Source organism: Pantoea sp. EKM21T, from assembly GCF_011800405.1.
GTDB classification, from domain to species: Bacteria; Pseudomonadota; Gammaproteobacteria; order Enterobacterales; family Enterobacteriaceae; genus Pantoea; species Pantoea agglomerans.
The window spans coordinates 400,976-516,318 of the sequence record NZ_JAALFV010000004.1 but is presented as its reverse complement, the minus strand read 5'-3'; the positions used below and the strand labels follow the sequence as shown (position 1 = coordinate 516,318).

99 protein-coding genes, 2 tRNA genes, 2 pseudogenes and 1 other annotated feature (2 of these 104 running past the window's edge) are annotated in these 115,343 nt (G+C 53.8%); of the genes and pseudogenes, 62 read left to right on the top strand and 41 right to left on the bottom strand.

The genetic code is table 11. The features are described 5' to 3' along the window. Both HFD87_RS11335 and HFD87_RS11330 read right to left on the bottom strand, forming a co-directional pair. On the bottom strand, positions 1–747 hold the start of the coding sequence (locus HFD87_RS11335; protein ID WP_167423439.1) for a diguanylate cyclase. 2,589 nt of this gene lie to the left of the window's left edge; only the first 747 of its 3,336 coding nucleotides appear in the window; it begins with the start codon at positions 745–747; its stop codon lies off the left edge, out of view. Positions 748–910: 163 nt separating this feature from the next. Then, on the bottom strand, positions 911–1,525 hold the full coding sequence (locus HFD87_RS11330) for a phosphatase PAP2 family protein (RefSeq protein ID WP_010248160.1): 615 nt from the start codon (positions 1,523–1,525) through the stop codon (positions 911–913). A gap of 283 nt (positions 1,526–1,808) precedes the next feature. On the opposite strand from HFD87_RS11330, the gene udk reads away from it, so the two are divergent. The 3 genes from udk to asmA all read left to right on the top strand — a co-directional run bounded on the left by udk (position 1,809) and on the right by asmA (position 4,949). Then, the gene (gene udk, locus HFD87_RS11325) at positions 1,809–2,450 is read left to right on the top strand and encodes a uridine kinase (RefSeq protein ID WP_010670982.1); all 642 of its coding nucleotides are present in this window, start codon (positions 1,809–1,811) and stop codon (positions 2,448–2,450) included. An 81-nt stretch (positions 2,451–2,531) separates the two neighbouring features. Then, on the top strand, positions 2,532–3,113 hold the full coding sequence (gene dcd, locus HFD87_RS11320; protein WP_004571280.1) for a dCTP deaminase: 582 nt from the start codon (positions 2,532–2,534) through the stop codon (positions 3,111–3,113). A 12-nt stretch (positions 3,114–3,125) separates the two neighbouring features. Beyond that, positions 3,126–4,949, top strand: coding sequence for an outer membrane assembly protein AsmA (gene asmA / locus HFD87_RS11315; protein WP_167423438.1), 1,824 nt, complete (start codon positions 3,126–3,128; stop codon positions 4,947–4,949). A 30-nt stretch (positions 4,950–4,979) separates the two neighbouring features. Here the strand turns inward: asmA and HFD87_RS11310 are convergent, their stop codons facing one another. Next, a complete protein-coding gene (locus tag HFD87_RS11310; protein ID WP_010670979.1) occupies positions 4,980–6,551 on the bottom strand; it encodes a TerC family protein in 1,572 nt (523 codons plus the stop codon). Between the two features lie 795 nt (positions 6,552–7,346). On the opposite strand from HFD87_RS11310, the gene wbaP reads away from it, so the two are divergent. From wbaP to gndA, 22 genes are all read left to right on the top strand, one after another. Then, the gene (wbaP, locus tag HFD87_RS11305) at positions 7,347–8,780 is read left to right on the top strand and encodes an undecaprenyl-phosphate galactose phosphotransferase WbaP (RefSeq protein ID WP_010248148.1); all 1,434 of its coding nucleotides are present in this window, start codon (positions 7,347–7,349) and stop codon (positions 8,778–8,780) included. Positions 8,781–9,067: 287 nt separating this feature from the next. Further along, the gene (locus HFD87_RS11300; RefSeq protein WP_010248145.1) at positions 9,068–10,207 is read left to right on the top strand and encodes a polysaccharide export protein; all 1,140 of its coding nucleotides are present in this window, start codon (positions 9,068–9,070) and stop codon (positions 10,205–10,207) included. A 9-nt stretch (positions 10,208–10,216) separates the two neighbouring features. Next, the gene (locus HFD87_RS11295) at positions 10,217–10,651 is read left to right on the top strand and encodes a protein tyrosine phosphatase (protein WP_167423437.1); all 435 of its coding nucleotides are present in this window, start codon (positions 10,217–10,219) and stop codon (positions 10,649–10,651) included. Positions 10,652–10,663: 12 nt separating this feature from the next. Beyond that, the gene (gene wzc, locus HFD87_RS11290; protein WP_010248139.1) at positions 10,664–12,841 is read left to right on the top strand and encodes a tyrosine-protein kinase Wzc; all 2,178 of its coding nucleotides are present in this window, start codon (positions 10,664–10,666) and stop codon (positions 12,839–12,841) included. 277 nt (positions 12,842–13,118) lie between these two features. Further along, positions 13,119–14,255 (top strand): EpsG family protein, encoded by a 1,137-nt coding sequence (locus HFD87_RS11285; protein WP_010248137.1) that lies wholly within the window; start codon positions 13,119–13,121, stop codon positions 14,253–14,255. 128 nt (positions 14,256–14,383) lie between these two features. Next, positions 14,384–15,301, top strand: coding sequence for a glycosyltransferase family 2 protein (locus HFD87_RS11280; RefSeq protein ID WP_010248134.1), 918 nt, complete (start codon positions 14,384–14,386; stop codon positions 15,299–15,301). A gap of 64 nt (positions 15,302–15,365) precedes the next feature. Further along, positions 15,366–16,118 (top strand): glycosyltransferase family 2 protein, encoded by a 753-nt coding sequence (locus HFD87_RS11275; protein ID WP_010670978.1) that lies wholly within the window; start codon positions 15,366–15,368, stop codon positions 16,116–16,118. Between the two features lie 46 nt (positions 16,119–16,164). Then, positions 16,165–17,199 (top strand): glycosyltransferase, encoded by a 1,035-nt coding sequence (locus HFD87_RS11270; RefSeq protein WP_010670977.1) that lies wholly within the window; start codon positions 16,165–16,167, stop codon positions 17,197–17,199. Positions 17,200–17,281: 82 nt separating this feature from the next. Further along, the gene (locus HFD87_RS11265; protein ID WP_167423436.1) at positions 17,282–19,498 is read left to right on the top strand and encodes a phage tailspike protein; all 2,217 of its coding nucleotides are present in this window, start codon (positions 17,282–17,284) and stop codon (positions 19,496–19,498) included. 159 nt (positions 19,499–19,657) lie between these two features. Beyond that, positions 19,658–20,920: a colanic acid biosynthesis pyruvyl transferase WcaK gene (gene wcaK / locus HFD87_RS11260; RefSeq protein ID WP_010248124.1), complete on the top strand. Its 1,263-nt coding sequence runs from the start codon at positions 19,658–19,660 to the stop codon at positions 20,918–20,920. 4 nt (positions 20,921–20,924) lie between these two features. Beyond that, positions 20,925–22,148, top strand: a complete 1,224-nt coding sequence (locus HFD87_RS11255; RefSeq protein ID WP_010248122.1) for a glycosyltransferase — start codon at positions 20,925–20,927, stop codon at positions 22,146–22,148. After that, entirely contained in the window at positions 22,145–23,485 is a 1,341-nt protein-coding gene (locus HFD87_RS11250) for a lipopolysaccharide biosynthesis protein (protein WP_010248120.1), read from the top strand. Before HFD87_RS11255 ends, HFD87_RS11250 begins: the two co-directional genes overlap by 4 nt. Before the next feature lie 278 nt (positions 23,486–23,763). Next, the gene (gene galF, locus HFD87_RS11245) at positions 23,764–24,666 is read left to right on the top strand and encodes a UTP--glucose-1-phosphate uridylyltransferase GalF (RefSeq protein ID WP_010248118.1); all 903 of its coding nucleotides are present in this window, start codon (positions 23,764–23,766) and stop codon (positions 24,664–24,666) included. A 42-nt stretch (positions 24,667–24,708) separates the two neighbouring features. After that, positions 24,709–25,722, top strand: coding sequence for a UDP-glucose 4-epimerase GalE (galE, locus tag HFD87_RS11240; RefSeq protein WP_010670976.1), 1,014 nt, complete (start codon positions 24,709–24,711; stop codon positions 25,720–25,722). Positions 25,723–26,026: 304 nt separating this feature from the next. Continuing rightward, positions 26,027–26,794, top strand: coding sequence for an ABC transporter permease (locus HFD87_RS11235; RefSeq protein WP_089414004.1), 768 nt, complete (start codon positions 26,027–26,029; stop codon positions 26,792–26,794). Then, positions 26,794–27,531 carry an ABC transporter ATP-binding protein gene (locus HFD87_RS11230; protein WP_089414005.1) on the top strand — a complete coding sequence of 246 codons (738 nt, stop codon included), beginning with the start codon at positions 26,794–26,796 and terminating at the stop codon, positions 27,529–27,531. Before HFD87_RS11235 ends, HFD87_RS11230 begins: the two co-directional genes overlap by 1 nt. Before the next feature lie 11 nt (positions 27,532–27,542). Then, entirely contained in the window at positions 27,543–29,447 is a 1,905-nt protein-coding gene (locus tag HFD87_RS11225; protein ID WP_167423435.1) for a DUF4422 domain-containing protein, read from the top strand. A 3-nt stretch (positions 29,448–29,450) separates the two neighbouring features. Further along, positions 29,451–30,602, top strand: a complete 1,152-nt coding sequence (glf, locus tag HFD87_RS11220) for a UDP-galactopyranose mutase (RefSeq protein WP_089414007.1) — start codon at positions 29,451–29,453, stop codon at positions 30,600–30,602. After that, entirely contained in the window at positions 30,599–31,501 is a 903-nt protein-coding gene (locus tag HFD87_RS11215) for a glycosyltransferase (RefSeq protein WP_167423434.1), read from the top strand. Before glf ends, HFD87_RS11215 begins: the two co-directional genes overlap by 4 nt. Then, on the top strand, positions 31,501–32,625 hold the full coding sequence (locus HFD87_RS11210; RefSeq protein WP_167423433.1) for a glycosyltransferase family 4 protein: 1,125 nt from the start codon (positions 31,501–31,503) through the stop codon (positions 32,623–32,625). The genes HFD87_RS11215 and HFD87_RS11210 overlap by 1 nt, the downstream gene beginning before the upstream one ends. Further along, positions 32,612–33,856 (top strand): hypothetical protein, encoded by a 1,245-nt coding sequence (locus tag HFD87_RS11205; protein WP_089414010.1) that lies wholly within the window; start codon positions 32,612–32,614, stop codon positions 33,854–33,856. Before HFD87_RS11210 ends, HFD87_RS11205 begins: the two co-directional genes overlap by 14 nt. 155 nt (positions 33,857–34,011) lie before the next feature. Continuing rightward, positions 34,012–35,421, top strand: coding sequence for an NADP-dependent phosphogluconate dehydrogenase (gene gndA, locus HFD87_RS11200; protein WP_010248093.1), 1,410 nt, complete (start codon positions 34,012–34,014; stop codon positions 35,419–35,421). Positions 35,422–35,500: 79 nt separating this feature from the next. Here the strand turns inward: gndA and HFD87_RS11195 are convergent, their stop codons facing one another. From HFD87_RS11195 to hisL, 13 genes are all read right to left on the bottom strand, one after another. Continuing rightward, positions 35,501–36,571: an acyltransferase gene (locus HFD87_RS11195; RefSeq protein ID WP_167423432.1), complete on the bottom strand. Its 1,071-nt coding sequence runs from the start codon at positions 36,569–36,571 to the stop codon at positions 35,501–35,503. Between the two features lie 150 nt (positions 36,572–36,721). Then, positions 36,722–38,020, bottom strand: a complete 1,299-nt coding sequence (locus HFD87_RS11190) for a succinylglutamate desuccinylase/aspartoacylase family protein (protein ID WP_167423431.1) — start codon at positions 38,018–38,020, stop codon at positions 36,722–36,724. 106 nt (positions 38,021–38,126) lie between these two features. Continuing rightward, a complete protein-coding gene (locus HFD87_RS11185; protein ID WP_061703778.1) occupies positions 38,127–38,918 on the bottom strand; it encodes an ABC transporter substrate-binding protein in 792 nt (263 codons plus the stop codon). A 66-nt stretch (positions 38,919–38,984) separates the two neighbouring features. After that, positions 38,985–39,461 (bottom strand): YbaK/prolyl-tRNA synthetase associated domain-containing protein, encoded by a 477-nt coding sequence (locus HFD87_RS11180; protein ID WP_167423430.1) that lies wholly within the window; start codon positions 39,459–39,461, stop codon positions 38,985–38,987. Between the two features lie 115 nt (positions 39,462–39,576). Beyond that, positions 39,577–40,188, bottom strand: coding sequence for a bifunctional phosphoribosyl-AMP cyclohydrolase/phosphoribosyl-ATP diphosphatase HisIE (gene hisIE / locus HFD87_RS11175; protein WP_010670963.1), 612 nt, complete (start codon positions 40,186–40,188; stop codon positions 39,577–39,579). Further along, on the bottom strand, positions 40,182–40,958 hold the full coding sequence (gene hisF / locus HFD87_RS11170) for an imidazole glycerol phosphate synthase subunit HisF (RefSeq protein ID WP_010248068.1): 777 nt from the start codon (positions 40,956–40,958) through the stop codon (positions 40,182–40,184). The genes hisIE and hisF overlap by 7 nt, the downstream gene beginning before the upstream one ends. Beyond that, the gene (gene hisA, locus HFD87_RS11165; RefSeq protein WP_031591331.1) at positions 40,940–41,677 is read right to left on the bottom strand and encodes a 1-(5-phosphoribosyl)-5-[(5-phosphoribosylamino)methylideneamino]imidazole-4-carboxamide isomerase; all 738 of its coding nucleotides are present in this window, start codon (positions 41,675–41,677) and stop codon (positions 40,940–40,942) included. The genes hisF and hisA overlap by 19 nt, the downstream gene beginning before the upstream one ends. Next, positions 41,677–42,267, bottom strand: coding sequence for an imidazole glycerol phosphate synthase subunit HisH (gene hisH / locus HFD87_RS11160; protein ID WP_008926061.1), 591 nt, complete (start codon positions 42,265–42,267; stop codon positions 41,677–41,679). The genes hisA and hisH overlap by 1 nt, the downstream gene beginning before the upstream one ends. Continuing rightward, positions 42,267–43,334: a bifunctional histidinol-phosphatase/imidazoleglycerol-phosphate dehydratase HisB gene (gene hisB, locus HFD87_RS11155; protein WP_010670960.1), complete on the bottom strand. Its 1,068-nt coding sequence runs from the start codon at positions 43,332–43,334 to the stop codon at positions 42,267–42,269. Before hisB ends, hisH begins: the two co-directional genes overlap by 1 nt. Then, positions 43,331–44,407 carry a histidinol-phosphate transaminase gene (hisC, locus tag HFD87_RS11150; protein ID WP_111534025.1) on the bottom strand — a complete coding sequence of 359 codons (1,077 nt, stop codon included), beginning with the start codon at positions 44,405–44,407 and terminating at the stop codon, positions 43,331–43,333. The genes hisB and hisC overlap by 4 nt, the downstream gene beginning before the upstream one ends. Continuing rightward, complete coding sequence (hisD, locus tag HFD87_RS11145; RefSeq protein ID WP_167423429.1) at positions 44,404–45,708, bottom strand: histidinol dehydrogenase; 1,305 nt, start codon at positions 45,706–45,708, stop codon at positions 44,404–44,406. The genes hisC and hisD overlap by 4 nt, the downstream gene beginning before the upstream one ends. A 3-nt stretch (positions 45,709–45,711) precedes the next feature. Next, entirely contained in the window at positions 45,712–46,611 is a 900-nt protein-coding gene (hisG, locus tag HFD87_RS11140) for an ATP phosphoribosyltransferase (protein ID WP_004571317.1), read from the bottom strand. Between the two features lie 48 nt (positions 46,612–46,659). Beyond that, positions 46,660–46,780, bottom strand: a sequence feature (His leader region). After that, entirely contained in the window at positions 46,756–46,803 is a 48-nt protein-coding gene (hisL, locus tag HFD87_RS11135) for a his operon leader peptide (protein WP_100396937.1), read from the bottom strand. (Overlaps the previous feature by 25 nt.) 179 nt (positions 46,804–46,982) lie before the next feature. Here hisL and HFD87_RS11130 point away from each other — a divergent pair, with 179 nt between their 5' ends. Then, entirely contained in the window at positions 46,983–47,810 is an 828-nt protein-coding gene (locus HFD87_RS11130; protein ID WP_033778808.1) for an SDR family oxidoreductase, read from the top strand. A 167-nt stretch (positions 47,811–47,977) separates the two neighbouring features. Here HFD87_RS11130 and HFD87_RS11125 read toward each other — a convergent pair whose 3' ends face one another. The 3 genes from HFD87_RS11125 to puuD are packed head-to-tail and all read right to left on the bottom strand — an operon-like array spanning position 47,978 to position 50,591. Next, positions 47,978–49,255 (bottom strand): FAD-binding oxidoreductase, encoded by a 1,278-nt coding sequence (locus tag HFD87_RS11125; RefSeq protein ID WP_010248052.1) that lies wholly within the window; start codon positions 49,253–49,255, stop codon positions 47,978–47,980. A gap of 18 nt (positions 49,256–49,273) precedes the next feature. After that, complete coding sequence (gene puuR, locus HFD87_RS11120) at positions 49,274–49,831, bottom strand: HTH-type transcriptional regulator PuuR (RefSeq protein ID WP_010248049.1); 558 nt, start codon at positions 49,829–49,831, stop codon at positions 49,274–49,276. Continuing rightward, complete coding sequence (gene puuD / locus HFD87_RS11115; protein ID WP_167423428.1) at positions 49,824–50,591, bottom strand: gamma-glutamyl-gamma-aminobutyrate hydrolase; 768 nt, start codon at positions 50,589–50,591, stop codon at positions 49,824–49,826. The genes puuR and puuD overlap by 8 nt, the downstream gene beginning before the upstream one ends. A 201-nt stretch (positions 50,592–50,792) precedes the next feature. Here puuD and HFD87_RS11110 point away from each other — a divergent pair, with 201 nt between their 5' ends. Together HFD87_RS11110 and HFD87_RS11105 are read left to right on the top strand one after the other, a co-directional pair. Continuing rightward, complete coding sequence (locus HFD87_RS11110; protein ID WP_029519623.1) at positions 50,793–52,211, top strand: glutamine synthetase family protein; 1,419 nt, start codon at positions 50,793–50,795, stop codon at positions 52,209–52,211. 404 nt (positions 52,212–52,615) lie between these two features. After that, positions 52,616–53,974: an APC family permease gene (locus HFD87_RS11105; protein WP_010248042.1), complete on the top strand. Its 1,359-nt coding sequence runs from the start codon at positions 52,616–52,618 to the stop codon at positions 53,972–53,974. A gap of 48 nt (positions 53,975–54,022) precedes the next feature. On the opposite strand, the gene ygbI is transcribed toward HFD87_RS11105, so the two are convergent. Then, positions 54,023–54,784 (bottom strand): DNA-binding transcriptional repressor YgbI, encoded by a 762-nt coding sequence (ygbI, locus tag HFD87_RS11100; protein ID WP_167423427.1) that lies wholly within the window; start codon positions 54,782–54,784, stop codon positions 54,023–54,025. A gap of 267 nt (positions 54,785–55,051) precedes the next feature. On the opposite strand from ygbI, the gene ltnD reads away from it, so the two are divergent. From ltnD to HFD87_RS11075, 5 genes are all read left to right on the top strand, one after another. Then, positions 55,052–55,957 (top strand): L-threonate dehydrogenase, encoded by a 906-nt coding sequence (gene ltnD, locus HFD87_RS11095; RefSeq protein WP_061703786.1) that lies wholly within the window; start codon positions 55,052–55,054, stop codon positions 55,955–55,957. Continuing rightward, the gene (gene otnK, locus HFD87_RS11090) at positions 55,957–57,219 is read left to right on the top strand and encodes a 3-oxo-tetronate kinase (protein ID WP_167423426.1); all 1,263 of its coding nucleotides are present in this window, start codon (positions 55,957–55,959) and stop codon (positions 57,217–57,219) included. The genes ltnD and otnK overlap by 1 nt, the downstream gene beginning before the upstream one ends. After that, the gene (locus HFD87_RS11085; RefSeq protein ID WP_167423425.1) at positions 57,212–57,856 is read left to right on the top strand and encodes an aldolase; all 645 of its coding nucleotides are present in this window, start codon (positions 57,212–57,214) and stop codon (positions 57,854–57,856) included. Before otnK ends, HFD87_RS11085 begins: the two co-directional genes overlap by 8 nt. Beyond that, positions 57,856–58,641, top strand: coding sequence for an HPr family phosphocarrier protein (locus HFD87_RS11080; RefSeq protein WP_167423424.1), 786 nt, complete (start codon positions 57,856–57,858; stop codon positions 58,639–58,641). Before HFD87_RS11085 ends, HFD87_RS11080 begins: the two co-directional genes overlap by 1 nt. Before the next feature lie 125 nt (positions 58,642–58,766). Then, a complete protein-coding gene (locus tag HFD87_RS11075; RefSeq protein WP_022624998.1) occupies positions 58,767–60,122 on the top strand; it encodes a GntP family transporter in 1,356 nt (451 codons plus the stop codon). 58 nt (positions 60,123–60,180) lie between these two features. Here the strand turns inward: HFD87_RS11075 and sbcB are convergent, their stop codons facing one another. Both sbcB and HFD87_RS11065 read right to left on the bottom strand, forming a co-directional pair. Then, entirely contained in the window at positions 60,181–61,608 is a 1,428-nt protein-coding gene (gene sbcB, locus HFD87_RS11070) for an exodeoxyribonuclease I (RefSeq protein ID WP_167423423.1), read from the bottom strand. A 260-nt stretch (positions 61,609–61,868) separates the two neighbouring features. Then, positions 61,869–62,078 (bottom strand): annotated as a pseudogene (locus tag HFD87_RS11065) (type VI secretion system tube protein Hcp); the annotation flags it as partial. A gap of 152 nt (positions 62,079–62,230) precedes the next feature. On the opposite strand from HFD87_RS11065, the gene dacD reads away from it, so the two are divergent. The 3 genes from dacD (at position 62,231) to tmaR (ending at position 65,205) form a co-directional block, all read left to right on the top strand. After that, positions 62,231–63,394, top strand: a complete 1,164-nt coding sequence (dacD, locus tag HFD87_RS11060; RefSeq protein ID WP_010670946.1) for a serine-type D-Ala-D-Ala carboxypeptidase DacD — start codon at positions 62,231–62,233, stop codon at positions 63,392–63,394. Between the two features lie 265 nt (positions 63,395–63,659). Next, complete coding sequence (locus HFD87_RS11055) at positions 63,660–64,718, top strand: FUSC family protein (RefSeq protein WP_010670945.1); 1,059 nt, start codon at positions 63,660–63,662, stop codon at positions 64,716–64,718. Positions 64,719–64,878: 160 nt separating this feature from the next. Further along, positions 64,879–65,205 (top strand): PTS system regulator TmaR, encoded by a 327-nt coding sequence (gene tmaR, locus HFD87_RS11050; RefSeq protein WP_004571340.1) that lies wholly within the window; start codon positions 64,879–64,881, stop codon positions 65,203–65,205. A 93-nt stretch (positions 65,206–65,298) separates the two neighbouring features. Here tmaR and HFD87_RS11045 read toward each other — a convergent pair whose 3' ends face one another. From HFD87_RS11045 to HFD87_RS11030, 4 genes are all read right to left on the bottom strand, one after another. After that, positions 65,299–66,360, bottom strand: coding sequence for a LacI family DNA-binding transcriptional regulator (locus HFD87_RS11045; RefSeq protein ID WP_167423422.1), 1,062 nt, complete (start codon positions 66,358–66,360; stop codon positions 65,299–65,301). Between the two features lie 129 nt (positions 66,361–66,489). Further along, positions 66,490–67,404 (bottom strand): ketopantoate reductase family protein, encoded by a 915-nt coding sequence (locus HFD87_RS11040; RefSeq protein WP_167423421.1) that lies wholly within the window; start codon positions 67,402–67,404, stop codon positions 66,490–66,492. A gap of 185 nt (positions 67,405–67,589) precedes the next feature. Next, entirely contained in the window at positions 67,590–68,363 is a 774-nt protein-coding gene (locus HFD87_RS11035) for a phosphate/phosphite/phosphonate ABC transporter substrate-binding protein (protein WP_167423420.1), read from the bottom strand. Further along, positions 68,356–69,318 (bottom strand): fatty acid desaturase, encoded by a 963-nt coding sequence (locus HFD87_RS11030; protein WP_167423419.1) that lies wholly within the window; start codon positions 69,316–69,318, stop codon positions 68,356–68,358. Before HFD87_RS11030 ends, HFD87_RS11035 begins: the two co-directional genes overlap by 8 nt. Positions 69,319–69,526: 208 nt before the next feature. On the opposite strand from HFD87_RS11030, the gene HFD87_RS11025 reads away from it, so the two are divergent. The 4 genes from HFD87_RS11025 (at position 69,527) to katG (ending at position 77,570) form a co-directional block, all read left to right on the top strand. After that, positions 69,527–70,549, top strand: coding sequence for an LLM class flavin-dependent oxidoreductase (locus tag HFD87_RS11025; RefSeq protein ID WP_010247994.1), 1,023 nt, complete (start codon positions 69,527–69,529; stop codon positions 70,547–70,549). Positions 70,550–70,973: 424 nt separating this feature from the next. Beyond that, positions 70,974–72,071, top strand: coding sequence for an efflux RND transporter periplasmic adaptor subunit (locus HFD87_RS11020; protein WP_167423418.1), 1,098 nt, complete (start codon positions 70,974–70,976; stop codon positions 72,069–72,071). Continuing rightward, entirely contained in the window at positions 72,068–75,163 is a 3,096-nt protein-coding gene (locus HFD87_RS11015; protein ID WP_167423417.1) for an efflux RND transporter permease subunit, read from the top strand. Before HFD87_RS11020 ends, HFD87_RS11015 begins: the two co-directional genes overlap by 4 nt. 187 nt (positions 75,164–75,350) lie before the next feature. Beyond that, complete coding sequence (gene katG, locus HFD87_RS11010) at positions 75,351–77,570, top strand: catalase/peroxidase HPI (protein WP_243207477.1); 2,220 nt, start codon at positions 75,351–75,353, stop codon at positions 77,568–77,570. A gap of 125 nt (positions 77,571–77,695) precedes the next feature. On the opposite strand, the gene HFD87_RS11005 is transcribed toward katG, so the two are convergent. From HFD87_RS11005 to HFD87_RS10990, 4 genes are all read right to left on the bottom strand, one after another. Beyond that, positions 77,696–78,718: a type II toxin-antitoxin system HipA family toxin gene (locus tag HFD87_RS11005; RefSeq protein ID WP_167423416.1), complete on the bottom strand. Its 1,023-nt coding sequence runs from the start codon at positions 78,716–78,718 to the stop codon at positions 77,696–77,698. Then, the gene (locus HFD87_RS11000) at positions 78,715–79,026 is read right to left on the bottom strand and encodes a HipA N-terminal domain-containing protein (protein ID WP_010670935.1); all 312 of its coding nucleotides are present in this window, start codon (positions 79,024–79,026) and stop codon (positions 78,715–78,717) included. The genes HFD87_RS11005 and HFD87_RS11000 overlap by 4 nt, the downstream gene beginning before the upstream one ends. Further along, entirely contained in the window at positions 79,011–79,355 is a 345-nt protein-coding gene (locus HFD87_RS10995; protein WP_010247978.1) for a helix-turn-helix transcriptional regulator, read from the bottom strand. Before HFD87_RS10995 ends, HFD87_RS11000 begins: the two co-directional genes overlap by 16 nt. Positions 79,356–79,723: 368 nt before the next feature. Continuing rightward, positions 79,724–79,799, bottom strand: a tRNA-Asn gene (locus tag HFD87_RS10990). A 333-nt stretch (positions 79,800–80,132) separates the two neighbouring features. Between HFD87_RS10990 and HFD87_RS10985 the strand changes: the two genes are divergently transcribed. Continuing rightward, positions 80,133–81,254 (top strand): Gfo/Idh/MocA family protein, encoded by a 1,122-nt coding sequence (locus HFD87_RS10985; RefSeq protein ID WP_010247976.1) that lies wholly within the window; start codon positions 80,133–80,135, stop codon positions 81,252–81,254. Positions 81,255–81,344: 90 nt separating this feature from the next. Here the strand turns inward: HFD87_RS10985 and HFD87_RS10980 are convergent, their stop codons facing one another. The 3 genes from HFD87_RS10980 to HFD87_RS10970 all read right to left on the bottom strand — a co-directional run bounded on the left by HFD87_RS10980 (position 81,345) and on the right by HFD87_RS10970 (position 84,286). After that, positions 81,345–82,175 (bottom strand): glycosyltransferase family 8 protein, encoded by an 831-nt coding sequence (locus tag HFD87_RS10980; protein ID WP_167423415.1) that lies wholly within the window; start codon positions 82,173–82,175, stop codon positions 81,345–81,347. A gap of 12 nt (positions 82,176–82,187) precedes the next feature. After that, on the bottom strand, positions 82,188–83,570 hold the full coding sequence (locus HFD87_RS10975) for a D-arabinono-1,4-lactone oxidase (protein ID WP_167423414.1): 1,383 nt from the start codon (positions 83,568–83,570) through the stop codon (positions 82,188–82,190). 83 nt (positions 83,571–83,653) lie between these two features. Further along, positions 83,654–84,286: a TetR family transcriptional regulator gene (locus HFD87_RS10970; RefSeq protein WP_010247970.1), complete on the bottom strand. Its 633-nt coding sequence runs from the start codon at positions 84,284–84,286 to the stop codon at positions 83,654–83,656. A 151-nt stretch (positions 84,287–84,437) separates the two neighbouring features. Here HFD87_RS10970 and HFD87_RS10965 point away from each other — a divergent pair, with 151 nt between their 5' ends. Further along, a complete protein-coding gene (locus HFD87_RS10965; protein ID WP_010247968.1) occupies positions 84,438–84,977 on the top strand; it encodes a DUF2058 domain-containing protein in 540 nt (179 codons plus the stop codon). Positions 84,978–84,993: 16 nt separating this feature from the next. Here HFD87_RS10965 and HFD87_RS10960 read toward each other — a convergent pair whose 3' ends face one another. Beyond that, positions 84,994–85,692 carry an RluA family pseudouridine synthase gene (locus HFD87_RS10960; protein WP_124890097.1) on the bottom strand — a complete coding sequence of 233 codons (699 nt, stop codon included), beginning with the start codon at positions 85,690–85,692 and terminating at the stop codon, positions 84,994–84,996. 72 nt (positions 85,693–85,764) lie between these two features. Beyond that, on the bottom strand, positions 85,765–85,899 hold the full coding sequence (locus HFD87_RS23075; protein ID WP_022624981.1) for a hypothetical protein: 135 nt from the start codon (positions 85,897–85,899) through the stop codon (positions 85,765–85,767). A 201-nt stretch (positions 85,900–86,100) separates the two neighbouring features. Here HFD87_RS23075 and HFD87_RS10950 point away from each other — a divergent pair, with 201 nt between their 5' ends. Then, positions 86,101–86,361 carry a hypothetical protein gene (locus HFD87_RS10950; RefSeq protein WP_010247965.1) on the top strand — a complete coding sequence of 87 codons (261 nt, stop codon included), beginning with the start codon at positions 86,101–86,103 and terminating at the stop codon, positions 86,359–86,361. 431 nt (positions 86,362–86,792) lie between these two features. Here the strand turns inward: HFD87_RS10950 and HFD87_RS10945 are convergent, their stop codons facing one another. Further along, a complete protein-coding gene (locus HFD87_RS10945) occupies positions 86,793–88,715 on the bottom strand; it encodes a methyl-accepting chemotaxis protein (RefSeq protein WP_167423413.1) in 1,923 nt (640 codons plus the stop codon). A gap of 713 nt (positions 88,716–89,428) precedes the next feature. Here HFD87_RS10945 and HFD87_RS10940 point away from each other — a divergent pair. The 4 genes from HFD87_RS10940 to HFD87_RS10925 are packed head-to-tail and all read left to right on the top strand — an operon-like array spanning position 89,429 to position 94,300. Then, on the top strand, positions 89,429–90,307 hold the full coding sequence (locus HFD87_RS10940) for an ABC transporter substrate-binding protein (protein WP_010247954.1): 879 nt from the start codon (positions 89,429–89,431) through the stop codon (positions 90,305–90,307). After that, entirely contained in the window at positions 90,304–91,227 is a 924-nt protein-coding gene (locus HFD87_RS10935; RefSeq protein ID WP_010247951.1) for an amino acid ABC transporter permease, read from the top strand. Before HFD87_RS10940 ends, HFD87_RS10935 begins: the two co-directional genes overlap by 4 nt. After that, positions 91,220–91,981 (top strand): amino acid ABC transporter ATP-binding protein, encoded by a 762-nt coding sequence (locus tag HFD87_RS10930; protein WP_010670928.1) that lies wholly within the window; start codon positions 91,220–91,222, stop codon positions 91,979–91,981. Before HFD87_RS10935 ends, HFD87_RS10930 begins: the two co-directional genes overlap by 8 nt. A gap of 33 nt (positions 91,982–92,014) precedes the next feature. Then, on the top strand, positions 92,015–94,300 hold the full coding sequence (locus HFD87_RS10925; protein ID WP_050680117.1) for a molybdopterin-dependent oxidoreductase: 2,286 nt from the start codon (positions 92,015–92,017) through the stop codon (positions 94,298–94,300). Positions 94,301–94,305: 5 nt separating this feature from the next. Here HFD87_RS10925 and HFD87_RS10920 read toward each other — a convergent pair whose 3' ends face one another. Both HFD87_RS10920 and HFD87_RS10915 read right to left on the bottom strand, forming a co-directional pair. Further along, complete coding sequence (locus HFD87_RS10920) at positions 94,306–95,616, bottom strand: MmgE/PrpD family protein (RefSeq protein ID WP_033758316.1); 1,311 nt, start codon at positions 95,614–95,616, stop codon at positions 94,306–94,308. 79 nt (positions 95,617–95,695) lie between these two features. Beyond that, positions 95,696–96,241 (bottom strand): N-acetyltransferase, encoded by a 546-nt coding sequence (locus HFD87_RS10915; RefSeq protein ID WP_033758314.1) that lies wholly within the window; start codon positions 96,239–96,241, stop codon positions 95,696–95,698. Between the two features lie 252 nt (positions 96,242–96,493). On the opposite strand from HFD87_RS10915, the gene HFD87_RS10910 reads away from it, so the two are divergent. Continuing rightward, positions 96,494–97,564: an iron-containing alcohol dehydrogenase family protein gene (locus tag HFD87_RS10910; RefSeq protein ID WP_167423412.1), complete on the top strand. Its 1,071-nt coding sequence runs from the start codon at positions 96,494–96,496 to the stop codon at positions 97,562–97,564. Positions 97,565–97,611: 47 nt separating this feature from the next. Beyond that, positions 97,612–98,913 carry an LLM class flavin-dependent oxidoreductase gene (locus tag HFD87_RS10905; protein WP_167423411.1) on the top strand — a complete coding sequence of 434 codons (1,302 nt, stop codon included), beginning with the start codon at positions 97,612–97,614 and terminating at the stop codon, positions 98,911–98,913. 242 nt (positions 98,914–99,155) lie between these two features. Here the strand turns inward: HFD87_RS10905 and fhuE are convergent, their stop codons facing one another. Beyond that, positions 99,156–101,318, bottom strand: coding sequence for a ferric-rhodotorulic acid/ferric-coprogen receptor FhuE (gene fhuE, locus HFD87_RS10900; RefSeq protein ID WP_167423410.1), 2,163 nt, complete (start codon positions 101,316–101,318; stop codon positions 99,156–99,158). Positions 101,319–101,713: 395 nt separating this feature from the next. Between fhuE and HFD87_RS10895 the strand changes: the two genes are divergently transcribed. From HFD87_RS10895 to HFD87_RS10885, 3 genes and pseudogenes are all read left to right on the top strand, one after another. Continuing rightward, positions 101,714–102,802: a YncE family protein gene (locus HFD87_RS10895; RefSeq protein ID WP_029519393.1), complete on the top strand. Its 1,089-nt coding sequence runs from the start codon at positions 101,714–101,716 to the stop codon at positions 102,800–102,802. 298 nt (positions 102,803–103,100) lie between these two features. After that, positions 103,101–103,455 (top strand): annotated as a pseudogene (locus HFD87_RS10890) (type II toxin-antitoxin system RelE/ParE family toxin). 4 nt (positions 103,456–103,459) lie between these two features. Then, positions 103,460–103,762: a helix-turn-helix domain-containing protein gene (locus HFD87_RS10885; RefSeq protein ID WP_010247918.1), complete on the top strand. Its 303-nt coding sequence runs from the start codon at positions 103,460–103,462 to the stop codon at positions 103,760–103,762. 204 nt (positions 103,763–103,966) lie between these two features. On the opposite strand, the gene HFD87_RS10880 is transcribed toward HFD87_RS10885, so the two are convergent. Next, positions 103,967–104,866, bottom strand: a complete 900-nt coding sequence (locus tag HFD87_RS10880; RefSeq protein WP_010247916.1) for a LysR family transcriptional regulator — start codon at positions 104,864–104,866, stop codon at positions 103,967–103,969. Between the two features lie 142 nt (positions 104,867–105,008). Between HFD87_RS10880 and HFD87_RS10875 the strand changes: the two genes are divergently transcribed. Beyond that, on the top strand, positions 105,009–105,875 hold the full coding sequence (locus HFD87_RS10875; protein ID WP_132500088.1) for an SDR family NAD(P)-dependent oxidoreductase: 867 nt from the start codon (positions 105,009–105,011) through the stop codon (positions 105,873–105,875). Next, entirely contained in the window at positions 105,839–106,720 is an 882-nt protein-coding gene (locus HFD87_RS10870) for an SMP-30/gluconolactonase/LRE family protein (RefSeq protein ID WP_243207476.1), read from the top strand. Before HFD87_RS10875 ends, HFD87_RS10870 begins: the two co-directional genes overlap by 37 nt. 126 nt (positions 106,721–106,846) lie before the next feature. On the opposite strand, the gene HFD87_RS10865 is transcribed toward HFD87_RS10870, so the two are convergent. Continuing rightward, positions 106,847–106,922 (bottom strand) — tRNA-Asn (locus HFD87_RS10865). 505 nt (positions 106,923–107,427) lie between these two features. On the opposite strand from HFD87_RS10865, the gene HFD87_RS10860 reads away from it, so the two are divergent. From HFD87_RS10860 to cbl, 8 genes are all read left to right on the top strand, one after another. Continuing rightward, positions 107,428–108,351, top strand: a complete 924-nt coding sequence (locus tag HFD87_RS10860; RefSeq protein ID WP_010247907.1) for a sugar ABC transporter substrate-binding protein — start codon at positions 107,428–107,430, stop codon at positions 108,349–108,351. Positions 108,352–108,383: 32 nt separating this feature from the next. After that, positions 108,384–109,868 carry a sugar ABC transporter ATP-binding protein gene (locus HFD87_RS10855; RefSeq protein ID WP_010247905.1) on the top strand — a complete coding sequence of 495 codons (1,485 nt, stop codon included), beginning with the start codon at positions 108,384–108,386 and terminating at the stop codon, positions 109,866–109,868. Between the two features lie 23 nt (positions 109,869–109,891). Next, positions 109,892–110,917: an ABC transporter permease gene (locus HFD87_RS10850; protein ID WP_170933484.1), complete on the top strand. Its 1,026-nt coding sequence runs from the start codon at positions 109,892–109,894 to the stop codon at positions 110,915–110,917. Positions 110,918–111,371: 454 nt separating this feature from the next. Beyond that, positions 111,372–112,289, top strand: coding sequence for a nitrogen assimilation transcriptional regulator NAC (nac, locus tag HFD87_RS10845; protein WP_010247899.1), 918 nt, complete (start codon positions 111,372–111,374; stop codon positions 112,287–112,289). 810 nt (positions 112,290–113,099) lie between these two features. Then, positions 113,100–113,591, top strand: a complete 492-nt coding sequence (gene tssD / locus HFD87_RS10840) for a type VI secretion system tube protein TssD (RefSeq protein ID WP_010670916.1) — start codon at positions 113,100–113,102, stop codon at positions 113,589–113,591. 12 nt (positions 113,592–113,603) lie between these two features. Beyond that, positions 113,604–113,960, top strand: coding sequence for a tlde1 domain-containing protein (locus tag HFD87_RS10835; RefSeq protein WP_010247892.1), 357 nt, complete (start codon positions 113,604–113,606; stop codon positions 113,958–113,960). Continuing rightward, positions 113,957–114,409, top strand: coding sequence for a hypothetical protein (locus tag HFD87_RS10830; protein WP_167423409.1), 453 nt, complete (start codon positions 113,957–113,959; stop codon positions 114,407–114,409). Before HFD87_RS10835 ends, HFD87_RS10830 begins: the two co-directional genes overlap by 4 nt. 185 nt (positions 114,410–114,594) lie before the next feature. Continuing rightward, a protein-coding gene (gene cbl / locus HFD87_RS10825; protein ID WP_010247887.1) for an HTH-type transcriptional regulator Cbl crosses the window boundary here: on the top strand, positions 114,595–115,343 show its 5' portion. It continues 211 nt past the right edge of the window; 749 of the gene's 960 nt are visible here — the first part of the coding sequence; the start codon lies at positions 114,595–114,597; the stop codon falls past the right edge of the window.

Below are 115,343 nucleotides of genomic sequence, written 5' to 3'. Positions count from 1 at the left end.
CGAGATAAAACTGGCGTTCAGGAAGAACAGCACGAACGCCTGCAGCTTGGGCAGGCGGACCGCGCACCAGAAGAGGATCACCACGATAAAGGTAAAGGGCCACGGCAAAAAGCGCAGCGCCAGATAACTGGCCCCGAGGGTGAGAAGAAGCGTCAGCAGAGCTTCGGCCAGGCGCAGATTGCTGAACCCCGTGCGACGCAGCGGCCACGGCAGAAGTAACAGCATCGGGCCTAACACCAGCATGCCGATGATTTCGGAGATCACCCAGGTATAAAAGAAGGGAAACGAGGCGTGGCCGCTGACCTGTAGCGTCCAGAGTGCCAGCAGGCCGCCGAGCACCGGCGTCACGATGCCCACCGACAGTACCATCCGTGCCCAGTCATGCAGTGAATCCAGCGGCGCGCGCCGATCCAGCAGGGCGCGCAGCAGCATGCCACCCACACCGGCCTGGATAAGATTGAGCAGGGCGAATTTAATGTTCGAGAGGGCAGGCCCGATGATGATGGCGTTAGCCCCGGCGGTGCCAAGCACGCAGGCTGTCAGCAGCAGCGGGAGCTGGCGTGACGGGCAGCGGAAAACCACGACGGTCATTAACGTAGTCGGAAACCAGAGCGGGGAGATTTTGCCGCTGACGACGATCAGTTCCAGACAGAAGAGTGTCAGGACAAACACCACGCAGCCAAGGAGCAGCGCCGAGAGCCAGCGGTTTGGCGTGCTATTTTGCGGGGACAGGATCTCTATCGTCATGCGGACTTCCGGCAGGGTGCAGCGCTCCACAATGGCGTATCAGGCACCAGTCATTCTCTCACTGCATGCTAGCACATCCGGCAAAGAAAAAAGGGGTGAAATCAATATTGCCCGTTATTCGGCGAATTGACGGGCACGCTAAGATTGATTGCCAGCACGTTGATTACTGGCGGAAAAGATCGGCGCGGGTATAGGGTTTCTCCATGCCCGCAAGGCTGGCGGCGAAACGCTCCAGGAACTGCTGCGTGGTGGCGACACGACCGTGACTCATCAATACAAACGGCACTAACAGCGCAGCACCGACCTGCGGCCAGCTGAAGCCTTTGAGCGAGGTGCGACGCTGGGATATCAGAAACGCCGTGCTCAGCGTGAAGCCCAGCAGCAGCCCGGTGACCACCTCACTTTTTGAGTGTGCGTGGATGACCAGGCGGGAGAAACCGACCATCAGGGGAATCAGATAGCCAACCCCAATCGCCGCAATGCGCCACATCGCGGACCAGCGCCCGGAAATCAGCCATAGCATGACCGGCCACAGCGTGGCGGACATGGCGCTGTGGCCGCTGAAACCGGTAAAATTAAAGCGGGCGCTGCCGATGCCAAACCCCAGAAACAGAATTTTAGAGATGCTGACGGTCAGGCCAGCCAGGCCGAATGCCACAATCCAGTAAAAGACCGTATGACGATTATCACTCTTCCACGGCAAAATCAGCGCAATAATCACGGCTGTTGGAATCAACAGCATGCTGTCGCCAAAATAGGTCAAAGTCTTCCAGTGCATACCACTCCTGATGCATCTTCGGTCGTCACGTTAGCGACACGCGTTGTCTGAACAGCGCGCCGCGCAGGCCATTTTTTTTATAGTATGGTGTGCCGTTAGTTTATCGGTGAAATGAGTGGCGTCCAAAGGAGAAAGTCTGAAAAGTCGCCGACGCCATTTCTCTGGCATCAAAAGGCCGAAATCCCTATACTTAGCGCGAACACACCCTCTCCATTTCGGCCCGTCCGCTGCCCGCGTAATGTGTGACCAGTGGCAGGCTCCAGTTATCAGGTCTTAAAAAAGTATGACTGACAAGTCTCATCAGTGCGTGATTGTAGGCATTGCCGGCGCTTCCGCATCCGGTAAAAGTTTAATTGCCAGCACGCTCTATCGTGAAATCCGTGATCAGGTAGGTGGCGAGCACATCGGGGTCATCCCGGAAGATGCTTATTACAAAGATCAAAGTCACCTCACCATGGAAGAGAGGGTTAAAACCAATTATGACCATCCGAGCGCGATGGATCATGATTTGCTGTTGCAGCATCTGCAGGCGGTCAAAGCCGGTCAGGATATTGAGCTGCCGGTCTACAGCTACGTTGAGCACACCCGCACCCAGCAAACGCATCATCTGAGCGCAAAAAAGGTCATCATCCTTGAAGGCATTCTGCTGTTAACCGATGCCCGTCTGCGCCAGGAACTCAACTTCTCTATCTTCGTGGACACGCCGCTCGACATCTGTCTGATGCGTCGTATGAAACGTGACGTCAATGAGCGTGGCCGCTCAATGGATTCGGTAATGAGTCAGTATCAGAAGACCGTGCGTCCGATGTTCCTGCAGTTTATCGAGCCATCAAAACAGTACGCCGATATCATTGTGCCGCGCGGCGGAAAAAACCGTATCGCCATCGATATCCTCAAGGCGAAAATCAACCAGTTTTTTGAATAACGCACGTCCGTCCGGACGTGGTGCAGACCGGCGGCAGGCACGCATGCCGGTTTGCTACACTTATGCCATGGAGTTACCGCAATGAGATTATGCGATCGCGATATTGAAGCCTGGCTGGACAATGGCAAACTGGCCATTGAGCCACGCCCGCCGGTCGAGCGCATTAACGGAGCCACCGTCGATGTGCGTCTGGGTAATCAGTTCCGCACCTTCAGCGGTCATACCGCGGCCTTTATCGATCTGAGCGGCCCGAAACAGGAAGTGAGCGCGGCACTGGATCGGGTCATGAGCGATGAGATCGTATTGCCTGATGGCGAAGCCTTTTTCCTTCATCCGGGAGAGCTGGCGCTGGCGGTGACGCTGGAGTCCGTGACGCTGCCTGACGATCTGGTCGGCTGGCTGGATGGCCGTTCATCGCTGGCGCGACTTGGGTTAATGGTACACGTTACGGCTCACCGCATTGATCCTGGCTGGCAGGGCCGTATCGTGCTGGAGTTCTACAATTCAGGTAAACTGCCGCTGGCTCTGCGTCCCGGCATGTTGATCGGCGCGCTGAGTTTTGAACCGCTTTCAGGCCCGGCTGCGCGTCCCTACAACCGGCGTGAAGATGCGAAATATCGCGGTCAGCAGGGCGCTGATGCCAGCCGTATCGACAAAGACTGATCTGAGGATGTAATGAAAAGAGTGATAACCACGCTGGCCATCCTGTTAGTGGTGGTCGTAACGGGAATGAGCGCGCTGGTGCTGCTGGTCAATCCCAACGACTTTCGTGCCTATATGGTGCAGCAGGTCGAACAACGCAGTGGTTATCGCCTTGAGGTCAGCAGCGATCTGCGCTGGCACGTCTGGCCTCAGCTCAGCATCCTTGCCGGCCGGATGAGCCTTACCGCGCCGGGCGCCAGCCAGCCGATGGTCTCGGCGGAAAACATGCGGCTGGATGTTGATCTCTGGCCACTGTTATCCCATCAGCTCAGCGTCAGCCAGGTGATGCTGAAAAATGCGATAGTGCGGGTGACGCCAGATAGCCGCGCGCAGCGTGCCAGAAATGCGCCCCAGGGTCCGCGTGATGCGGAGCCGGCTTCGCCTTCCAGCGGCTGGTCATTTGATATCGCTAAACTGCGGGTAGCAGACAGTCTGTTGATCTGGCAGCAGCCAGGCGGCGACGAATATAATTTCCGCGACCTCAACATTAATATGGAACAGGACGCGAACAAGCTGGCGACCCTGTCGCTGAGCACTACGCTGATGCGCAACCAGCGCAACGCCACACTGAATCTCAAAGGCCAGCTGGATGCCGCGCAATATCCCCATCGCCTCAGCGGCCAGTTGCAGCAGCTTGATTACACGTTGTCCGGCGCCGATATTCCGGCACAGGGGATCAAAGGCTCGCTGAGCCTGCAGGGCGAGTGGGATGGTGACCGCCAGCAGCTCTCCTTCAGTAATCTGCAGCTCACCGCCAATGACAGCACCCTGACCGGGCAGGGCAGTGGCCATATTGCGCCACCGCAGCAGCTGGCGCTGGATCTGAAAGCCAGCAACCTTAACGTCGATAATTTACTCACCAGTGCGTCCGTCTCTGACGTACCTGGCGTGCAGCACGCCACCGTGGCCCGTTCGCCGGTGATTGCTGCGCCGCGGGAACGCAGCAACGCCGACTCTCCGCTGAATGACCTGGATCTGGCGCTGAAGTTACAGGCTGACAATGCGGTATGGCGCGGACTCTCTCTGACCAGTCTTTCGGTGAACGCCAGCAATCAGCAGGGAGTGATGACGCTGAAGACGCTCAGCGGCAAGCTGGGCAATGGCAGCTTCTCCATTCCCGGCAGTATCGATATCCGTCAGCCAGAGACGCGGGTCAGCCTTAAACCACAACTCCGGTTAATTGCGATTCAGCCGCTGCTTAAAGCGTTTGAACTGCCGGAAAGCGTGCAGGGGAACCTGAGTCTGGATGGCGATTTGTCGGGCGATACGCTGACGGTCGAAGCAGCCAAACGTCGCTGGCAGGGCAGGGCGACCATTAGCGCCAGCAACCTGAAACTGGCACAGCTGAATCTGCAGCAGATGGTGCAGCGTGCCGTGGCGCGAGTCAGCGATAAGGTCAGCAGCGATCAGGCGGTGGATGAGGGGATTGAGTCGATTAGCGCACAGGTGGCGCTGAATAAGGGCGTAATCAGCTTCAGCGATATCAATGGCAACGGCCAGAATCTGGGCTTGCAGGGCGCGGGCAAAGTCGACATGGTGCAGCAACAGCTGGATATGACCCTGGGGCTGAAAATCAGCGGCTGGCGTGGCGATGATGCGCTGGTGAAGGCGCTATCCAGTCAGCCGGTTCCGCTGCGCATGTATGGTCGCTGGGACAGCCTGCAATACTCTCTGCCGGTGGATGACGTTCTGCGTAACCGGCTGCAGAGTGAGGCGAAATCACGGCTGAATCAGTGGATCGATCGCCAGAAAGAGGGCGAGAACAAAGAGAACCTGAAGAAAATCATGCGCCCGTAACGGGCGCATTTCCTTCAGCCAGCTAATTGCTCAGACCTCGTAACTGATATCGGGCTGCAGCAGGATCTCGACTTTCTGCACCCGATGATTTTCGACCTGCAGCGTTCGCAGCAGATAGTCACCCAGTTGCAACACTTCGCCTTCCTGAGGGATGTGTTGCAGCTTATCCATCAGTAATCCCGCCAGCGTATGATAGTCACCCTGCTCATCGAGCGGCAATTTCACATAGAGCGCCAGATCTTCCAGCGGCATATGACCGTTAGCAATCCAGTGACCTTCATCCTGAATCTGAATATCGTAGCGAGCATCGATTTCACCCGCCTCATTCGGCAGATTGCCGGCGATGGTCTCCATTACATCGCTCAGCGTCACCACGCCTTCAACCGAACCAAACTCATCAACCACAAAGGCAAAGTGAGTATGGGCCTGACGAAACTGTTCCAGCGCCTGCAGCACCGTCAGCCGCTCAGGAAAGACCAGCGGCTGTCGAATCAGGGCGCGTAAATCGAGGGAATTGTGGTGCAGTGACTGGTGCAGCAGATCGATAACGTGAACCACGCCCAGCGGTTCGCTGGAGTGATCTGTGATCAGTATTCGCGTGTGCTGATTGCGGTCGAGGCGCGACATAATCTCTGCCGGATCATCACTGAGATCGATATGTTCGACGTCGTGGCGCGAGGTCATGATGCTGTTAATGTGGCGCTGACCCATGCCCAGTACGCGGGCAATCATCACCCGTTCCTGCCGGTTAAACAGCATGCTGTCATCGCTGTCAGCAATCAGTGACGAAGTTTTCGCATCCAGCTCCGCCGGTTCTGCCGCGCCGCGCAGCAGCCGTAACACCGCTTCCGCCGTGCGCTGGCGTAGCGGACGACCGGCCGACAGCACCCGACGACGATTAAAGTGCGCCAGCTGGTTCAGTGCCTCAATGACCACCGAGAAGCCGATTGCCGCATAGAGGTAGCCTTTGGGGATCACAAAGCCAAAGCCTTCCGCCACCAGGCTGAAGCCGATCATCAGCAGAAAGCTTAAGCAGAGGATCACAATCGTTGGATGGTTGTTCACGAAGCGGGTTAACGGCTTGCTGGCGAGCAGCATCAGCAGAATGGCGATGGTGACCGCAATCATCATGACCGGTAAGTCATTAACCATGCCGACGGCAGTAATCACCGCATCCAGCGAGAAGATGGCATCCAGCACCACGATTTGCGCCACCACCGGCCAGAATTTAGCGCCGCCTTTTTGTTGACCGGACGCCTCATCACCCCCTTCAAGACGCTCATTCAACTCTGTGGTGGCTTTAAATAGCAGGAAAATCCCGCCTGTCAGCAGCAGTAAATCGCGCGCACTGAAGGGGTGGCCCATAAGCGTAATCCAGGGTTCTTTCAGCGTAACCAGCCAGGAAAGCGATGCCAGCAGCAATAATCGGCACAATAACGCCAGCAGCAGTCCAATCACGCGCGCGCGGTCGCGAAGCGGTCCTGGAAGCTTCTCAACCAGGATGGCGATGAAGATCAGATTGTCGATGCCTAAAACCAGTTCCAGAACGATTAGCGTTACTAATCCCGCCCATAGCGAGGGATCTGCAATTACCTCCAGCATGCGTTGTTCACCTGAATGTCTTAAATTGAGTTTTCTCTGATGATAGTGGAGTGCGAAGCCACGTACAAATGGCAGGGCAGGGGGCATGTTCTCAGATAACCGCGCTATATCGTGCAAAATATGAACATAATAGTGTGACGCTTTGATTAACTTCACAGGGCGCAGTAGAGATAATTCTTAGTCATTGGCTTACAGGAAAGAGATATTCACCTGTCGGGCTTATGCGATTTATCTCATCGGGAGTATGGCATTAATCCGAATTGTGAAGAAAGGATTGCACTGCCCGTCAGGCCTCAATACTAATTGCTGGTAGTCTTTTTCCTAAAATAGTCCAGGGATGGCGGGACCTGCTTGTAAACAAGCCAGTAATAACTAGTATAGCAACAAGTTAGCAAACTCTGCCCCAGAGTCGTAATCTGCGTACCTATTCGACATTAATCGCAATGTCACGAATGAGTAATTCGCCTGTGAACGTCTGTATGATGCGTTGCGGTAACGCTAACACATTACGGGGAGCATTATGAATGATGACAGCGATATTGGCAGCGACAGCCAAGGGCGGTAGCGTGCCCGAATCGCGTTTTTGTTGATAAAGTGAGCAGCGCTGGCGGTGGTTAAGTCAGAGTAATCTGTTGGTATTCATCACGATATTATTGGTTTCATGGTTAAGATCATTGGCGTAAACGCCGCAGGAGCTCCCCTTAGAAACGGCTCACTCTGGAGAGGTTTCGTCGCTTAATGATTAAACAGGCGATAGCCGTTGCGGGTTTAAGGAAATAAAATAAAGAGTTAAATATGCGCGATACAGAATTTACGTTTAAAAGTCTTATTACCAAATTAATGCTGGCATGTTCAGACTTAATTTGTTTCAACGCAGCGTTCTTTTTGGCGATGATGCTAATTAATTTGCAGTCAGATTCGCCGCTGGCAGATATTTCTGAAAAAGAAATGAATTTAAAAATTGCCACACACATTTGTCTGTCGGTAATTTGTATTGGCTGGTTCTGGGTAAGGCTGCGTCACTACACTTACCGCAAACCTTTCTGGTTCGAATTAAAAGAAGTTTTTCGTACCATTCTTATATTTTCTGTTATCGACCTGTCGATTACCGCCCTGTCGCAGTGGCAGATGTCGCGTTTCGTCTGGTTACTGACCTGGATCCTGGCGCTGATTTTAATTCCGACCTGCCGCGCGCTTTCTAAACGTCTGCTGAATAAAAATGGCTTGTGGAAAAAACAGACCATTATTATCGGCAGCAGCAAAAATGCGCATGAAGCCTGGCAGGCACTGCAAAGCGAAGAGGTCATGGGTTTTGACGTTATCGCCTTCTATGACGTTGATGGAACCTGTCCGCAGGAGATCATGAACGGCGTGCCGGTGCTGCGCGACGAGCAGGAGCTCTGGAGCCTCACCAACAGCGAAACGCAGTTTATCGTTGCGGTTGAGTATGAGCAGAGTCAGTACCGTGATGTCTGGCTTAAATCGCTGGCGATGCACAACTGCCGTTCAGTGTCAGTGATCCCAACCCTGCGTGGTGTACCGCTCTACGGTACCGACATGGCCTATATCTTCAGCCATGAAGTGATGATCCTGCGGGTTCAGAACAACCTGGCTAAACGCACGTCGCGCTTCCTGAAGCGGGCATTCGATATCGTGGGTGCGCTCTCGATTATCCTGATGCTGATGCCAGCGCTGCTGGTACTGGGCTTCCTGGTGGGTCGTGACGGTGGACCACCGATTTATGGTCACGAGCGTGTGGGAATGAATGGCCGTAAATTCAAATGCCTGAAATTCCGCTCGATGGTCATTAATTCAAAAGAAGTGCTGGAAGAGGTGCTGCGCACTGATCCGATTGCCCGTGCGGAATGGGATAAAGATTTCAAACTCAAAAATGATCCACGTATTACTAAAGTGGGCCACTTCATCCGTAAAACAAGCCTCGATGAGCTCCCTCAGCTCTGGAACGTGGTGCGCGGTGATATGAGTCTGGTCGGACCGCGTCCGGTCATTGAAGATGAACTCTGTCGTTATGCCGGTGATGTTGATTATTACCTGATGGCAAAGCCAGGCATGACGGGATTGTGGCAGGTCAGCGGTCGTAATGATGTTGACTATGAAACCCGCGTCTATTTCGACTCGTGGTACGTGAAAAACTGGTCACTGTGGAACGACATCGCGATTCTGTTTAAAACAGTGGGCGTGGTGTTGAAACGCGATGGTGCCTATTAATCGTGAGTCGGAATGAGCGCGTTAATGCGCGCTCAGAGGTGTTTTGCCGTTGTCAGGCGTGTCGTTGATAGTGGCCATCATCAGGGATATCGCTGTGCATCCATAGTCCGCTATGATGCGTGGCGTTCAGGGTACACCCTGGTAGATGGCCGCTACTTATAACAAGTGGAGCAAGGATAATGAACGACAGGTTCAGTGCTTAAGTCAGGTAGGATTTACTTTTTGTTGGACGCTTACACAGCGGCGGTTTCGCCTCTATCAATAAATAACTGATAGCGAAGATCTAAATGATTACAATCAAAATGAAATTGATACCCTTGCTGGTATCCGCCACATTCCTTAGCGGGTGTACGATCGAACCAGGTTCTCACCTTTCTACATCAGGAAAAGATGTTGTTGAACAGCAGGATAGCAACTTTGACATCGATAAATATGTCAACGTCTTCCCGTTAACGCCTTCACTGGTTGAAAGGATGCGTCCGAAGCCACTGGTGGCTCAGACGAATCCTGCCCTGCAGAACGAAATTCAGAACTACGAATACCGTATCGGTGTGGGCGATGTCCTGACCGTAACGGTCTGGGATCACCCGGAACTGACCACCCCAGCGGGTCAGTACCGTAGCGCCAGCGACACCGGTAACTGGGTACATTCTGACGGCACCATTTTCTATCCCTACATCGGTCGTGTGCGTGTAGCGGGCCGTACCGTCGGCGAAGTACGTGACGAAGTGTCACGTCGTCTGGCTCAGTACATTGAAAGCCCACAGGTTGATGTCAGCATCGCCTCGTTCAAATCACAGAAAACCTATGTGACGGGTTCAGTGACCACTTCTGGTCAGCAGCCCATCACCAACGTTCCGTTGACGGTGCTGGATGCGATCAACGCCGCTGGCGGCCTGGCCGCTGATGCTGACTGGCGCAACGTGGTGCTGACGCACAACGGTCGTGAACAGCGTATCTCTCTGCAGGCATTGATGCAGAATGGTGACCTGAGCCAGAACCACCTCCTCTATCCAGGCGATATTCTTTACGTTCCGCGTAACGATGATCTGAAAATCTTCGTGATGGGTGAAGTGAAGCAGCAGACCACCCTGAAAATGGACCGTAGCGGCATGACGCTGGCGGAAGCACTGGGCAATGCGGCCGGGATGGATCAAACCACCTCTGACGCCACCGGTGTATTCGTTATCCGTCCACTGCACGGCACCGATCGCAACAAGATTGCCAACATCTATCAGTTGAACACCAAAGATGCGGCATCCATGGTGATGGGAACCGATTTCCAGCTCCAGCCTTACGACATCGTTTATGTCACCTCTACGCCGCTGACGCGCTGGAACCGTGTGATTGGGCAGTTGATACCGACCATCGCAGGTATCAACGATGCAACACAGGCCGCATCGCGAATCCGTACCTGGGGTAATTAAGGTCCCGTCATGATTAAGTCCGTGTTAGTCGTTTGCGTTGGCAACATCTGCCGCTCTCCTACCGGAGAGCGCCTGTTTAAACATGCGCTGCCTGATTTAGACGTTCGCTCTGCCGGCCTGGGGGCGCTTGTCGGCCACCCGGCCGACAAGACGGCGTCTGAAGTCGCTGCTGCGCAGGGTCTGTCGCTGGAAGGACATGAGGCGCAACAGTTGACGGCAGAGATGTGCCGCAACGTTGACCTGATTCTGGTGATGGAAAAGCGACATATTGAACAGGTGAATCGCATCGACCCGGCCGCGCGTGGCAAAACCATGCTGCTTGGGCACTGGCTCAATCAGAAAGAAATTGCGGATCCGTACAGAAAAAGCCGTGAGGCCTTTGAAGAGATTTACGGATTACTGGAAAACGCTACCCAGAAGTGGGTGAACGTATTAAGCCGATAGTTGGGATTATCCATGAATATAAAAAATAAGGTCAGAACCGCGCCGGGAGAGGATTCGAATGGATGGGATCTGGCGCATCTTGTGGGACAGCTAATTGATCATCGCTGGATCATTGTTGCCGTTACCGCTTTTTTCATGCTGGCGGGAACACTCTACACACTGTTTGCAACACCCATTTATAGCGCAGATGCGTTAGTTCAGGTTGAGCAGAAGAATGCCAGCACCGTTCTGAACGAAATTGATAGCATTCTGCCACCGACACCAGCCTCTGATACGGAAATCGAGATTCTGGAATCCCGTATGGTCATCGGCAAAACCGTTGACGATCTGGGTCTGGATACCGTCGTTGAGCAGAACTATTTCCCGGTTATCGGTAAAGGTCTGTCGCGCCTGATGGGCAACAAACCCGCCAGTATCGCGATTTCGCGCCTGGAAATCCCACGCACTATCGACAAACGTAACGTTGAACTGGAAGTGACCGGTCCGGATAGCTACACCGTCTCAAAAGATGGCGATGAGCTGTTCAAAGGTAAAGTCGGCCAGCTGGAGTCGCACGGCGACATCAGCATGCTGGTCAGCGAGATCCACGCTGATGAAGGCACCAGCTTCACCGTGACCAAGCTGAATAACCTGCAGGCGATCCGTTCAGTGCTCTCTAACCTGACCGTGGCAGACAAAGGTAAAGATACCGGTGTGCTGGGTCTGGAGTATCTGGGTGAAGATCCAGAGCAGATCAGCAAAGTGCTGAACCAGATTGTGAATAACTATCTGTTACAGAACGTTGAGCGCAAGTCAGCGCAGGCAGAGAAAAGCCTGGAGTTCTTACGCACTCAGCTGCCTGCCGTGCGCAGCAAGCTGGATGAAGCGGAAGACAAGCTGAACACCTTCCGTCGTCAGAACGAATCTGTTGACCTGTCACTGGAAGCGAAATCCGCTCTGGACTCCTCTGTCAGCGTGCAGAGTCAGCTGAACGAACTGACCTTCCGTGAAGCCGAAGTCTCTCAGCTGTTTACCAAAGATCACCCGACGTATCGCGCGCTGCTTGAAAAACGCAAAACGCTGGAAGGTGAGCAGGCTCAGCTGAATAAGAAAATTGCTGGCATGCCACAGACTCAGCAGGAAATCCTGCGTCTGACCCGTGACGTTCAGTCTGGTCAGGAGATCTACATGCAGCTGCTGAACCGTCAGCAGGAGCTGGGTATCAGTAAAGCGAGCACCGTGGGTGATGTCCGCATCATCGATGGCGCGCAGACCGCTAACTCGCCTGTTGCACCGAAGAAGCTGCTGATCATCGCCGCGAGCCTGATTTTCGGTCTGTTCGTGTCAGTGGGTCTGGTTCTGCTGAAAGCGCTGCTGCATCACGGCATCGAGAACCCGGATCAGCTGGAAGAGCTGGGCATGAATGTCTATGCCAGCGTTCCACTGTCAGACTGGCAGCGTAAGAAGGATACCGAAGCCCTGGCGCGTCGTGGCAGCAAGGTGAAAACCGATCCGCACGAAACGCTGCTGGCGCTGGGTAACCCGACTGACCTCTCCATTGAAGCGATTCGTAGCCTGCGTACCAGCCTGCACTTCGCGATGATGGAAGCGAAAAACAATATCCTGATGATCACCGGTGCCAGCCCGGGTATTGGTAAAACCTTTATCTGTGCCAACCTGGCGACCCTGGTCGCGAAAGCGGGTCAGCGTGTTCTGTTTATCGATGGCGACATGCGTCGTGGTTATACCCACGAACTGCTGGGCGCAGATAACAAATCAGGTCTGTCCAACGTGCTGTCCGGTAAAACTGAGTTCAGCCCGGCGCTGATTCAGCAGGGCGTGTACGGTTTCGACTTCCTGCCACGTGGTCAGGTTCCGCCGAACCCGTCTGAGCTGCTGATGCATCGTCGCATGGGTGAGCTGCTGGAGTGGGCGAGCAAGAACTACGACCTGGTGTTAATCGATACGCCGCCAATCCTGGCCGTCACCGATGCCTCTATCATCGGTAAGCTGGCCGGCACCTCACTGATGGTGGCGCGTTTCGAAGCCAACACCACCAAAGAAGTGGACGTCAGCTTCAAACGCTTTGCCCAGAACGGTATTGAGATTAAAGGTGTGATCCTCAACGCCGTGGTGCGTAAAGCCGCTAATGCGTATGGCTATGGGTATGACTACTACGCCTATGACTACGGCAAGACGAACAAAAGCTGATCATTGAGCAATAAAACAGGGGGCGGTCTGACCGCCCCTTTTTATCGTCCCTTTGAATGACGACACGCATCAATTTACACAGGTTATTCTGTCCAAACCCACAAAAGCGATACATCTATAAATCGCATGGCGAGCGTCACTCAACAGAATTCATCACCAGCAGGCATCGCCCGCACGCAATTTGTGACCGTGCAATCAGACTCGCTGTAAAGCCAGTCGGTAAGGCGAAGCGTGATTATTGCTGGCATGAGAACTTGTGGAATTAAGGAATCACACCATGGCTCCATATTGGTATGTATCAGGCTTTTTACTGCTGCTTTCGCTGTTTGAAATAGCGCTAAAAAAAGACGAACGCACAAATTATATTCTGACCTGGCTACTCTGTTTTGCCGCCGTGACTTTGATTATTTTCGGGGGAATACGCGGTCTTGGTACCGGCATGGATGACTTTCAGTACCGGAGCTTCTTCGAAGACTTTGTAAGACGTATTGAGATTAATGGCTTCTTTAATACCGTTGCGTTTTTCCGTTACGAACCGCTGATTTTTGCGATGGCCTGGCTCACCAGCCTGTTTTCGCACAATGCCAGCATCTTCCTGTTTGTCTTCTGCGCCATTGCCGTTTCCATCAATACCTGGTTTTTCAGGAAGATGTCTCCGTATCCGGTGCTGGCGCTGGTGCTCTATTCGGCGCACATCTTTATCAACAAAGACATTAACCAGATTCGCTTTGGCCTGAGTTCTGCGCTGTTCCTTGGCGTTCTCTGGTCGATCTATCTCAAGCGCTACTGGTGGGCATTTGCCTTCTTTATTCTGTCGTTCACGAGCCATAACACCGGTGTCATGGTGGTGACGCTTGTGCCGTTCCTGTTTATCCGGGACTGGCGCTGGTGGCCGGTCATTATCATCGTTGCCAGTCTGCCGCTATCGGTTGTGGGTGGCTCGGGCTTTATTGCCCTGATTGCCGGTCATCTGGGATCGCTGGGAGAGAGGGCATCGGGCTATAACAATGACCCCTCCTATGCAATGGGTGGCAGCATCCTGGCCGTATCGAACCTGAAAAACATCATGCTGGTGTTCGTCTTCTTCTATTTCATGCTGACCGATAAGCTGAAGCGCGAGAATTACGCCCAGTATCGCCTTAACTATCTGCTGATTTTAAGTTTTGCCATCGGCGGGGCGATCAGGATCTTCCTGTACAACTTCCCGTCAGGTTCGCGCCTGTCCAACTATCTGCAGCAGGTTGAGCCGATCATCCTGACCTCGCTGATTTATCAGGCAAGGCGATCCTGGAAGCCAGCGCTGTATGCCATGCTGGTGTTCTTCCTGCTCTATTACCTCTACTACAACACCATTTCAACCAAACAGGCCGTTACCGGTTATGAAGTGGCGCGGGAGTTTTGGCTGATCCACTAATCAATCTGACGACCGCCTCTGGGTGACGAGTTTCACCCAGGGGCGGTCGTCGGTCAGAACACAGGTTTTTCATCGACCGTTGTCGAATGAACTGTTTATTTTTGAACTACTTTAATGAGGTGCTGGCAATGAAGGACATTCGTTTCTCCATCGTAATTCCGGCTTATAACGCGTCAGAATCGATTGTCACGACGCTGGATTGCGTTAAAGCACAAACGTATCGCAATTTCGAAGTCATCATCGTTGATGATAAATCTGCGGATGCCGCCGCGCTGGCGGATGTGGTGCGCAGCGAACGCTACCGGGATCTCGATATCAATCTGGTGCTCTCCGAGGTCAAACTCAACGGCGCTGGTGCGCGTAACAAAGGCATTGAGCTGGCGACCGGTGACTACGTCAGCTTCCTTGACGCCGATGATGAGTGGGCCGCGGACAAACTGCAGCAGGTGAGCGAAAAAATTGCTCAGCTGGACGCGCAGGGCAAAAAGAATTTCGTCATTTTCAGCCAGGTGAATATCTATCAGGATGGCACGTTCCTGAAAGTGATGCCGATGCAGCCGCCAGGCAAAAATGAAACGGTCGCGGAGTATCTGTTCGGCTGCTACGGCTTTATCCAGACCAGCACCATTGTGCTGAAGCGGGAAGACGCGGCAAAAATTCAGTTCGATACCCGCTACATCCGTCATCAGGATTATGATTTCTGCATTCGTGCCGACCGCATGGGCTATGACTTTGTGATGATCGCCGCACCGCTGGCGAACTACCATCTGGTCACTAAGTTTGGCTCGAAACACAAAGGCGAATCGGTGAACTACTCGATGTTCTGGCTCGATAGCATGAAGCCGCATCTGACCCCGCGTGACATCCACACCTACAAAGCTTTTAAGCTGCCGCTGCGCTACAAGATGGATGGTAAGTCGCTGATGGCAAGCCTGAGCTTTGCGCGCTACTTCTTCCTCACCAACAAAGACAACCGTGCTTATTTTATGAACCGGGTAAAAGACAAGGTCAAAGCACGTTTCGGCGGTGAGAAAGCGATCTCCTGACGCGCGCCTCGCTCTGCTCCTGATGCCAGGAGCGACTCTTTTTACGATTAATTCAGGGTTGAAGATGAATACTTCTGTTGGAACCGTTGGCATTGTCATGCCTATGTATAATGCACGTCAGACGGTGTTACGCGCGGTGCAATCGGTTATCAATCAGCACTATACCGACTGGCATCTCTATCTGGTCAACGATAAATCGACCGATGACTCGCTGGAATTTGTGCGTGAGCATTGTCAGGATCCGCGCATTACCATTCTGGATAACGCGGTCAACATGGGCGCAGCAGAGACCCGAAACGTCGGGCTGCGCGCGGCCACTGAAGAGATTATCGCCTTTCTCGACAGCGACGATGAGTGGCATGCGGATAAACTGACCCAGCAGGTCGCTGCCATCGCGGCCGGTGATGATTTTGTGATTACCGAATATCACTATAAAACCCGCAAGGCTGAGCACGACATTACCTACGGCAAACCTTATCTGCAGCAGGAAAACTTTGTGAAGAAGCAGTATCGCGTCTGCTTCTCCTCCGTCTGTTTCCGCCGTCCGCCGCAGGGGCTTTTCTTCCAGCGCAAAGGCCACGAAGATTTCCTGTTTTTGTATGAATTATTCACCCGCTATAAGCAGGCGCGCGTAATTCAGACGATTCTGGTCAACTATTACGAATTAGGCGATTCCCTTTCCCGTAATAAGAACAAAGCGGCCCAGTGGCACCTTGAATTATTAAGAATTATCTATAAAAACAATCCTTTAAAAATCTATTACTATTACGCCTGGTATATGGTGAATGGTGTGCTGTTTACCCTTAAGCATCGTTAAGCCTGTCGGCAGGATTGTCTTTAAAATTTGAGGTGGATAGCGTTTCATGAAAAAAATTGTCCTGGTGATCAAAGATGCTTATTCGTATGCGGGCACCGAGAACATCTGTAACTTCATGTCAGAGTGTCTTGGCGAGACCCATGAAGTCACCATCTACTCGCTGGAAGGCAGTGGAAAAACCTTTTACCCGTTTGAGCACGTCAAACAGATCGTCAGCTTTGAAGGGCAGAGCAATCCGATCAAAAGCGCGGTTGCCCGGATTCACGAAGAGGGTTTCGATACCGTCTTCCTGATCAGCATGGGCCGCCTGAGCGTGATGTTCGCTTTCTGGAATCTGCTGGCGATGAAGAAGAAGCGGGGCAAAGCCTACGCCTGCGAACACATCGCCATTAACTCCTTCAGCAAACCGATTAAGTTCCTCAAGTTTCTGCTGCTGCGCTACTACGACCGCGTGATTGTTCTGACCGACAAAGATCATCAGGTGTTCAGCCGCTGGCGCATTCCCAGCAAGCAAATCCCCAACCCGGTGGTTTACAAAGACTATCAGCGCCAGACCCGTCATCGCCAGGCGCTGGCCGTAGGCCGTCTGGATAACCAGAAGGGCTTTGACCTGATGCTGGATATCTGGCGCGACTTCGCCCGCAGCCATCCTGACTGGACGCTGGTGATTGCCGGTGACGGTGAACTGCGTCAGCAACTGCATGACCAGGCGGCGGTGCTGGGCATCACCGACAGCGTGAAGTTTGTCGGTAAGGTCAGCAATATCAACGACTACTATCGCGACAGCGATATGGCGCTGATGACCTCGCGCTATGAAGGATTGCCACTGGTGCTGCTGGAAGCAAAATCCTGGTCACTGCCGGTAGTGGCATATGACTGCCCGACCGGTCCACAGGAGATCATCAATCACGGTGAAGATGGTTTCCTGGTTCCGATGAACGACAAAGCCACGTTTCTGGCCCGAATGGAGCAGCTCGCCAGCGATGACGCGCTGTTCTATGCCATGAGCGAAAAAACGAAACAGACCGCGCTGAAATTCGACGGTAATCAGATTAAGCAAAGCTGGCTGTCATTGGTTTAACCGGAGCTGGAAAAGCTCACTTGCGACGTGCCTCAGGGACACCGCCATGGCCAATGGCCTTATTGACTACGGGAATTGATGCATGAAAAGAAGAGAAGTTTTACAGACCGCCGCCTCCGCTCTGGTGGGGGCTCTCTCCGTGAGCACCTTTTCCAGCTACGCTGCAAAAAGTAACGGTATCGCCCTGAAGCCGGTCGATGCCACTGACGTGCCTAAAGGCGACGTGCCAATTCTGACCCCGGAAAATGTCTACGCCATGCCGCCGCAGTTCTGGCAGGGTTTTGAAGGCAAACTCTGGATTGGTAAAGCAGGTGCAGATGCCAGCAAACCGGGCAATCAGATCCCGGTCTTCCTGCGTGATGCCAGCGGCAAAGTGTCGGAGATTGCTCAGCCTATCGCGCTGAACAAAGGCAACTTTGCCCAGTTTATTCAGGACAATGCTGCGCTGATTGCCAATCCGTCGCATTCGATGGCAGTCGAGGACAGCAGCGGTCAGACGCTGTTCAACATCGCGGATGTCAGCCGTCCGGGCGCTGCAGATTTCAGCCAGCGTCTGGCGCAGCCAGCGGGTTATCAGCTTATTGGTGAGATCCCGTCCGTAGCAGAGTTACGCAAAACCCGTCCGCTGTTTGAAGGGGCCAAGGTTAAGCTGAAAAGCTGGCATGAAGGACGGGAAGTCGGCGGCGGCGAGTTTGTCGGCAGCTTCCAGCCCGCTCAGAATGATGGCGGCGTAAACTTTGCCGGTGAGGGCTTTTCCTGGCGTCGCGTGGTAGACGATTTTAACCGCCTGACCCTGTTTGATTTCGGTGCGATTGCCGATGGCAAAACCGATACGGCACCCGCCATTATGGCGATGTTCCAGTGGTCACAGCAGGCTAACCAGCAGATCTGTGTCCAGTTCCCGGCCGGTACCTTCATGGTCTCAGCCTGTAACCTTGGCGATAAGTATCTCAACTTCTTCCGCATGTCCGGTGCGATGGTAAACTTCGGCTACTTCCCGGCGACCACGATTGTCTCGGATGGTAAGTCAGAGTTCGTCTTTGAGATGAATGCACGTCGGGTTGAGCTTTCCAACCTGAACTTTAACGGCAACAGCGATAAAAGCCCCAACAAGCAGGGCTTTTTCCATAACAACTGCCCTGGCGGACAATATTTCCGTGGTGCCTGCCTGCGCTTTAACGCAGTCGGCGGCACCGCCATCAGCCTGCAGGATACTCTGGATTGTAAAATCGACCAGTGGTACGCCTCACGCTGTAGCGGCGATGTGATCAAATCGGGCTGGTCAGGTCAGAAGCAGGGCAAATGGGACCACAGCACCGCGATTGAGCTGTCGAACTTTAATGCGCAGTACTGTCGTGGTGGCAAAGTCCTCAACCTGCCGCGCTGCGGCCAGTCGATTATCCATAACGGCTGGATTGAGCACTGTGATAACCCGGGTGATCTCTCCAACGGTCAGTGGATTGTCGATGCGCTGAGCCTGGAGGATTGTAAGAATCCGCTGATCGCGCATAACACGCGCCTGAATATGCGCCAGACCAGCCTCCAGTCGGGCAGCTGGATCGACAACTCCATGCAGGGCGACCGTCTGCTCAGCGTCTGGGAGATGGGATCGACCCGCGTGGAGTCCTATGGCGTCGCGCTGGATGGCAGCCTGAAGTACAACTACATCACCTCGCGCTGGCGTTTAGAGAACAACACGAATCAGGAAACCTGGTTTGATCTCGGCAGCCTCTACTCCCCGACCGTGGGTGATTCGTGGGAGATCGAAATTTTTGGTCAGTCGCAGTTCAGCAACGGCAGTGGCGATAAGCCGCTGATGGACCTGATCGGTGACAAGACCACCGGTGGCCGCGCGATGATCCACGTACAGCGCAAAAAAGATCGCTCTGAAGCGAGCTGGTCGGCCGAAGGCAGCAGCCCGATTGTCGATGTGCGCTATGTGGCTGAGCATGACACCGATGTCCGCATCTTCGTCAAACTGGCGGGCTGGACGCCGTCGGTGGCCGTGCTGGTGAAAACCACCGGTAAAGATCGCTTTGTCACCGGTCGCTGTGCGCGCGTTAACGCGAAGATGGAGAAGGGCAATCCTCCGGCGGGCGACGCGACTAAACGCGCGCCGCAGCGCTTCAGCCTGCACAACGGCAAAGCGGGCGTGGGCGCTAATGAGCAGGGCGACCTGCTGATGGCTTCCCGTCCGCTCTCCGCCGATCAGGTCGATACCAGCAAGCCAGAAGGTTTTGTTTCCGTCGTGATCAACGGCAAACAGGTCGCACTGCCTTACTTCGCCATTAAGTCGTAACACCTTGCATCACGGCCGCCACAACGGAGGCGGCCGGTTTTAACAGGAGCACTACCTTTGGGTGCGTTATCCCGTAAAGCATTACTTTAAACAGAGTTCATTTTGCCCATTGCGGATCTGGGCGGCTTACAGAATTAAAAAAATTCATTCGGAGTTGTTATGAAAATTTTATTGGTGGGTAACCATACGTGTGGAAATCGCGGGGATGGCGCGATTCTTCGTGGACTGATTGATTCAATGAAGTCTGCACGCAGTGATTTAGAAATTGATGTTATAAGCCGTTATCCAACCAGCTCCGGTTATCTGCTTCAGCAGGATATTAAGCAGGATGCGCTGTATCTGCACAACAGCAAATCAGGCAAAGGTCTGGTCGGTTCGTTCAAGCGTAAAGTCGCGAACCGCCTGATGCCTGATATCATGATGGCGCATCTGGGCAAGGGCGGGATCTTTAAGTCGTTCGCTGTACCGCCGCACCTGAAGGCGTTTACTGACAGTCTGGCAAAATATGATGCGATTATTCAGGTTGGCGGATCGTTCTTCGTTGACCTCTATGGCGTGACCCAGTTTGACCATGCCCTCTGTGCACTGATGGCGAAAAAGCCGATCTACCTGATCGGTCACTCGGTGGGTCCGTTCCAGAACCCGCGCGTCAATGCGCTGGCAAACTTTGTCTTTGATCGGGTCGACAGCCTGGTGCTGCGTGAATCGGTCAGCCTTGACCTGATGAAACGTGATGGCGTGACCAGCTCTAAAGTCGCGTCTGGCGTTGATACCGCTTTCCTGGTGCGGGCACGCGAAGTCGAAAATCCGAGCCATAACCTGCTCTACTGGCAGGGCATTATCGATGGCCGTAAAACCATCGCGATCACCGTGCGTGAACTGGCACCGTTTGATAAACGTCTGGGTGTGACGCAGAAAGAGTATGAAGCGGCATTTGGCCGGGTGATCAATGCCATGATTGCTGAAGGCTATCAGGTTGTGGCGTTCTCAACCTGTACCGGCATCGACAGCTATGCCAAAGATGACCGCATGGTTGCACTGACCCTGCGTGACCACGTGACGCAGCCTGAACATTACCATGTCATTATGGATGAGTTTAATGACCTGGAACTGGGCATCCTGCTGAATCATTGTCATCTGACCATTGGTACCCGCCTGCACTCGGCGATTATCTCCATGAACTTTGGCACCCCGGCTGTGGCGATCAACTACGAGCACAAGTCGATGGGTGTGATGAACCAGCTTGGTCTGCCGCAGATGGCAACCGATGTGAAAAGCCTGATGGATGGCTCGCTAATCGACAAGGTGAAAACTGTGCTTGCCGATTACGACAACATCAAGCTTAAGGTCGACACGGCCGTTGCGAATGAAAGGGAAATTGGCAACCGGATCACTGAAGAGATTCTCAAAGTATTAGGGTAATGTGATGAAACTGACTTTTTTCACCATGCGTTTCCCGGTTGCCTCTGAGACATTCGTATTAAATCAGGTAACCCACTTTATTGATGCCGGTTACGAGGTGGAGATTATTTCAGTCTTTCCCGGCGATTTAGTGAACCGGCATGCCGCTTTTGATGAGTATGGTCTGGCGGCGAAGACGCATTATCTGCTGCCGGAAGAGAAGATCTCGATTGTCGATAAGCTGAACCAGCGCATCAAGCTGGTGCTGCCAAAAGTGACGAAGCCGTCGCTGCTGCGTTCGCTGAATGTGCGCCGTTATGGCGCACAGTCCAGCAAACTGCTGCTGCCGTCGATTGTGGCGAATGCAAAGCAGACCTTCACCGCAGATGTGTTCCTGGTGCATTTCGGCTATGCCGGTGCGCTGGCGAACAAGCTGCGTGAGCTGGGCGTGCTCAAGGGTAAACAGGCGACCGTGTTTCACGGCGCCGATATTTCCCGTCGTCACATTCTGGAAGAGCACAAACTCGACTATGTGAATCTGTTCCGCCAGAGTGAGCTGATGCTGCCTATCAGCAATCTGTGGAAGAACAAGCTGATTGAGATGGGCTGCCCGCCGGAAAAAATTCACGTTACGCGTATGGGCATTGAGCCGGAGAAGTTTAACTTCCAGCCGCGCCAGGCGTTTCAGACGCCGCTGCGTATCGTTTCGGTGGCTCGTCTGACCGAGAAGAAAGGGCTGGATGTGGCGGTCAAAGCCAGCGCCATCCTGAAGCAACGTGGCGGTCAGTTTCAGTACACCATTATCGGTAACGGCGATCAGGATGAGATGATGCGTGATTTCATCGCCCGCGAGGGGATGGAAGATTGCGTCAGCATGCCGGGCTTTAAACCGCAGGAGGAGATCCGTCGCGCGCTGAGTGAGGCTGACATCTTCCTGCTGCCCTCCAAAACCGCCGCAGATGGCGATATGGAAGGTATTCCGGTTGCACTGATGGAGGCGATGGCGGTCGGCCTGCCGGTGGTCTCAACCTTCCACAGCGGCATTCCGGAGCTGATCGAAAACAACGTATCTGGCTGGCTGGTGGAAGAGGACGATCCTGAGGCGCTGGCGGAGACGCTGCTGAAGCTCTCTCAGGGTGAAGTGGATGTGGCGCCCGTGGTCGCGGCCGCCCGTCACAAAGTTGAGACTGAATTTAATCAGCATATCGCCTACGGCGAACTGGCACAGATTCTGGAGCGACTGGTGTGAGTGGATTTAAGTCACAGGCGATTTGGCTGTTCGGCAGCACCTGCTTCTCGGCAGTGCTGCAGGTTGCACAGCTAAGCTTTCTCGCCCGCAAACTGGAAACCCACGAGCTGGGTCTGTTAGCCATCATCAACGCCATCTTGGCGGTGGCGGGTGTGCTGCAGGATATGGGGATGAGCAGTTATCTGGTGCATCGCCAGAACATTACCCGTCGTGAGCAGAGCACCATCTACTGGGTGAACGTCTCACTCAGCTTGTGTACTGGCCTGATCATGCTGCTGATCGCCTTCCCGGTCTCCTGGTTCTATCATCTGCCGGAGCTGGTGGGTCTGATCATGCTGACCAGCCTGAACTTCCTTGTGCTGGGGCATCTGTCGCAGTATCAGGCGCACTACATCAAAACCAAGCGGATGGTTTCGCTGGCGAAGATTGAGATGGGCACCAAGCTGTTTGCCTTCCTCTGTGTGGTGGCGATGCTGGAGTTCACCTCGCTCACCGTAGCGGCGGCGATTCTCGGTCTGTTCATCAACGCCTTTACCCGCATCCTCTGCATGATTGCGCTGGGTGAGAAGTCGTGGCGTCCGACCTGGGAGTTCGATAAAGCGACTTTTATTGGCGCGATTCGCTACGGCAGTTATCAGCTCGGCTCGCAGACCATTAACCAGCTGCGAACCCAGGCCGATGCGCTGGTGGTCGGTAAAGTGATGGGCGCAGAGATGCTGGGCGTCTACTCGCTGGCGAAAGAGCTGGTGCTGCAACCGCTGAAGCTGGTGACGCCGGTGATTAACCGTCTGGCACTGCCGCGCTTTGCAGAGAAGCAGCACGATGCCGAGCAGCTGAAGAAGCTGTTCCTCAAAGGCACGCTGGGGATTATGCTGTTCAGCAGCGCGATGTACCTGGTGATTGGCATCTTCTCGCCGGTTATCGTTCGTGTGCTCTACGGCGCATCCCACGAGCAGGTCTATCATCTGATTCCGCTGATGCTGCTGTTTGGTATGCTGCGGCCGATGGGCGGACTGACCGGAGCGATTTCCCAGGCCAACGGACGGACCAACGTTGAGTTCTACTGGAACATCGTGGCGAGTATTGTGGTTCTGGCGGTGCTGGCAACCACCTTTATCTGGCCGAACGTGCTCTATGTGGCGCTGACGCTTTCCATCTCGCAGATTCTGATCTCGGCACTGGCTCATCCGTTCTTTATTAAGCCGGTGATTGGCATTCGGTTTATCCCTTATGCCCGGCAATGGGTGGCGGTGTCGGTGGTATTTGTCGGCATAATGCTGCTGGTCAATCACTTTAATCTGTTTGTGATGCCAGAGTGGTTTGAAGGCTGGTTGTAATCACAATTGCGTTATATCAACGGGCGGCCTCAGGGTCGCCCGTTTTCATTTATGGCTGGTCTCAGCCGCGCGGCGACCCGGGGTGGGAATAACAGAGGCGATATTCGATTACTGATTGTCTTTATTCAGTTTATGCCGTTGCTGGCAATGGGCAAAATGCCGAATTTCCAAGTTATGACAGAGAGTTACTGTCCGATTTTCAGATAAAGATTATACTTGCTCTTCCGGCCGATCCTGCATAATCGACCCACATCTTCATTTTATTAAACGGAATAAATATGACCAAGCTTAAAGCAGTAATCCCGGTTGCGGGCCTCGGTATGCATATGCTCCCTGCGACTAAAGCCATTCCGAAAGAGATGCTGCCTGTCGTCGACAAACCGATGATCCAGTACATCATTGACGAGTGTGTTGCCGCGGGTATTAAAGAGATTGTGCTGGTCACGCATGCATCGAAAAATGCCGTAGAAAACCACTTTGACACTACCTATGAGCTCGAAGCGCTGCTTGAAGCGCGCGTGAAGCGTCAACTGCTGAGCGAAGTGCAGTCTATCTGCCCGCCAGGCGTAACCATCATGAACGTGCGCCAGGCGCAGCCGCTGGGTCTGGGCCACTCGATTCTCTGTGCCCGTCCGATGATCGGTGATAATCCGTTTGTGGTCGTGCTGCCAGACGTCCTGCTGGATGACTCCACCGCTGACCACATGCGTTACAATCTCGCAGCAATGGTTGCCCGTTTTGAAGAGACCGGCCACAGCCAGGTCCTGGCACAGCATATGCCCGCGTCCAATCTCACTGAGTACTCGGTAATCACCACTGCAGAGCCGATTGATCACCCTGGCGACATCAGCACCATTACCGATTTCGTTGAGAAGCCTGAAGATACCGCCGGACTGAACTCTGACCTGGCTGCGGTAGGCCGCTATGTCCTCTCTGCTGATATCTGGGCCGAACTGGAGCGCACTGAGCCAGGCGCGTGGGGCCGTATCCAGCTGACCGATGCCATCGCCAGCCTGAGCAAACATAAAACCGTTGATGTTTCGCTGCTGACCGGTCACAGTTTTGACTGCGGTCGTAAGCTCGGTTACATGCAGGCGTTTGTCTCTTACGGCCTGCGCAGCAACGCGCAGGGTCGCGATTTCCGCGAAGCTATCCAGACCATCCTCGCAAAACAACAGTAATTTATTTGTCGCGCCCTGCGCGGCAGATTGAAAGGAGCTCACATGGCAATTTTAGTCACGGGCGGAGCAGGATATATCGGCTCCCATACGGTACTGGCGCTGTTGCAGCGCGGTGATGATGTTGTGGTTCTGGATAACCTCTGCAATGCCTCACGCGAAGCGATTAACCGCGTTGAGAAACTGGCAGGCAAAAAAGCGACCTTCGTTGAAGGCGATATCCGTGATCGCGCCTGTCTGCGTGACCTGTTTGCATCCAACAGCATTTCAGCCGTAATCCACTTCGCTGCGCTTAAAGCAGTCGGTGAATCTACGCGTATGCCGCTGGAGTACTACGAGAACAACGTCGCGGGCACCGTGGTGCTGCTGGAAGAGATGCGTGATGCCGGCGTCTGGAACTTCATCTTCAGTTCATCAGCAACCGTTTATGGCGCAGATGCCCCGGTTCCTTACGTTGAGACCACGCCGATTGGCGGCACCACCAGTCCATACGGCACCTCTAAGCTGATGACCGAATTCGTGATGCGCGACTTCGCCAAAGCGGAGCCGAAGTTCAAGGCGATTGCGCTGCGTTACTTCAATCCGGTTGGCGCGCATGAGTCAGGCGAAATCGGTGAAGATCCGGCGGGCATCCCAAACAACCTGCTGCCGTACATTGCACAGGTCGCGATTGGCCGTCTGGAGAAGCTGGGCGTGTTTGGCGGTGATTACGATACGCCAGACGGTACCTGTCTGCGTGACTACATCCATGTCGTTGACCTGGCGGAAGGGCATCTGAAAGCACTGGATTATCTGAGCAAAGTTGAGGGCTACACCGCCTTTAACCTGGGCGGCGGCAAAGGCTTCTCGGTGCTGGAGATGATCAAAGCGTTTGAGAAGGCGTCCGGCAAGGCGATCCCGTTTGAGATCAAGCCACGTCGCGATGGCGACCTGCCTGCGTTCTGGGCCGATGCGTCACTGGCAAACACCACGCTCGACTGGCGCGTGACGCGCGGCATCGATGAGATGATGCGCGATACGTGGAACTGGCAGAGCAAGAACCCGGATGGGTTCAGGTAGTTGAAAAAATAGTTAAAAAAGCCTGTCTCTGGACAGGCTTTTTTGCGTTATGAATCAAAGAAATCTACAGACTTTGAACTACACCAGGATAATGATAATATCGCAGGTTTAATATCCTTAATTGTCTACTAAAGAGGATGATTGTCTGTAAGTAATCAGCACCTCTGCAATGTAACGACAGAATTCTAAAATTTGGCTTGGTATGTAGTCTTGTGGTAGCTGTTAAGCCAGGGGCGGTAGCGTGGTTTATGCACCTGTCGAACATAAATTAATCATTTTAAAAGTTGAAAACAGAGCGTAATTTATGAAGTATAGTCTAGGTTATCTCATTGATTTGGTGACAGTTATCACTGAGAAAGAGCTTAAGGTTAGATATAAAAGTAGTTTTTTAGGTTATTTATGGTCCATAGCAAACCCCCTTCTTTTTGCGATGATTTACTACTTTATCTTCAAACTGATCATGCGGGTTCAAATTCCCAATTACACAATTTTCATCATTACCGGATTATTCCCATGGCAATGGTTCGCAAGCACAACATCGAATTCTCTTTTTTCATTTATTGCTAATGCACAGATAATAAAAAAGACGGTGTTTCCCAGATCGGTTATTCCGTTCAGTAATGTCATGATGGAGTGTTTACACTTTTTGTGTACTATTCCAGTAATTATAGTTTTCTTATATATTTATGACATGACGCCGCATTGGAACTGGATATATGGAATACCATTGATTGGTATAGGTCAGTTGTTATTTTCATATGGAATAGCACTTTTCCTCTCAACGCTTAACCTGTTTTTCAGAGATTTAGAAAGGTTTGTTACATTAGGGATCATGTTGCTTTTCTACTGTACTCCAATACTGTACGCAGGAGACATGATACCAGCGAATTACCAGTGGTTAGTTGAATATAATCCTTTGGCGGATATGGTATTGAGCTGGCGGGAATTGTTTATGAACGGTAATGTTGATTATGAAAAAATCCTTTCTCTGTATGGGATGGGAATAATCACTGTTATTGTTGGTTCCTGGGTATTTAATAAATTAAAATTTCGGTTTGCAGAGATCTTATAATGGAAGTTGCAATAGAGTTCACATCCGTTACAAAGCGTTATCCTTTATATCATCACATTGGCTCCGGAATAAAAGAGCTGATTTTCAATCCCAGGCGCGCGTTGACACTACTCTCTGGCAGAAGTTATCTGGCAATTGAAGATATCTCCTTTACTGTCAAGAAAGGCGAGTCTGTAGCACTGATTGGTCGGAATGGTGCGGGAAAGAGTACTTCGCTTGGACTGGTTGCTGGAGTCATTAAACCTACTACAGGCACAGTTAAGACCAATGGCAGAGTTGCCTCTATGCTGGAATTAGGAGGGGGGTTTCATCCGGAACTTACTGGCCGGGAAAATATTCGCCTGAACGCCACTCTCCTGGGATTGCGACGTAAACAACTCAATGAGCGAATAGATAAAATAATAGAGTTTTCCGAATTAGGTGAATTTATTGATGAACCTATTCGTGTTTATTCAAGTGGAATGCTGGCCAAGTTAGGTTTTTCGGTCATCACGCAGGTAGACCCTGATATTCTCATTATTGATGAGGTTTTAGCAGTTGGGGACTATGCATTTCAAAAGAAATGTATCGAAACCATAAATAAATTTAAAGATAAAGGCGTCACGATTTTATTTGTCAGCCATAATCTTGGCGACATCGAGAAAATTTGTGACCGCGTCATCTGGATTGAAAACCACCGATTAAAAGCGAGTGGTAGTGCCGAAAATATATTACAACAATATCGTTCTTCAATGTAAGGAAACATCGAATGATTACTCATCAAGATAAAGTTAAACTCTATACAAGTCATCATAAACCGAGCGCTTTCCTCTCGTCACCGGTTATTAAACCTATCCATGTTGGCAAAGCCAATAACTATAATGATATTTGTTGTGAAGGTGATGATTCCGGTTACAACATTTCAATCAAAAATCCATTTTATTGTGAGCTGACTGCACAATATTGGGTATGGAAGAATGATGTTTCTTCTGAATATATAGGATTTATGCATTACAGGCGTCATCTTAATTTTTCAGAAAAACAAGATTATCCAGAAGATGTCTGGGGCGTAGTGAATGATGAAATTATCTCTGAAGAGTACGAAGAAAAATTTGGCTTGAATGAAGAGTCAATTATCCGGGCGATTGCTGATAATGATATTTTATTACCTAAAAAATGGAGTGTCAGGCAGGCAGGCAGTAAAAATAACTATGAGCATTACAAGATTTCACCACACCTGCATATTGAGGACTATCAATCAGCCATAGATAGTCTGTTATATCTCTATCCAGAATATGCAGCGGCAGTAAAAGCGTTTAATAGTGCGCATGACGGTTATTATACTAATATGTTTGTCATGAAGTCCGGGCTTTTTAAAGAATATTCAGAATGGTTATTTAGCATATTCGATGATCTTGAAGTTAATTTTTCAATGAAAAATTATAACGCGCAAGAGAAGCGAGTGATCGGGCACATTTCAGAGCGCCTTTTCAATATATTTCTAATCCATAAAGAGAAAGTTTCCGGGCTAACGAAAAAGGAATTGCAAAGGACTTTTGTCAAAACTGAAACTTTCAATGGAAAGCTAAAGCCAGCTTTCACAGAAAACAACATACCCATTGTTATTTGCTTCGATGACAATTATTCTTTAAGCGGTGGCGCACTTATTAATTCTATTATTAAAAATAGTAATTCGAGCGACAATTATGATATCGTCATATTAGAGAATGGTGTTTCAGTCAGAAATAAATCCCGATTTTATTCTTTGCTGAAAGGAAGAAAGAATTTTTCGTTACGTTTCTTCGATGTGAATGCATTTAGTGAAATGAAAAGCGTCTATACGCGCGCTCATTTTAGTGCTGCAACCTATGCAAGACTTTTCATACCATCTCTTTTCTACAACTTCGAAAAAGTGCTGTTTATAGATGCTGACACGATAGTTGAAAGCGACGTCGCGGAACTTGTTCATACGGAGCTTGGGGAAAACTTAATCGCTGCTGTCAGAGACATTGTGATGGAAGGGTTCGTAAAATTTGGGGCTATTGCACACATAGATGAACCTAAAGACCTGACTGCGAATCAGTATCTCGAACAAGTGTTAGGAATGAAGGAAACGCACAATTATTTTCAGGCTGGTATTATTCTTTTTAACATTAATCAAATGAGAAAAGAGAATACGTCTGCAAGTCTGATGGAAACAATGAAAGCGCGCAGATATTGGTTCCTCGATCAGGATATTATGAATAAAGTATTCTACGGCCGTGTCCACTACCTTCCAGGGCAATGGAATGTCTATCATGGTAACGGAAATACAGATGATTTCTTCCCCAATTTGAAGTTTGAAACGTATATGGGTTTTTTGAAGTCACGTAAAAATCCTAAAATGATTCACTTTGCTGGGGAAAATAAACCATGGGATGCACCTCATGTTGATTTCTTCGATAACTTTATGTCCTACATTCATGAGACACCCTGGCAGAAAGAGGTCTATGACCGCTTAAATAAAACAGGTGTGGCAATGCCCTCTGTGATAGTTCATCAGCAGGTTTTACTTCAGACCAGGATAAAAAGAAAAATCATGCCTTATTTCAATAAGTTTGCCCCGGTTGGAAGTAAGCGCAGGCAAATGATTGCTCGTAACTATTACAAAATTCGTCGCGTGATTTTAGGTTAACTTATGAAAAAGAATATTCTAATTGTGGGTGCTGGCTTTTCGGGTGCAGTTATTGGCCGCGAACTGGCAGAAGATGGGCACAATGTTCGTATTATCGATGCACGTAATCATATAGCAGGCAACTGTTACAGTGAAAGAGATGTCAACACTGGTGTAATGGTGCATACCTATGGACCCCATATTTTTCACACTGACAATGAAAAAGTATGGAACTATATTAATGCCCATTGCGAAATGATGCCTTATATTAACCGTGTCAAAGCAACGGTTAATGGGAGTGTTTACTCACTGCCTATTAATCTGCATACAATCAATCAATTTTTTGGCAAAACATGTAACCCAGCTGAAGCCAAAGAGCTCATTGAGTCGAAAGGCGATAAATCTATCCTTGATCCTCAAACTTTTGAAGAGCAAGCTCTACGCTTTGTAGGAAAAGAGTTATATGAAGCTTTCTTTAAAGGCTATACAATAAAACAATGGGGAATGGAACCTAAAGAGTTACCCGCCTCCATCTTGAAAAGGCTGCCAGTAAGATTTAACTATGATGATAATTATTTCAATCATAAGTTTCAGGGTATGCCAAAGGAGGGTTATACACCTATTGTTGAGTCGATCCTGCAGCACAAAAATATCAAAGTTGAATTGAACACCTTCTTTAATAGAAGTGAAAAAGAAAACTATGATCATGTGTTTTATAGTGGTCCGCTGGACGGTTATTTTGATTTTACATCAGGCCGTCTGGGTTATAGGACTCTGGATTTTAAACGTTTTGATGCCGAAGGTGATTATCAAGGCTGTGCAGTGATGAACTACGGCGAAGTCGACGTTCCTTATACGCGAATCACGGAGCACAAATATTTTGCTCCCTGGGAGTCTCACGATAAGTCTGTATGTTATAAAGAATTCAGCCGGTCTTGTACCGATAAAGATATCCCTTATTATCCAATTCGCCAGATGGGAGAAATGCAACTTCTGAATCAATATCTGGATGAAGCGGAAAAAGAGGAAAATATTACTTTTATTGGTCGTCTTGGTACTTATCGTTATCTGGACATGGATGTTACTATAAAAGAAGCTTTAGAAGTAGTTGATAAATTCCGTGACGCTCTGAATAATAATCAGAAAATGCCTGTTTTCTCGGTTAATCCCAGATGAAAATTGCCGCTTTAATCGTCACCTATAATCGTATTGAAAAGCTTAAAAAGTGTTGGGCCGCTGTAGAGTCTTTACCTTTTCATGAAATAGTTATAGTGGATAATGCGTCAACTGATGGCACCTTTGATTGGTTAATGAACTTAAGTGATCCTCGAATAAAAGTAATTTCCAGTGAAGTGAATGATGGCGGAGCTGGAGGTTTTTTTAGAGGTTCTCAATGGATAGCATTAAACAGCACCCCAGATTGGGTGCTGTTTTTCGATGATGATGCTTATCCGGATTTGCTGTTGCTTGAAATCTTTATGGCAAGTGACAAGCGAAATGCTCAGGCCATTGCTACCAGAGTATTAGATAGTCATGGTAAACGCTGCAAAATGAATATCCCTTGGATGAAAATTCCCAATTCTTTTGGTGAATTATTAGAATATCCACGGAAAAGTCATAAGTTTGAAGCCATTGAGTCGAATGTGACAGAAATTGAGGCATTTTCTTTTGTTGGGGTTTTTGTTGCTTTTAATACACTCAAAGAGTCATATAAATTTATTAACAAAGATCTTTTCATCTACTTTGATGATGTTTTTTATTCGTGGAAGTTAAAGGTTTCTGGATGTAAGTTGCTTTATAATCCAGACCTTGTTTTTTACCATGATGTTGTTGAATCCAGCACTGCCATGATGCCATGGAAAATATATTATTTATCCAGAAACTTAATATCTTCACGTTATCTTTTTCCTGAAAATAAACCATTTAGTCTCCTCTCTATTTTCTTACGGCTAATTAAATATTATTTAATGGTTTTGAAGTCCCAAAATAAGTTCAAGTATCTAACGTCCTTGACTAAGGGTATCGTTGATGGATGTTTATTCAAAGTCAATGGTGTTAAAAATGGCAGGCAGTAATGAAAAAACTTTGTTTTTATATCAACTCTGATTGGTATTTCAATTTACACTGGAAAGAGCGGGCCCTTGCAGCAAAAGAGAATGGATATGAAGTTCATGTCGTCTGTAATTTCGAGAATCAAAAAATCTTTAATGATTTTGAAAAGTCAGGCCTTATACCCCACAACTCCAGGATGTCTGAACAATCTCTGAACCCATTTGTAATCATCAGAGACTTCTTCAAATCACTTCATATTATCAGGAAAATTAATCCTGATATTTTACATTGCATCACCATTAAGTCGTGTATTATCGGCGGCTTCTATGCGAAAGTTTTTCATAAAAAGCTTGTTTTAAGTTTCGTTGGACTGGGGCGTGTGTTTTCCTCGAAGTCTGCTAAATACGAATTCATAAAATTTAATGTATCAGCTTTTTACCGTTGGATTAGTAAAAAACACGATGTTTTTTTTATATTCGAGCATGAATTAGATCGCGAGAAAATCATCTCAATTACGGGTATTGATTCGCAAAAGACCATGGTGATCGATGGTGCGGGAATCGATACTGAACAGTTTAAGTATACGCCTGATCCAGATAATTCTCTTCCTGTTGTATTATTTGCCAGTCGCCTTATCTGGAGTAAAGGTCTGTCCGATTTAATCGAAGCCAGGAAGATTCTGGAGAAAAAAGGCGTATTTTTTATATTAAAAGTAGCAGGTATTAGCGTTAAGAATGATCCGGACTCTATTCCTGATAGCGTTATAAAAAAATGGTCAGATGCAAATGATATTGTCTGGCTTGGTCAACGCGATGATATGAAGACACTAATCGAAGAGTCTAATATTGTTGCATTACCTTCAGTATATGCCGAGGGTGTGCCCAGGATTTTGATTGAAGCAGCGGCCGTCGGTCGTCCTTCAATTGCCTATAACACTGGCGGATGCAGTAGTATTATTGTTAATGATGTTACGGGTTTTATAATTAATAAAAATCTGGAAGATCTTGTTTGCAAACTTGAAATGTTGATTAAAAGTAAGGAAATGAGGTTGGATTTTGGTATCAATGCTCGAGCTTGGGTGATGTCGCGTTTTTGCTTAACATTTGTAATAGAAAAAACATTGGGAGTATACAATGAACTTGAGTGACAAAGTCGAGAGATCAATGCCTTCAAAAATAGTTGTAGAGGTTCCTGTCTCCTGGACGAAAAACCCAGTCGATGGTCACAAGCATAAGTCCTTTATTACTAATCTCATTCTATCTTTGACTGAAAGAAAAATCCCACTTTACTTTAGAGAAGTTCCGTTCGGAGCAGATGAGGCGCCCAGGAAACCAGAAAAAGGAACATTAGTTTTTTCATATCATTCATGGGGTGATGAAAAAAATATTGTGAGGATGAAAGAAGCTGCTGTCACGCCGTTATTTTCAATGGATTTCACAGGCTATTCCGGTTGGTCAGATATTTCGCTAAACTTTGATAAATACAAATCAAAAATTGAGAGTTTAGATGAAAAGGATGTTGAAAAAACTCTAAATGACTGGAAGTTGAAGTTTATCGAAAAAAATGAATCAAAATACCCTCAGTCTGATGAAGAATTGCCAGAAATTACTCAGGGTTTCGTTTTCTATCCGATGCAGGTTCAAAATGATCCCGTCGCTATTCACAGTGAGTATGATGGTATCAGATTACTTCTGGAAGCTGCCGAGCTTGCCAAAGAAAATAAAGTTTATTTATTTGTCAAACGGCATCCTTTCTGTCAGTCTTTTGCCGTTGAAGAAACTATTACTTTGTTAACTCAAAACAATCCTTGGGTGGTTAGAACTAATAGTAATATTCACACTTTAATTAGGAAGTCTAACTCAGTTATTACAGTGAATTCTGGAGTCGGAATTGAAGCATTAATTGATGGAGCTTCTGTTTTTTGTGCAGGTAAGTGTGAATGGCAGCATTGTTGTAACATCGTTAAGGATAAAAACGATCTTAAGAAAGCGTTCTTACATTACCCTGATAAAATGAATGCCTTTCAGAAAAAAACACTGGCCTTCCTTTTAACAGATTATTGGATCGATCCATCGTCTCCTTCAAATTATGATGATGCTATCGATAATGCGTTAGCAAACTTTGATCCTGGGTATGGTGATGTAGATTCTCATATAAATCACTCAGATGTATTATTACCGATCATACTGGATCTTCACGGGCGCCTCGAATACGAGCAGCGCAAGGCAAAGCAATCTACTCTCGATGCTTATGCAGCAATAGATTTGTACGAAAACCTTAAGAATGAAAAGGAAAGCATAGCATCAGAACTTCAACAATACATTGAACGTGTAAGAATCTGTGAAGAAGAGTTAGAACAGTTACGCAATAGAAAATAAGCGTCATTTCGAGCTTTTGACAATGACATCTTCTAATTTTTTTGTCTGTTAGTGCTTGATTTTATAAGCCGATTTAATTTTTAAATGACATCATGTATCATCAAAAGTGCTTTTTTTGAATGATTATTAGTATCAAACTCAGACAGGAGTAAATAATGTCCAAGCAACAGATCGGCGTTGTAGGTATGGCAGTGATGGGCCGTAATTTGGCTCTTAACATTGAGAGCCGCGGTTACACTGTTTCTATCTTTAACCGTTCACGCGAAAAGACTGATGAAGTCATCGCCGAGAACCAGGGCAAGAAACTTGCTCCTTTTTACACCGTTGAAGAGTTTGTCGAATCGCTGGAAAAACCTCGTCGTATCCTGCTGATGGTTCAGGCGGGTGAAGCGACCGATAAGACAATCGCCTCCCTGACCCCACACCTGGATAAAGGCGACATTCTGATCGATGGCGGTAACACCTTCTATAAAGATACTATCCGTCGTAACAAAGAGCTTTCTGACCAGGGCTTCAACTTCATCGGTACTGGTGTTTCCGGTGGTGAAGAGGGCGCACTGAAAGGACCCTCTATCATGCCTGGCGGTCAGAAAGAAGCCTACGAGCTGGTTGCTCCTATTCTGGATAAAATTGCTGCACGCGCAGAAGATGGCGAAGCCTGTGTGGCTTACATCGGTCCGGACGGCGCGGGCCACTACGTGAAGATGGTTCACAACGGCATCGAGTATGGCGACATGCAGCTGATCGCAGAAGCCTACGCTCTGCTGAAAGGCGCGCTGGGTCTGAACAACGAAGAGCTGGCTGAGACCTTCACTGAGTGGAACAACGGCGAACTGAGCAGCTACCTGATCGACATCACCAAAGATATCTTCACCAAGAAAGACGAAGAAGGTAAATACCTGGTTGATGTGATTCTGGATGAAGCAGCGAACAAGGGCACCGGTAAATGGACCAGCCAGAGCTCACTGGATCTCGGCGAACCTCTGTCACTGATCACTGAATCTGTGTTCGCTCGTTACCTCTCCTCGCTGAAAACCCAGCGTGTGGCAGCCTCTAAAGTACTGAGCGGTCCACAGGCGAAGGCCTTCACCGGTGACAAAGCGGAGTTCATCGAGAAAGTTCGTCGCGCTCTGTATCTGGGTAAAATCGTTTCTTATGCTCAGGGCTTCTCACAGCTGCGTGCCGCATCAGAAGAGAACAACTGGGATCTGCACTACGGTGAAATCGCGAAGATCTTCCGCGCTGGTTGTATCATCCGTGCCCAGTTCCTGCAGAAGATTACTGATGCATACGCAGAAGATGCAGGCATCGCTAACCTGTTGCTGGCACCGTACTTCAAAGATATCGCCGATCAGTATCAGCAGGCATTGCGTGATGTGGTTTCCTACGCGATTCAGAACGGTATCCCGACGCCAACCTTCTCTGCGGCGATCGCTTACTACGACAGCTACCGTTCAGAAGTGCTCCCTGCTAACCTGATTCAGGCGCAGCGTGACTACTTCGGCGCGCATACCTATAAGCGTATTGATAAAGACGGTGTGTTCCACACCGAGTGGTTAGACTAACTAAAATTGTAAAGGCCTCTTCGGAGGCCTTTATTTTTTGTACTCTTTAAAGTAAGTTATTTCAGACAACGCTCAGAAATTACAAAACATTAGGACTATGATGTTTATTAATTGAGTTATCAGAGGTTTTCTTAAGTCTCTTATATATCGGCAATTCAAAACGGTTGTATACGAAGTGTGAAATGGAAATTAACACCGTTATGAAAATGAGAGTTTGAATTGCTGTATTGCTCTTCCTGAAGAAGTTGGCCTGGTCAAGAAGCAACATCAAAGGCGTATGTAGTAAATATATCGAAAAACTGATATTGCCGAAGTATACCATAGCCTTGTTAGATGCCAGGGTATTCCAGAAACTGGAATAATTTATCAGTGTAAAGAATATATAACAGAAAGAAACGATTACCAGCCCGTCATAAGCATGGATAGTGTCTTTTGAATAAATGAAGAATCCAGACATAGCGACGGCGACTGTCTGGAAAACCGTGGTCAGGAAACCAGCATTGTTTTTAGAAGAAGTATAATTCGATAAGTTTGATATCAATACTCCCAGTGAGATGCCTGCGATACATTTAAGTATGCCCGATGAGAATAAAAACAAATGAACATCTGTTGCTGCTTCAAGATTATGATGTCTTGCATAAACAAGAATATAACAAATAACGGCAATGACTATCAGCGTGAAATTATTTTTGATTCTTATTAATAAAGGGAATGCTAAAATAGATGCATATAGCTCTACTGATATTGACCAACTCGGGTCATTCCAGTTCCAGGATGACGCAAAACCTAAGCCATGTATTAAAAGCATATTATACAGAGCGGTAAGGCCTGGATTTTCGAAAGGGAAGCTATCGAAGAATTTACTATAAATCAGATAAGTAATTACAAAAGTCAGGATATGCAAAGGGTAAAGTCGCTCTAAGCGATGTAATGAATACTTAAAAAACTCTCTGCTGGAACTCAATAATTTTTCTTTATAGATGTAAGAAAGTACTATACCAGACAGTATGAAAAAACCGTCTACAGATATGTAGGAATGAGAAAAATTGACATTGCCCCATCCCATCCTGCTACCGATCCAGTGCCCCGCAACCACTGTCCAGCATAGTAACCCTCTGCAACCATCAAGCTCCAATAGCCTTTGCTTCATATATCCTCAAATCTACTGCGTAAAAGGTAAGGAAATTGTAAGGCTTTTTAATTTAATTTGTTACAATAAGCAAGCACTAAGAGCTTTTTTGTTAAAATCTCTTAACTGCTGCCGAGCTATGGAATGAATAGATGCTTTAACTAACTTTTGTTACACCACCAGCAAATCCCCGCTCCGAATCTCTCGCTCACCTGCCAGCCTCACAACCAGCATGCCTGCTGTCGCAAACTTAGCCCAGTGTCTCGCATAGAGAATACCGCCATGTTCCGTCACCAGCGGCGTAATCTGGTCAGTTATCGGGTCAACAATCTCCGCCACCACTTCTCCCGGCCGAATCTTTGCGCCCAGCGGTTTACGATGCAGGATCAGTCCGGATACCGGCGAATGAATATATTCACAGCCCGCTAACGGCGTAGGTGGATTTTTCAGGGCAGGGGAGGCCGCCGCCGATCCTTCGCTGTGACGCTCTTTGATTACGCCAGCCTCTCCAGGTGCTTCAGCGATATCTGGCACGTTTAAACCAATCGGGCCGTCATTGATAGCCACGATATCGTCTCCGCCCGCGCTCGCCGGGACAAGTTCGTCGCCGCCAATCACGGGTGCCGCCACCTCCACGGAAATCGCAGGCTCGCTGTAGCCGATATAACCGCCTTCCTGTAGCGCTGAAATAATCGCCTCCGCGTCTTTCTCCGCCTGTTCAGGCGACACATCACGCACGCCACGCAACTCCAGCGTCACCGGCAGCAATCCGCGTGGCATCGGATAATCTTTGCCAAACCGTTCCGCCAGCGTCAGCCAGGGTTCGCAACAGGCTTCATCAAACGGCTCACCGCCAGAGATCTGCGCCAGCAGCTGCACCTCGCTGCCTAACCAGCGCGCCAGCGGTTCAATGTCCGGCCAGGCGTGCGGCGTGGTGTACAGGTGCGGCACGGCTTCCCAGTCACAGTGCAGGTCAATCATCAGATCGGCCTGACTGGCCATCCGCATCAGCGTGTGGCGTTGCGCATCCAGCTCGGTTTTTGGCACGGTATCACGATAGTGGCGATCAATCGCCTCGCGGATCAGGCTTTTATTCTGCGTTTCACTCTGGGTCAGACTCTCAGCCAGCCAGGCCGCCAGGGTTGCGCCCAGTGACGGGAAACGGCGGTTGAAGTCCTGGCCAGAGAGTGTATGGAATCGGCCCAGATGGGTGCCATGCCAGTGCTGTCCCAGCGCCAGGGGATTGGCAACCGGTACCAGGGTAAAGGCGGCTTTAAGTTGACCGGCGGACTCCAGCGCCTGTAGTCGCTGCTTTAAAAACCACGCCACTGCCATACCGGGCAGTTCGTCGCCATGCAGCGCAGCCTGAATGTAGACCTGACGCTCGTTGTCTTCCGCGAAATGGAAACTGATGATTTCACGCTGGGTGCCTAAAGAGGCGCTTAACAGTGGATGATGTTGTTGATGCATACCGTGTTAATGTCCTTTAATCGGCAAAGGACGACAGCGCGCCGTCCTGAAAAAGTTAAAGTATAGTGCCGGATCGCGTTGAGGATGAAAAAGGGCGACCGCGAGGTTAAGGCTGGATAGAGATATCCGTAGCAAAATAGCGCTTCTGAATCTGGTCAAAGGTGCCATTCTTTTTGATTTCGACGAAGGCGTTATCCAGTGCGGTTTTCAGCTCGGTATCACCTTTACGCAGGCCAATCGCCGTACCGGGGCCGATGATCGGATCCTGTATAATCGGGCCAGCCAGTTCAAAATCTTTGCCCTGCGGATGCTTCAGGAAGCCGATGGCCGCCTGTGCCGCATCGGTGAATACCGCATCCAGTCGGCCTGAAACCAGATCGCTTTCAACCTGTGCCTGATCGCCATAAGGCACCACGGTCACACCGTGAGGCTGCCATTTCGCCAGCGCATAGCGCTCCTGAACCGTTCCCTGTTCTACGCCGACCGTTTTTCCTTTCAGGGATTCAACGTCAGGCAGTATGCCAGCACCTTTACGGGCAATCAGCTGAGTGTGGGTATCATAGAGCGGCGCGGTGAAATCAATCTGCTTCAGGCGCTCTTCGGTAATGCCCATGTCGGACAGAATGGCATCAAATTTACGTGCTTTAAGGGCCGGGATCATGCCGTCAAACTGGCTTTCAACCCAGACACATTTTGCCTGCATCTGGGTACAAAGTGCATTGCCCAGATCAATATCAAAGCCGACCAGCTTGCCCTGTGGCGTTTTCGATTCGAATGGCGGATAGGTCGGATCGACCGCGAAACGCACCTGTTCGATTTTTGCCTGCGCGCCAAAAGCGCAGCCTGCCATAACCGCCACAGCCAGCGTCTGACGCAGGCGTTGAGTGAAAATGTTCATGATTTTGCTCTTATTCTGTCGTGATGAGTGATTATGCAGAGTATCGCCGGGCTGCCGGGATGGCAATTACTGCGTAATCTTCACCACGTCAGCCGCGCATAACGCGCGATAATCTTCGGTATTCAGGATCACTGAACGTTCCAGCAGACCGGCGTTAAACGCGATCTCCGGATAACGTTCAAACAGCGCGGGGTCAACAACCAGTCTGAGGTCGGGATGAAAGCTGAACGGCGGAATCGCCCCGAATACGCAGCCGGTCAGCCGATCGGTTTCCGCCGGACTGGCGAGTGAGGCGCGTCTTCCTCCGACCGCGGCCGCGACTTTGCCCAGATCGGCCTGATGATCGGCAGGTAAAACCGCCAGTACATGCTGTTTAACGCCGTTGCCTTTCACATGACAGACCAGCGCTTTAGCACCCTGGCCGATTTCGGTGCCGCGTATCGCCGCGACCGCTTCACATTTACCGGTCGCCTCATGCTCCATCAGGCGATAGCGTGCCTGGTGCTGGTCGAGCAGGGCGATTAATTTCTCATGGGTGGTCACGGTTCTCTCCCTGAGGTTTGAGTTGCCGTCATTGTGCCGGATGGACGTGAGGAATGAGCTGAAGACTGCTCAGAATCCGCATAAAAAACGAAATTCTGAGCAGTATATTGCACAGTTACTTATGGCGGTCACGCAGGTTGTTGATCACGGCGCGGAAGTCGAGATCCTGATCCTGCAACAGCACCATCAGGTGATAGACCAGGTCAGAAGCTTCGTTGGTGAGTTCATCCCGATCGTTGACCGTGGCGGCCAGTGCGGTTTCAACGCCTTCTTCACCCACTTTCTGCGCGATGCGTTTGGTGCCGCTGGCGTAGAGTCGTGCGGTGTAGGAGCTTTCAGGATCGGCGGTTTTACGCGAGGCCAGCAACTGCTCAAGCTGATAGAGGAACGTCCATTCAGGGACCGCCGGTGAGAAGCAGCTGGTGGTGCCCAGATGGCAGGTCGGGCCAATAGGATCCGCCAGCACTAACAGAGTGTCATTGTCGCAGTCAGGCGTGATGCTCACGACCTGCAAAAAGTTGCCGGAGGTTTCGCCTTTGGTCCACAAGCGATTTTTGGTGCGGGAGAAAAAGGTGACCTTGCTTTCTGCCAGCGTTTTCTCCAGCGCGGCCGGGTTCATGTAGCCATGCATCAGCACTTCGCCTGAGACGAAGTGCTGGACAATGACCGGCATCATGCCCTGTGTTTTATCCCAGTCGAGAAGGGCCTGTTGTTGTTCAGTTAGCACGCGCGAATCTCCACTCCGTTGTCGATCAGAAAGCTCTTCAGCTCACCAATATTAATAATCTGCTTATGGAATACCGAGGCGGCTAAAGCACCATCCACGTTAGCTTCGGTAAACGCATCCAGGAAGTGCTGCATGGTGCCTGCGCCGCCAGAGGCGATGAGGGGGACCTTGCAGACTTCACGCATTTTCTTCAGCTGCACCAGGTCATAGCCGTTACGCACGCCATCCTGATTCATCATGTTCAGCACGATCTCGCCTGCGCCCAGCTTCTGCACTTCCTGCACCCACTCCAGCGTTTCCCACTGCGTCACGCGGGTGCGCGCTTCGTCGCCGGTATACTGATTCACCTGATATTTACCGCTGGCTTCATCAAACCAGGTATCGATCCCGACCACAATACACTGCACGCCAAAACGGTCCGCGAGGCGGGTGATCAGCGTGGGGTCGGCCAGCGCCGGCGAGTTAATCGAAATCTTATCTGCGCCAAACTCCAGAATGCGCGCTGCGTCTTCCGGGGTTTTAATGCCGCCCGCGACGCAGAACGGGATATCGATCACTTCCGCAACCCGCGAGACCCAGCTTTTGTCGACGACCCGGCCATCGGATGAGGCGGTGATATCATAGAACACCAGCTCGTCGGCACCTTCGGCGGCATAGCGCTGCGCCAGCGGCACGATGTCGCCGATGATTTCGTGATTGCGAAACTGTACGCCTTTGACCACCTGGCCGTCACGTACGTCCAGGCAGGGAATTATCCGTTTTGCCAGCATGCGATCGCCTCCGAAACAGTGAATTTATCTTCCAGCAGCGCACGTCCAACAATCACGCCCTGAACGCCGCTGCCGCGCAGGGCGGCGATATCATTGAGGTCGCCAATGCCACCCGAGGACTGAAAAGCAATCGTCGGGAAGCGCGCCGTCACTTCCTGATAGAGCGCAACATTGGAGCCGCTCAGGGTGCCGTCGCGAGAAATATCGGTGCACAGCACGTGCTTCAGGCCCACCTGCTGAAAGTCGGTAATCACCTCTTCCAGCGTGACACCCGCCGCTTCCTGCCAGCCACTGATCGCCACTTCTTTGCGGTTACTGGCATCAATGCGCACATCTAACGCAAGCACAATCGCCTCTGCGCCAAATTCCGCAAACCACCGTTTTACCTCTTCAGGCTGTTTCACCGCCGTGGAACCGACCACCACACGACTCGCTCCGGCTTCAAGCAGTGCATGCACATCATCACGGCTGCGAATGCCGCCACCGACCTGCACCGTCACATCAACGCCATCCAGCAGGGTTTTCAGCAGCGCGATCTGGCGTTTCGCCGGATCTTTCGCGCCGGTTAAATCCACCAGATGCAGCACGGTCGCGCCCTGGCGAACGTAATCCTGCAGACGTGGCAGCGGATCGCTGCCGTAATCGCGCTGCTGTCCATAATCGCCCTGATGCAGACGAACCACTTTGCCGTCAATTAAATCTAACGCGGGGATAATCATTACATCTCCAGGAAGTTTTTCAGCAGCTGCGCGCCCGCTTTGCCCGAGCGTTCCGGGTGGAACTGGACGCCAAAGAAGTTATCTTTCTGCACCGCGGCGGTGAAAGCTTCACCGTAGTGACACTGGGCGATGGTGCTGGCGTTGACCGGCATGGCATAGCTGTGGACGAAGTAGAAATAGCAGCCTTCGTCGATGCCACGGAACAGATGATTGCCCGCCTGCGCGGTAATCTGATTCCAGCCCATGTGCGGCAGCGGCAGGCCGTGCGTGTCCATTAATGACACCGGCTCATCGATAATCCCCAGCGTCGGCACGCCGCCGTTTTCATCGCTGCCGCGACCCAGCAGCTGCATACCCAGGCAGATCCCCAGCACCGGCTGGGTACAGGCTTTCACCAGATCGATCAGGTCACGCTCTTCCAGCTGATTCATTGCCGCCTGTGCGGTGCCGACGCCGGGCAGAAACAGTTTGTCGGCACGCAGCACCACATCGGGGTCGCGGCTCACTTCCGGGGTGTAGCCCAGACGTTCAATCGCCCATTTCACCGACGACAGGTTGGCGCAACCGGTATCCATGATCACCACGTTCATCACAGCACTCCCTTCGAGCTTGGCAGCGTATTGCCCTCAACGCGGATCGCCTGACGCAGCGTACGGCCAAAGGCTTTAAACAGACTCTCGACGCGGTGATGGTCATTCTTGCCTTTAGTTTTAAGATGCAGGGTGCTCATCATGGCGTAGGAGAGTGAGCTGAAGAAGTGCTCGACCATCTCGGTGCTGAGGTCGCCCACGCGCTGATAGTTGAACTCCGCTTTGAACTCGATGTGCGGACGGCCGGAGATATCCAGCGCGCAGCGCGCCAGACATTCATCCATCGGCAGCACAAAGCCAAAACGGCCAATGCCACGCTTGTCACCCAGCGCTTTCAGCAGCGCTTCGCCCAGTGCCAGACCGGTATCTTCCACCGTGTGGTGATCGTCAATATAGAGATCGCCTTTCACTTCGATATTCATGCGGAACCCGCCGTGCACGGCGATCTGGTCCAGCATGTGGTCGAAGAAACCCACGCCGGTATTAATCTTGCTGCCGCCTTCGCGATCCAGCCACAGTTCTACCCGCACCTGTGTCTCTTTGGTGTTGCGCTGCACCAGCGCATGGCGGTCACGCTGGGTCAGACGCTGCTGGATAGTCTGCCAGTTCTGGCCATCAGCACCGTAGCGGATAGGCTGGATGCCCATGTTCTCCGCCAGCTGAACATCGGTCAGGCGATCGCCAATCACGTAGCTGTTGGCGGTATCCAGCGCGCCTTCGGCCAGCCAGGCTTCCACCATTCGGGTTTTCGGCTTGCGACAGTCGCAGTGATCGTCCGGCATGTGCGGGCAGATCAGCACATCGTCAAACGCAATGCCCTGCGAGGTCAGGATCTGCATCATCAGATTGTGCGGGCCATCGAAATCGGCCTGCGGGAAACCCGGGGTGCCAAGACCATCCTGGTTAGTGATCATGACCAGGCGATAACCGGCGGCCTGCAGTGCCAGCAGCGCCGGGATAACATCTGGCTCAAACGCCAGCTTATCCATGCGGTCCACCTGATAATCTTCAGGCGGCTCAGAGATTAACGTACCGTCGCGGTCAATAAAAAGGGTCTTCTGGCTCATGCTTGCTCCACAGAAAAGGCTTGCAGCGCGGCGATCACTCGTTCGCACTCTTCACGCGTGCCGATAGAGATGCGCAGGCATCCCGACAGGCCCGGATTTTTGTTCTGATCACGCAGGATAATGCCCTGATCCCATAAGGTTTTGAAGACTTTTGGTGAATTGGTAAAGCGCGCCAGCACATAGTTGGTTTCACTGGAGAAAACCTGCTCAACGCAGGCCAGCTGAGCCAGTTCGGCCTGTAGCCAGCTACGGTTCTCATTCAGCTGTGCCACATGCTCACGCATCAGCGCAATTCCCTGGTCGCTCAGTGCCTGACCGGCGACATCGGCAACCGGTGTGGCCAGCGGGTAGGGCGCGATCACCTTCATCAGCAGGTCGATGACCGGCTTATTCGCCAGCGCAAAGCCGCAACGCAGGCCAGCCAGCGCAAAGGCTTTAGAAAGCGTACGCAGGATCACCAGATGCGGATAATCCTTCAGCCAGCCGGTCAGGGTCGCCTGCGGGCAGAACTCAATGTAGGCTTCATCTGCGACGACCAGCGCTTTACCGGCGGTCATTGCCAGCAGCTGACGGATGTCGTCCTGATTGATCAGGTTGCCGGTCGGGTTGTTCGGGCTGCAGAGGTAAACCACTTTGACGCCATCCAGCTGCTCTGCAATGGCAGGCAGGTTCAGCTGCCAGTCGGTCAGGGCCGGGACGGTGCGGTATTCAATGCCGATGGTTTCGGCGCTGACGCTGTACATGCCATAGGTCGGTGGACAGAACAGAATCGCATCCTGACCCGGCTCACAGAAGGCACGCATGATCAGTTCGATGGCTTCATCTGCGCCACGGCTCACCAGCACCTGCTCCGGCGTTAAGCCTGCATAAGCAGCGTAGCGCTCAATCACCAGTTTAGGCTGACATTCCGGATAGCGGTTCAGCGTCTGCTGCGACAGCTCAAACGGCACCGGCAGCGGAAACTCGTTGGCATTGAGCCAGACATCTCCGTTGCCACCCAGACGACGCGCCGACATATAGGGCGTCAGGGCGCGCACATTGGCGCGCGCCAGCTGCTCAATATCCTGACTCATGCTTGCTCCTTCAGTGCGGCAACGCGCAGGGTGACGGCATTCTTATGGGCATCCAGCTGCTCGGCGGCGGCCAGGGTTTCAATGGTGGCGGCCAGGTTCAGGAAGCCCTGCGGCGTCAGCTCCTGCACCGTCATGCGTTTCTGGAAATCGGCCAGGCCCAGGCTGGAACAGGTCGAGGTGTAACCGTAGGTCGGTAACACGTGATTAGTGCCAGAGGCGTAATCGCCCGCGGACTCCGGCGACCAGTCGCCTAAAAATACCGAACCGGCGCTGGTGATCGACTCCACCAGATGGCGCGGCTGGCGCGTTTGCAGAATCAGGTGCTCCGGGCCGTAGAGATTAGAGATCGCGACACACTGCTCAAGGTCACGCGCCACGATCAGGCGGCTGCTTTCCAGCGCCTGACGCGCTGTGGCAGCCCGCGGCAACTGCGCCAGCTGCTGCTCAACCGCGACCGCGACCGCCTCGGCCAGCTTAAATGAAGGCGTCAGCAGAATGACCTGCGAGTCGGGCCCATGCTCTGCCTGTGAGAGTAAATCAGACGCGACAAACGCGGGCGTGGCGCCTTCATCCGCAATCACCAGCACTTCAGAAGGACCCGCTGGCATATCAATCGCCGCGCCATCGAGTCGCTGACTTACCTGACGTTTCGCTTCTGTTACCCAGGCGTTGCCCGGGCCAAAAATCTTATCCACGCGTGGCACGGTTTCGGTGCCGAAGGCCATCGCGGCGATGGCCTGCGCGCCGCCTACCTGGAACACCTCTTCTACGCCGCACAGCTGGGCGGCATACAGGATCTCATCGGCAATCGGCGGCGGCGAACAGAGCACCACGCGGCCACAGCCAGCGATACGGGCCGGGGTCGCCAGCATCAGCACGGTGGAGAAGAGCGGGGCGGAACCACCAGGAATATAGAGTCCGACCGATTTTACCGGACGGGTAATCTGCTGGCAGCGTACGCCTGGCTGGGTTTCCACATCCACCGGCGGCAGGATCTGCGCGTTGTGGAAGGTTTCGATATTGCCCACCGCGACAGCCATCGCCTGCTTCAGCTCGTCACTCAGACGTAAGCTGGCCTCTGCGATTTGCTGCGCGGTAACACGCAGGTTATCCACCTGCGCTTTGTCGAAGCGGGCGCTGAACTGGCGCAGAGCGTCATCACCGTTCAGCTTTACCTGCTCCAGCACATCGCGCACCGTCAGCGTCACGTTTTCAGAGGCGGCGATAGCAGGACGTAACAGCAGCGCCTGCTGCTGTTCGGGGGTGCACTGCTGCCACTCAATCGGGGTAGAAAAGGCCATGGCTTACTCCATCATCTTCTCAATAGGCAGCACCAGAATCGAACTGGCACCCAGCGCTTTCAGTTTTTCCATGGTTTCCCAGAACAGGGTTTCGCTGCTGACCATGTGCATCGCCACGCGGCTGACATCGCCTGCCAGCGGCAGCACGGTCGGGCGCTCTGCGCCAGGCAGCAGGCTGATTACTTCTTCCAGACGCTCACTCGGCGCGTGCAGCATGATGTACTTCGATTCACGCGCTTTAATCACGCCCTGAATACGGGTCATCATCTTGTCGATCAGCTCCTGCTTGGCGGCAGGCATCTCGCCGTCACGCTGGATCAGCACCGCTTTTGAACGATAGATTACTTCAACTTCGCGCAGGCCATTGGCTTCCAGCGTAGCACCGGTAGAGACCAGATCGCAGATGGCGTCAGCCAGACCGGCGCGGGTCGCCACTTCCACGGAACCGTTCAGTAAACAGGTCTTAAAGCTGACGCCTTTTTTGTCGAGGTATTGTTTTAACAGGTGCGGATAGGAGGTGGCGATACGGGATTTATCCAGGCATTCCGGGCCGGTGTACTCGGCATCTGTCGCCATCGCCAGTGACAGACGGCAACCGCCGAAGTCGAGGCGGCGCAGCGTAAAGTAGCGCGGATCTTCACCCTGGGCACGGCGCGACAGCAGCTCTTCTTCCAGCACGTTCTCGCCGATGATGCCTAAATCGACCACACCATCCATCACCAGGCCAGGAATATCGTCATCGCGCACGCGCAGGATGTCGATCGGCATGTTCTCCGCAAACGCAATCAGGCGCTGTTGCTGAAGGTTGATTTTAACGCCGCAGCGCGCCAGCAGTTCGCGTGAATCATCACTTAAACGGCCAGATTTCTGCATAGCTATGCGTAAACGGGTGTTATCTAACATGGTTCCTGTCCTCTTAATTCGGTCCTGAATGTGTGGTTACGTCAGCCCATAAAAAAACCCCCGGAAGACGATCTTCCGGGGGTTCTCTTGCGTTCACACCACTGGAAGATCTTGAAAGTCTTCCAGCACCAATCGCCTGAAAGACTAGTCAGGATGATGGTGGTGATGATGGTTGAACTGAACGCGTGTCATAATAATCTCGTCGATGAATGAGTATTCATTTGTGGGGTTTAACCTAGCGAAGATGGCTGCGCTTGGCAACACTTTTTTAAACGGGCGGTTCGGAAAGCGCTGAAACAGGTTGTTCTGGTTTGCAATCCGGGGGCAAACTACGGTGAAGTCAGGGTTGATGTTTCACGTCAGGAGTCAAAATGAAGAAGGTCGCGATTGTGGGACTGGGCTGGTTGGGTATGCCGCTGGCCACGGCGTTAACGGCGCGAGGCTGGCAGGTTACCGGCAGCAAAACCACGCCAGACGGTGTAGACGCGGCACGCCGCTGCGGCATTGAGGCGTTCCAGCTGGAACTGACGCCGGAACTGCTCTGTGATGCTGCCGATATTGAGCCGCTATTCAACGTCGATGCGCTGATCGTTACACTGCCCGCCAGCCGCACTGCGGAAGGGGGCGAAGCCTATCTGCAGGCGGTGCAGAATGTGGTCGATACCGCGCTGGTTTATAAGGTACCGCGCATTATCTTTACCAGTTCCACCTCAGTCTATGGCAGCAGCGCCGGCGCTAAGCGGGAAAACAGCCCGCTGGACGCAGAAACGGTGGCCGGAAAGACGCTGGTTAAACTGGAGAACTGGCTGCACGATCTGCCAGGCACCAGCGTAGATATTGTGCGGCTGGCCGGTCTGGTAGGACCAAAGCGCCATCCGGGACGCTTCCTCGCCGGTAAGCAGGATGTGGCCAATGGCTCGCAGGGCGTCAATCTGGTGCATCTGGATGATGTCGTTGAGGCGATCACGCTGCTACTGCAGTCGCCCAAAGGGGGCCGGGTCTATAATCTGTGTGCCTCGAAACATCCCTCGCGTGACACCTTCTATCCTGCGGTCACGCACCAGCTTGGGCTGCAGCCGCCGCAGTTCGCACCCGAGGAGGAAAAGAATAGCGGCAAGCTGATTGATGGTTCCCGCATCTGTAGCGAGCTCGGTTTTGAGTACCGCTATGACGATCCGATTAAAATGCCGCTGGAGTGATACGCGGCTGGCGCTGTTGCGGGGGCTGAGTGCTCCCGCTCTGACATGTGAAAGTTCTGCTTTTCCTGTAGTTACAACATACTAAAGAGGTTGAACAACAGGGCAGAATGTGCCCCGCTGAAAGACCTGTTTTCATCAGGCCAGACAGCCAGGTCTGGCCCTCAGCCTCACACCCCTAACCGATCCCTCAACGCATACCACACTGCGCCCATCGCCGTCAGCGGCACCTTAAATCGTCGCCCACCGGGAAACGGCAGGTGAGGCAGGCGGGCGAAGGCATCAAAACGCTCGGCGTCGCCGCGTAACACTTCGCTGATCAGCTTGCCGGAAAGATGCGTACTGGTTACGCCATGACCGCTGTCACCCTGCATAAAATAGACATTCTTCTCCAGTCGGCCAAACTGCGGCATGCGCGACAGCGTCAGGAGGAAATTGCCGCTCCAGCTGAAGTCCAGCTTCACGTTCTGCAACTGCGGGAAAGTGCGGCGCAGCTTGGGCCGGATCAACGCTTCAATATCGGCCGGTTCCCGTGCGCCATAAACCACGCCGCCGCCATAGAGCAGCCGGTTATCCGCGGTCAGACGGAAGTAATCCAGCAGATAGTTACAATCTTCCACACAGTAGTTGTTCGGCATCAGCGACAACGCCTGGTCGGTTGACAGCGGTTCGGTTGCCACAATCTGCGATCCGCACGGCATGCTTTTCCTGCTCAGTCGCGGTTCCAGCTGCGGGGCCAGATAGGCATTCCCGGCGAAGATCACAAAGGTCGCGCTGACCTCGCCCTGGGCGGTTTTTACCCGGTTTGGTGTGCCATAAACCACACTGGTCGCCGCGGACTGTTCATAGATGCGTCCGCCATGTCGACGGATCGCCTCCGCTTCCCCCAGCGCCAGGTTCAGCGGATGCAGATGGCCGCCGCGCCGATCCAGCAGCCCGCCAACGTAGCGTTCGGTGGCGACTTCACGGCGGATGGCTCGCTCATCCAGTAGTTCCAGATCATGATTCCCATACTGCTGCCATAACGCTTTCTGTTTTCGCAGATGTGCCATCTGGCGCGCATTCAGGGCCGCAAAAACGCCGCCAGGCCGGTAATCGCAGTCAATCGCGTACCGCTTAATGCGATCGCGGATGATTTCAGCGCCTTCAAACATCATGCTGCCCAGCATACGGGCGCTCTCTTTACCGTAGCGCTGCTCAATCACATCCACGTCGCGGCTGTAGGAGTTCACCACCTGACCGCCGTTACGCCCGCTGGCACCAAAGCCGACCCGCGCCGCTTCCAGCACGACCACGTCATAGCCTACCTCGGTCAGATGCAGCGCCGCCGAAAGACCGGTGAAACCGCCACCAATAATGCAGACGTCACACTGAATGCTCTCCTGTAATGTCGGCCAGGGCGCATGCGGATTGGCGGTCGCTGCGTAATAACTCTCCACGTAATTCATAACAACCTCCGGAAACGCCTAAAAGTTGGCTGGCGTATGGGCACTGACAATGCGGCAGGGGATTTCAGCACGGTTGGTGAAACTGTGTGGTAAGCCCGTATCAATGACGTAGCTCTCTCCGGCGGAGAGATGATAGTGCTCTCCGTTGATGACCAGCGTAATCTCTCCTTCCAGCAGCGTGCCGGTCTCTTCGCCCGGATGACGCAGCTTCTCGCCAGTGCTGGCACCGGGTTGATAAGTTTCCAGCAGCATGCCCAGCGTGCGCTGTGTACGGCCATTGTCGATAAGCTTCAGCGAAACCCCCTGACTGCCAATCTCCAGCAGGTCGCTGGCGCGGACAATGACCTTAGGTTCCGCGTCCGGTTTGGGTTCCGAGAAGAACTCTGATAGCGAGAGCCCATAGACTTTCAGCAGCTTTTGCAGGGTGCTGACCGCCGGGCTGACCTTATCCTGCTCAATGGTGCTGATGGCGCTATGGGTCAGTCCGGCCAGTTCGGCGACACGGCGTTGCGACAGCCCCAGTGTCTGCCGGATCTGCGCCAGCCGTCGTCCCGGCGCCAGCGTGGCATCACTCATTTTCTTTTTCCTTGTGATAACGAATGGCGGCCTGAATAAAGCCGCTGAAGAGCGCCTGCGATCCCGCCGTGTGTTCCGGCTGCCACTCGGGATGCCACTGCACCGCCAGGGCGAAGGGATGATGGCGCAGACTCACCGCCTCAATCAGGCCATCCGGCGCGCGCGCTTCAACGCGCAATTGCGGGCCCGGTTCGCGTACCCCCTGATGATGCAGTGAATTGACCGCCAGCGGACTGTTGCTGTCCAGCAGCGTCGCCAGCAGGCCGTCGGGTTCGATAGTGATTGGATGCGTCGGCGCATACTGCTGCTCCAGCGGCTGCGTCTCATCTTCATGATGACGCTGAAACGGCGGCTGCCCGCTGAGCTCCCGCCACAGCGCACCGCCATTTGCCACCACCAGCTCCTGCAGCCCACGGCAGATCCCGAACATCGGCATCTTGTGGCTGGTGACCCAGGTGATCAGCTGAAAGGCGAGATGGTCACGGCCCGGATCGGCATGCGGCTCTTCGCCCGCCTCGCCATAATGCCAGGGTTCGATATTGCTGGGGCTGCCGGTCAGCAGCAGGCCATCCAGAACAGCCATAGCGTTTTCTAATAGATGAGGCGCTTTCATCAGACTGTGGGGCAGGGCCAGCGGTACGCCACCCGCAAGGACAACCGCATCGGTATACTTATTGTGAACCGTCTGGCTCGGATGGCCGCCCAGATCCTTCTGGCACATCACTACGCCGATCAACGGCTTGTCAAAAATAATGCCCATCTCACGTCCTCGCATCGCTGTTCGAAATATCTACCGAAAGGGCACGTCTGGCGGTTAAGTGTGCAATATTTTTTCAATCTAGCAATCTGCTGTTTGTTCTTCAAACAGATTTGTTACATTTGCACACTTTTTATGTTGGCGCTATGTTAGTGGTGTGGCTGTTATTTTGAGCATTACGCAAACCTAATAGGGGCGGGTGAGATCATGACTAACCTGGTAGAAGTGGAAGACTTCACGCTTCACAGTGAAGAGAAACGAACCAGCGCGTTCCAGCTTGAGGTGAAAACCTGGCTGGAGCGCCATCCTGACACGCAGTATGTCGACATCCTGTTAAATGATTTAAATGGTGTGTTCCGCGGCAAGCGCATTCCGGTCTCTGCGCTGCCTAAGCTGGAAAAAGGGTGTTATTTCCCCGCCTCGGTGTTTGCCATGGATATCCTCGGCAACACAGTAGAAGAAGCGGGACTCGGCCAGTCACTGGGCGAACCCGATAATCTCTGCCTGCCCGTCACCGGTACTTTAGTTCCCTCCGCGTCTGACCCTCAGCACATTGCGCAACTGCTGTTAACCATGTGCAACCAAGATGGCACTCCCTTTGACGTTGAACCCCGAAATGTCCTTAACCGGCTGTGGCAACAGCTGCGTAACCGAGGTCTGTTCCCGGTGGTAGCGGTAGAGCTGGAGTTCTATCTGGTGGACAAAAAGCGCGATGCGGAAGGCTTTATCCAGCCGCCGTGTTCGCCCGGCAGTGATGAACGCAATATGCAGAGCCAGGTCTACTCGGTAGATAACCTCGATCACTTCGCCGATGTGCTGCGTGACATCGACGATCTGGCCCGTCAGCAGGACATCCCGGCCGATGGTGCGCTGGCGGAAGCCTCGCCCGGACAGTTTGAAATTAACCTGCATCATACCCGCGACGTGCTGCGGGCCTGTGACCATGCGGTGCAGCTGAAACGCCTGATTCGTCAGGTGGCAGAAAATCACGGTATGACCGCCACGTTTATGGCGAAGCCCTATGAGGAGTATGCGGGCAGCGGCATGCATGTGCATATCAGCATGCTGGATGCCGCCGATCACAACGCCTTCGCCTGCGATGACGGCAGTGATTCGCCGCTGATGAAACGGGCGCTGGCCGGGATGATCGATCTGATGCCCGCCTCAATGGCGCTGCTGGCACCCAATGTGAATGCCTATCGCCGTTTTGTTCCGGACGCCTATGTGCCGTTGCAGGCATCGTGGGGCCATAACAACCGGACCGTTGCGCTGCGGGTGCCGTGCGGGGATATCGACAATCATCGTATTGAGTACCGGGTTGCGGGCGCGGATGCTAATCCCTACCTGGTGGTGTCGGCTATTCTTGCGGGGATGCTGCATGGGCTGGATACCCAGTTGCCGTTGCCCCATCCGGTCACCGGCAACGGTCACCATGCCGAGGGTCTGGCACTGCCGATCCGCCAGAGCGATGCGCTGTATGAGTTTGACAACAGCTATCCGCTGCAGAAGTTACTGGGCGAACGCTTTGCCAGTGTCTGGCACAGCTGTAAGCATCATGAACTGATGCAGTTTGAACGGCTGATTACGTCGACCGAGATCGACTGGATGCTGAAAAATGCCTGACAGGTTTTTTTACCTGTCATCTGACGCGCTTTTTTTTGCATAAGATGCCCCGATGGCTTGTATTCCTGCCACGGGTTAGGGCAGAATACGCGGCCTGCAAAATCAGATGATAACCGACGCTAACCGCGCCGGTTATTTTTTTGCATCCAGTTTTATTAGAGCGTTTTTTGCTGACTTAACCGAGGCCGGGCACGCACCCGGATAGATAAACACTGAAAACACGCATAAGCGTGAGATTGAGGATTAAAAGATGGGGATGTTTTACACTCTGCCAGCCAACGCTGGTACGCGTTTTCGTGATGACTACGGCGCCGCGTTAACCGCTAACCTTACTCCCTGTCGCTTAATGCGCAGTTGCCCTGTGACCCAGCCCAGCCAGGTTGTCGCACATGGGGGACTGAAGCATGTCGCTTAATACCTCCGCCGCACCGCAGCGTGCGCAACTCAAAAAAACACTCACGTTACTTCCGGTCGTCATGATGGGCTTAGCCTACATGCAGCCTATGACCCTGTTCGATACCTTTGGCATCGTTTCCGGGCTGACCGAAGGTCACGTCGCCACCGCTTATGCTTTCGCGCTGATTGCGATTCTGTTCACTGCCGTGAGTTACGGTAAGCTGGTACGCCGCTTCCCCTCTGCGGGCTCCGCTTATACCTACGCTCAGAAGGCGATCAGTCCGCACGTCGGCTTTATGGTCGGCTGGTCATCACTGCTGGACTACCTGTTCATGCCGATGATCAACATCCTGCTGGCTAAAAACTATTTCGAATCGCTGGTGCCGGGCATTCCGTCGTGGATTTTTGTGGTGTTGCTGGTCGGGTTTATGACGCTCTCTAACCTCAAGGGCATCAAAACCGTCGCCAACTTCAACAGTGTGATTGTGGTGCTGCAGGTGGTTGTCATGGTCGGGATTACCGCGATGGTAATCTACGGTGTGGCAAGCGGCGTGGGTTCCGGCACGCTGGTGAGCAGCCGTCCATTCTGGTCTGAGAATGCGCATGTGGTGCCGATGATTACCGGTGCGACGATACTCTGCTTCTCGTTCCTCGGCTTTGATGGCATCAGTTCGCTGTCCGAAGAGACCAAAGATGCAGAACGCACCATTCCGCGCGCTATTTTCCTGACCGCGCTGATTGGTGGTGTGATCTTTATCGCGGCATCTTACTTCCTGCAGCTCTACTTCCCGGACATCACACGCTTCCAGCATCCGGACTCATCGCAGCCTGAAATCATGCTGTTCGTGGCCGGTAAAGCGTTGCAGGTCGGCATCCTGATCTTCTCGGTGGTCACGGTGCTGGCATCCGGTATGGCGGCGCACGCTGGCGTCTCGCGTCTGATGTATGTGATGGGCCGTGATGGTGTGTTCCCGGAGCGTTTCTTCGGTTACATCCATCCGAAATGGCGTACCCCGTCGCTCAACGTGCTGCTGGTGGGTGCGATTGCGCTGATGGCGATTAACTTCGACCTGGTGACCGCAACCGCGCTGATTAACTTTGGTGCGCTGGTGGCGTTTACCTTCGTTAACCTGTCGGTGATTGCGCAGTTCTGGGTCCGTGAGAAGCGTAACCGCACGCTGAAAGATCACGTTCAGTATCTGCTGCTGCCGCTGCTTGGCGCGCTGACGGTGGGAGCGCTGTGGGTGAACCTGGAAGAGAGTTCTATGGAGCTGGGCCTGATCTGGGCCGCCATCGGGATTATCTACCTGGCGTTCGTAACCCGCAGCTTCCGTAATCCGGTGCCGCAGTTCAGCGAAGAAGTTTAATTACGCTCACGTTGCCGCCTTCCCGGTCTCAGGGAAGGCGGCGACAGCTTAACCAGCCAGTACCAGTTCACAGCTCCCCGCACTTAACAACTCCCGCGCCGACTCACTCAGATGCGTATCTGTCACTACCCGATCAAAGCTCTCCAGCGGTAAAGCCAGAAACGTCGCGATCCTGTTGTACTTCGAACTGTCACTCAGCAATACCCGCTTACTGCTCACCTCACTCACCGCCTGCTTCACCATCACTTTATCTTCATCCGGCGTAAACAAGCCACGCGGCCCCCAGCAGGAGGCGGAAATAAAGGCAATATCAATGGCCAGATGACGCAGGCTGCGTGCCGCCGACTCCCCGACACAGGAGCGGTTCTCCCGGCAAACGGTGCCGCCCGTGTGAATAACCCGGCACTGACTGGCCTCCATCAGCAGATTCGCCACCATAAAATCATTGGTCACCACCAGCAAATCATCGCGATCCACCACTTCTCTTGCCAGCGCTAACGTCGTGGTTCCGGCATCCAGGTAGATGCAGCTGTTACGTGGGATCTGTCGGGCGGCGGTGCGACCAATTGCGCGCTTCTCTTCGTTGTAGAGGGCGCTTTTCGTCAGATGTGACGGCTCAGCCGCCAGCCGGTCGGCTGAGCGCACGCCGCCGGAGACCGACAGCACGGCCCCTTGCTCCTCCAGTTTCTGCACATCACGGCGTATGGTCATGTGTGACACACCCAGCCGTTCAGTGAGTTCTGCAATGCTCACCACGACACGATCGGCCACCAGCGCAAGAATCTGTTGATGACGTTCAACCGGAATCATATCGGCTCCCTGATGATTACCATTTTTTCACATTATAAAGTATCTGCCGGTTAACCAGAACAAATAATAACAGCGGCAATCCCGGCAACGGCGGCGGTAACTGCACTGCGGCAGTGCCGGTGCTACCAATCTGGTAATGTTAAAAATTGTTCTGGTTCACATCGGGAATATTTTTTTGGGAGCGGCAACACATTTTTGCCGGCAGTAAACTGGCAGGATTAACAGTAACAAACAAATAATCACTTAAATTAACAGTGGAGGCGTATCGTGCCAGCTGAAAATATCTGCGTTATCGGGTTAGGTTCCATGGGCATGGGTGCCGCGAAATCCTGCCTGCGTGCCGGTCTCAATACCTGGGGTGTCGATTTGAATCCCGCCGCGCTTGAGAACTTACGCCAGGCAGGCGCGCGTGATGCGCAGCCTTCAGCATCCGCCTTTGCAGACCAGCTTGATGCCGTTTTGCTGCTGGTGGTAAATGCGCAGCAGGTTAACGCCATTCTGTTCGGTGAAGAGGGCCTGGCCGCAAAACTGCGTCCCGGCACCGTGGTCATGGTCTCATCCACATTGTCCGCCCGGGATGCGCAGCAGATTGAACAACAGCTGGCGCAATATCAGCTGCTGATGCTGGATGCACCGGTCTCCGGCGGTGCCGCTAAAGCGGCCAGCGGTGAGATGACGGTGATGGCGTCCGGCAGTGAAGCGGCCTTTACGCAACTGCAATCTGTACTGGATGCCGTGGCAGCCAAAGTGTATCGCGTGGGCAGTGAGATCGGCCTCGGATCAACCGTCAAAATTATCCATCAGCTGCTGGCAGGTGTTCACATCGCGGTCGGGGCAGAAGCGATGGCGCTGGCGGCGCGTGCCGGCATCCCGCTGGAAACCATGTATGAAGTGGTCACCAACGCCGCAGGCAATTCATGGATGTTCGAAAACCGCATGCGGCATGTGGTGGATGGCGACTACAGCCCGAAATCGGCGGTCGATATCTTTGTGAAAGATCTCAACCTGGTGGCCGATACCGCGAAATCCTTGCACTTCCCGCTGCCGCTGGCCTCAACCGCCCTCAATATGTTCACCGAAGCCAGCAACGCCGGTTACGGCCGGGAAGATGACAGTGCAGTAATTAAAATCTTCAGCGGCATCACGCTGCCGCAGGCAGAGGAGAAAATCTGATGCGGCTTGGCGTGATAGCGGACGATTTTACCGGTGCGACTGACATCGCCAGTTTTCTGGTGCAGAACGGGCTGACCACCATTCAGTTCAACGGCATTCCTGACAGCGAGGAAATCACAGAGGCGCAGGCGATTGTTGTCAGCCTGAAGAGCCGCTCCTGTCCGGCAGACCAGGCGGTTGCTCAGTCGCTGGCTGCGCTGGCATGGCTGCAGAAGCAAGGCTGTGAGCGTTTCTACTTCAAATATTGTTCCACCTTCGACAGCACCGCGCAGGGCAATATCGGTCCGGTAACCGACGCTCTGCTGCAGGCGCTGGGTGAAACGCAGACGGTAATCTGTCCGGCGCTGCCGGTGAATGGCCGCACCGTTTATCAGGGCTACCTGTTTGTCGGCGATCAGCTGCTGTCAGATTCCGGTATGCGGCATCATCCGGTCACACCGATGCACGACAGTAACCTGCTGCGCCTGATGACATCACAGGCGACGGGCAAAGCCGGGCTGATCGCTGCGGCACAGGTCGATCAGGGCGCTGAGTCAGTACGGCAGGCGCTGGGTCAGCTGGCGGTGCAGGGGATCAACTACGTCGTAACTGACGCCCTGCATCAGGAACATCTGTTGACCCTGGGCGAAGCACTGAGCGATCTGCGCCTGGTCACCGGCGGTTCCGGGCTGGCCATCGGTCTGGCACGGCAGTGGGCAACGGCTGAGAGTGATGCAAAAGCGGAGCAGGCAGGCCGTCCGCAGGGCGATCGCGCCGTGGTGCTTTCCGGTTCCTGTTCACAGATGACCAATCGTCAGGTCGCCGCGTACCGCCAGCTGGCACCGGCCTGCGAAGTTGAGACTGAACGCTGTCTGGAAGATGCCGTGGCTTATGCCAGGCAGTTATGCGACTGGGTGGAAGCGAACAGCGATCAGACGCTGGCACCCCTGCTGTTTGCCACCGCTGACGCGCAACAATTGCAGGCGATTCAACAGCGTTATGGTGCTCAGCGCAGCAGCGTAGCGGTTGAGCAACTGTTTGCTGCCGTCACCCGCGAGCTGAAACGGCGCGGATGGCAGCGCTTTATCGTGGCGGGTGGCGAAACCTCCGGCGTGGTCGCACAGAGCCTGGGTGTGACGGCCTTTCACATCGGCCCGACGATTTCGCCCGGCGTGCCCTGGGTGCGCGACATTCATCAGCCGCTCTCTCTGGCACTGAAATCGGGCAATTTTGGCGATGAAGATTTCTTCCGCCGCGCGCAAACGGAGTTTACTGATGTCTGAATCTTTCTCTTTAACAGAACAGCAGGCGCGTGACGAGATGGTGCGTCTTGGCGCTTCGTTCTTTCTGCGCGGCTATGCCACCGGCTCGGCGGGCAACCTCTCAATGTTGCTGGAGGATGGCAATCTGCTGGCGACTCCCACCGGTTCATGCCTGGGTGAATTACAGGGTGACCGGCTGGCCAAAGTCACGCCTGACGGCGAATGGCTCTCGGGCGATAAACCCTCCAAAGAGATTGCGTTTCACCGCGCGCTCTATCTGAATAATCCCGACTGCAGGGCGGTAGTGCATCTGCATAGCCACTACCTGACGGCGCTCTCCTGTTTACAGGGGCTGGACACGGACAACTGCATCCGTCCGTTTACCCCCTATGTGGTGATGCGTGTCGGTGATGTGCCGGTTGTGCCTTACTACAAGCCGGGTGATGGGCGACTGGCCGAGGATCTCGCGGCGCTGGCTCCACGTTACCGTGCCTTCCTGCTGGCGAATCATGGCCCGGTGGTAGTGGGGAAATCGTTGCAGGAAGCGGCAGACAACACTGAAGAGCTGGAGGAGACCGCCCGGCTGATCTTTACCCTGGGCGACCGCCCGATCCGTTATCTCAATGATGCCGAAGTGGCAGAATTAAGGAGCCGATAATGCCGAAGTTTGCTGCTAACCTTTCGACGCAGTTTACTGAATTGCCGTTTGCTGAACGCTTCGCTGCAGCGGCAGAAGCCGGTTTCACCGCCGTCGAATTTCTGTTTCCTTATGACTATCCCGCCACGCAGATCAAGCAGTGGCTTGATGATAACCAGCTGCAACTGGTGCTGTTCAATACCGCACCCGGCAACGTCGCAGTGGGTGAGTGGGGCGTTTCGGCCATCCCCGGACGGGAAGCGGAAGCAAAGGCGGATATCGATCGCGCCCTGAGCTATGCGCTGGCGCTGAACTGCCCGCAGGTGCACATCATGGCGGCGACGGTGCCGCCCGACGCTGATCGTCAGCGCTACGTTGAGACCTTTATCAGCAATATGCGTTATGCCGCTGAGCGCTTTGCGCCGCACGGCATCATCCTGCTGATTGAGGCGCTTAATCCCACCACCAAACCCAACTATCTTTATGCCAGCCAGTATCAGACGCTGGAGATGGTCGAACAGATCGATCGACCCAATGTCTTCACTCAGCTCGACCTGTTCCATGCGCAACGGGTGGATGGCAACCTCAGCCATCTGATTCGCCACTATGCCGGACGCTATCGGCACGTGCAGATTGCTTCGGCACCGGATCGTCATGAACCGGATGAGGGTGAAATCAACTACCCCTATCTCTACTCACTGCTGGATGAGGTCGGCTATTCCGGCTGGGTGGGCTGCGAATATATCCCGCGCGGCAACACTACTGCGGGCCTTGGCTGGTTTGCGCCCTGGGCGAGAAAAACCTGATTTAACGGGCTAAAAAAACCGGTGTTTCGGCACCGGTTGAGATTTTTTCGTCCTTTTTCTGACCCTGCACCTGTTTATTCTGTACGCCGATAACCTAAAAAATATAACAATTTCTGAGGTTTACTATGTCCACCGCACTGCTGTTAGCCATAGCGACCGCCAGCATCGTGATCCTGCTGCTGCTGGTCATCAAAGCCAAAGTTCATCCCTTTGTCGCCCTGTTAATTGTCAGTCTGCTGGTGGCCATCGCCACCGGCATTCCGGCTGAAAAAATCATGGAGACGATTATCACCGGGATGGGCGGCCTGCTTGGTCACATCACCATCATCATCGTGCTTGGTGCCATGCTCGGGGCGATCATTGAAGCCTCGGGCGGTGCCGAGTCGCTGGCGCAGCGTTTCAGTAAAACGCTGGGGCTGAAGCGTACCGTTGCGGCATTGACCATGGCGGCCTTTATCCTTGGCATCCCGGTATTTTTTGAAGTCGGTTTTATCATTGTTATTCCGCTGATTTATGGCTTTACCAAAGTGGCGCGGGTCTCGCCGCTGAAGTTTGGCCTGCCGATGGCGGGCGTGATGCTGACGGTACATGTGGCATTGCCGACCCATCCGGGCGCAGCGGCGGCAGCCGGGATCCTGCACACCGACATGGGATGGCTGATGATACTGGGAATCGCGATTTCCGTGCCGGTCGGGATCATCGGCTACTACGTAGCGAAATTCATGAACCGTCGCCACTACCCTCTGTCGGTGGAGGTGCTGGAACAGTTGCAGATGGCCAGGCCGGAAGGGCAGGAAAAGAAGAATGAACCGGCACCACCCGGTGCGCTCACCATCAGCGGCCTGATTGTGGTCCCGATTGTATTGATCGTGCTGGGAACTCTGTCACACACACTGCTGGCTGAAGGGAGTCTGCTGCGTAGTGTGATGACCGTGATCGGCACACCGCCGATTGCCCTGCTGATTGCCTTAGGGCTTGCGGCCTGGCTGCTGGGCGTAAGGCGTGGCTGGAGCAAAGATAAGCTGGAAGATCTGACCGGCCGGGCCATTCCCACCTCAGCCAGCGTGATTCTGGTGGCCGGGGCCGGTGGTGCATTCGGCAAAGTGCTGGTGGAGTCGGGCGTGGGTAAAGCGCTGGCGGTCACGCTTGAAACGCTGCATCTGCCGCTGGTGCCCGCGGCGTTTATCCTGTCGCTGGCGCTGCGTGCATCACAGGGTTCCGCCACGGTGGCGATCCTGACCACCAGCGGTTTGCTGACCCAGGCGGTGACCGGCGTGACGGATATGCAACGGGTACTGGTCACCCTGGCGGCCTGTTTTGGTGGTCTGGGATTGTCGCATGTCAATGATGCGGGATTCTGGGTGGTGACCCGTTATCTGGGACTTTCGGTGGCCGACGGTTTACGCACCTGGACGGTGCTGACAACGCTAATGGGGCTGAGCGGCTTTGCGCTGACCTGGCTGGCGTGGACCGTGCTCTGATTAAGCAGCATCAGAAAGTCTGACCCGGCAGGCGATACCGGGTCAGACTCTTAGTGCTTCAGGAAACCAACTCCTGCGCATAGAGATAGAGCGCTTTAAGCTGCCCAACCTTTTCTGCATCCGCTTCATGCAGATTCGCCAGAGCTTCCAGTTCCTGCATAAACGCCTGCACCCGATCGGCATTAAGCACGTCACGACGGTGCTGCAACCAGCGTTGCTGCTCGGCATCGTCCAGCGTGCCGGGGAAGTTACGCGCCCGGTAGCGGAACAGCAGTTTCGCTACCCGTGCACTCTCAAAGCTCAGGTCCAGCGCAGGCAGATTCGCGGGCGCGGTCTGACGGATAATATTCATCCCCGCCCGGTCGGCATCACTGAAGAAGCCATCATAGAGTTGTGTGTCCACATCATCTGACGGTGCAAACGGCTCCGCTTCGGCAAATAGCGTGACCAGTTTTTCCCGCACGTCGGGCTGCTGACGCAGCAGCGCCAGATTCGCCAGGCAGTGCTGACGATCAATATTCAGCCGGGCCGCATCTTCCGGCCGCAGCGTACTGGCAGGCGCCAGCACCGGACACTTATTGATATGCACCAGTTTGACCGGCACCGCAGGCAGATCGCCGAGATCGTTTTTCGGCGTGTAAAGACGCTCACGCAGCGTGTCGGCATCCATTTGCAGCAGCGGTGACATGTCGCCCGCCAGATCCACCACAATCAGCGCATTGCGGTTATCGGGATGCCAGGCCAGCGGTACGATCCAACTGGTGTTACCGCGCGCGGCACCGAACATGCCGGAGACATGAACCAGCGGTTTCATCTGCGGGATATCAATCAGGTTCATCAGCTTGTTTTTGTTACGATGGGTAAACAAAAACTCAAACAGTTTTGGCTGCTTCTCCTTCACCAGCTTCGCCATCGCCAGCGTGGCGTAAACGTCGGACATGGCATCGTGCGCATTTTCATGGGAGACGCCGTTTACTTTGGTCAGATGCTCCAGTCGGAAGCTGGGAAAACCTTCTTCATTCTCCGGCCAGTTGATCCCTTCTGGCCGTAACGCGTAGCAGGCACGCATCACGTCGAGCAGGTCCCAGCGTGAGTTGCCGTTTTGCCAGGCCCAGCCATAGGGATCGTAAAAGTTGCGATAGAAGATATTGCGCGTCACTTCATCATCGAAACGCACGTTGTTGTAGCCCACCACACAGGTTTGCTCTGTGGTGAACAACGCGTGGATGCGTTCAGCGAACTCAGCTTCGATCACGCCGCGACTCATTGCTATCTGCGGGGTAATGCCGGTGATCATCACCGCTTCGGGTTGTGGCAGATAGTCATCAGGCGGACGGCAGTAGAACACTTCGGGTTCGCCGACCGGATTAAACTCACTGTCGGTGCGCAGGCCGGCAAACTGGGCTGGCCGATCACGAGAGGGGCTGGTGCCGAAGGTCTCGTAATCGTGAAAGAGGAAAGTGGGCTGTACGCGGTCGTTATTCAAATTTCATATCCGTTCATTGCGTTCACTAAACTGATGAACAGAAAGTCATCAGGCTTCCCGTTCGCTGGATGCCTTTCTTCATCGGCGCCTGGCTGCTGGTGCGAGAGCGGTGCCTTTGCCGGGCAAGGTCATGCAGGCTCAGGCTTCACTCACTACATGGTAAACCATAATCCGACTGGTCTGAAGTTTCGGATGGTAGCGGGGGGCGTAGTATCTGACTGAGCGGTCAGGGGCAAGGAGTAAAGCGGACTTTTTACCTCTCAGGCTGTAGCTCGCTCATTCCATGTGCCACGATAGATAATATTCCCTTCGGCATATTTCCAGGTTATTGCTGCATACCGTAATTCCGGTGTTTCCAGATGCGTGCTGATCATGCCGCTGGGTGAAAGGCAGGGCGATACCGTGGTGACCTTAACGTTTTTCAGGATGATATTGAAATATTCAGTCTCAATTCCTGCATCAATTAGGCGTTACCTCCCCCCTGCAGGCATCAGCCATACCCGTCGCAGTTCATACTTTTTTTCAATTTATTCAAACCTTCACAACGCTTTTGCCGTAAAACGTGCGGCTGTTTCCGTTTCGTTTTAGAAATTTTCTCTCCCGTGCAATTAAGGATGAAGTGTTGAAAAGGCGTCTGCTGTTCACCGTTACCGCTACTGTTTTTTGGGCCTCGCTGGCACAGGCTGATGCGATTCCCTTTCCTGTGACGCCTCCGGCGATTGATGCGGCTTCCTGGGTGCTGATGGATGCCACCACAGGACAGGTTCTGACCGCTGGCAATCCCGATGAACGCCGTAATCCCGCCAGCCTGACCAAACTGATGACCGGTTACGTGGTTGATCGCGCCATTGACCAGAAGAAAATCAGCCGTGACGACATGGTCACGGTCGGAAAAGATGCCTGGGCGGCGGGTAATCCGGTGTTCAAAGGCTCCTCGCTGATGTTCCTGAAGCCAGGCGATAAGCTGAGCGTCCGGGATTTAAGCCGTGGCGTCATCATCGACTCCGGTAACGACGCCTGCGTTGCCCTGGCTGATTATGTGGCGGGCAGTGAAGCGAACTTCGTCGGCATGATGAATCACTACGTTGAGAAGCTCGGCCTGCAGAATACCCATTTTGAAACGGTTCATGGTCTGGATGCGCCGGGTCAGTTCTCCAGCGCGCTGGATATGGCGAAACTGTCACGCGCCATTATTGATGGTGAGCCTGATTTTTATGCCATGTACAGTGAGAAGACCCTGACCTGGAACGGCATTACCCAGAACAACCGTAATGGCCTGCTGTGGGATAATAATCTCCACGTTGATGGGCTGAAAACCGGTCACACTGAGACCGCGGGCTTTAACATCATCGCCTCGAATGTGGTGGGCAAGCATCGCCTGATCGCCGTCGTCATGGGCGGTAAAAGCCCGAAAGGCCGCGAAGAGCAGGCGCGTAAACTGCTGGTCTGGGGCCAGAACACCTTTGATACCGTTCAGCTGTTCCATGCCGGTAAGAAAATTGGCAGCGAAAACGTCTGGTATGGCAATCCTCATCAGGTGGATGTGGGTACCGCAGAAGATGTTTATCTGTCACTGCCGCGCAGTGAAGTGCAGAACGTGAAGGCGAAGTACGTCATCGATCGCAAAGATCTGGAAGCCCCGCTGAAAGCCAACGAAGTCATTGGTGAGATTCAGGTGATGGATAAAGATCAGCAGATTGCCCACTATCCGCTGGTGGCGCTGAGTGCGGTTGAACCTGCAGGTGTGATTACCCGCCTGACGGATTATCTCAAGCAGAAGTTCTGATTAGCCGATTGTCAGCACTAAAACGGGTAGCCTGCGGGCTGCCCGTTTTTACTTGCACGCTGGCTGCTCTGAGCGTGTTACTGAGAGCCGATAAAGGTTAAAAAATCGCATTAAGTTGTTTTTAACTTCCGGGAAATTATGTGAGGCGGATGTTGATAATTGTAAGCGAACGTCAAAACTGTTTTAAATATCCGGCCCGCGCTAAGCCTGAGCCGCGTTCAGCGTTAAGATAGCCACACCATGTTCCCGCAACCGGAAAGTCATTTTGCGTCCCGATAAGCCCATATCAAAACTGGAGTTCTGGTTTTATCGCCATTATCGCTCCGTCCACGGTGTGCGTATTGCCATCGCCTTTTTGCTCTGCTTTATCTTTGTGCGGGCGACCGATATCCCTGAAGGCACCTGGCCGCTGATTACGCTGGTGGTGGTGATGGGGCCCATCTCCACCTGGGGAAATGTCTTTCCACGTGCACTGCAGCGCATCAGCGGCACGGTCGCCGGGTCAATATCCGGTCTGATCGCCCTGAAGCTGGAGCTGATCTCGATGCCGATGATGCTGGCCTGGTGCGGCATCATCATGATGATCAGTGGCTACCTGACGCTGGGCAAACATCCCTACATGGCGTTGTTGATCGGGATTACACTGAGCGTGGTCGTGGGCGCACCAACCGGCGATTTCACGATGGCACTGTGGCGCGGCGGTGATGTGATTCTGGGATCGCTGATGGCGCTGCTGTTTACCGCTATCTGGGCGCAGCGTGCCTATACACACTGGCGCATTCAACTCTCCGACGCGCTGGCGGAAATGGCAAAAATCTATCACGCCGGTTTCTCACCCAACCTGGTTGAAAAGCCACGCCTGAACAAGCCGCTGGGCAAATTGCTGAGCAGCGTGATCAAAATGCGGGCGCTGCTGGAGCCGTCAAGCAAAGAGACGCGCATCCCAAAATCGGTGCTTGAAGCGATCCAGACCATCAACCGTAATATGGTTTACACCATTGAGATGCAGATTAATGCCTGGTGGGCATCGCGCGAGAGCCATCTGATTATGCTTAACGCGCCTGCATTGCGCCGCACCCAGCAGATGACTGAGAACACGCTGCGGGCGCTGTCGGTCATGGCGATTGAAGGGGAAACGGAAGAGGTGGTGGCTAACAGTCACGAGCTGACCGAAATCAGTGGCGAACTGCGGCGACTGATCGCGGAAGCGGGCAGCGAAGGTCTGGAGGAGACGCCGATCTACGGCTACGTCTGGCTGACACTGGAACTGGCGAAACAGCTGGAACGGATGACCGACCTGATGCGGATGGCGCTGCGCAAATAATCACCTCAGACAATGACTTAATGTGAAACAGGGTTTCTTTGCGCTAAGATAAGAGCCAGTCTGAATTTAGCTGTGAAAATTGCTTACCTGGCGGGCTAGCCGCTAAGCTGATCGTTTTGACTCTCTCCCTGCGTCAGCAGGCTCAAAGAAAGGTGCCATCATGGAAAATGCCAAGCAATCATTTCAGGACGTACTGGAGTTCGTGCGTATGTTCCGCCGCAAAAACAAACTGCAGCGTGAAATTGTCGACAACGAGAAGAAAATTCGCGACAACCAGAAGCGCGTACTGCTGCTCGACAACCTGAGCGAATATATCAAACCCGGCATGAGCGTTGAGGCTATTCAGGAAATCATCGCCAGCATGCGTGTGGATTATGAAGATCGCGTGGATGAGTACATCATCAAAAACGCCGACCTGTCTAAAGAGCGTCGCGAGCTGTCGAAAAAGATCAAAGCGATGGGCGTGGGCGAACACCCGAAAGCGTAAGGGCAGACAGCAGCGCGCAAGCGCCAGACGTCTTATGCCAACCCGCATCCACTTCGGTGGGGCGGGTTTTTTATTGCCTGCGTCAGCGCAGGGTTATTTTCCCGCCAGCCTGCGGGCGATCACCTGTAACTGCTGTGACAGCGCCACTAAATTGACCCGCTCATCAGCAGGCGGGGCGGTGGTCTCCCGGATCACCAGGGTGGTTTCCAGCGCGTTGTCTGACGCCTCTGCTCCCTGAAGCCGGGCCAGCATCCGCTCGACGCTCTGCGCGCCAAGAGAGTGCAAATCCTGCCGCACCGTGGTCAGCGGCGGCTGATACCACGCACTCTCGGCGGTGTCATCATATCCAATCACCGATATCTCGCCAGGAATGGCTACGCCATACTGATGCAGCGCCCGCATCGCACCCAACGCCATCTGATCGTTCGCCACCAGCAGCGCCTGCGGCAGATCGTCGGGAAGCTGCGCCAGCAGCGCCTGGTAACCCGACTGCGCGCTCCAGTCGCCGCGTAAAGAACAGTGCGGTGTCAGCTGATGATCGGCCAGCGTCTTACGCCATGCATTTTCACGCTGACGGGCCGAGACCGAGCGAAGCGGCCCGTTTAACAAACCAATCTGACGATGACCCAGCGCCACCAGATGTTCAACGGCGGCACGTGCGCCAGACTCATTCGGGTACTGACACTGCGCTACCGCCGCCTGGGGTTCGACATCCAGAAACAGCACCGGTTTGCTGCCGCAGAGCAACTGGATCTGTTGCGCCTCATCTGCCTCCAGCGGCAGGTTGATCAGCAGTCCATCGACCCGCTGTGCCAGCAGTTCATTCACCGTTGCTGCCGCATCGTTACCACTGTCCATGGCGATCACCAGATGATAACCCGCCCCGGCGGCGCGCTGCTGGATCGCCGAGGCGATCTGCGCAGGAGCCATCAGGGCCAGGTCGCTGGTGGCCAGACCCAGCGTACGCGTCGCCTTACCGGCCAGCTGCTGCGCCACACGATTGGGCACATAATTGAGCTGCAGCATCGCCGCCTCAACCCTTTCCCGCGTGCGGGCTGACACCTGTTCAGAACGATTTAAAACACGTGAAACGGTTTGATATGAGACGCCGGCCAGTTGAGCGACATCATCGAGGGTCACGGAGCGGGAAGTCATTGAACTCTCCAAAAGATGAAGCGACGAGTGTAGCAAATTTTCCTGCTGCACTGCTGCTGCACACCACACTTTCACGACCACAAAAACCGGGTCCGTTGCAGCACCCGGTCACGGTATCTGGCAGGGCCATTAACGCTGCTGCAGATAGACCTGAAGGTTCACATCCACCGCGTTAAGCAGGGGTGTGGCGAGACTATGGCGTTTCGCCCGCAGCAGCAGGTCACCTATCACCTGATCGGCTTCGATATCAAAGCCCTGGGTTAAATCGCGGTACATTGAGGAGGTCATCGGGGTGGCCGGATCGCTTAACAGCTCAAGAATGCGGGCAGTGGCCGCCGGACGCGTCTGATAGCCTTCGGCAGTAATGACTGACAGAATCTCCGAGAAAACACCCTGTAACAGCGCTTCGCCGCCGCGCGAGGTGAGTATCTGTTGGGTATTTCCGCGCGCCAGGCAGCAAACCGCGCCGAGCGTGCTCAGCAGCAGCCACTTCTCCCACAGCTCATCCATGATGTTATCGCTGAATCGGGTATCGACCTGACAGTCACGCAGCGCCGTATCAACCCGCTGCAGTCGCGCATCGTTGTTACCGCCCAGCGCGCCATAATAGAGCTGATGCAGCGGCGTCATCTGAATTACTTCGCCATTGTCACCCAGCGTCGCGTTGATTTTGCACAGGCCGCCAATCACCTTATCTTCGCCGAAACGCTGTTGCAGCGTCGCGATGTGCCGCAATCCGTTCAGAATCGGCATGATCAGCGTTTCCGGACCCACTGCAAGTGCAATATCCTCCATCACCTGATCAAGGGCAAAGCTCTTCACCGTCACGATAATCAGATCATAGTGGCCCGTCAGGCTGCTCGCCTGAGCCAGCTGCGGCTTTAGCGTTTCAGTGCCCTGTGGCGTCTGCAACACCAGGCCGCTGGCCTGAAGCTGCTGATAACGCCGTTCACGGACCAGAAAAGTCACGTCCTGGCCCGCCAGAGCCAGCCGTGCACCAAAATATCCACCGGTCGCGCCGGCGCCTGCCATCAGAATACGCATCCCACTCTCCCTCTGCTGAAAACCTCTACCTTAGAACGCCGTGACCGGGCTTACCAGTCTTAGCCTCGGTCAGAGCGCGTCGGGGAGCATGAAATGAGAGGTCGGGAAAGCGCGGGCAGGGAGGTGACGATGCAGAGAAATCAGATTTTCCCTGCCCGGTCAGCAGGGCGAAACAGAGGGGGGTGTTACAGCCGGGTGACGCCCAGCGCGGCAGCCTGCTGTTCCCACGCCAGCACGCCCTGATAATCGTCTCTCTGCACCGGGCTGAATCCGCCGATCAAATTGTCGTCGCAGACGGTGCGGCAGGCGGGATTGTTCACCAGCTGATGCAGCGTCGAGCGGAGTCTCTCCAGCCGGCCCACTGACGTCGGGGCTGCCGTGATCAACGGCAATCCGGGCGCGGCTGGCGTTTCACCGATGATATGCAGGCCGCGCAGCGCATCCGGCTCATAGCGCGCCAGCAGCGCCCAGCTGACGCAGTCGATAGCCGCGATATCCGCCTGTGAATCACGCAGTGCTGCCAGCGACTGACGATGCCCACCGCTCAGCAGTAGCTGCGAAAATCTCACGCCCTGAAGCGCAGCCACAAACCGCAGCGCGTTATAGCCGGAGTGAGAGTCCAGGCTGTTAGCTACGGCCCGCTGGTCGTTAAAATCGGCCAGCGTCGCCTGTTTGTCCCGCGCCACCAGCCAGCTGCGATAGTCACGGCCGTTGCAGCCTGGGGCCTGATAGTGAAAGGTGCCGACCAGCTGAACCGCAGGAAGCTGGCTGACCAGCGGATAGCCGCAGGTCTGGCTCAGCAGCAATCGATTATCCTGCCAGTGTGTCAGCAGATCCTCAGGCCAGACCGGCTGCGTAGCGATGCCGTGCTGCGTCAGCAGGGTAACCACTGCCTGCATCAGTGCTCGTGTGGCGGGCGGGTGAATCGCATACATCGGCAAGGCGAGCAGGTTATTCATGCGTTTTCTCCGCTGATCGTCCCGGATGGACATTGACCCCGACCGGTCTGACCCAGAACTGACGCAGCCAGACCCGATAACCCGCCACGCGAAAGCCATGATTGCGCTGGTAGTAATGCTCGCGGTCGCGCAGATAGAGGCGACGCAGGCCATACCAGGGGACGCCGGGGAGGTCGTGATGCACTGAATGGTAGTTCAGATTCAGGAATAGCATGCGCCACGGCCACGCCGCTTCATTATTCACCGACCGTGCCAGCGGATCGTCCGCCGCACGATGCTCATAGAAAGATCGCACTTTGGTCAGCGCCAGCGCCGGATAACTCACCGTCAGCAGATACCACAGCGGCGAAAATCCCTGCCGTGCCATCCAGAAAAACAGTAGTGCCAGCAGCGCCCCGTGCAGCAGCCACATCGCTATCGCGGGCCGATCGCCGCGGCACAGTGCCTGCCACATCCCGCCGAAGGTCGCCGCCACATCCAGCAGCGGGCCGAGCAGCAACCGTCCCAAAAAAGTGTTACGCAGATGAATCAGCTGCTGCTGCCAGCGCGGCAACTTCGCCCAGCGAGCAGCGGAGAGATAGTAGGTTTCCGGATCCTCATCCGGCTCAGTCAGGGTGTGATTGCGATGATGGGCCAGATGAGAATCGCGATAGAGTCCGTAGGGATACCAGACCGCCAGCGGCAGGGTGCCAAATAGCTGATTCACCCGCGGCCAGCGTGTGGGATGCCCGTGAATCAGCTCATGCTGCAGCGACATATACCAGCCAGTGAAAACGATCAGCAGCAGGGTGGCGGGCAGCCGTCCCAGCGTCTGCGCGCTCAGCATCACCGCAAACCAGCCGCCATAGATCACACCGATTAGCAGCCAGGTCGGCAGTTCGCTGCGCCAGAGCCAGCTGCGTGCGCGCGCTTTAAGCCAGGCGCGCTGCTGTAGAGAGAGATAACCGGTGTGCATGATTCACCTGACAGCGGAAGCGGGAATCTGAACAGTGAAAGAAAGGGCGGGCTAAGGCAAAGTGGATAATCTGCTTAGCTATGTCGAAATTCCTGAATATGGCGCTGAAAGATATTGACTATCAGTGGCGGCTCCGGGGGCGTAACCTTTCTCTATCAGAAATCGCCTTGCATCCACGGGCGTTTACCGCCTGTCAGGAGAAATACAGATGAAAAATATTGGCTTCTTATCCTTTGGTCACTGGACGCCCTCGTCGCAGTCCGCCACCCGTACCGCGCAGGATGTGTTACTGCAATCGATCGACTTAGCGGTCGCCGCCGAAGAGCTGGGCGCAGATGGCGCTTACTTCCGCGTCCACCATTTTGCCCGTCAGCTCAGCTCGCCATTTCCGCTGCTGGCTGCCGTTGCAGCGCGCACTAAAACGATTGAGATCGGCACCGGTGTCATCGACATGCGCTACGAAAACCCGCTCTACATGGTGGAAGACGCCAGCGCGGCAGACCTGATCTCCAATGGTCGTCTGCAACTGGGTCTGAGCCGCGGTTCACCTGAGCAGGTAATCGATGGCTGGCGTTACTTCGGCTTTGAACCGAAAGCGGGAGAAAGCGATGCGGATATGGGCCGTCGTCACACCGAAGAGTTTCTGGAGGTGCTGCGCGGCGAAGGTTTTGCTAAGCCAAATCCACAGCCCATGTTCCCCAATCCACCAGGCCTGCTGCGTCCTGAGCCGCTCTCTGAAGGCCTGCGCGACCGCATCTGGTGGGGATCCGGCTCCAACGCCACCGCAGAATGGGCGGCAAAAATGGGCATGAACCTGCAAAGTTCAACCCTGAAAGATGATGAAACCGGCGAGCCGTTCCACATTCAGCAGGCTAAACAGATCCGCGCCTACCGTGAGGCCTGGAAAGCAGCGGGGCATCAGCATGCGCCACGCGTCTCGGTCAGTCGCAGCATCTTTGCGCTGGTGAATGATATGGACCGCGCGTACTTTGGCCGCAGCGGTAACGACCAGGATTCCGTGGGCTTTCTCGATGAGAAAACCCGCGCTATCTTTGGCCGCAGCTATGCCGCAGAGCCAGAGGCGTTAATTAAGCAGCTTGCGCAGGATGAGGCGATTGCCGAAGCCGACACCCTGCTGCTCACCGTGCCAAACCAGCTTGGTGTCGCCTACAACGCCCATGTGATTGAGGCGATCCTGAAGTATGTCGCCCCGGAACTCGGCTGGCGTTAAGTGACAGAGCGCCCTGAAGAGCAGGGCGCTGTGAGATCCACCGCAGGCGCAGATGACATAGCGCCTGCGGTGAATCTGCTGTAAACGCGCGTCATCACTCCCCGCTTTTTCTGCTTTATCCTCTCTGAACTTCTCTCTGACGAGCCATTCCATGCCCTGACAGAGCCTTTTCGTCACTCTGTTTCCAGTGTACGGAATATGCAGATTTTGTGACTTATGATTTATTTCGTCACTTATTGTTGAATGGGATGTTTCCTCTGCTCAGGGTGGGTCTGAACCCTTCATCAACGCATCTCCCTGGTTTAACGTGTTTTCATAACCTGTATGAACGGACAATGCCTTTACGCAATTTGTGACTATTGACAGTATTGGTCACATGATAAGAGAATGGCGGCACTCTCCTGCTTACTGTTGAAGGTAATCTATGCTCAGGTTCAATCCTGCCATTCTGGTTGTTTGTCTGCTGCCACTGGCGCTGGCGGGTTGCCGGGATAATTCACCCAAAGACGATCCGCGCACGCAGCCGCCGCTGGTCAGGGTCACAAAGGTCATCAGCGCCACCGATGGCAGCCGTGCGTTTAGTGGCGTCGTGGTTGCCCGGGTTCAGAGCGACCTCGGCTTTCGGGTCTCAGGAAAAATCCTCGAACGGCTGGTGGATAGCGGCCAGCGGGTGAAGCGCGGTCAGCCGCTGATGCGGCTCGACCCGGCAGATCTCCGGCTGCAGGCCCAGGCTCAGCAGCAGGCCGTTGCCGCCGCGCAGGCACGCGTCAGACAGGCCAGCGCCGATCAGGCGCGTTACCGCACTCTGGTGGCAACCGGGGCAGTTTCTGCGTCGGCATACGACCAGATTCGGGCCGCTGCGGCCACCGCTCAGGCTGAGCTGAAAGCCGCCCAGGCGCAGGCCAGCGTGGCAGGTAACGCCAGCGGATATGCGCTGCTCCTGGCTGATGACGATGGCGTGGTGATGGCAACGCTGGCGGAGCCGGGTCAGGTTGTGAGTGCCGGTGAGGCTGTCATCAGACTGGCCAGAGCCGGACAGCGCGAGGCAAGTGTTCAGTTGCCGGAGACCCTGCGCCCGGCAGTGGGAAGTGAGGCAAAGGCAACGCTGTATGGTGCGGGCAGTGCGCCGGTTTCTGCCCGGCTGCGCCAACTGGCTGATGTGGCCGATCCGATGACGCGCACCTTTGAGGCGAGATATGTGCTGGAGGGCGCACTGGCCAGCGCACCGCTGGGAGCCACCGTCACAATCACGCTGCCGAATAAACCGTCGCAACCGCTGCTGCAGGTTCCGCTGGCGGCGATCTACGATGCCGGTAAAGGGACAGGCGTCTGGGATATTACCGGCCAGCCCGCTACCGTTGCCTGGCGGCCGGTGACGGTGGTGTCGATAAGTGATGAGGCGGCCACCGTCACGGGTCAGCTTAATGCTGGCGATCAGATAGTGGCGCTGGGCGCGCATCTGTTGCAGCAGGGGGAGCGCGTGCGCCCCGATGACGCTGCCGTTGCCGGGAGCCAGCCATGAGCCAGGGACGCTTTAATCTGTCAGCGCTGGCCGTGCGCGAGCGCGCCATTACGCTGTTTCTGATCATCCTGATTACCGTGGCGGGCGTCTTGTCCTTTTTCGAACTGGGACGGGCAGAAGATCCGCCGTTCACCGTAAAACAGATGACGATTATCTCCGCCTGGCCAGGTGCGACGGCTCAGGAGATGCAGGATCAGGTGGCCGAGCCGCTGGAAAAGCGTCTGCAGGAGCTGAGGTGGTATGACCGTAGCGAGACGTACACGCGCCCCGGTCTGGCTTTCACTATGTTATCCCTGCAGGATAAAACGCCGCCTTCCCAGGTTCAGGATGAGTTTTACCAGGCGCGTAAGAAGCTGGGTGATGAGAGCAGAAATCTGCCTGCCGGGGTCATCGGGCCGATGATCAACGACGAGTTCTCCGACGTGACCTTTGCACTGCTGGCGCTGAAGGCAAAAGGGGAGCCGCAGCGCCTGCTGGTTCGTGAAGCGGAATCACTGCGTCAGCGACTGCTGCATCTGCCTGGCGTGAAAAAGGTCAATATCATCGGTGAGCAGAGTGAACGCATCTATGTGTCGTTTTCACACGATCGACTGGCGACACTCGGCATCACTCCGCAGGCAATTTTTGCTGCGCTGAACGATCAGAATGTCCTGACGCCAGCGGGATCGATTGATACGCAGGGGCCGCAGGTCTTTATACGGCTGGATGGCGCGTTCGATAAACTGGAAAAAATCCGTGAGACGCCGATTGTGGCGCAGGGGAGAAGCCTGAAGCTGGCGGACGTGGCTACGGTGACCCGGGGTTACGAAGATCCCGCCACCTTTATGGTGCGCAATCAGGGCGAACCGGCGCTGCTGCTGGGTATCGTAATGCGTGAAGGCTGGAACGGTCTGGAACTCGGCAAGGCACTGGCGGCTGAAACCGCCCGCATTAACCAGGCGATGCCGCTGGGGCTCTCACTGACTCAGGTCACCGATCAGTCCGTCAATATCCGCTCGGCGGTTGATGAATTTATGGTTAAGTTCGTCGTGGCGTTGCTGGTGGTGATGGTGGTCTGCTTTGTCAGCATGGGCTGGCGTGTCGGGGTAGTGGTCGCGGCTGCGGTGCCGCTCACCCTGGCGGTGGTGTTTGTGGTGATGGAGGCTTCCGGCAAAAACTTTGACCGCATCACGCTGGGTTCGCTGATTCTGGCGCTGGGCCTGCTGGTGGACGACGCCATTATCGCCATTGAGATGATGGTAGTGAAAATGGAAGAGGGCTACGACCGCATCAAGGCCTCTGCCTATGCCTGGAGTCATACGGCGGCACCCATGCTGGCCGGCACCCTGGTTACGGCCGTCGGGTTTATGCCCAATGGGTTTGCGCAGTCCACGGCGGGCGAGTACACCAGCAATATGTTCTGGATAGTCGGCATCGCGTTGATCGCCTCCTGGATCGTCGCGGTGGTGTTCACCCCTTATCTTGGCGTAAAGCTGCTGCCAGCCATCAAAACGGTAGAAGGCGGCCACGCAGCGATCTACAACACCCGCCACTACAACCGCTTTCGCCGCCTGCTGACCCGCGTGATTGCCCGTAAAGGCTGGGTGGCAGGCGTGGTGATTGCCCTGTTTATCGCCGCTGTGCTCGGTATGGCGCTGGTGAAAAAACAGTTTTTCCCGACCTCAGACCGGCCTGAAGTGCTGGTTGAAGTTCAGCTCCCCTACGGCAGCGCCATAGAACAGACCCGCGCAGCGGCTGAAAAGGTTGAGACCTGGCTTAAACAGCAGCAGCAGGCAAAAATCGTCACCACCTATATTGGTCAGGGGCCACCGCGTTTTTATCTGGCGATGGCACCGGAACTGCCCGATCCGGCCTTTGCCAAGCTGGTGGTACTGACCGACAGTCAGGACGCGCGTGAGGCACTGAAAACGCAGCTGCGCGCCGCCATTGCCAGCGGTCTGGTGCCTGAAGCGCAGGTTCGTGTGACGCAGCTGGTGTTTGGCCCATACTCCCCTTATCCGGTGGCGTGGCGGGTGATGGGGCCCGATCCGGCCCGCCTGCGCGCGATTGCCGATCGGGTGGAAGCGGTCCTGCGGGCCAGCCCGATGATGAGGACGGTGAACACCGACTGGGGCGCCCCCGTGCCGACGCTGCATTTCTCACTGGATCAGAACCGGCTGCAGGCAGTGGGGCTGACATCCAGTGACGTCGCCCGGCAATTACAGTTTCTGCTGTCGGGCGTGCCTGTCACTACCGTGCGGGAAGATATCCGCGCGGTCCAGGTGGTGGGGCGTGCGGCCGGACAAACCCGCCTCGATCCGGCTAAAATCGCCGACTTCACGCTGGTGGGCGCCGCGGGTCAGCGTATTCCCTTATTGCAGATTGGTGATGTGCAGGTGAAAATGGAAGATCCCGTGCTGCGGCGGCGCGACCGCACGCCGACCATCACCGTTCGGGGTGATATCGCCGATTCCCTGGAGCCGCCTGACGTCTCGACGGCGCTGAACAAAGCCTTGCAACCGATCATCGCGACGCTGCCCGCGGGCTACCGCATTGAACTGGCCGGTTCAATAGAGGAGTCCGGTAAAGCGACCCAGGCGATGGCCCCGCTGTTCCCGATCATGATTGCGATCACTCTGCTGATCATCATTCTGCAGGTGCGTTCTCTGTCGGCGATGATCATGGTATTTCTGACTGCGCCTCTCGGGCTGATTGGCGTCGTGCCGACGCTGCTGCTGTTCAGTCAGCCGTTTGGTATTAATGCACTGGTCGGGCTGATTGCCCTGTCGGGCATCCTGATGCGTAACACGCTGATTCTGATAGGGCAGATTCACCACAATGAACAGGAGGGTCTGGCACCCTTTGATGCCGTGGTCGAAGCGACAGTGCAGCGTGCCCGTCCGGTGCTGCTGACGGCAATGGCGGCGATTCTGGCGTTTATTCCACTGACCCACTCGGTGTTCTGGGGAACGCTGGCCTATACCCTGATTGGTGGCACGCTGGGCGGCACCCTGATCACGCTGGTTTTCCTGCCCGCAATGTACGCTATCTGGTTCCGCATCCGCCTGCCGGGCAGCAAAACGGCAGTTGTGAAACCGGCGCTGTCGGAATAGTCTCAGGGTGACGGTTGCCGCTTCGCTGCTCTCTGCAGCCTGGCAGTAACCGTCAATCCATTGTTTTAAGCTTTTGAAGAAGGTGTATAAAAAGGTAAAAGCTATCAAACAGATAGGATGAGACAGGTGTGCGATCCTGAAAATCCTCTATAGAGTAGCGATGAAAATACAAAAAAGAGGTGTGACCATGAGCAATTCCATTGATGAAGATGCAAAAGATGCAAAGCCTATTGTCGAAGCCGATCGCGAAGCGCCCGAGGGCAAATGTCCTTTTCATGCTGGTAAGCCTTCTCAGGAAAATCAGGCGCCGGGCGGCGGAACAACTAACCGCGACTGGTGGCCTAATCAACTCCGGGTTGACCTGCTGAACCAGCACTCATCCCGTTCGAACCCGCTTGATGAATCCTTCGATTACCGTAAAGAATTTGCCAAATTAGATTACTCAGCGCTGAAAGCTGACATCAAAGGGTTGCTCACCGAGTCACAAGCCTGGTGGCCCGCTGACTGGGGCAGCTACATCGGCCTGTTTATTCGTATGGCCTGGCACAGCGCCGGAACCTATCGCTCCGTGGACGGACGCGGTGGTTCAGGTCGTGGTCAGCAACGCTTCGCACCCCTAAACTCCTGGCCAGACAACGTCAGTCTGGATAAAGCGCGCCGCTTACTGTGGCCGGTTAAACAGAAATATGGTCAGAAAATCTCCTGGGCCGACCTCTACATTCTGGCGGGCAACGTCGCGCTGGAAAACTCCGGATTCCGTACCTTCGGCTTTGGTGCCGGACGTGAAGATGTCTGGGAACCGGATATGGATGTGAACTGGGGCGAAGAAGCCGCATGGCTGGAACACCGTCACCCGGAATCCCTGGCACAATCGCCACTGGGCGCTACCGAAATGGGTCTGATCTACGTGAACCCGGAAGGTCCGGAACACAGCGGCGATCCTGCCTCTGCGGCCCCGGCTATTCGCGCCACTTTCGGCAACATGGGCATGAACGACGAAGAGATCGTGGCATTGATTGCTGGTGGACATACGCTGGGTAAAACCCACGGTGCCGCACCGGCCAGCCACGTCGGAGTTGATCCGGAAACTGCACCGATTGAGGCGCAGGGCCTGGGCTGGGTCAACAGCCACGGCACGGGCGTTGGCGCAGATGCGATTACCTCTGGTCTGGAAGTAATCTGGTCTCAGACGCCAACCCAGTGGAGTAACTACTTCTTCGAGAACCTGTTCAAATATGAGTGGGTTCAGACGCGCAGCCCGGCGGGTGCCATCCAGTTCGTGGCAGCTGATGCCCCGGACATTATCCCGGATGCGTTTGACGCTGCGAAGAAACACAAACCGACCATGCTGGTTACCGACCTGACGCTGCGTTTTGACCCGGAATTTGAAAAGATTTCGCGTCGTTTCCACAACGATCCGCAGGCGTTCAATGAAGCCTTTGCCCGTGCCTGGTTTAAGCTGACTCACCGTGATATGGGGCCAAAAGCACGTTATATCGGACCTGAAGTCCCGCAGGAAGATCTGATCTGGCAGGATCCGCTGCCTGCACCGGTTTATCATCCAACCGTGGCGGATATCGCGCAGCTGAAAGAGAAAATCGCTGCAACCGGCCTCAGCGTCAGCGAGCTAGTTTCGGTTGCCTGGGCTTCGGCATCAACCTTCCGTGGCGGCGACAAACGCGGTGGTGCCAACGGTGCCCGCCTGGCGTTGCTGCCGCAGCGCGAGTGGGAAATCAATGCCGTCGCAGCACGCGTGTTGCCGATGCTGGAAGCGGTGCAGCGCGAAGCGCACAAGGCTTCACTGGCAGATGTGATTGTGCTGGCGGGTGTGGTCGGCGTTGAGCAGGCGGCGAAAGCAGCTGGCGTTGAAATTGACGTGCCATTTACTCCGGGCCGTGTTGATGCGCGTCAGGATCAGACCGATATCGAGTCGTTCGGTCTGCTGAAACCGCGTGCAGATGGTTTCCGTAACTACGGTACTGGCTTCGGCAAAACCACCACCGAAAATCTGCTGATCGATAAAGCGCAGCAGCTGACCCTGACCGTGCCGGAGTTAACGGTGCTGGTTGGCGGAATGCGTGCGCTGGGTGCTAACTTTGATGGCAGCCAGCACGGCATCTTCACGCACCACACAGGGACGCTGAACACAGACTTCTTCGTGAATCTGCTGGATATGCGCACCGAGTGGAAAGCCGCCGATTCGACCAATGAGAAATTCATTGGACGGGATCGCGTCACTGGCGAAACCCGTTTCACCGCCACGCGCGCCGATCTGGTGTTTGGCTCCAATGCGGTGTTACGCGCCTCGGCGGAAGTCTACGCCAGCAGCGACGCCCGTCAAAAATTCGTCAAAGACTTTGTTGCCGCCTGGACCAAAGTGATGAATCTGGATCGGTTTGAACTCTGATTGCTGTTGACGTTGTAAAACCTGAAACCCGCTGATATTAGCGGGTTTTTTTATGAGAGCAGGTGGGTTATTCGACCGCTTAACTATCTTTTTACAACCCAGGTACAACAGGTTAATGGCATCATTTAAATTTCGGTCACTGCCAGTAACGTGATTCTTCGGGCCACGTAGGCAAGTACGGCTTCCCGCTGCGATTCAGGCATATGACTTTCATTATAAGTATCGATAATAAGCTGATGATGACTCACCACCTCGGAAAGCCATTTTCGTGCCAGTGTCGGATTAATATCCATACCCTGGGCAAGCAGGATAAAGTCTGCACCCAGATATTCTCCGTACTCTGAATTGATTCCCGGTGCGTTTCCTGCATCATTTTCTTCACGTTCCAGCAGGGGCAAAGCTAAATACTCTCCAAACGCTGCAGGGTAGGGCACAACGCTGATAAAGTCATAAACCGGGGCCAGCCAGGGTGAACCCTGCGGAGGCAGGATAATCCCGATATTGCGCAGATGAAAATCATTGTTTCCCAGCACATAGGCATACACGATGCGCAAAAAGAGGTCACGTTTACTCTTTAAGCTGCTGTTCACTCTGGTATTCAGGAACTTAGCGGCTTTCTCGTAACTGATGGCTTTATGATTATCAATCCTGCCATATTTATCGCCGAGACCCATCGCGCCATCCAGCTGTTCCTGATGTAATCTCGCGTTATCTGACGCTGTCCGGTCATACCTTTTAATGACAAACGCCAGTTCTCCTGGCCGATTTTCATCGTGTCTGAATGGCATCAGCCCGAATGGGGGTACGTCAAATTTCAGACGCTGCATAACGCACATAGTGGCATGCTCGTTTTCTGCCAGGTGTGGGTATTCTTCCGGAGAGGGTTTAAGGATATAGGTGCCATCATTGCTGACGACCACCAGTTCTCCCTTTTCCAGGCGAAGCGACAGTTTGGGTTGATAGCCTGAAATGCTCATGCCTTTCTGACGTTCAGGGAGTTCCTGAATAAACTGACTACGCGTAAACGGCAGGCTAAGAGCCACATTCAGACTACCCAGAAGATGCCGGATGCCTTTTGTTGAGTAGCCGGTTTTTAGCTCAGATTCTTTAAGCCGTTTTAATGTGATCAGGCAGCGTTCTGAATTCATGATGTTATCTCTTTAAAGACGACTGCCCCAAGCAAATCGTTACCATTTTCCATCAGTAAGCCGAACAGATCTTTATCATCAATTTTTTGAATTTCAGAATAGCGTTTTCGCAACCAGCCTTCCGGCGCTAAACCTTTAAAGAAGGGATGTAGCTCTTCACTTAAATAGGGCTCAGGTCTTACCGGCATGCTGAGAGATATCGCACAACCAGCATAAGTGGGCAGGTAGCAGAAAGTATAACCGTTTTGCCCTTCACTCAGCGTTCCTGCCAGCGTGTTGTAAAGCCACACCTCTATTTTTCGAGCCATACTTTTATACCCAGTTCTTTAAGCAAGGCGTGAAGATTTATTGCCTTTGCAGAAGATGGTTTAGCAATCAGTCGTTTAAATGTTGAGAGTGATACACCAATCTGAATCGCCATCTCTTCATAGGTGATGTTTTGTTGTTTGAGTTCATTGGCCAGTAGTTGTGGCAGTGTCGGAAACGTCAGATCACTCAGCTCCGATCGGGTGTCCGGTTTGTCCGCATTTATTGCTTCTGTTGTGACTTCTCTACTCAAAGCTAACCCCGCCAATACCTTTTGCCGATCTGACTCAGAAAGGCTTAGCAGCGAAGATTTAATCTCATCAAGGTTCATTTTTGACCTTTTCTGTAATTTCAGTACGTTTTTGAAACGATATGGTCCGACTATAGTACTAAAAGGGTCATTTTTGAACTATTTACCGGCATCATCTTCCCATCTTACAGCCAGACTGTGAAATATGCTGATGAAAGGTCATTTATGACACTTTAAGTCACTATTAATGCATTTGTTAAAAAGAGTATGAGATGTAGGGGTCAGAAATGAACCTTTAAGGCAGGGCAGAACCGAATGTCTAAGTATCAGGCAATAACCAAAATAACCGGGAATTTGAAGAGGAAACAGACTGAGTAAGACGCAGAAATATTATCAGAAGTATGAAAAGCAAAAAGCCCGCTTAGTTTCCTAAGCAGGCTTTTCTAATTTGGCTCCTCTGACTGGACTCGAACCAGTGACATACGGATTAACAGTCCGCCGTTCTACCGACTGAACTACAGAGGAATCGTTTGAACGGGGCGCATAGTAACGGCCACGCCGGGCCATGTCAAAGCTCTTTTTCATAAATTAGCGCGACTGCTGAAATAGTCGCCACTATGGCGTTTTAAGCACTGAAAGAGCGGCCTGTGCAGCTGACTCATCCGGCAAAACGGCACGTGTAAAACTGAGGTTTTTATGAGGTGTTATGGCGCTGTATAGCCCTTGTCAGGCGGCCAGGCGCGTGATTTAACCGGATAGTTTTTTACGGGCATCACAAAGTGTGGATTCTGGCTTTGTCAGCAATAAAAACGAAACGTAGATTCCATTTCAACCCTGAACTGAATCTCTGGAGTTGAAATGAACAAAGTCAGAATCGGCATGATTGGCAGCGGCTATATCGGACGCTGCCACGCGATTGCATATGCGCAGGCTCCCACCGTATTTGCGCTGAAAGGCGAAATCGTGCGGGAGATGCTGGCTGAAGTGAACCCCGAGCTGGCCGCCCGTCAGGCGGCGACCTTTGGTTTCGCGCGCTCGACGGGGGACTGGCGCGCGCTGGTCAGCGACCCGGCGATTGATGTCGTGGATATCTGCGCCCCCAACTTCCTGCATAAAGAGATGGCGCTGGAGGCGATACGCCATGGCAAACACGTTTATTCAGAAAAGCCGCTGTCATTAAGCGTGGCGGATGCGCAGGAGATGGTGGCGGCAGCTGATGCGGCAGGGGTTAAAACGCTGGTAGGCTTCAACTATATGAAAAACCCTACCAGCCAGCTGGCGAAAGAGATCATTGCCAATGGTGAGATAGGCGACGTGGTGCATTTCTACGGCACCCATAACGAGGATTATCTCGCCCGACCGGAAACGCCGCTCGACTGGCACTGTCAGAAAGCGCTGGCAGGTCTCGGTGCGCTTGGCGATCTGGCGGCGCATATCGTTAATATGGCGCACTACCTGGTTGGTGACATTGCTGAGGTCAGCGGCGACATGATGACGGTGATCGCCTCACGGCCTGACCCGAAAGAGCCTGCGCGGCAGTTACCGGTCGAAAACGAAGATCAGGCCAGCGCGCTGCTTCGCTTCCATAACGGTGCGCACGGCGTCATTGAAACCTCACGCATCGCCTGTGGTGCAAAAATGGGACTGACTTACGTTGTCACCGGCACCAAAGGCACACTACGCTACACCCAGGAGCGCATGGCGGAGCTGGAGCTTTATCTGCATGACGAACCGGCCGGGCGTCAGGGATTTAAAACTATTCTGACCGGACCAGCGCACCCTGACTACGCAAATTTCTGTGTTTCTGCCGGGCACGGCATCGGCTTTAACGATCAGAAAACGGTGGAGATTCGCGACCTGATCAACGGCATCGCAGCGGGCGATCGCATGTGGCCCGATTTTGCAGAGGGATTGCAGGTTCAGAAGGTGCTGGAAGCGATTGCTCACTCAGCAGTGCAACGCCGCTGGATTGAGGTATAGGGCAGAATCAGAGGGATAGAGGGTATTGCCGATGTGTTGATTAACCCAAGCGGGCAGGGCGGGAAACGTTGGCTTCCCGCCCACAGCCGATCAGATCAGACCGCTTTTTTCCCACCACAATTTATCCAGCGCATAAAAGCGATCGCGCTGACTCTCGGGCTGGCTGAGATCGCGTTTCCACGGTTTTGCCAGAATATAGTGCAGGTTCTTCACCTCTTCATCGTGCCAGAGACCGCTGTGCTGAAACGGCAGCGTTTTCAAGGCATTGTAGATGTAAGAGAGCGGCTTCCAGCGATCGGCAAACACTTCGTTCAGCAGATCCTGCTCGGAGAAGGGATAGTTACTGAGATCATCAATGGCGGCAATACGCTTTTCCAGTGCGTCGAACATCGCATTATCGGGCTTCAGCACCAGAAAACCGCCGTTCAGGTAAAAATCCACACTCTCTGGCGCCTTTTCACCGCGCGCCTGCCAGGTATAGTGGCACTGCTCAGGCTGCCACTCTGCCGGATATGAGGCAATCTGGTTGGGATTACAGCGGCAGGCGTGGCAGGCGGCGAGCGGTTTATCGCCCAGATCCAGGGTAAACAGCTCATCCATGTTTTGAAGGACCAGCATATCGGCATCCAGAAACACGACGCGCTCATAATCGGTGAGCTGCCAGGCGCGCAGCTTGGTCCAGACTTCGCCGAACTGCGCCGAAGCGTAGTGCTGATCCAGATCGTCGCGCGGATAGAGGGGGTCGACCGGTTTAATCACACAGCCCTCATCCTGCAAAATCTGACAGTCAGACGCTGAAATCGCCGGCGTGGTCATCACCACCAGCGGCCACTGGCTCTGGCTCTGTTGCAGCGAACGGTGCAGCGCTTTCACGCCCACCAGATAATCGGGTTGAGTTAACAGCGTTACCCAGGCAAACATAACTTTCCTCAATCAGTCAAAAAGTGGCGTGATGTAGTCGTTACCCAGTCGGCCCTGTGGGTCGAGCTGGCTGCGCAGGGCGCGGAAGGCATCCCACTGCGGATAGATCTCACGCCAGTTGTAGCGTTCTTCATCGTAATATTTGCCCCAGTGCGGGCGTCCGCCCTCTTCGGCCAGCAGTTTTTCCACTTCCGTCAGGAAGTGCAGTCCTTCCTGTGACAGCGAACCATCGTCGGCGTAATAGACAACGAAGCCGAAAAAGCAGGTTGGCTGGTCAGCGGCCGGACTGAGCCAGGCCGATGATGCACCGGTGCAGCGCAGGATAATCGGGTAGTGCATATGCGGACGGTTCTCGGCATACCACTGCTTGATGCGGCGAATGATGGCCGGGGTTTTTGCCAGCGGCACGCCGATTTCCACATTGATCTGCGGCACTGCAATGCCGCGGCAGAAGAGCTGGTAAATGTCACCGGTAACATCGGTGAAATCACGAAAACGGGTGACGGTGCGAAACTGTTTTCCCCCTTTGCCCTCAATCTGCGTATCGCGGTGCATATGTGCCAGCGTCTGGTCGATAGTGTCGTTGAGGCTTTCGTCAACTTCGCCGTCATGTTCCACCACCTGACGACCCTGCGCTTCGTAGCGCTGACGCTCTTCATCACTCGCCTCATGGGCGTTCCAGACGTGCATCAGGTTGTCATCGACAAACCACCAGGCTTTGCTCAGCGGATAGTCGTTGTTCCAGCGCAGCAGATCCTCTTCAAGGGTATCGGCGGAGACGGCATTTTTGTGGCAGGTGAAGATGCTAAACGGCTGGGTACGCAGGGTTACCGCGGTAACAATGCCTAGTGCGCCCAGTGAGACCTGCGCTGCCGGGAAGTCAGCGTCGCCACGAACAAATTCGCGCACGCTGCCATCAGCCAGCACCATTCTGATTGCCAGCGCTTCGTCGGCAATCGAACTCTGCTGCAATCCCTGGCCGTGCGTTCCGGTCGCCATCGCGCCCGCCAGCGTCTGAATCGCAATCACGCCTGGCGATGAAGCCAGCATGCGGTTCATTTCGGTCAGGCTGCGATAGACCTGCTCAAGCGGGGTCGCGCCACCAAAGGTCACGCTCTGTTCATCACTGGCAAGCTGGCCGCTCAGGGCGCTGAGATCGAGCAGCACATCGTCATCACTGACATGCAGCATACGACCAGGCGACAGCTTGCTGCCAATCACCCGAATCTGGCCGTGTGACTCCCGGATAAGTCTCTGTAATTCCGCTTCACTGGCGGGACGCTGAACCTGGTGACGGCTGCCGATTTGCGCGTTCTGCGCCCAGTTCCACAGCGCATCATCATCGGGTTCAACATGGGTCTGACGAAGCGGATAGAGGCGTGCATCTCTGCTCACAACAGCATTCCTTATTATTGCATTTTAGTGACAAGTATCAGTAAGCGTAGACTATGGCTAAGCGCAGCCCGGCCTGCGGGCAATTATTTGCGGATATAGCGTAACGTTGCGGTTACAGCCAGCTGACGATTGCGGCGGATACTCTCTGCTTCGCTGTTGTCCGGGCTGAAAAGGGCGTTGAAGGTGTAGCGGTTTGAGACGTGATGAACGCAGATACTGCTGATCAGGCGATGGACATCGATGGTCTGCACATCGGCAGTGAACACGCCCTGTTGCTGACCGCGTGCCAGAATGTCATCCAGCAGATCCAGCGCGCTGCGATTAAGGGCTTTAATCTGCGGCGACTGGGTGATGTAGCGCCCGCGCAACAGGTTCTCACTGCAGACCAGCCGGATAAAATCGGGATGCTCGACATGGTAATCAAAACTGGCTTCCACCAGGCGGGTCATGGCCAGTTCCGGCTCCATCGCCGCCAGGTTCAGGCCGGTTTCGTGCTGACGTATCTGCTGATAAACCTGCTCCAGCACGTGGATATAAAGCTGCTCTTTACTGCCAAAGTGATAGACCACCATGCGTTTAGTGGTTTGCGCATGCTCAGCAATCTGCTCCAGCCTGGCACCCTGCATACCAAACTCCGCGAAGGTTTTCAGTGCGCCTGCGATAATGCGTTTTTTCAGCCCTTCAGGGTCATTTTTACGTTTTGTTAGCTCTGACATGGTGCTCAATAAGGTGATTTTGACCGGGGAATGTTAGCACAGTGTTGAGAGGCTGCCCGCAATCGCGGGCGTGGCAGGTGCGGCAACCTGGTACAGCCCGGATGATTACAGGTATAATCCCGGACATTATTTCACAGGTTCAGAGACGACAATGACAAAACTCACCTTGCAAGAGCAGATGCTGAAAGCGGGATTAGTATCCAGCAAAAAAATGGACAAGGTTCAGCGGACAGCGAAGAAATCCAGGGTTCAGGCACGCGAAGCCAGAGCGGCGGTGGAAGATAACAAAAAAGCGCAGCTTGAGCGGGATAAGCAGCTGAACGAGCAGCAGAAGCTGGCTGTGCTGTCTAAAGAGTACAAAGCGCAGGTCAAACAGCTGATCGAAATGAACAAAATTGACGTGGCAAGAGGCAACATCAGCTTCAATTTCACCGACAATAACCTGATCAAAAAGATTATGGTGGATAAACTGACGCAGACTCAGCTGATCAATGGGCGTCTCGCCATTGCCCGCCTGGCGGCTGACAATAATGGCGAGAGCCAGTACGCTATCATCCCGGCCAGCGTAGCGGATAAAATTGCGCAGCGTGATGCCAGTGCCATCGTATTAAACAGTGCATTAAGCGAAGAAGCACAGGACGAAGATGATCCTTATGCTGATTTCAAAGTGCCTGATGATTTGATGTGGTAACAGCGCGCTGACGCATTCAGAACGGGCTGTCGGCAGAGAGTTGCAGCGTGCTGCCGCTGACAGGGTGAACAAACGTCAATCCGCTGGCGTGCAACATCAGTCTCTCTGCCTGATCTGCGCCAGGCAGCAAAAGCCCGCCGTAGAGATCACAGCCCAGAATCGGGTGCCCCAGCTGCTGACAGTGAATGCGCAGCTGATGGGTGCGCCCGGTTTCCGGCATCAGTTCGACCCGCGTGACCGGCAATCCCTTTCCCTTTTTTTCCTGATAATAACCGCGTTCTATGACCCGGTAGCGTGAGCGCGCAGGTTTCCCCTGGATCGGGCAAATCACCATCCGGGGAAACTGCGCCGGATCTTTCGCTATCGCGGCATCAATAACGCCTTCGTCATCGGCAAGGTGCCCGCACAGCAGCGACTGATAAGTTTTACGCACGCTGCGCTGGCTGAATTGCTGGCAGAGTGCCGCATTAATCGTTTTGCTGCGTGCGACGACCATCAGCCCGGAGGTGCCAAAATCGAGCCGATGAACCAGCGTGCAGCCAGGAAAAAGCTTCACCAGCCGATGATGCACCGAATCGAGGTTTTGCGGATTTTTGCCTGACAGGCTCAGCAAACCGCTGGGTTTATTGATCACCAGCAGATGGTCGTCCTGAAAGAGGAGGGTTATCTCATCAAAGCAGGGCGGGGCGATAAACGTATCGATAATGGCAGACATCGGGTAACCGGCAGGTAAGTGGCAACGGATCATAACCGATTGGCCAGTCACTGACGATGCCGCGCGCAGCCATTATTCTTCGCTGATCGTTTCCCCGCTTTGCGTGAAGAGTGACTGGCCAGCCTGCTGCGTTTCAAATTTGCCATGGGCAGCAAAAACGGAACAGACCGTCGCAGCCAGCAGCGTAAGGAGAATGGAAAGTTTCATGGTGACATCCCATCGTGAATTTAAAAGCAAGTCTGACAGGAAGGGCGGCAGAGACAAACAGAACAATCCGGAAAAAAAACATTAAGAACATTTGTTCAGCAAGTTGCGCGATTTTTAGTGATAAATTCGGGCAGTTCTCTCTTTTACGACTACAGTCTCTGGTGAGGTTGTCATCAATTCGTATCTAATGGAGGATTTTCTGTGTTATTTCAAAACGACGAGAAAGGCCACGTCATTATTGGCGAAGCGGCACTAAGCCTTGCCCTGGGTGAAAAAGAAATCAGTATCGCAACACTCTTTACCCAACTGGGTTATATGGCGAAATCTGAAAGCAACGCGGATCGGCTGACGAAAATCGCCGAAGCCAGAAGCTGGCTGAGTAGTTTTGAGTCACCGGCGATTGCTCAACAGCAGGTGCCGTACCTGCAGACGCTTGCAAGCCTGAACGAAGAGCTGAACTAGCAGTAACGGAACTGATGCCAATGGACGTAGTCCGGCTCCGGCCGGAAAACGACGAAGCGGATGACCTCATCGGTTGCGCGAAAGCGTATACCGGCCGGAGAAGCTGTCAGGGACGACAACTCTCTCTCCATCGCTTTCTGTACAGACCGATCGCGATTCTTATCTACCCTCATTTCAAAGCCAGCCGGGATATAAACCGGAATCATCAGGCACGAGCCAGCTTGTTTCAGCTGTCGTGGCCGAAATATGACCTTCCCTCAGTTTCCGGATGCTCGCCTGACCCTGTCATTCCCGCGTTAACCGCTACGGCTTATTATCTTCTGATTAATCAGATCACTTATTTGTCTGAAGAGGGCTGTTATTTCAGCCAGCCTCAATCAATTAAGGCTGGCTCTATTTACCGTCAGACAGAATTAACGCTTCGCTAACCGTTAAAAGCTTTCCCAGCTTGAGTCTGCTGATGTATTAACGGGCGCAGCGGGTACTAAACGCGGTGACAGGGCAGGTGCGCCCCGGCTGACACTGCTCTGTCCTAGAGAAAGACGGAATACGGCCACTGTTTTTTCCAGTTCATCAGCCTGAGATTCCAGTGAGCTGGCTGCGGCGGAGGACTCTTCAACCAGCGCGGCGTTCTGTTGCGTCGTGGTATCCATCTCGGCCATTGCCGTGGCGATCTGAGAAATGCCGCGGTTTTGCTCGTCAGAGGCGGCAGCAATTTCACCCATAATATCTTTAACCTGACTGACAGAGCGGACGATGTCATCCATGGTGGTACCGGCGCGTTCCACAAACTCAGAACCATCATGAACCCGATCAAGTGACTCGCGTATCAGCGTTTCAATCTCTTTGGCGGCCAGTGAACTGCGCTGGGCCAGATTTCTGACTTCACCGGCAACCACCGCAAATCCGCGACCCTGCTCTCCGGCTCGTGCCGCTTCGACGGCGGCGTTAAGGGCCAGAATATTGGTCTGGAAAGAGATGCTGTTGATGACGTGAATGATCTCGCCGATTTTGCCCGAACTCTGGCTGATGTTGTTCATGGTTTCGATAACGTCACGGATAATCTCGCCACCACGTCCGGCATTCACTGACGCGTCTGTCGCCAGCTGACTCGCATGGTGAGCGTTCTCCGCATTCTGTTTCACCGTTGAAGAGAGCTCTTCCATGCTGGCCGCGGTCTGAACCACTGCGGCAGACTGCTGTTCTGTGCGGGATGAAAGATCGGTATTACCTGCCGCGATTTCCGCCGAGGCACGCGCCACGCTGCTGACGCCATCACGCACGTTGGTGATGATATTCTGCAGGCTGATGTTCATTGCATCTACCGCCTGCATCAGCTGACCTAACTCATCACCACGTGTGGTTTTCAGTGAGGTTGTTAAATCACCGCTGGCAATACGTTGCGCTGCGTTCAGCGTCTCTTTCAATGGCAGCGTAATGTTGCGGGTGATCCGCCAGGCAATCAGCAGACTCAGCACCACACAAATCAGCGCGGCAAAAGCAATGCGCCACTCCGCCTGTTTGATAAATTCAGAGGATAGCTGGGACTGATAGGCAAAGGTATCGGAGACCACCGCATTGAGCCGCTCTGCGGTGGTGGTCAGGCCCGCCGATTCGCTCTTTTCTTTCTCTGTCGCATCGACATAGCGCGTTAAAGCCTGGCGTTGCTGCGTCAGAGTGCTGAGCACATTTCGCGTTACGTCATTAATATTCGGCTGGGCGAAAATATCCAGTTGCTCGCTCAGAGTGTTGATAGCGGTGTATTCTTCAAGAATCGCCTCTCTGCTGGCCTCAGACGGCTTATCGAGAAACGCTTTTTCAACATTGGCCGCATCAAACAGCGCTGCGGCCAGGTGCATGACCGGCAGCGCCGCGTCGGGTGTCAGAGCCATATCGAGTGATTCAAACTGATGCGCAAGCGCAATCAGGGCACCCGGTTTAATGGCATCAAAGGCGCTGCTTGTCGCCTGCGCAGCCGTCACGAATGTCTGGCGCTGATTCTGATAATCGTTAAGTAACTGCCCCATCAGCGCGACTTTCTGCTGGCCCATCTCATCCCATTTGAATCCATCCAGCCGTTTATAAAGGGCATCTAACTCCTTCAGGGCCTGAACGTTCTGCGTGGCAAATTTGGGATCTTTGGTGTACTGGTAGAGGGTGCGGTTAAGGCGTGCCTTGCTTAACGTGTTTACCATCTCCACGGTAATCGTGCGCCGGGCGGAGTTGTCTTTAATACTGCGAAAACAATCGAAAGCGATAAAAGTAATGGCGAGGGAGGCAGCAATGACGACGATAAAACCGACGCCCAGTTTTTTCCCAATTTTAATATCGGAGATGCGTTGAGCAAGGCCCATAAGGTTCACCTTTAGTGAGATATCAGAAGCAGAGAAGAGGCTGTTAAATAATTCAAAGATAATCTTCTTATCGTCAGCGCCAGACTAATCTTTAATATTATTTATGCTTACTCAATGATCTGATTAATGAGGCTTTCATTATTCTCAAGGGAAACTATCTGCCTGCTAATCTTTGATTTACTTCGTGTAATGTATTGATAATTTTGATTAAAATTATGATTCCCGTGCCTGCTGCAGTCTTTACATTACCTGAATAAATAGTTATTGATTTTGATCAAATAAGTCCCAGATAAAAGAATCGGTCAGGCGCAGAGGGATGATTTTTCAATAAATACTTATCAATGAAATTATATTTTTATTAATCATCAGAGCCTGGCTGTGCCAATTAATTAACCGCAGTATGACGTTTTCTCGCCTCGCCAATCCTTACCAAACTGCTCATCTCTTCGGTCACAGGATGCCAGCGCCTGTTCAACAGGCTGGCAAGGCGCGCCATTGCCATATTCCAGCAAAATATTCCCGGTTTTAGCATTTGTGATCGTCGCCGGTCTTCACTGAGAATGACAACAGAACGTTACGAGGATGATAAAAGCTCTGGAGCCCGCCGCTTATCTGGCTTTCTTTCAGCGCTGACAACAGGTCACGATCGCTTTTCCCTCTGGGGGAACATTTTAAATATCAGGAGAAAGGTTCCGGTGAAATTGATAAAAAGAATGACCCTTTTCACACTCGTGCTCAACGCATCCGTCAGCTTTGCGGCAGAACCCTCAGTGCCTGCTGACAGCAGCATACATGTCAAAGCCGATCCGGCGCTGAAAACGCTGATTCCTGCGGATATCCTCAAGCGTGGCTACATTGTGGCAGGAACAAACCCGAATACGCCGCCAACTACCTTTTATAAAGAAGATAATAAGACGCTGGCCGGTCGCGAAATCGACATCATGAATGCGGTGGGTGAACGTCTGGGTATCGCGGTAGAGTGGCGCGACACGGGCGGCTTCGACAACATCATTCCCGGTCTGAAAACCGGACGTTACGATGTGGCGCTGTCGAACATCAACGCCACACCGACCCGCCTGAAACAGATCGACTTTGTCGGCTACTACAACGCCAGCCTGCTGGGAATTATTTCCCGAAAAGACGCCAGTATCGCCCCGTTTAAATCACTCAGTGACGTCTGCGGCAAAGAGGTCGGCGCCGGTTCCGGTACCACCCAGGTTACGCGGCTGGAAGAAGCCAGTAAAGCCTGTGAGGCTGCAGGTAAGCAGCCCATCAAGGTAGCGATATTCCCGGATCGTCCGGCTGGCGTGCAGGCGGTGGTCAGCGGTCGCGTACCGCTGTTCCTGGGTCCCTATGAGGGGCTGCTGTGGCAGGTTAAGGTAATCAAACCGCTGACCATGAGCGGCGAAATCACCGTTAACGATGCACCGGTCTCTGTCGCTTTCCCAAAAGCCTCTCCGCTTGAACCTGCCGTGCAGGCCGCGCTGAACTCATTAATCAAAGATGGCAGCTACCGGAAAATCCTCGATAACTGGGGAATCGGATTTGGTGCTGTGACCGAAGCCCGACGCAACGAAGAGATTTTTAAATGAGTGAGATTCAGAACCACACTGACGATCTGAAAATCGTCAGTAAACGCTACTACGGACGCTGGCTGAGTGCGCTGGTGGTGCTGTTGTGCGTGGTGGCGATGGCACATTCGATGATTAACAATCCGCGCTTTGAGTGGGGGATCATCGCAGAAAACTTCACTGCGCCCTCCATTCTGCAGGGGGTGTTAATGACGCTGCAGCTCACCGCCATTTCAGTGGTGCTGGGCTTTGCCTTCGGCACGGTGCTGGCGCTGATGCGTCTCTCATCAAACCCGGTTCTGGTTGCGGTGAGCTGGGCCTACACCTGGTTTTTCCGTGGTGTACCGATGCTGGTGCAGCTGTTTCTCTGGTACAACATCGCGGCGCTCTATCCCAGAATAGCGCTGTCGATTCCCGGTTTAGGTGAGATCTGGAGTGCACAGTCCAACGCGCTGGTCAGCCCGTTTAGTGCGGCAGTGATCGCGCTGGTCATGCATCAGTCCGCCTATGCCGCAGAAATTGTGCGCGCGGGTATCCAGAGCGTGGGTAATGGGCAGATTGAAGCGGCACGCGCGCTTGGATATCGCCCGGCTCAGATTTTCCGTCATACCGTTTTACCGCAGGCGATGCGCGCCATTATGCCGCCAGCGGGTAACGAGATCATTGGCCAGTTGAAAACCACGGCAGTGGTGTCAGTGATTTCTCTGCAGGATGTGCTGTTTTCGGCGCAGATTATCTATCAGCGCACCTATGAAGTGATCCCGCTGCTGCTGGTCGCCACTCTGTGGTATCTGCTGATGACCTCAGTGCTGTCGGTGGGCCAGTATTACGTGGAGCGTTATTTTGGCCGCGGTGTCACGCGGCGTGAAAAGCGCAGCCTCTGGCCGTCGTTGCCGCGCTTTTCGCTGCCGAAAACGCAAAGGAGTGTGAGCAATGGCTGAAGCAATTGCACTGCGCAGGGTCACCAAGCGCTTCTCTGGCGTAACCATCCTCGACGACGTTAACCTGGATATACCTGCCGGGTCGGTCACGGTGATTCTGGGGCCATCCGGCTCCGGTAAATCCACGCTGCTGCGCTGCATTAATCACCTTGAGAAGCTGGATGGTGGCACCATCCGTATCGGCGGCCAGATGGTGGGATACCGACAAAAAGGCCAGGCGCTGCACGAACTCAACAGCAGTGCCATTGCACGCCAGCGGGCGGAAATCGGCATGGTGTTTCAGCAATTCAACCTGTTCCCGCACCGTACCGTGTTGCAGAACATCACGGATGCGCCGATGCGGGTGAAAAAGCAGAGCCGCCATCAGGCGACCAGCAAAGCACTGGCGCTGCTGAAACAGGTGGGGCTGTCTGGTCGCGAAGATGAGTGGCCGCAAAACCTTTCCGGTGGTCAGCAGCAGCGCGTTGCGATTGCCCGCGCACTGGCGATGGATCCTGGCGTTATGTTGTTTGATGAACCGACCTCGGCGCTTGACCCGGAACTGGTGGGTGAAGTGCTGCAGGTCATTAAACAGCTGGCGCATTCCGGTATCACCATGGTGGTTGTCACCCATGAAATCGGATTTGCCCGCGAGGTCGCCGATAACATCGTCTTTATGGAGAGCGGCAAAATTGTGGCGGCTGGCCCGACGCAGCAGGTACTCGACGATCCGGACAACGGACGCGTCAGAAACTTTATCGCAACGGTGCTCTGAGCACCGTTTCTTTTGTGATAACCAGGAAGCAGGATGACGCAAAAACCGGTAATGCACAGCGCCCACTGGGGCGCTTTTCACGCTGAGCGCAGCGGCGATCAACTGCTTATTGAGCCGTTCGGGGGCGATCCCGACCCCAGTCCGCTGTTGCAAAACTTCCGTCATGCACTTAATCACCCGGCACGCGTCGCACGGCCGATGATACGGCGTGGCTGGCTGGAAAACGGGCCTGGCCCGGATCGGCGTCGTGGGGCAGATGAATATGTCGCGGTTAGCTGGGAGGAAGCCAGTCATCGGGTTGCACTGGAGCTTAAGCGGGTCGGTGAGGCTTACGGCCCGGCGGGGATTTTTGGCGGATCTTACGGATGGTCAAGCGCAGGCCGTTTCCATCACGCCCAAAGTCAGGTGCACCGTTTCCTGAACACCACGCTGGGCGGCTATGTTCGCTCAGTTAACAGCTACAGCTCCGGCGCGGCATCGGTTTTGCTGCCGCATATTGTGGGCGACATGAATGAAGTCGCCCGGCGTGGCGTGAGCTGGGAAGAGATTGCCGGTCACAGCGAGGTGGTGCTGGCGTTTGGCGGGCTGGCGCTGAAAAATGCCCAGGTGGCCAGCGGCGGCCTGAGTGAGCATACCGAGCGCGGATTTATGCAGCGTGCGGCACAGCGCGGCACCCGTTTTATCTCGGTAAGCCCACTGAAAAGCGATTTGCCAGAGGAAGCACAGGGTGAGTGGCTGGCGCTGCGACCCGGAACGGATGCGGCGTTTATACTCGGCCTGCTGGCGGTATTAATCACCGAAGGGTTAACCGATGAGGCATTTCTGGCGCGCTACTGTGTCGGCTGGCCTCAGATGGTGGCCTACATCCGGGGTGAAGAGGATGGCGTGGTGCGTGACGCGCCGTGGGCGGCCGCGATCTGTGGCGTCAGCAGCGACCTGATCAGGCAGTTCGCCCGACAGCTGCACGGCAAGCGCGTACTGGTTACGGTCGCCCATGCCTTACAACGCGCCGAGCATGGCGAACAACCGGTCTGGCTTGGCCTGGTGCTGGCGGCGGCACTCGGACAGCCCGGGCTGCCCGGCGGCGGCTATACCTATGCACTGGGTGCGCTGGGCCATTATGGCAAACATCACAATCTGGTCAGCTTTCCGTCCCTGCCGCAGGGCAAAAATGGCATCGACCGCTTTATTCCGGTAGCCCGTATTGCCGATATGCTGCTCAATCCCGGCACCAGGTTTGACTACAATGGCCGTCAGCTTACTTATCCTCATATCCGGCTGGCTTACTGGGCGGGCGGCAATCCGTTTCACCACCATCAGGATCTGGCCCGGCTGCGTCAGGCGTTTTGCCAGTTGGATACGTTCATCGTGCATGAGAGCGTCTGGACCGCCAGTGCGCGTCATGCTGATATCGTCCTGCCCGCCACCATGACCCTGGAGCGAGAGGATATCGGCGGTGCGCCGACCGATCGCCATTTAATCGCCATGCAGCCAGTGGCACAGCCTTACGCCGAAGCCAGGGACGATTACACGATTTTCCGTGAGCTGGCCAGGCAACTTGGCCGGGAAGAAGCGTTTAGCGAAGGGCGCGATGCGCGAGGCTGGTTGCAGCATCTTTACCATCAGCTACAGGAAAAACTGGCGGCGCATCAGGTGCAGACACCGGATTTCAATCAGTTCTGGCAGCAGGGCATCCTGGCGTTGCCGCAGGTGAAGGATGGTGGACGGATGATCAATGCGTTTCGCGCTGACCCTGATGCTGCACCGCTGCCCACAGCAGGCGGCAAAATTGAGATCTTCTCCGCCACTATCGCCAGCTTTGGTTATGACAACTGTCCCGGCCATCCGGTATGGCGTGAACCCCAGCAAAAACCCAGCGCCGACTACCCATTCTGGCTGATTGCCAATCAGCCCGCGACGCGCCTGCACAGTCAGCTCGATTTTGGTGATTTCAGTCAGAGTGGCAAGCGTGGCGGGCGCGAAGTCTGTAGCCTCAACAGCGAGGATGCCGCAGCCCGGGCTATCGCGGATGGCGACATCATTGAGCTTTATAACGATCGGGGCCATGTGCTCGCCAGCGCACGTCTCACCGACACGGTTATGCCTGGCGTGGTACAGCTACCAACCGGTGCCTGGTACGATCCGGTCGACGCCACTGCCGCCCGTCCGCTTTGTCGTCACGGTAATCCCAATGTGCTGACGCTGGATATCGGGACGTCATCTCTGGCGCAGGGATGTAGCGGGCAGATTACGGTGGTACAGGTGCGTAAATTTGCCGGGGAAGTCACGCCGGTGCAGGCCTTTATTCCCCCGTTATGAGTCGGTTACAGGGCGCTCAGCATTGCGCGCCCCAGCGCCTGCAAATCTGCCGTTGAACGCAGCTCACTGGCTGCCAGCAGACCGGGCGACGACGCCTGCAGCGCCAGCAGCAGTTTCCTGTTTACATCCACACTCTCTGCCAGTGACTGCTGGCGCGTGCGGCGCTGATGCAGCTTTGTGCTATCACTCAGCGTCAGCGTGACGTCATGGAAGCGCAGGGCGGGATTAATCGCATCGGGCGGCGCGCTGTTATCGGGAGTACGACGGACGCGGGCGGCCAGCGGCATAATCTGATGATTAAGATCGCCTTCGGCGAAATCCTGCAAACGCAGATCGCCGTAGATCAGCATCGCAGCAATCACATATTCCAGGCTGAAACGCGCTTCAATGCCGTGCGTCGGAACGGATATGGAAGCGGCGATGTCACCGCCTGGCGGGAAGGCGACGGTGATATCGACAATCTGGCTCAGCAGCGCATCAAGAGGTTTGCCGGCTGCCAGCCACTGCTGGCGCAGCATTTGTGCCGCTTCCGCTGCGCTGTGGGTGCCTGCGCAGGTTGGGAAAGGTTTGAACTCCAGTCCGGGCGCGCTAATCCGCCAGGGGCGGCCCCAGTTTTCCAGCAATTTCTCCGGCTGCGCCTGACCCGAACTGCTGGCTGCCAGAAAAGCCTCAATCACACCCGCCTGACGGCCATCTATTCCGGCCAGTGTCAGCAGAGCCGCTGACACCGCACGTTCTGCGGCAAAACCAGCGTGCAGTGGTTTCACCGCCGAACCAAACTGCGCGCGTAGCCCGCTGGCCTGGGTGGCAGCGATCCCCAGCAGGGTCGCGGTTGCATCACTTTCCAGCGCCAGCAAACGCGCCAGTGCCGCCGCCGCTGCCAGGGTGCCCAGCGTTGCCGTGTTGTGATAGCCCAGCGCGTAATGTTGCTGGCTGACAGCCAGTCCCAGACGACCAGCCATTTCCACACCCGTGACGTAAGCATCCAGAAAACGGTTCAGGCGCTTTGGCTGATATTGCTGCCAGGCGAGCAGGGCGGGCAGGATCACTACACTGGGATGACCGCGAAAATCGGCATGAAAATCATCGTAGTCCAGCGCATGTCCGGCATAGCCCAGCAGCAGCGCCTGCGAGCGCACGCTGCCGTCGCGGTAGATTGTGCGCAGTGCCGGTAAGCCGCTATCCGGCACCTCGCCCTGTAACACCGGCCAGCTCACCGCCAGGAAGTCCCGCACGCCTTCACGCGCGTGCTGGTGCGCTGACTCATCCGGCTGACCATAAAGGATATGTTCAGCCAGCATTACGCTCAGGTTCATTGCGGTCGCTCCGGAAAACGGTGTAGTTCGTGGCGAAACGCGATCGGCTGTTCGCCCAGTGATGCGGGATTATCGCTGCTCATAGCGGGTTTCCTTCTGCTGCTGTCTGGCGGCTCAGCCAGGCATCATGTGCCGCCGGGTCCAGTACTTTTTTCATATAGAGGGTGATGTGACCTTTACCGAGATCGCGGGTATGCATCGGCTGGAAGCCACGTTTCAGATACATCTCTTTCAGCCAGGGGTGATGGGTGGCGGTGCCCAGCGAGACCGCTGGGGCATGCAACTGATCGATCAGGATTTCCTGCTCTAACCGATCCTGAACCTGGCGACCAAAATGGTGGCCGGGATAGTCGGGATGCGCGCCAAACCAGCCGATATGCGGCAGCCCAAACGGGCCGGGCAGCGGCCCCCAGGGATAGCGAACGGTCACTGATGAAACCATCTGGTCACGCATGTAGAGCGCATACACGCCATGATTCTGCAGATGGCGTAATGCTGTAGCGCGGTCAGCCGTGGCGGCATCAAATTTAATGCCCAGCGCTTTGACGGGTGCATAGGCGGCATGCATCAGCGCCAGATAAACATCTACCTCATCTTCTCTGACCTGACGAAAATCGAGTTGCATAATATTTCCCGGAAAACTGCCAGGCAGGCAGTTAATTCATACAGCCAGAATGAGAGATTAACAGTAAAAGCCGGGTCGCTATGTGTGAAAAATAACTAACCTAATGCGGATTTGTGAATATGAAATGGCCGGTTTTTGATTGCTTAAATTGTTATTTGTCGTAGTATTCAGAAAAGAAATTAAATTCCATGAAACGCTATTAACTCACTGTAATAAAAGTCTTTTTCTATTTTATATAATCAGGATGCTGCTGTGTTAGCCATTACATCTCCGCGAGCCTATGCGCATGAGGCGGGCCTGCGCATCCGCGCCGGTCAGTTTATTAAACCCTATGCCACCCATATTCGTATTTTTACCTCTCCTCAGGCGTGGCAGGCGGTTAATCCGGAATTAAGCCAGAGTCTTGAAGAGAATGGCATCCGCTGGCAGCTCGACTATTTAGAGGGCGAATGTACCGATCAGGCCATCGCCAGCTTAAAACACCATACCGAACAGCAGGGCGCAGAACTGCTGCTGGCGATTGGGGGCGGACGCGTGCTGGATGCGGCTAAAGCCGCTGCCAGCCAGTTGCCGGCGGTCACGCTGGTTAACTTTGCGACCCAGGCGGCAACCTGTGCGGCCTGGTCACCGATTGCCATCATCTATAACGAGCAAGGCGGCCATCTGCGCAGCCAGCCGCTGGGGAAAATGCCGGAGCTGGTGCTGGTAGACAGTGAAGTGATCGCCCGGAGCGACGTGCGCTACCTGAAAGCGGGTATTGTGGATGCGCTGGCCAAATATTATGAATTCCGGCCTTACCAGCAGCACAACCCTGATGATCTGGCTTTGGATCTTAAGGTGATGACCGCGCGGCAGGCGCTGGACACTTTCCGGCAGCAGGGAGACGCCGCGATCCTGGCCTGTCAGCAGCAGCGGGTCACGCCTGAACTGGTCAGAGTCATTGATGCCACTATCGTGCTCGCCGGGCTGGCGAATAGTGTGCGCGACCTGCTGCCGACGCCGGGCTTTGCGCACGCCATTCACAATCGACTGACGCACCTGCCGGAGCTGCATCACTGGCTGCACGGTGAGAAAGTCGGCTTCAGCCTGCTGGTGCAGTCACTGATAGAACATGACGGTGTCGCGGATGCGGAACTCCTTGTGCTGCTGCGTCACTACGATATGCCGCTGAAGCTGCCGGTGTTACGCGGCGATCGCCATAGCGCGCTGCGCAACCTCGCGCAGCAGATTAAATTCCCCCAGGCTTGCGCAGAACGGCTGCCGTTTAGCGTCTCTGCCCGCGCGCTGGAGCAGGCGCTGCTGGCGACGGACACCCTTTTTTAAGCGCGCGCTGCGGCGCGCCTTTTCACCTTACAGACCAGGAATCGTTCATGAATCATTTCACTCCATCACGTCGCCTGCGGCTCGGCCTGTTTGTTCAACCGGTGGGTCAGCACGTGAGCGGCTGGCGTCTGACGGAACAGCTGGGCGATCCCACTGACATCGACTGGCTGATCACGCTGGCTAAAAAAGCCGAAGCGGGTAAGTTCGACCTGTTCTTTGTGGGTGATGCACTGGCAACCAGCATGTATCGTCTGCCGTCGACCATGGCACGCCTTGAACCGCTGACGATGCTGGCGGCGCTGGCGGTCAACACCAGACGTATTGGCCTGGCCGCAACCGCCTCTACCACCTTCAGCGATCCCTTTACACTGGCGCGCAGTTTCTCGTCACTGGATCACATCAGCCGTGGCCGGGCCGCGTGGAACGTCGTGACCTCGTTTTCCACTGACGTTGCACGTAACTTCAGCCGCAGCGATATGCCCGACCACGCTTCCCGCTATGCCCGTGCGCGGGAGTTCCTTGAGGTGGCAGACAAATTGTGGCAGGGCTGGGAAGCGGGGGCAGTACAGCCCGACAAAGCGACCGGGGACTATTTTGTTGATGAGAAGATCAAACCGATCAACCATCAGGGCGAGCATTTTCAGGTACAAGGCCCCCTGAACATCACGCGTTCGCCACAGGGACGTCCGGTGATTATCGAAGCAGGTTCTTCTGCTGATGGTCAGAAGCTGGCGGCTGAGACAGCGGAAGTGATCTTTACCGCCTCCGCCAGTCTGGAGGAAGCGCAAGCGTTCTATCGCACTCAAAAGGAGCAGGTCATTGCCGCCGGGCGTAACCCGGATCATGTTGTGATCATGCCCGGTGTCATGCCGATTATTGGCCGCACGCGTGAGGAGGCGAAGGCGTTGTGGAAAAAGCTGAATACGCTGGTGGATATTGAGAACGGGCTTCGTCAGCTCTCACTGCGGTTCAGTATGGATCTCAGCCAATATCCACTGGATGGCCCGGTACCGGAGGTTCCGTTGGGCGAAGGTAATCAGAGCCGCGTTAAGCTGATGACCGATATGGCAAAGCGCGAGAATCTGACGCTGCGTGAGCTGGCCGCCGTCGCCGCCGGTTCACGCGGACACCGCGTGATTGTCGGTACCGCTGAAGATATCGCCGACGACTTCCAGCAGTGGCTGGAGCAGGGCGGGGCGGACGGCTTTAACATTATGCCAGCCATTATGCCTGAACAACTGGATCTGTTTGTGGAGCTGGTGATCCCGGAACTGCGCCGTCGCGGACTATTTCGCGATGAGTATGAGTTTGCTACGCTGCGGGAGAATCTGGGGCTGCCTGGGCTGTAGTCGGGCCAATGTGCATATTTGAATTCCGGAACGATGATTTAAAAAAACGTTTGCAGCAGTACCGCTATTTAGCGGTGATCAGGCAGTAATCTGTCGCGTTATTTTTATTAAAAATAATGGCTTCTATCGGACATTAAAGAGGGAATGACGACCCGGTTGAGAAAACCTCCGGCCTGGAGGAGATAATTGCAATACAAAAAAGCCCGCAATCGCGGGCTGTCTGGCCTCTCAGCTCACCATTATCAGAACTGATAAGACACGCTGACATTCACGTTACGTGGCTCACCGTAAACGTAGCTGTTCATATAGCTGTAATATTCACGGTCAAAGAGATTATCGACGTTGGCCTGTACGGCAACCTGCTTATTCACCTGATAGCGGGCAAACAACGAGGCCAGCGGGTAGCTGCCCTGATAAACCCGAACGCTATCGCCGCTGGCATTGGTCACATCTTTAAACACCCGGTTCTGCCAGTTAATTCCGCCACCAACGGTGAGCTCGGGGATCGCGGCTAACTGATAACGGGTGAAAAGCTTGAATGAGGTTTGCGGCTGATAGCTGTTGAACCGGCCACTTTTATCGCGTGCCACATAGCGGGTTGCGCCAAAGGTCAGCTGCAGATTATCGGTCAGCGCGCCATTCAGCTCGAACTCGGCACCTTTACTCACTGCACCTTTGGCGGCGTCATAGGCCTGCTCATTGCCGCTCAGATAAACGCCATCAATCGCCTGTCCAACGTTATCCTGCTCGATGCGGAAAATCGCCACGCTGGCGGTCAGCAGGCCATCGTTCCAGGCGGATTTCAGACCGGTCTCGTAACTTTTACCTGTCACCGGTGAGAGGTAACTGCCGTGAGTATCGCGATAAGTCTGCGGCAGGAAAATGGCGGTGTAGCTGCCATAGGCGGACCAGGTGTCATTAATGTCATACACCAGCCCTGCATAAGGCGTGGTGTTATTTTTGGTCATCTCTCCGCTGCTGCCATGGGTGCTCCACTGGGTATAGCGAGCGCCAATAATCAGCGACAGCGGATCGGCCAGCGACAGCCGTGCAGCGCTATAGACCGATTTCTGACGAATAGTGTCATCATCGTTGAGATACCAGCCCTGCCATTCAGGCTCCGCAACGTTACCGCTCCAGCTATTATTGAAAATCCCCATATCGGCGGCAGTGATTTCACCCGCCTCCGCATCGCTGAATCCATCCTGACTGTAGGCGGCATTATGCTGGCGGCTGTAGCTTGCCCCGGCCATCAACAGGTGCTGACGACCCAGCAGTTCAAACGGGCCGCTGGCAAAGCCATCGATTGAATCCATTTTACGCTTGCCGCGATCCATACTGCCATAACCGGTAGTGCCTTCACCGCTCTCCTGATCGGGATTGCCCATCACATAGAGCAGCTTATCGCTGAAGGTATTCTCGGCATGCGTGCCGTTGATATGCATATTCCAGCCGTTATCGAAGTTATGGTCGATATCCGCAAAGACTTTGCGCGAATTAGTGTTGTAACGCGCCCAGTTAGCTGACGAATTCAGGCTGCGGTCGTAATGTGTCGTGGCGTTATTACTGTAAAACATCGGCAGGCCACCCCAGGTTGGATTGCCGGTGTTGTCATCTTCATAGTCGTAGCCCAGTGACAGCGTCGTCTTCTCGGTAAGGTCTGCATCAATCACGCCGTAGATGAATTTTTTGGTTTTTTGATAGCGATCCAGCCAGCTCTCCTGATCGGTATAACCGGTCACCACGCGGCCGCGCAGGCTGCCATCGCTGTTAAGCGGGGCAGAAAGATCCGCCACGTAGCGCTGCTTGTTCCAGCTGCCATAACTGGCACTCAGCGTGCCGGTCGCGGTTTTGCTGTCAGCATGTTTACGCACCATATTGATCGAGGCCGAAGGGCTGCCCGCTCCGGTCATCAGGCCGGTCGCACCGCGCACGATTTCAATACGGTCATAGATTGCCGTGTCGGACGCCGCGTCGCCGTAATTCCATGTATCGTTAACCGAGGTCGGAATGCCATCGAAAGTGAAGTTGCTGACTTTGAAGCCGCGTGAATAGTACTCGGAGCGTTCACTGTCGATAAGATTGGTGGAGATACCGGTGGCGTTGGTCAGCACATCATTAACCGATTGCAGATCCTGATCCTGCATTCGCTGCTGCGTCACCACGCTGAGTGACTGAGGCACATCTCGCGGTGTCAGCATTAATTTGGTGCCCGCGCGGGTGGTCTGCACCGCGTAATTCTGCTTACCGCTGTCACTGGTTTCGTCAGTCGTGGCGCTGACCACCATATCCTGCGATGTCTCCTCCGCCGCCAGGGCGGGGTGGAAGAGGGCGTGTATCGCCAGTGTCAGTAATGAGACGCTAAAGCTGTTTCTGAAACCTGATTCCCTGCCACTACGAGCCATAAAATTTTCCATTAAAAATTGGTATTGAGTTAAACCGTTGTGTCTTTGGTTGTTATTTTTTATCCACTCATCTTCTGGAAAAAGACGCTCAGCCAGTCATGAGAACGCCAATGATAATCATTTGCTTTATATATTCTTCAAAGGATTCAATCGAAAGTGTAACCTTATGTTAATTATTTATAATTCAATGTGATAGGAAAATTTAAAGCCTTTTAGTTGCTGGTGTTTATCAGATTTGAAAGCAGAAAAAGGGCATTCAGGTGGAATTTCACGGGGCAGTTAAGCGGTTTAACGCGGGTAAAATGACCGGACAGGTCTGGATAGCAGCGTCGCCATTTGATTACTGGCTGTTAATGCGTATGATTCTCATTCTTTATTTCCTGACGGAGTTCAGCATGAAATCGTTAAGCCCGCGCAAAGCCGCTGTTGCCATGGCAGTTGCCGCTGCCTTTAGCCTGACAGCGTGTCAGGCTCCTGCTAAAAAAGCCGATGCGCCTGCCGCTGAAGCCCCAAAACCGGTTAATACCGCAGTGACACAACGCGCTCTGGGTGATGGTCTGTACGAAATGGCTTACTCCCCTGCGTCAAAAGCGTTGTTTGTCGCCAGCGCGCAGGCGTTTAAGGATGTGAACGGCGGCATGATCTATCGTCTCGATCCGGCCACGCTGACGACCAAAGGCGAAACGCATACCGACATGAAAAACTTCGGTACCGCTATCGATGAAAACGGTCAGGTGTTCTACACCACCAACTCACTGGATGGCGCGATCTCCAAAGTGGATGCCCAGAGTGGCAAAGTGCTGCAGCGTCTGGTGTTCCCGGGCAAGATCAGTAAAGAGGGCTATCCGGCGGGTGCGCGTGAAGTCCTGTGGCACGGCAACGAGCTCTATGTCGGTCGCGTAGCCGAACCGGGCTATATCTCCGTCGTAGATACCCGAACCTTTAAGCTGAAAACCGAGATTAAAAACGCCGGGAAATGGGTCACCGGTATCATCTATTCCCCGCTGACTGAGCGCATTTATGCGGCTAACGGCTCGGGTGAAATTCTGGTGATCAATCCACGCAGCCATAAAATCGAGAAGCGCTGGACCGCAGGCGATGGCAAAGAGTATCTGTTCCTGAACATGGCGGAAGATCCTGCTACCGGTCGCCTGTTTGTTACTGACGACTCCAAAGGCAAAACCACGCTGATCTTTGATGAGCGCACCGGCAAAGTGATCAAGCGCATCGAAGGCGATGCGATGGGCATCAAGTTCAATGCTAAACGCAATGAGCTTTACATCAGCCAGCGCGAATCGAAGAAAGTGCTGCAACTGGATGCCACCACCTACGCGGTGAAAAACAGCTGGTCGTTTGACAAGAACCCAAACAGCCTGCTGATTGGCCCGGACAACAATACGCTCTATGTCACGCTTAAGGCGGAATTCAACAAAGATTCCTCCACCAAAGGCACTGACGAGATTGCCCGTATCGCGCTGCCGTAATCACGCGCTAAAAGCGTCACTCTGCATTGGCAGGGAAGCGATGCGAACAAAGTGAAAGCCCGCTCAGGGAAGCCTGAGCGGGCTTTCTTATTGATAACAACGCCTCACATCATCTCACCCCATAACCAATCCGGTACAGCTCGCAAAACGATGAAGGTTGTGTGGATTCATCACTGACCCGGCTGAACGCTTCTCTCACTTTGCACTAAAAGCACAGGCATCTGAAATCCCCCTGTATCGCACTCGATTATCGCTTTACACCTATATAGTATTTGACCTATATTAATAAGGAGATCCCGTGTGGATGATTAAAACGACGGAGAGGTTTGATCGCTGGTTTACCTTGCTTAATGAGAGCGATCGCGCCTGCGTACTGGCAGCATTAATGGTGTTGCGCGAAAAAGGGGCCGGGGTTGTCCAGGCCATACGCGGATACGCTAAAAGGCTCTGTTTATATCAACATGAAAGAGCTGCGTATTCAGAGTCGCGGCGATCCGATAAGGGCTTTCTTTGCTTTTGACCCAAACCGAACGGCGATTGTGCTTTGTGCCGGAAATAAGGTGGGCAATGAAAAGCGTTTTTATCAGGAGATGCTTCCGGTTGCCGATCGGGAATTTACACACTGGCTGAATAGTTTTAAAGATGAGGAGTAACCAGATGGGCAGAACGCTTGAACAGCTTATTGCGGATGAAAAACCGGAAGTCGTTGCCGACGCACAGGCGATGGCGACGGATATCCTGCTCAACATTCACCTTGCCGAGCTGCGCGAGAAAGTGCAGAAAACACAGGTCGAAATGGCAAAGGCGCTGGGCATTACACAGCCTACCGTGGCGGGCATGGAGAAGCCGGGCCGCGACCTGAAGCTCTCTACGCTCAAGCGCTATATCGATGCGGCAGGGGGTAAGCTGCGGCTGGTGGTGGAACTGCCGGACGGCTCGCACTACGGGTTTGAGGTGTAAGCCATTCAGGCGGGGATGTCATGCCGCCGTGACCGAAAACATAAATGCAAAAAGCCCGCTCAGGTTTCCCTGAGCGGGCTTTTCTAATTCTGGCTCCTCTGACACGCTGCTCTTTTTCCGAAGCGGACATTCCTGCATTCATATTTTCCCCAATCTCTTAATATTGCGATGGCAAGAAAGAATTCATTCTGAATGCGAAAAGCCTTATCCCTTTTTTACGGTAGAGAGAACGAAGGCACGTGCAGATGGAGACAGCTGGCGATAGCCTATGACGAGATCGAATTCAGTTTCAGGGTCTGATAAAGGATGATAGCTAATCTGGTCTCCACGAAAGCCACTCATACTTTGAGGAATGACAGATACGCCTCCCCCAACCGAGACCAATGACAGCACTGCATGCATCCCATGTGCTTCCTGAGTAATCGTGGGCACAAAGCCTGCTTTAGCACACAGGCGTATAACTTGCAGATGAAAGCTGCGCCCCTCAACCATTGGCCACAAAATAAAGGGTTCATCGGCAAGATCGGCAAGCGTCAGTTCTGACCGCTTACTCAAAGGATGATCTTTGGGGATCGCCATACACAGACGATCTCTGTCGAAAAGTGCCAGTTCGACATCCTCAGCCTGCTCAAGAGGGGGGATCAGAATGCCTATATCTAATATCCCATCACGCAGAGCAGTAATCTGTGCCGTGGTTGTTGCTTCTCGCAGTTCAAGTCGTACCTTCGGATGGCTTGCCCGGAATTTGCGAATAACGTCAGGCAAGCGACCATAAAGTGCGCTTCCCACATAACCCAGGCGTAAAACACCGGTTCGTCCTTCAGCCACATCAACGGTAGAAATGATGGCTTTTTCAGCCTGCCGAAGGGTTTCACGTGCCTCACTAACAAATGTTTCTCCCGCGAGAGTCAGGCCAAGTACACGATTACCGCGCTCGATAAGCGTGACGCCAAGGTCCTCCTCCAGCTTTTGTATGGCACTGGTCAGTGGAGGCTGCGACATGTTCAGTCGTTCTGCGGCCCGGTGGAAATGTAATTCCTCTGCGACAGCAATGAATTGCTCCATTCTTCGTAAAGTGATCCGTGCCCGACTATCTGTCGTCATATCCGCCTTCCCGCTTGTTAATGTATCAATCTGCTTACGATACAATTAAAGTATTATCAGACACTATAAATAGTATTTTATATATCAAAGGCTTCGAGCTACGTTGTTTTCTCAATAAGTTACTGGAAACGACGAGGATGAAATGGTGGATTTTAAAGGTCAGGTAATACTTATTACCGGTGCGGGACGCGGACTGGGTTTCGCATATGCCCGGTGTATTGGTCAGCTCGGCGCAATGGTTTTGATTCACGATAGTGGTGCCAACGCTGAGGGCGATGGTGTCGATCTTCAGATTGCAGAACGGGCGGCAGAGAGACTTCGTCTGGAAGGGCTGAATGTACATGCGATCCCGGGAGAACTGGCCTCACGCGAGGGCTGCCACAAACTTTGCACAGACGCCCTTAAAGTCGCTGGTCGACTGGATGCCCTAATCCACAATGCGGGTTGGGTCGCTTACCAGAATATCGCGTTGATTGAGGAAAGTGCTTTTGACCATATGATGGCTATTGCTGCCAAAGCACCTCTTTGGCTCGCGCAGGCCGCCTGGCCTGCGATGAAAGCTGCGGGTTATGGCCGCATCATTATGACGACCTCTTGCCGGGCGCTCTATCCGCAATATGTTCAAAAGGGTCTTGCCTCTTATGCCGCAGCTAAGATGGCGGTAATAGGGCTTACGAATGTCCTGGCTTCTGAAGGCAAAAGCGATGGCATTGTCGTCAATGCGATATCCCCCGTCGCTCAGACACGTATGTGGGGTATCGAGGGAGAACCTGCCGAGTTGCATCCCTCAGAGGTGGCTCCGGGTGTAGCCTATCTTGCCTCTTCAGCGTGCACAGAAGGGGGATGGATACTTCGTGCCGCGAATGGGCAGTTCCATGCGACCAAAATGATTGAGGCCACAAATGTGGACTATCCACGAAATCTTCGCGCTGTCCGGGCATTAACTGCTCAGGAGGTTGCGGAGAACTGGCCGTGGATCGCTATTACGAATGTGGAACCACGAAAGTGAATGGCATATCAGTGATATTTTCAGGCAAGGCTCTACTGGGTGAATCTCCGGTCTGGAGCCGGTCAAGAGCCAGGCTTTTATGGGTTGATACCTCAGGTGCTTCTCTTAATTTTTTTGATCCCGCAACGGGCCGGAATGTTGAATATTCTATGCCTGGCCCGCTGGGCTTTGTTGTGGAGAAAAATACGGGTGAGTTACTCGTTGGCATTGGTTGCCATATAGAATTAATTGACAGAGCAGGTAAGAGACAAAGAATCGCCACTGCGCCACACGCACAAGAGGGCTTTCGTCTTAATGATGCGCGCCTGGACTCATCCGGCCGCCTGTGGGTTGGCCTGATAGATGAAGAGCTGAAACAGGGGGCAGGCTATCTTTATCGTCTCGATCCAGACGGCAAATGGCACACTGTCGATTCGGGTTTCACGCTTATCAATGGAATGTGCTGGAGTCCAGACTGGAAAATACTCTACGTCACAGATTCCCGACGTGGAATTATTTACGGCTATGACAACGATCTCCGCTCAGGTGAAGTCAGTAATCGAAGGGAAGTTGTCACTATTGATCCCAAAAAGGGTAAGCCCGACGGACTGATTGTTGATCAGGATGGATTTCTACTGAGTGTACTCTTTGATGGAGCTGCCATCGCGCGGATATCGCCAGAAGGAGTCATTGAGCGATACATTAATCTTCCCGTCCAGCGCCCTACAAGTTGTGCCTTTGCCGGTGATAATCGTTATCTGTATGTCACGTCAGCGCGACTTGGGCTATCGGAAAAGCATTTAGAAAAGATGCCATTTTCAGGGGCTCTGCTGATGATCGACTATAAGCGCGCACTTAAGCAATGAGCGCCTGTTCGGAAAATAGCATGCAATGAGCTAATCATCTTGTCCCAGGCATCAGTGCTCTGTCCCTGAACTCATATCAAAAGCAAAAAGCCCGCTCAGGTTTCCCTGAGCGGGCTTTTCTAATTCTGGCTCCTCTGACTGGACTCGAACCAGTGACATACGGATTAACAGTCCGCCGTTCTACCGACTGAACTACAGAGGAATCGCTTGAACGGGGCGAATATTAGCGGCGCAGATCCCGCTTGTCAAAGCCCTGTTTACCGAATTGCGTTCAGATGCTCGTAAAAGCAGCGGATTGGCGATTTTTACCCGATTCTGCTGGATTTTCAAACTGCCAACAGGATCTCACTTTGCGGGCATTTCTCCGCAGATGTTAGAGGCATGTCAAAGTTTTGTTGTTTGCCGATGTTAAAACAACCGTTTCAGTGCTTTTATGATAAAAATTTCAAAACGTGATTATATGGAATAAATAAACTGCTTATCATCACGGTCGTCATTATCGTCTGAAAGTGAAACGCTATTTTGAAGTTAACTGTTTGCAGATCAAGTGATTGTGAAAAGGAGTGGTCGATCACAAAAATAGTCAGAACCTGAAGTCTTACCTCAAATTTCCCGAAACAGACGCCAGACAGGCTGGGTGAATGTAAAAGATATTTTTCATTCGCGGTCACAGCCGCTGAGCAAGTTAACAAATAAGAAGGGTCCCTATGAACATTAAAAAAACGATTGTCGCCTCACTGTTAGCCTGCATGTTACCTGCCGCGGTTATGGCAAAAGATATCTCAGTTGGCGTCTCCATGGCGCTGTTTGATGACAACTTCCTCACCATTCTGCGTACCTCTATGCAGAAAGAGATGCAGAAAGATGGCGTTAAAGGGCAGGTTGAGGATGCAAAAGGCGACGTTTCACAGCAGCTGCAGCAGGTTCAGAACTTTATCGGTCAGGGGGTTGATGCGCTGATCGTCAACCCGGTCGATACCAATGCGGTAAAACCGATTATGGACCAGGCGAGCAAAGCGGGTATCCCACTGATCTTTGTCAACCGCCGTCCACAGGCTGAGCTGACCGGCAAAATGGCCTATGTCGGGTCAGATTCGGAACTGGCCGGACGCTTACAGATGGAAGCGCTGGCTAAAGCGATGAACGGCAAAGGCAACGTTGCCATCCTGATGGGTGACCTGGCGAATGAAGCGACCCGTGACCGTACCAAAGGTGTGGAAGAGGTTGCGGCTAAATTCCCTGGCATCAAAATTGTTCAGAAACAGACCGCCAAATTTACCCGTAACGATGCGGTAGACGTAGTCAGTAACTGGATGACCGCCGGTGATGAGATCAATGCCATCGCTTCTAACAACGATGAAATGGCGATCGGTGCGCTGCAGGCACTGGGTAAAAATCCGGACAAAATCCTGATCGCTGGCGTCGATGGCACACCCGATGCGCTGCAGATGCTGAAGCAGGGCAAGATGGTCGCCACGGTATTCCAGGATGCGCAGGGCCAGGGTGAAGGTGCGGTGCAGACGGCAATCAAACTGGTGAATGGCGAGAAAGTTCAGAAAGTCATTAATATCCCCTACCAGTTGATTACTAAAGAAAACATGGAACAGTTTACCAAGCGTAACCTGAAATAGTCGTTCCCGACCCAGCTGTACGGAGGTGATGTATGAACGCTTTTGCGCTTGAAGCCGAAGGCATCAGCAAGTTCTTCCCCGGCGTTAAAGCCCTCGACAACGTCTCGTTGCGGGTGCGTCCGGGAACGGTACATGCCTTGATGGGCGAAAATGGCGCGGGCAAATCCACTTTAATGAAGTGCCTGATCGGGATGTATCGTCCCGATCAGGGCACCATCAAAATTAAAGGGGAGCCGGTGCAGTTTCAGGACACCATGGACGCGTTGCGTTCCGGCATTTCAATGATCCACCAGGAACTCAACCTGGTGCCTTACATGACCGTCGCCGAGAATATCTGGCTGGGTCGCGAGCCGATGAGATTTGGCTTTGTCGATCACGCCCGACTTAATCAGATGACGCAGGAACTGCTCAACCGCCTGAATATCCGCCTGAAAGCCGATCGGATGGTGGGCGAGCTGAGCATCGCGTCGCAGCAGATGGTTGAGATTGCCAAAGCAGTTTCATGGGATTCAGACATCGTGATCATGGATGAGCCCACCTCCGCGCTGACAGAAACCGAAGTGGCGCATCTGTTTACCATCATTCGTGACCTGCGGGAGCAGGGCAAAGCGATCATCTACATCAGCCATAAGATGGATGAAATTTTCACCATCACCGACGAAGTCAGTATCTTCCGTGACGGCAGTTGGATCGCCAGCGATCAGACGTCGAAATATACCCGCCAGTCGCTGATTACCCAGATGGTGGGACGCGAACTGACCCAGCTGTTCCCGAAATTCAACAGCGCAATTGGTGAAGAGGTGCTGACGGTGCGCAATCTCACCTGCAAAGATCGTTTCACCGACGTCAGTTTCAGTGTGCGCCGGGGGGAGATCCTCGGCGTCGCCGGACTGGTGGGTGCGGGTCGCAGCGAGGTGATGGAGAGCCTGTTCGGCATGGAGAGCTTCGACAGCGGCGAGATCCTGATTGATGGCGTGCCGGTGACAATCGACTCACCCTCAACCGCGATTGAAAAGGGCATGGCGTTCCTCACCGAAGACCGTAAAAAGTCCGGCCTGTTTCTGGTGCTATCGGTAATGGAGAACATGAGCATCGTTAACATGCCGGAGTACAGCGGCAAAAGCGGGTTTGTCAGCCATGTGAAGATGGCGCAGGACTGTATGGATCAAATCCGTCGTCTCAACATTAAAACGCCAACCATGGATCAAATCATCAATAACCTCAGCGGCGGTAATCAGCAGAAAGTCCTGATTGCCCGCTGGCTGCTGGCGCAACCGAAGATTCTGATTCTGGACGAACCGACGCGCGGCATTGACGTCGGCGCAAAAGCGGAGATTTACCGCTTAATCAGTGAACTTGCCAACCGTGGCGTGGCTATCATCATGGTCTCCTCTGAACTGCCGGAAATTCTTGGCATGAGCGACCGGGTGATGGTTATGCACGGCGGGCGTATAACCGGCATCCTCGATAAAGAAGAAGCCGATCAGGAAACCATTCTGTCGTTGGCATCCGAGTGAGGCGCGAGACCACTATGAGCAATATGAAAGCTACTGCCACCCCGGCAGCCCCGCAGCAACCCTCTTTTTTTGCCAGCCTGCGTCATAAATTGCCGAAAGATACCGGCATTTTCGTGGTGATGGTGGGGATTGCGTTAATTTTTGAAATGTTCGGCTGGTACGTGCGTGACCAGTCTTTCCTGCTCAACACCAACCGTCTGATCCTGATTGTATTGCAGGTGGCGATTATCGGGATTATCGCCGTCGGCGTGACCCAGGTCATCATCACCACCGGTATCGATCTCTCCTCCGGATCCGTTATCGCCCTGGCGGCAGTGGTGGCCGCGAGCCTGGCGCAGACCTCTGACAGCCTGTCGCCAATGTATCCGTCGCTGGTGAATATGCCTGCGGTGATCCCTATCGCGGCCGGTATCGGCGTCGGTTTGCTGGCGGGCGTGGTCAATGGTGTACTGATTACCCGCACCGGTATTCCGCCCTTCATTGCCACGCTGGGCATGATGGTGTCGGCACGTGGTCTGGCGCAGTATTACACCCAGGGCAATCCGATCAGCTTCCTTTCCGATGGCTTTACCTCAATCGGACAGGGTGCCATGCCGGTAGTGATTTTCCTGGTGGTGGCGCTGCTGTTCCATATCGCCCTGAAGCATACCCGCTACGGTAAATATGTTTACGCCATCGGCGGCAACATGACCTCGGCGAAAGTCTCCGGTATCAACGTTAATAAGTATCTGATTATCGTCTACACCATTGCGGGCGCGCTCTCTGGCCTGGCGGGTGTAGTACTGGCGGCGCGCGTCAGCAGCGGTCAGTCGAGCATGGGGATGTCGTACGAGCTGGATGCGATTGCTGCAGCCGTTATCGGTGGCAGCAGCCTGATGGGTGGCGTGGGCCGTATCACCGGAACATTAATTGGCGCAGTGATCCTTGGCCTGATTAAAAGCGGATTCACCTTCGTCGGTGTCGATGCGTACATTCAGGACATCATCAAAGGGATGATTATTGTGGCTGCGGTCTCTATCGACATGCACCGTAACCGCAAAAAACGTTAATCAGCAGGCGTTGCCTTCTTCCGGATGCGGGAGAGGGCAACGGTTGCTTTTTATCATCCGGCATTCGCCAGCGATAAGAAATCCCGCTGATAGCGGTTACATTCACTCCCTGTTTTTCACGCCTCTGTTCAGGCGCTGCAAGACTTCATCAGGTGCAATGCGTTTCCACTGCACTCAAACTGTACAGCCTGTCATCACTTTTCTGCACGTCTGACTCGCAGCGTCTGCACTGTCACAGTGCGCCTGACGGCTTTACTCTCTCTTCTCAGCCATTCCTGATCCTTATTAACCCATAAGAGGTAATCAGAAACGCTTATTTTCCGGGCCGTTAGGAAAAATCTGGCTGCTTGATGGCCTGAATTTTTTAAACCTGGCCTGCATCTTGCAAAATCTCTGTTATCAGGGCGATGGGATCAGACCCATTTCGCTATTCGGGGTGAGTGACGGAGGCAAGATGAATTTAAGACGACTGAAGTACTTTGTGAAAATCGTCGATATCGGCAGTCTGACGCAGGCAGCAGAAGTGTTGCACATCGCCCAGCCTGCACTCAGTCAGCAGGTCGCGACGCTGGAAAATGAACTGGATCAGCAGTTGCTGATTCGTACCAAGCGCGGCGTTACGCCAACTGAGGCGGGTAAGATTCTCTATGGTCATGCGCGCACCATTCTGCGCCAGTGTGAGCAGGCCCAGACTGCGGTAATTAACGCCGGTCAGGTGCTGAGTGGACAGGTATCGATTGGGCTGGCCCCAGGGACGGCGGCTTCATCGCTGACCATGCCGCTGTTACAGACCGTTCGCGATCAATTTCCGGAAGTGCTGGTTTATCTGCACGAAAATAGCGGCAGCGTGCTGAATGAGAAAGTGATGAACGGTCAGCTGGATATGGCGGTGTTGTACGATCGCGCGCCCACTGCCGGGATCACCAGTATGCCGCTGATGAAAGAGGATCTGTTTCTGGTAGGCGCCACCGATTACCCGGGTGCCAGCGTCGATCTGGCCGATGTGGCGCAGATGAGTCTGTTCTTACCGCGTGATTACAGCGCAGTACGCAAGCGGGTCGATGAGGCCTTTTCGCTGCGTCGTCTGAGTGCACGCATCATCGGTGAGATCGAATCGATTTCAACCCTGACCGCAGCCATTTCCAGCGGCATGGGCGTGACCGTATTACCTGAGTCCGCCGCCCGTTCGCTGGTGGGATCCACCGATGCCTGGATGTCACGCATTAACAGCCCGTCATTGAGTCTGCCGCTGTCACTGAACGTCTCCGCCCGGTTGCCGCTGTCACCTTCAGCGCAGGCAGTGAAGAACATTCTGCTGTCGCTGCTGAATAAGCCGCTGAGTGAGGAGCGGGAGTTGATGTTAGTGAGTTAAGAGGGCGCTTGCAGCGGCTGGCAACCAGCCGGTTTCGCTTTGCAGCGGGCTGCACTGAGCGGGTTTCGCCCGCCAGGCGTATGGGAGTTTCAGGTCACTTAGCCGCGCGTTAGCACTGAGCGGTTTATGCCCGCCAGGCGATGGAGGCTGTGAGCCTTTAGCAGCGGGTATGCACTGAGGAAGTTTCGCCCGCCAGGCGATGGGGAGTTTCAGGTTGCCGGTGCAGGCGGACGCGTCAAGGGGCGGACGCCCGCCCCTTAACAATCCCGGCGTCCGGCTGCCTGCGCGCCCCGCTGTGCGGGGTGCCTTCGTCACGCCCTGCGGCCGACGGACCGTCCGGACTCGCCATCCCTGGCTCGTACCGCCCTTTCGCCGACGTCCTGTCGGCTCATCCTTGCCTGCGGTTGTTCCTCAGCGCTCCGGACGCCTCTGGTAAACCTTCGTCTGTAATTTCTGTATTTATTTGCTGCACAAAGCTGTTTACTGGCTGGACAGGAAGAGGTTCTATCTTTCCATTTCGACACAATGTGAACTTCATAGCACGAATGATAAATCCATGTTGGCGTGAAGAATTGCTGATGCGACTTTTAAATTATTCTGAATAGCTTTTGGGCACGTTTTTTTTCTCTGATACCGGGTTATTCCGCGATCTCTATATCTGAAACAATAAAACTTCAATCAGGTTGATTTCACGCTGTATGAAAATTGATCTGATGTTTGCCGGAAGATAGTTTAATCAGGCTGTGAAAGCAGTGGGCCTGTCAGCAGAAAACAGGCTGGCTTTCTCTTTTTAAAATGGAGTTTAAAACGATGGCTATTCCAGCTTATCTCTGGCTTAAAGATGACGGTAACAACATTATTGTCGGATCAGTCGACGTGGCAGGTCGTGAAGGCGCTATTGAAGTCCTCGGCCTGAATCACGGCGTCATGCTCTCCACAGACAACGTGACGGGTAAAACAACCGCTGTCCGCGAACACGCTTCTTACAGTTTTGATAAAGAGATCGATAAGTCCAGTCCCTGCCTTTACAGGGCTGTGACCTCAGGTCAAAAGCTTTGCTCAGCGGAAATAAGATTTTACCGGATAAATGACGCGGGGCAGGAGGTGGAATATTTCAATACTTTGATGGAAGGCGTAACCGTTATTTGTGTGGGCCCGATGATGTATGACGTTAAATCCCGCTATGGTGAGGCGCGGGATCATCTGGAAACTGTAGAGCTGATTTACGAAAAAATTACCTGGCGATATGCAGACGGAAATATCGTCCACTCGGACAGCTGGAATGATCGAGTGACAGCATAAAGGAATATAACGATGACATGGACATATGAGCAAAGCACGGGTCACTTATACCACAACAGTGAATTTATTGAGGCCGGCTACTCAGGTAGTCTGACTAACAAAAATAATCCCGATCGCCAGCATGTAAGAGGGATGGGGCCCCTTCCTCAGGGAACGTACAGAATTGCAGGGCACTCCACATCAAAAGGACCCCTGACCATTATTCTGGTGCAGACTTCCGGAGAGTCTTTTGGCCGTTCGGCATTTCGCATTCATGGCGAAAGGGTCAATAAGCCAGCGGGCTTCGCCTCAGAAGGCTGCATCATTATGTCACTTGCAACCCGGCGACGCGTGCTGCGGGAAGGCGGGACGCTGGAGGTGGTCCGATGAAATATCTGATATTGATTGGCCTTATGCCCTTCGCGGTCTGGGCTGGAGCGAATACATCCGACTGGGAAAATTCGCTGAAGGGCATCGCGTCAGGAGAGCAAGCCTGGCTTGCAAAAGTGCCCCAACTGGCAGCTACGGCTGATGTTCAGCAGGCAACCCGGATGGAGGATGCCCTTGCCTCGGCGTTAGCAAAGAATACCCCGGGCGTGCTGGAGACGCTCCGGGTTATTGACGCCAGATCCTGGCCCCATATGGCAGGTACAGACATTGTCTGCAGCGTTCCGGCTGAGCAACCTACAGCCTTTATAGAGGATTTTTATCAACAAACCCGTCTGGCGCTACTGGCAACTGACCAGGGTGCGACCTGTCTGTGGATCCTGGAAGCAAGCTATGAAGAGATGAAAGCAGAGAGCGCCAGAATGCGTAATCTATCGCCTTCTGTAAAATAGCCTCTCCCCCTGGCCGGGTTTCAGTCAAATTCTGAAGTCCGGCCGCCCATCTCAAACCTCTCTGCACCCCCAAAACTCACCCCGTTATTCCCTAAAGTCATAAATCCGAATTTTTTAGTATTTCCGGTTATCAATAATAGTTCTTACCATCAGATAATCAGATTATGTAAAGGGAGGTAAATACCGTGAATTTCCAGCAGCTTAAAATCATCCGTGAGGCGGCCCGCTGTGAGTTTAACTTAACGGAAGTCGCTAACACGCTGTTTACCTCCCAGTCGGGAGTAAGTCGGCACATTCGTGACCTGGAAGATGAACTCGGGGTTGAGATCTTTATCCGTCGCGGCAAGCGCCTGCTGGGGATGACCGAGCCGGGCAAAGCGCTGCTGACCATCGCTGAGCGTATCCTGGATGAAGCGGGCAAAGTGCGACGTCTGGCCGATGTCTTTACCAATGAAACCAGTGGCATCCTGACCATAGCCACTACCCATACTCAGGCGCGCTACAGCCTGCCGAAAGTCATCAAAGCGTTTCGTCAGCTCTATCCCAACGTCCGGCTTGAACTCAATCAGGGGTCGCCACAGGAAATTGTCACCATGCTGCTGGCGGGTGAGGCGGACATTGGCATCGCCAGTGAATTACTGGTCAACAACAGCAGCCTGGCGGCGTTTCCCTGGTTCAGCTGGCATCACGCCTTACTGGTGCCGAAAGGGCATGAACTGGTGCAGAACCAGCCGGTTTCACTGAGCACGCTCAGCCGCTATCCATTGATTACCTACCGGCAGGGTATCACCGGACGTTCGCGGGTGGACCGTGCGTTCCAGACGGCCGGTTTAAAACCAGATATCGTGCTCAGCGCTCAGGACTCCGATGTGGTGAAAACCTACGTCAAACTCGGTTTAGGCGTGGGGATACTGGCCGATCAGGCGTGTGAAAC

Excerpts from the sequence above, each read along its gene's own strand:
- HFD87_RS11330 (WP_010248160.1), bottom strand. The coding sequence starts at position 1,525 with ATGCACTGGAAGACTTTGACCTATTTTGGCGACAGCATGCTGTTGATT.
- udk (WP_010670982.1), top strand. The coding sequence starts at position 1,809 with ATGACTGACAAGTCTCATCAGTGCGTGATTGTAGGCATTGCCGGCGCT.
- dcd (WP_004571280.1), top strand. The coding sequence starts at position 2,532 with ATGAGATTATGCGATCGCGATATTGAAGCCTGGCTGGACAATGGCAAA.
- asmA (WP_167423438.1), top strand. The coding sequence starts at position 3,126 with ATGAAAAGAGTGATAACCACGCTGGCCATCCTGTTAGTGGTGGTCGTA.
- HFD87_RS11310 (WP_010670979.1), bottom strand. The coding sequence starts at position 6,551 with ATGCTGGAGGTAATTGCAGATCCCTCGCTATGGGCGGGATTAGTAACG.
- wbaP (WP_010248148.1), top strand. The coding sequence starts at position 7,347 with ATGCGCGATACAGAATTTACGTTTAAAAGTCTTATTACCAAATTAATG.
- HFD87_RS11300 (WP_010248145.1), top strand. The coding sequence starts at position 9,068 with ATGATTACAATCAAAATGAAATTGATACCCTTGCTGGTATCCGCCACA.
- HFD87_RS11295 (WP_167423437.1), top strand. The coding sequence starts at position 10,217 with ATGATTAAGTCCGTGTTAGTCGTTTGCGTTGGCAACATCTGCCGCTCT.
- wzc (WP_010248139.1), top strand. The coding sequence starts at position 10,664 with ATGAATATAAAAAATAAGGTCAGAACCGCGCCGGGAGAGGATTCGAAT.
- HFD87_RS11285 (WP_010248137.1), top strand. The coding sequence starts at position 13,119 with ATGGCTCCATATTGGTATGTATCAGGCTTTTTACTGCTGCTTTCGCTG.
- HFD87_RS11280 (WP_010248134.1), top strand. The coding sequence starts at position 14,384 with ATGAAGGACATTCGTTTCTCCATCGTAATTCCGGCTTATAACGCGTCA.
- HFD87_RS11275 (WP_010670978.1), top strand. The coding sequence starts at position 15,366 with ATGAATACTTCTGTTGGAACCGTTGGCATTGTCATGCCTATGTATAAT.
- HFD87_RS11270 (WP_010670977.1), top strand. The coding sequence starts at position 16,165 with ATGAAAAAAATTGTCCTGGTGATCAAAGATGCTTATTCGTATGCGGGC.
- HFD87_RS11265 (WP_167423436.1), top strand. The coding sequence starts at position 17,282 with ATGAAAAGAAGAGAAGTTTTACAGACCGCCGCCTCCGCTCTGGTGGGG.
- wcaK (WP_010248124.1), top strand. The coding sequence starts at position 19,658 with ATGAAAATTTTATTGGTGGGTAACCATACGTGTGGAAATCGCGGGGAT.
- HFD87_RS11255 (WP_010248122.1), top strand. The coding sequence starts at position 20,925 with ATGAAACTGACTTTTTTCACCATGCGTTTCCCGGTTGCCTCTGAGACA.
- galF (WP_010248118.1), top strand. The coding sequence starts at position 23,764 with ATGACCAAGCTTAAAGCAGTAATCCCGGTTGCGGGCCTCGGTATGCAT.
- galE (WP_010670976.1), top strand. The coding sequence starts at position 24,709 with ATGGCAATTTTAGTCACGGGCGGAGCAGGATATATCGGCTCCCATACG.
- HFD87_RS11235 (WP_089414004.1), top strand. The coding sequence starts at position 26,027 with ATGAAGTATAGTCTAGGTTATCTCATTGATTTGGTGACAGTTATCACT.
- HFD87_RS11230 (WP_089414005.1), top strand. The coding sequence starts at position 26,794 with ATGGAAGTTGCAATAGAGTTCACATCCGTTACAAAGCGTTATCCTTTA.
- HFD87_RS11225 (WP_167423435.1), top strand. The coding sequence starts at position 27,543 with ATGATTACTCATCAAGATAAAGTTAAACTCTATACAAGTCATCATAAA.
- glf (WP_089414007.1), top strand. The coding sequence starts at position 29,451 with ATGAAAAAGAATATTCTAATTGTGGGTGCTGGCTTTTCGGGTGCAGTT.
- HFD87_RS11215 (WP_167423434.1), top strand. The coding sequence starts at position 30,599 with ATGAAAATTGCCGCTTTAATCGTCACCTATAATCGTATTGAAAAGCTT.
- HFD87_RS11210 (WP_167423433.1), top strand. The coding sequence starts at position 31,501 with ATGAAAAAACTTTGTTTTTATATCAACTCTGATTGGTATTTCAATTTA.
- HFD87_RS11205 (WP_089414010.1), top strand. The coding sequence starts at position 32,612 with ATGAACTTGAGTGACAAAGTCGAGAGATCAATGCCTTCAAAAATAGTT.
- gndA (WP_010248093.1), top strand. The coding sequence starts at position 34,012 with ATGTCCAAGCAACAGATCGGCGTTGTAGGTATGGCAGTGATGGGCCGT.
- HFD87_RS11195 (WP_167423432.1), bottom strand. The coding sequence starts at position 36,571 with ATGAAGCAAAGGCTATTGGAGCTTGATGGTTGCAGAGGGTTACTATGC.
- HFD87_RS11190 (WP_167423431.1), bottom strand. The coding sequence starts at position 38,020 with ATGCATCAACAACATCATCCACTGTTAAGCGCCTCTTTAGGCACCCAG.
- HFD87_RS11185 (WP_061703778.1), bottom strand. The coding sequence starts at position 38,918 with ATGAACATTTTCACTCAACGCCTGCGTCAGACGCTGGCTGTGGCGGTT.
- hisF (WP_010248068.1), bottom strand. The coding sequence starts at position 40,958 with ATGCTGGCAAAACGGATAATTCCCTGCCTGGACGTACGTGACGGCCAG.
- hisA (WP_031591331.1), bottom strand. The coding sequence starts at position 41,677 with ATGATTATCCCCGCGTTAGATTTAATTGACGGCAAAGTGGTTCGTCTG.
- hisH (WP_008926061.1), bottom strand. The coding sequence starts at position 42,267 with ATGAACGTGGTGATCATGGATACCGGTTGCGCCAACCTGTCGTCGGTG.
- hisB (WP_010670960.1), bottom strand. The coding sequence starts at position 43,334 with ATGAGCCAGAAGACCCTTTTTATTGACCGCGACGGTACGTTAATCTCT.
- hisC (WP_111534025.1), bottom strand. The coding sequence starts at position 44,407 with ATGAGTCAGGATATTGAGCAGCTGGCGCGCGCCAATGTGCGCGCCCTG.
- hisD (WP_167423429.1), bottom strand. The coding sequence starts at position 45,708 with ATGGCCTTTTCTACCCCGATTGAGTGGCAGCAGTGCACCCCCGAACAG.
- hisG (WP_004571317.1), bottom strand. The coding sequence starts at position 46,611 with ATGTTAGATAACACCCGTTTACGCATAGCTATGCAGAAATCTGGCCGT.
- HFD87_RS11130 (WP_033778808.1), top strand. The coding sequence starts at position 46,983 with ATGAAGAAGGTCGCGATTGTGGGACTGGGCTGGTTGGGTATGCCGCTG.
- HFD87_RS11125 (WP_010248052.1), bottom strand. The coding sequence starts at position 49,255 with ATGAATTACGTGGAGAGTTATTACGCAGCGACCGCCAATCCGCATGCG.
- puuR (WP_010248049.1), bottom strand. The coding sequence starts at position 49,831 with ATGAGTGATGCCACGCTGGCGCCGGGACGACGGCTGGCGCAGATCCGG.
- puuD (WP_167423428.1), bottom strand. The coding sequence starts at position 50,591 with ATGGGCATTATTTTTGACAAGCCGTTGATCGGCGTAGTGATGTGCCAG.
- HFD87_RS11105 (WP_010248042.1), top strand. The coding sequence starts at position 52,616 with ATGTCGCTTAATACCTCCGCCGCACCGCAGCGTGCGCAACTCAAAAAA.
- ygbI (WP_167423427.1), bottom strand. The coding sequence starts at position 54,784 with ATGATTCCGGTTGAACGTCATCAACAGATTCTTGCGCTGGTGGCCGAT.
- otnK (WP_167423426.1), top strand. The coding sequence starts at position 55,957 with ATGCGGCTTGGCGTGATAGCGGACGATTTTACCGGTGCGACTGACATC.
- HFD87_RS11085 (WP_167423425.1), top strand. The coding sequence starts at position 57,212 with ATGTCTGAATCTTTCTCTTTAACAGAACAGCAGGCGCGTGACGAGATG.
- HFD87_RS11080 (WP_167423424.1), top strand. The coding sequence starts at position 57,856 with ATGCCGAAGTTTGCTGCTAACCTTTCGACGCAGTTTACTGAATTGCCG.
- HFD87_RS11075 (WP_022624998.1), top strand. The coding sequence starts at position 58,767 with ATGTCCACCGCACTGCTGTTAGCCATAGCGACCGCCAGCATCGTGATC.
- tmaR (WP_004571340.1), top strand. The coding sequence starts at position 64,879 with ATGGAAAATGCCAAGCAATCATTTCAGGACGTACTGGAGTTCGTGCGT.
- HFD87_RS11045 (WP_167423422.1), bottom strand. The coding sequence starts at position 66,360 with ATGACTTCCCGCTCCGTGACCCTCGATGATGTCGCTCAACTGGCCGGC.
- HFD87_RS11040 (WP_167423421.1), bottom strand. The coding sequence starts at position 67,404 with ATGCGTATTCTGATGGCAGGCGCCGGCGCGACCGGTGGATATTTTGGT.
- HFD87_RS11035 (WP_167423420.1), bottom strand. The coding sequence starts at position 68,363 with ATGAATAACCTGCTCGCCTTGCCGATGTATGCGATTCACCCGCCCGCC.
- HFD87_RS11030 (WP_167423419.1), bottom strand. The coding sequence starts at position 69,318 with ATGCACACCGGTTATCTCTCTCTACAGCAGCGCGCCTGGCTTAAAGCG.
- HFD87_RS11025 (WP_010247994.1), top strand. The coding sequence starts at position 69,527 with ATGAAAAATATTGGCTTCTTATCCTTTGGTCACTGGACGCCCTCGTCG.
- HFD87_RS11020 (WP_167423418.1), top strand. The coding sequence starts at position 70,974 with ATGCTCAGGTTCAATCCTGCCATTCTGGTTGTTTGTCTGCTGCCACTG.
- HFD87_RS11015 (WP_167423417.1), top strand. The coding sequence starts at position 72,068 with ATGAGCCAGGGACGCTTTAATCTGTCAGCGCTGGCCGTGCGCGAGCGC.
- katG (WP_243207477.1), top strand. The coding sequence starts at position 75,351 with ATGAGCAATTCCATTGATGAAGATGCAAAAGATGCAAAGCCTATTGTC.
- HFD87_RS11005 (WP_167423416.1), bottom strand. The coding sequence starts at position 78,718 with ATGAATTCAGAACGCTGCCTGATCACATTAAAACGGCTTAAAGAATCT.
- HFD87_RS11000 (WP_010670935.1), bottom strand. The coding sequence starts at position 79,026 with ATGGCTCGAAAAATAGAGGTGTGGCTTTACAACACGCTGGCAGGAACG.
- HFD87_RS10995 (WP_010247978.1), bottom strand. The coding sequence starts at position 79,355 with ATGAACCTTGATGAGATTAAATCTTCGCTGCTAAGCCTTTCTGAGTCA.
- HFD87_RS10985 (WP_010247976.1), top strand. The coding sequence starts at position 80,133 with ATGAACAAAGTCAGAATCGGCATGATTGGCAGCGGCTATATCGGACGC.
- HFD87_RS10980 (WP_167423415.1), bottom strand. The coding sequence starts at position 82,175 with ATGTTTGCCTGGGTAACGCTGTTAACTCAACCCGATTATCTGGTGGGC.
- HFD87_RS10970 (WP_010247970.1), bottom strand. The coding sequence starts at position 84,286 with ATGTCAGAGCTAACAAAACGTAAAAATGACCCTGAAGGGCTGAAAAAA.
- HFD87_RS10965 (WP_010247968.1), top strand. The coding sequence starts at position 84,438 with ATGACAAAACTCACCTTGCAAGAGCAGATGCTGAAAGCGGGATTAGTA.
- HFD87_RS10960 (WP_124890097.1), bottom strand. The coding sequence starts at position 85,692 with ATGTCTGCCATTATCGATACGTTTATCGCCCCGCCCTGCTTTGATGAG.
- HFD87_RS23075 (WP_022624981.1), bottom strand. The coding sequence starts at position 85,899 with ATGAAACTTTCCATTCTCCTTACGCTGCTGGCTGCGACGGTCTGTTCC.
- HFD87_RS10945 (WP_167423413.1), bottom strand. The coding sequence starts at position 88,715 with ATGGGCCTTGCTCAACGCATCTCCGATATTAAAATTGGGAAAAAACTG.
- HFD87_RS10940 (WP_010247954.1), top strand. The coding sequence starts at position 89,429 with ATGACCCTTTTCACACTCGTGCTCAACGCATCCGTCAGCTTTGCGGCA.
- HFD87_RS10935 (WP_010247951.1), top strand. The coding sequence starts at position 90,304 with ATGAGTGAGATTCAGAACCACACTGACGATCTGAAAATCGTCAGTAAA.
- HFD87_RS10930 (WP_010670928.1), top strand. The coding sequence starts at position 91,220 with ATGGCTGAAGCAATTGCACTGCGCAGGGTCACCAAGCGCTTCTCTGGC.
- HFD87_RS10925 (WP_050680117.1), top strand. The coding sequence starts at position 92,015 with ATGACGCAAAAACCGGTAATGCACAGCGCCCACTGGGGCGCTTTTCAC.
- HFD87_RS10920 (WP_033758316.1), bottom strand. The coding sequence starts at position 95,616 with ATGAACCTGAGCGTAATGCTGGCTGAACATATCCTTTATGGTCAGCCG.
- HFD87_RS10915 (WP_033758314.1), bottom strand. The coding sequence starts at position 96,241 with ATGCAACTCGATTTTCGTCAGGTCAGAGAAGATGAGGTAGATGTTTAT.
- HFD87_RS10905 (WP_167423411.1), top strand. The coding sequence starts at position 97,612 with ATGAATCATTTCACTCCATCACGTCGCCTGCGGCTCGGCCTGTTTGTT.
- fhuE (WP_167423410.1), bottom strand. The coding sequence starts at position 101,318 with ATGGCTCGTAGTGGCAGGGAATCAGGTTTCAGAAACAGCTTTAGCGTC.
- HFD87_RS10895 (WP_029519393.1), top strand. The coding sequence starts at position 101,714 with ATGAAATCGTTAAGCCCGCGCAAAGCCGCTGTTGCCATGGCAGTTGCC.
- HFD87_RS10885 (WP_010247918.1), top strand. The coding sequence starts at position 103,460 with ATGGGCAGAACGCTTGAACAGCTTATTGCGGATGAAAAACCGGAAGTC.
- HFD87_RS10880 (WP_010247916.1), bottom strand. The coding sequence starts at position 104,866 with ATGACGACAGATAGTCGGGCACGGATCACTTTACGAAGAATGGAGCAA.
- HFD87_RS10875 (WP_132500088.1), top strand. The coding sequence starts at position 105,009 with ATGGTGGATTTTAAAGGTCAGGTAATACTTATTACCGGTGCGGGACGC.
- HFD87_RS10860 (WP_010247907.1), top strand. The coding sequence starts at position 107,428 with ATGAACATTAAAAAAACGATTGTCGCCTCACTGTTAGCCTGCATGTTA.
- HFD87_RS10855 (WP_010247905.1), top strand. The coding sequence starts at position 108,384 with ATGAACGCTTTTGCGCTTGAAGCCGAAGGCATCAGCAAGTTCTTCCCC.
- HFD87_RS10850 (WP_170933484.1), top strand. The coding sequence starts at position 109,892 with ATGAAAGCTACTGCCACCCCGGCAGCCCCGCAGCAACCCTCTTTTTTT.
- nac (WP_010247899.1), top strand. The coding sequence starts at position 111,372 with ATGAATTTAAGACGACTGAAGTACTTTGTGAAAATCGTCGATATCGGC.
- tssD (WP_010670916.1), top strand. The coding sequence starts at position 113,100 with ATGGCTATTCCAGCTTATCTCTGGCTTAAAGATGACGGTAACAACATT.
- HFD87_RS10835 (WP_010247892.1), top strand. The coding sequence starts at position 113,604 with ATGACATGGACATATGAGCAAAGCACGGGTCACTTATACCACAACAGT.
- HFD87_RS10830 (WP_167423409.1), top strand. The coding sequence starts at position 113,957 with ATGAAATATCTGATATTGATTGGCCTTATGCCCTTCGCGGTCTGGGCT.